Source organism: Natrinema sp. LJW11 (assembly GCF_056135975.1).
Genome location: NZ_JBWBDM010000006.1, coordinates 166097 through 277826, shown reverse-complemented (window position 1 = coordinate 277826; position 111730 = coordinate 166097). Strand labels below are relative to the sequence as shown.

The 111730-nt window shown below is 63.7% G+C and carries 108 protein-coding genes (2 of these 108 cut by a window edge); 52 read left to right on the top strand and 56 right to left on the bottom strand.

Annotated elements, in window-relative coordinates; translation table 11 throughout:
* From AC0QDI_RS17410 to pdxT, 5 genes are all read right to left on the bottom strand, one after another.
* Positions 1–454, bottom strand: the 5' portion of a protein-coding gene (locus AC0QDI_RS17410; protein ID WP_474670418.1) for a bifunctional nuclease family protein. The gene continues 14 nt to the left of window position 1, outside the view; only the first 454 of its 468 coding nucleotides appear in the window; it begins with the start codon at positions 452–454; its stop codon lies beyond the left edge, outside the window.
* A 261-nt stretch (positions 455–715) separates the two neighbouring features.
* On the bottom strand, positions 716–1045 hold the full coding sequence (locus AC0QDI_RS17405) for a HalOD1 output domain-containing protein (RefSeq protein WP_474670416.1): 330 nt from the start codon (positions 1043–1045) through the stop codon (positions 716–718).
* A 47-nt stretch (positions 1046–1092) separates the two neighbouring features.
* Positions 1093–2241 (bottom strand): helix-turn-helix domain-containing protein, encoded by a 1149-nt coding sequence (locus tag AC0QDI_RS17400; protein ID WP_474670414.1) that lies wholly within the window; start codon positions 2239–2241, stop codon positions 1093–1095.
* A gap of 148 nt (positions 2242–2389) precedes the next feature.
* Positions 2390–3370 (bottom strand): acetamidase/formamidase family protein, encoded by a 981-nt coding sequence (locus AC0QDI_RS17395; RefSeq protein ID WP_474670412.1) that lies wholly within the window; start codon positions 3368–3370, stop codon positions 2390–2392.
* Between the two features lie 240 nt (positions 3371–3610).
* Positions 3611–4219, bottom strand: coding sequence for a pyridoxal 5'-phosphate synthase glutaminase subunit PdxT (gene pdxT, locus AC0QDI_RS17390; protein ID WP_474670410.1), 609 nt, complete (start codon positions 4217–4219; stop codon positions 3611–3613).
* Between the two features lie 126 nt (positions 4220–4345).
* Between pdxT and AC0QDI_RS17385 the strand changes: the two genes are divergently transcribed.
* On the top strand, positions 4346–4561 hold the full coding sequence (locus AC0QDI_RS17385; protein WP_474670586.1) for a DUF4177 domain-containing protein: 216 nt from the start codon (positions 4346–4348) through the stop codon (positions 4559–4561).
* A gap of 6 nt (positions 4562–4567) precedes the next feature.
* Positions 4568–5638 (top strand): DUF7972 family membrane protein, encoded by a 1071-nt coding sequence (locus AC0QDI_RS17380; protein ID WP_474670408.1) that lies wholly within the window; start codon positions 4568–4570, stop codon positions 5636–5638.
* A gap of 171 nt (positions 5639–5809) precedes the next feature.
* Here the strand turns inward: AC0QDI_RS17380 and AC0QDI_RS17375 are convergent, their stop codons facing one another.
* Complete coding sequence (locus AC0QDI_RS17375) at positions 5810–5971, bottom strand: preprotein translocase subunit Sec61beta (protein WP_097379553.1); 162 nt, start codon at positions 5969–5971, stop codon at positions 5810–5812.
* 118 nt (positions 5972–6089) lie between these two features.
* Here AC0QDI_RS17375 and AC0QDI_RS17370 point away from each other — a divergent pair, with 118 nt between their 5' ends.
* Positions 6090–6359 (top strand): thioredoxin family protein, encoded by a 270-nt coding sequence (locus AC0QDI_RS17370; RefSeq protein ID WP_098725315.1) that lies wholly within the window; start codon positions 6090–6092, stop codon positions 6357–6359.
* A gap of 143 nt (positions 6360–6502) precedes the next feature.
* Here AC0QDI_RS17370 and npdG read toward each other — a convergent pair whose 3' ends face one another.
* Positions 6503–7171: an NADPH-dependent F420 reductase gene (gene npdG, locus AC0QDI_RS17365; protein ID WP_474670406.1), complete on the bottom strand. Its 669-nt coding sequence runs from the start codon at positions 7169–7171 to the stop codon at positions 6503–6505.
* Positions 7172–7421: 250 nt separating this feature from the next.
* The gene (locus AC0QDI_RS17360; RefSeq protein WP_474670404.1) at positions 7422–7679 is read right to left on the bottom strand and encodes a hypothetical protein; all 258 of its coding nucleotides are present in this window, start codon (positions 7677–7679) and stop codon (positions 7422–7424) included.
* Between the two features lie 108 nt (positions 7680–7787).
* Here AC0QDI_RS17360 and AC0QDI_RS17355 point away from each other — a divergent pair, with 108 nt between their 5' ends.
* The 5 genes from AC0QDI_RS17355 to AC0QDI_RS17335 all read left to right on the top strand — a co-directional run bounded on the left by AC0QDI_RS17355 (position 7788) and on the right by AC0QDI_RS17335 (position 13749).
* Complete coding sequence (locus tag AC0QDI_RS17355; protein WP_474670403.1) at positions 7788–8615, top strand: glycerophosphodiester phosphodiesterase; 828 nt, start codon at positions 7788–7790, stop codon at positions 8613–8615.
* A 235-nt stretch (positions 8616–8850) separates the two neighbouring features.
* Complete coding sequence (locus AC0QDI_RS17350; protein ID WP_474670401.1) at positions 8851–11322, top strand: cbb3-type cytochrome c oxidase subunit I; 2472 nt, start codon at positions 8851–8853, stop codon at positions 11320–11322.
* A gap of 97 nt (positions 11323–11419) precedes the next feature.
* Positions 11420–12187, top strand: coding sequence for a Nif3-like dinuclear metal center hexameric protein (locus tag AC0QDI_RS17345; RefSeq protein ID WP_474670399.1), 768 nt, complete (start codon positions 11420–11422; stop codon positions 12185–12187).
* Between the two features lie 110 nt (positions 12188–12297).
* Positions 12298–12582, top strand: coding sequence for a hypothetical protein (locus AC0QDI_RS17340; protein WP_474670397.1), 285 nt, complete (start codon positions 12298–12300; stop codon positions 12580–12582).
* A gap of 87 nt (positions 12583–12669) precedes the next feature.
* A complete protein-coding gene (locus tag AC0QDI_RS17335; RefSeq protein ID WP_474670395.1) occupies positions 12670–13749 on the top strand; it encodes a deoxyhypusine synthase in 1080 nt (359 codons plus the stop codon).
* Positions 13750–13767: 18 nt separating this feature from the next.
* Here AC0QDI_RS17335 and AC0QDI_RS17330 read toward each other — a convergent pair whose 3' ends face one another.
* Positions 13768–14175 (bottom strand): pyridoxamine 5'-phosphate oxidase family protein, encoded by a 408-nt coding sequence (locus AC0QDI_RS17330; RefSeq protein ID WP_474670393.1) that lies wholly within the window; start codon positions 14173–14175, stop codon positions 13768–13770.
* 133 nt (positions 14176–14308) lie between these two features.
* Here AC0QDI_RS17330 and AC0QDI_RS17325 point away from each other — a divergent pair, with 133 nt between their 5' ends.
* Positions 14309–16609 (top strand): sensor histidine kinase, encoded by a 2301-nt coding sequence (locus tag AC0QDI_RS17325; protein ID WP_474670391.1) that lies wholly within the window; start codon positions 14309–14311, stop codon positions 16607–16609.
* Between the two features lie 228 nt (positions 16610–16837).
* Here AC0QDI_RS17325 and AC0QDI_RS17320 read toward each other — a convergent pair whose 3' ends face one another.
* Complete coding sequence (locus AC0QDI_RS17320; protein WP_474670390.1) at positions 16838–17521, bottom strand: glycosyltransferase family 2 protein; 684 nt, start codon at positions 17519–17521, stop codon at positions 16838–16840.
* 286 nt (positions 17522–17807) lie between these two features.
* Here AC0QDI_RS17320 and AC0QDI_RS17315 point away from each other — a divergent pair, with 286 nt between their 5' ends.
* Both AC0QDI_RS17315 and AC0QDI_RS17310 read left to right on the top strand, forming a co-directional pair.
* Complete coding sequence (locus AC0QDI_RS17315) at positions 17808–18032, top strand: hypothetical protein (protein ID WP_474670388.1); 225 nt, start codon at positions 17808–17810, stop codon at positions 18030–18032.
* 210 nt (positions 18033–18242) lie between these two features.
* A complete protein-coding gene (locus tag AC0QDI_RS17310; protein WP_474670386.1) occupies positions 18243–21518 on the top strand; it encodes a KAP family P-loop NTPase fold protein in 3276 nt (1091 codons plus the stop codon).
* Positions 21519–21703: 185 nt separating this feature from the next.
* Here AC0QDI_RS17310 and AC0QDI_RS17305 read toward each other — a convergent pair whose 3' ends face one another.
* From AC0QDI_RS17305 to AC0QDI_RS17290, 4 genes are all read right to left on the bottom strand, one after another.
* A complete protein-coding gene (locus AC0QDI_RS17305) occupies positions 21704–22426 on the bottom strand; it encodes an aspartate/glutamate racemase family protein (RefSeq protein ID WP_474670384.1) in 723 nt (240 codons plus the stop codon).
* A gap of 117 nt (positions 22427–22543) precedes the next feature.
* Positions 22544–23794, bottom strand: coding sequence for a zinc metalloprotease (locus tag AC0QDI_RS17300; protein ID WP_474670382.1), 1251 nt, complete (start codon positions 23792–23794; stop codon positions 22544–22546).
* Positions 23795–24138: 344 nt separating this feature from the next.
* The gene (locus AC0QDI_RS17295) at positions 24139–25134 is read right to left on the bottom strand and encodes a linear amide C-N hydrolase (protein ID WP_474670380.1); all 996 of its coding nucleotides are present in this window, start codon (positions 25132–25134) and stop codon (positions 24139–24141) included.
* A 202-nt stretch (positions 25135–25336) separates the two neighbouring features.
* Positions 25337–26131, bottom strand: a complete 795-nt coding sequence (locus tag AC0QDI_RS17290) for a helix-turn-helix transcriptional regulator (RefSeq protein ID WP_474670378.1) — start codon at positions 26129–26131, stop codon at positions 25337–25339.
* Positions 26132–26382: 251 nt separating this feature from the next.
* Here AC0QDI_RS17290 and AC0QDI_RS17285 point away from each other — a divergent pair, with 251 nt between their 5' ends.
* The 4 genes from AC0QDI_RS17285 to AC0QDI_RS17270 all read left to right on the top strand — a co-directional run bounded on the left by AC0QDI_RS17285 (position 26383) and on the right by AC0QDI_RS17270 (position 29817).
* Positions 26383–26817, top strand: a complete 435-nt coding sequence (locus AC0QDI_RS17285; protein WP_474670376.1) for a DUF4870 domain-containing protein — start codon at positions 26383–26385, stop codon at positions 26815–26817.
* A 9-nt stretch (positions 26818–26826) separates the two neighbouring features.
* Positions 26827–27375 carry a hypothetical protein gene (locus AC0QDI_RS17280; protein ID WP_474670374.1) on the top strand — a complete coding sequence of 183 codons (549 nt, stop codon included), beginning with the start codon at positions 26827–26829 and terminating at the stop codon, positions 27373–27375.
* Positions 27376–27397: 22 nt separating this feature from the next.
* On the top strand, positions 27398–28144 hold the full coding sequence (locus tag AC0QDI_RS17275; protein WP_474670372.1) for a hypothetical protein: 747 nt from the start codon (positions 27398–27400) through the stop codon (positions 28142–28144).
* Between the two features lie 236 nt (positions 28145–28380).
* Positions 28381–29817 (top strand): DUF389 domain-containing protein, encoded by a 1437-nt coding sequence (locus AC0QDI_RS17270; protein ID WP_474670370.1) that lies wholly within the window; start codon positions 28381–28383, stop codon positions 29815–29817.
* Here the strand turns inward: AC0QDI_RS17270 and AC0QDI_RS17265 are convergent.
* A complete protein-coding gene (locus AC0QDI_RS17265; RefSeq protein WP_474670368.1) occupies positions 29743–30138 on the bottom strand; it encodes a hypothetical protein in 396 nt (131 codons plus the stop codon). The two genes, AC0QDI_RS17270 and AC0QDI_RS17265, sit on opposite strands and share 75 nt — an antisense overlap.
* 70 nt (positions 30139–30208) lie before the next feature.
* Entirely contained in the window at positions 30209–30844 is a 636-nt protein-coding gene (locus tag AC0QDI_RS17260; protein WP_474670584.1) for a class I SAM-dependent methyltransferase, read from the bottom strand.
* 278 nt (positions 30845–31122) lie between these two features.
* Here AC0QDI_RS17260 and AC0QDI_RS17255 point away from each other — a divergent pair, with 278 nt between their 5' ends.
* Together AC0QDI_RS17255 and AC0QDI_RS17250 are read left to right on the top strand one after the other, a co-directional pair.
* Positions 31123–31962, top strand: coding sequence for an ion transporter (locus tag AC0QDI_RS17255; RefSeq protein ID WP_474670366.1), 840 nt, complete (start codon positions 31123–31125; stop codon positions 31960–31962).
* Positions 31963–32395: 433 nt separating this feature from the next.
* On the top strand, positions 32396–33778 hold the full coding sequence (locus tag AC0QDI_RS17250) for an FAD-dependent oxidoreductase (RefSeq protein WP_474670364.1): 1383 nt from the start codon (positions 32396–32398) through the stop codon (positions 33776–33778).
* 125 nt (positions 33779–33903) lie between these two features.
* Here AC0QDI_RS17250 and AC0QDI_RS17245 read toward each other — a convergent pair whose 3' ends face one another.
* The gene (locus AC0QDI_RS17245; RefSeq protein ID WP_474670362.1) at positions 33904–34368 is read right to left on the bottom strand and encodes a pyridoxamine 5'-phosphate oxidase family protein; all 465 of its coding nucleotides are present in this window, start codon (positions 34366–34368) and stop codon (positions 33904–33906) included.
* A 183-nt stretch (positions 34369–34551) separates the two neighbouring features.
* Here AC0QDI_RS17245 and AC0QDI_RS17240 point away from each other — a divergent pair, with 183 nt between their 5' ends.
* On the top strand, positions 34552–34902 hold the full coding sequence (locus AC0QDI_RS17240; RefSeq protein WP_474670360.1) for a TrmB family transcriptional regulator: 351 nt from the start codon (positions 34552–34554) through the stop codon (positions 34900–34902).
* 333 nt (positions 34903–35235) lie between these two features.
* On the opposite strand, the gene AC0QDI_RS17235 is transcribed toward AC0QDI_RS17240, so the two are convergent.
* Positions 35236–36231, bottom strand: a complete 996-nt coding sequence (locus AC0QDI_RS17235; RefSeq protein WP_474670358.1) for an LEA/WHy family protein — start codon at positions 36229–36231, stop codon at positions 35236–35238.
* Between the two features lie 399 nt (positions 36232–36630).
* Between AC0QDI_RS17235 and AC0QDI_RS17230 the strand changes: the two genes are divergently transcribed.
* Entirely contained in the window at positions 36631–37566 is a 936-nt protein-coding gene (locus AC0QDI_RS17230) for a hypothetical protein (RefSeq protein ID WP_474670356.1), read from the top strand.
* A gap of 120 nt (positions 37567–37686) precedes the next feature.
* On the opposite strand, the gene AC0QDI_RS17225 is transcribed toward AC0QDI_RS17230, so the two are convergent.
* Positions 37687–38391, bottom strand: coding sequence for an alpha/beta hydrolase (locus AC0QDI_RS17225; protein WP_474670354.1), 705 nt, complete (start codon positions 38389–38391; stop codon positions 37687–37689).
* 192 nt (positions 38392–38583) lie between these two features.
* On the opposite strand from AC0QDI_RS17225, the gene AC0QDI_RS17220 reads away from it, so the two are divergent.
* The 5 genes from AC0QDI_RS17220 to AC0QDI_RS17200 all read left to right on the top strand — a co-directional run bounded on the left by AC0QDI_RS17220 (position 38584) and on the right by AC0QDI_RS17200 (position 43693).
* A complete protein-coding gene (locus AC0QDI_RS17220) occupies positions 38584–40179 on the top strand; it encodes a GMC family oxidoreductase (protein WP_474670352.1) in 1596 nt (531 codons plus the stop codon).
* A 96-nt stretch (positions 40180–40275) separates the two neighbouring features.
* Positions 40276–40941, top strand: coding sequence for an AIM24 family protein (locus tag AC0QDI_RS17215; protein WP_474670350.1), 666 nt, complete (start codon positions 40276–40278; stop codon positions 40939–40941).
* An 80-nt stretch (positions 40942–41021) separates the two neighbouring features.
* Positions 41022–42407, top strand: a complete 1386-nt coding sequence (locus AC0QDI_RS17210) for a sodium:calcium antiporter (RefSeq protein WP_474670348.1) — start codon at positions 41022–41024, stop codon at positions 42405–42407.
* Positions 42408–42457: 50 nt separating this feature from the next.
* Positions 42458–43198 (top strand): hypothetical protein, encoded by a 741-nt coding sequence (locus AC0QDI_RS17205; RefSeq protein WP_474670346.1) that lies wholly within the window; start codon positions 42458–42460, stop codon positions 43196–43198.
* A 51-nt stretch (positions 43199–43249) separates the two neighbouring features.
* Positions 43250–43693 carry a DUF2391 family protein gene (locus AC0QDI_RS17200; protein ID WP_474670345.1) on the top strand — a complete coding sequence of 148 codons (444 nt, stop codon included), beginning with the start codon at positions 43250–43252 and terminating at the stop codon, positions 43691–43693.
* 22 nt (positions 43694–43715) lie between these two features.
* Here the strand turns inward: AC0QDI_RS17200 and AC0QDI_RS17195 are convergent, their stop codons facing one another.
* The 3 genes from AC0QDI_RS17195 to AC0QDI_RS17185 form a co-directional block, all read right to left on the bottom strand.
* Positions 43716–44582, bottom strand: a complete 867-nt coding sequence (locus AC0QDI_RS17195) for a GNAT family N-acetyltransferase (protein WP_474670344.1) — start codon at positions 44580–44582, stop codon at positions 43716–43718.
* Between the two features lie 82 nt (positions 44583–44664).
* The gene (locus AC0QDI_RS17190) at positions 44665–45090 is read right to left on the bottom strand and encodes a universal stress protein (RefSeq protein WP_474670342.1); all 426 of its coding nucleotides are present in this window, start codon (positions 45088–45090) and stop codon (positions 44665–44667) included.
* A 194-nt stretch (positions 45091–45284) separates the two neighbouring features.
* Positions 45285–45533, bottom strand: a complete 249-nt coding sequence (locus AC0QDI_RS17185; RefSeq protein ID WP_474670340.1) for a hypothetical protein — start codon at positions 45531–45533, stop codon at positions 45285–45287.
* A gap of 132 nt (positions 45534–45665) precedes the next feature.
* Here AC0QDI_RS17185 and AC0QDI_RS17180 point away from each other — a divergent pair, with 132 nt between their 5' ends.
* Positions 45666–46274 (top strand): Rieske (2Fe-2S) protein, encoded by a 609-nt coding sequence (locus tag AC0QDI_RS17180; protein WP_474670338.1) that lies wholly within the window; start codon positions 45666–45668, stop codon positions 46272–46274.
* Between the two features lie 117 nt (positions 46275–46391).
* Positions 46392–46835, top strand: a complete 444-nt coding sequence (locus AC0QDI_RS17175) for a response regulator (protein WP_474670336.1) — start codon at positions 46392–46394, stop codon at positions 46833–46835.
* 38 nt (positions 46836–46873) lie between these two features.
* On the opposite strand, the gene AC0QDI_RS17170 is transcribed toward AC0QDI_RS17175, so the two are convergent.
* From AC0QDI_RS17170 to AC0QDI_RS17160, 3 genes are all read right to left on the bottom strand, one after another.
* Positions 46874–47755 (bottom strand): TIGR01548 family HAD-type hydrolase, encoded by an 882-nt coding sequence (locus tag AC0QDI_RS17170; RefSeq protein WP_474670334.1) that lies wholly within the window; start codon positions 47753–47755, stop codon positions 46874–46876.
* Between the two features lie 40 nt (positions 47756–47795).
* On the bottom strand, positions 47796–48425 hold the full coding sequence (locus tag AC0QDI_RS17165; protein ID WP_474670332.1) for a DUF3267 domain-containing protein: 630 nt from the start codon (positions 48423–48425) through the stop codon (positions 47796–47798).
* A gap of 165 nt (positions 48426–48590) precedes the next feature.
* Entirely contained in the window at positions 48591–49004 is a 414-nt protein-coding gene (locus AC0QDI_RS17160; protein WP_474670330.1) for a UPF0146 family protein, read from the bottom strand.
* Positions 49005–49043: 39 nt separating this feature from the next.
* Here AC0QDI_RS17160 and AC0QDI_RS17155 point away from each other — a divergent pair, with 39 nt between their 5' ends.
* On the top strand, positions 49044–49565 hold the full coding sequence (locus tag AC0QDI_RS17155) for an archaemetzincin family Zn-dependent metalloprotease (protein ID WP_098725348.1): 522 nt from the start codon (positions 49044–49046) through the stop codon (positions 49563–49565).
* 54 nt (positions 49566–49619) lie between these two features.
* Here the strand turns inward: AC0QDI_RS17155 and AC0QDI_RS17150 are convergent, their stop codons facing one another.
* The 5 genes from AC0QDI_RS17150 to AC0QDI_RS17130 all read right to left on the bottom strand — a co-directional run bounded on the left by AC0QDI_RS17150 (position 49620) and on the right by AC0QDI_RS17130 (position 56165).
* Positions 49620–51434, bottom strand: coding sequence for a ribosome biogenesis/translation initiation ATPase RLI (locus tag AC0QDI_RS17150; protein WP_474670328.1), 1815 nt, complete (start codon positions 51432–51434; stop codon positions 49620–49622).
* 2 nt (positions 51435–51436) lie between these two features.
* Positions 51437–51754, bottom strand: coding sequence for an EMC6-like membrane protein (locus AC0QDI_RS17145; protein WP_474670326.1), 318 nt, complete (start codon positions 51752–51754; stop codon positions 51437–51439).
* 143 nt (positions 51755–51897) lie between these two features.
* Positions 51898–52938, bottom strand: a complete 1041-nt coding sequence (locus tag AC0QDI_RS17140) for a hypothetical protein (RefSeq protein ID WP_474670324.1) — start codon at positions 52936–52938, stop codon at positions 51898–51900.
* Complete coding sequence (locus AC0QDI_RS17135) at positions 52935–53507, bottom strand: DUF7344 domain-containing protein (protein WP_474670322.1); 573 nt, start codon at positions 53505–53507, stop codon at positions 52935–52937. Before AC0QDI_RS17135 ends, AC0QDI_RS17140 begins: the two co-directional genes overlap by 4 nt.
* Before the next feature lie 225 nt (positions 53508–53732).
* Entirely contained in the window at positions 53733–56165 is a 2433-nt protein-coding gene (locus tag AC0QDI_RS17130; RefSeq protein WP_474670320.1) for a DUF7289 family protein, read from the bottom strand.
* 432 nt (positions 56166–56597) lie between these two features.
* Here AC0QDI_RS17130 and AC0QDI_RS17125 point away from each other — a divergent pair, with 432 nt between their 5' ends.
* From AC0QDI_RS17125 to AC0QDI_RS17095, 7 genes are all read left to right on the top strand, one after another.
* Positions 56598–57251, top strand: coding sequence for a hypothetical protein (locus AC0QDI_RS17125; RefSeq protein ID WP_474670318.1), 654 nt, complete (start codon positions 56598–56600; stop codon positions 57249–57251).
* A gap of 222 nt (positions 57252–57473) precedes the next feature.
* On the top strand, positions 57474–58439 hold the full coding sequence (locus tag AC0QDI_RS17120; protein ID WP_474670316.1) for a CARDB domain-containing protein: 966 nt from the start codon (positions 57474–57476) through the stop codon (positions 58437–58439).
* Between the two features lie 430 nt (positions 58440–58869).
* Positions 58870–60051 carry a signal peptidase I gene (locus AC0QDI_RS17115; protein WP_474670314.1) on the top strand — a complete coding sequence of 394 codons (1182 nt, stop codon included), beginning with the start codon at positions 58870–58872 and terminating at the stop codon, positions 60049–60051.
* A gap of 161 nt (positions 60052–60212) precedes the next feature.
* Positions 60213–61397 (top strand): DUF5305 domain-containing protein, encoded by a 1185-nt coding sequence (locus AC0QDI_RS17110; RefSeq protein WP_474670312.1) that lies wholly within the window; start codon positions 60213–60215, stop codon positions 61395–61397.
* Positions 61398–61508: 111 nt separating this feature from the next.
* Positions 61509–63119: a long-chain-fatty-acid--CoA ligase gene (locus tag AC0QDI_RS17105; RefSeq protein ID WP_474670310.1), complete on the top strand. Its 1611-nt coding sequence runs from the start codon at positions 61509–61511 to the stop codon at positions 63117–63119.
* Positions 63120–63414: 295 nt separating this feature from the next.
* Positions 63415–63708, top strand: coding sequence for a MarR family transcriptional regulator (locus AC0QDI_RS17100; protein WP_226039562.1), 294 nt, complete (start codon positions 63415–63417; stop codon positions 63706–63708).
* A 45-nt stretch (positions 63709–63753) separates the two neighbouring features.
* The gene (locus tag AC0QDI_RS17095) at positions 63754–64167 is read left to right on the top strand and encodes a hypothetical protein (protein WP_474670308.1); all 414 of its coding nucleotides are present in this window, start codon (positions 63754–63756) and stop codon (positions 64165–64167) included.
* A 51-nt stretch (positions 64168–64218) separates the two neighbouring features.
* Here the strand turns inward: AC0QDI_RS17095 and AC0QDI_RS17090 are convergent, their stop codons facing one another.
* Entirely contained in the window at positions 64219–65136 is a 918-nt protein-coding gene (locus AC0QDI_RS17090; RefSeq protein WP_474670306.1) for an NAD+ synthase, read from the bottom strand.
* Between the two features lie 576 nt (positions 65137–65712).
* Complete coding sequence (locus tag AC0QDI_RS17085) at positions 65713–67605, bottom strand: ATPase, T2SS/T4P/T4SS family (RefSeq protein WP_474670304.1); 1893 nt, start codon at positions 67603–67605, stop codon at positions 65713–65715.
* Positions 67606–67820: 215 nt separating this feature from the next.
* Between AC0QDI_RS17085 and AC0QDI_RS17080 the strand changes: the two genes are divergently transcribed.
* Positions 67821–68924: a M20 family metallopeptidase gene (locus tag AC0QDI_RS17080; protein WP_474670302.1), complete on the top strand. Its 1104-nt coding sequence runs from the start codon at positions 67821–67823 to the stop codon at positions 68922–68924.
* 37 nt (positions 68925–68961) lie between these two features.
* On the opposite strand, the gene AC0QDI_RS17075 is transcribed toward AC0QDI_RS17080, so the two are convergent.
* Positions 68962–69330, bottom strand: coding sequence for a hypothetical protein (locus tag AC0QDI_RS17075; RefSeq protein ID WP_474670300.1), 369 nt, complete (start codon positions 69328–69330; stop codon positions 68962–68964).
* Positions 69331–69569: 239 nt separating this feature from the next.
* On the opposite strand from AC0QDI_RS17075, the gene AC0QDI_RS17070 reads away from it, so the two are divergent.
* Both AC0QDI_RS17070 and AC0QDI_RS17065 read left to right on the top strand, forming a co-directional pair.
* A complete protein-coding gene (locus AC0QDI_RS17070; RefSeq protein WP_474670298.1) occupies positions 69570–71138 on the top strand; it encodes a carboxypeptidase M32 in 1569 nt (522 codons plus the stop codon).
* Positions 71139–71552: 414 nt separating this feature from the next.
* Positions 71553–72074 (top strand): hypothetical protein, encoded by a 522-nt coding sequence (locus AC0QDI_RS17065; RefSeq protein ID WP_474670296.1) that lies wholly within the window; start codon positions 71553–71555, stop codon positions 72072–72074.
* A 137-nt stretch (positions 72075–72211) separates the two neighbouring features.
* Here the strand turns inward: AC0QDI_RS17065 and AC0QDI_RS17060 are convergent, their stop codons facing one another.
* Positions 72212–73321, bottom strand: coding sequence for a family 43 glycosylhydrolase (locus AC0QDI_RS17060; protein WP_474670294.1), 1110 nt, complete (start codon positions 73319–73321; stop codon positions 72212–72214).
* Between the two features lie 217 nt (positions 73322–73538).
* Between AC0QDI_RS17060 and truA the strand changes: the two genes are divergently transcribed.
* From truA to AC0QDI_RS17030, 6 genes are all read left to right on the top strand, one after another.
* Positions 73539–74384 carry a tRNA pseudouridine(38-40) synthase TruA gene (gene truA, locus AC0QDI_RS17055; protein ID WP_474670292.1) on the top strand — a complete coding sequence of 282 codons (846 nt, stop codon included), beginning with the start codon at positions 73539–73541 and terminating at the stop codon, positions 74382–74384.
* Between the two features lie 92 nt (positions 74385–74476).
* Positions 74477–74713 (top strand): hypothetical protein, encoded by a 237-nt coding sequence (locus AC0QDI_RS17050; protein WP_474670290.1) that lies wholly within the window; start codon positions 74477–74479, stop codon positions 74711–74713.
* A 54-nt stretch (positions 74714–74767) separates the two neighbouring features.
* Positions 74768–76561, top strand: a complete 1794-nt coding sequence (pepF, locus tag AC0QDI_RS17045) for an oligoendopeptidase F (protein WP_474670288.1) — start codon at positions 74768–74770, stop codon at positions 76559–76561.
* Between the two features lie 121 nt (positions 76562–76682).
* Complete coding sequence (gene pan2 / locus AC0QDI_RS17040; protein WP_474670286.1) at positions 76683–77915, top strand: proteasome-activating nucleotidase Pan2; 1233 nt, start codon at positions 76683–76685, stop codon at positions 77913–77915.
* 270 nt (positions 77916–78185) lie between these two features.
* On the top strand, positions 78186–78671 hold the full coding sequence (locus AC0QDI_RS17035; RefSeq protein WP_474670284.1) for a pyruvoyl-dependent arginine decarboxylase: 486 nt from the start codon (positions 78186–78188) through the stop codon (positions 78669–78671).
* A 54-nt stretch (positions 78672–78725) separates the two neighbouring features.
* The gene (locus tag AC0QDI_RS17030) at positions 78726–79121 is read left to right on the top strand and encodes a DUF5811 family protein (RefSeq protein ID WP_098725374.1); all 396 of its coding nucleotides are present in this window, start codon (positions 78726–78728) and stop codon (positions 79119–79121) included.
* A gap of 268 nt (positions 79122–79389) precedes the next feature.
* Here AC0QDI_RS17030 and AC0QDI_RS17025 read toward each other — a convergent pair whose 3' ends face one another.
* Both AC0QDI_RS17025 and AC0QDI_RS17020 read right to left on the bottom strand, forming a co-directional pair.
* The gene (locus tag AC0QDI_RS17025; protein ID WP_474670281.1) at positions 79390–80130 is read right to left on the bottom strand and encodes a V-type ATP synthase subunit D; all 741 of its coding nucleotides are present in this window, start codon (positions 80128–80130) and stop codon (positions 79390–79392) included.
* Positions 80131–80226: 96 nt separating this feature from the next.
* Positions 80227–80430 (bottom strand): zinc ribbon domain-containing protein, encoded by a 204-nt coding sequence (locus tag AC0QDI_RS17020; protein ID WP_474670279.1) that lies wholly within the window; start codon positions 80428–80430, stop codon positions 80227–80229.
* 64 nt (positions 80431–80494) lie between these two features.
* On the opposite strand from AC0QDI_RS17020, the gene AC0QDI_RS17015 reads away from it, so the two are divergent.
* On the top strand, positions 80495–80776 hold the full coding sequence (locus AC0QDI_RS17015; protein WP_474670277.1) for a DUF8143 family protein: 282 nt from the start codon (positions 80495–80497) through the stop codon (positions 80774–80776).
* A gap of 36 nt (positions 80777–80812) precedes the next feature.
* On the opposite strand, the gene AC0QDI_RS17010 is transcribed toward AC0QDI_RS17015, so the two are convergent.
* The 5 genes from AC0QDI_RS17010 to AC0QDI_RS16990 all read right to left on the bottom strand — a co-directional run bounded on the left by AC0QDI_RS17010 (position 80813) and on the right by AC0QDI_RS16990 (position 86668).
* Entirely contained in the window at positions 80813–81826 is a 1014-nt protein-coding gene (locus tag AC0QDI_RS17010) for an ABC transporter ATP-binding protein (protein ID WP_474670275.1), read from the bottom strand.
* An 82-nt stretch (positions 81827–81908) separates the two neighbouring features.
* Positions 81909–82856 carry an ABC transporter permease gene (locus tag AC0QDI_RS17005; protein ID WP_474670273.1) on the bottom strand — a complete coding sequence of 316 codons (948 nt, stop codon included), beginning with the start codon at positions 82854–82856 and terminating at the stop codon, positions 81909–81911.
* 1 nt (position 82857) lies between these two features.
* On the bottom strand, positions 82858–83781 hold the full coding sequence (locus tag AC0QDI_RS17000; RefSeq protein WP_474670271.1) for an ABC transporter permease: 924 nt from the start codon (positions 83779–83781) through the stop codon (positions 82858–82860).
* A 6-nt stretch (positions 83782–83787) separates the two neighbouring features.
* Positions 83788–84933, bottom strand: coding sequence for an extracellular solute-binding protein (locus AC0QDI_RS16995; RefSeq protein WP_474670269.1), 1146 nt, complete (start codon positions 84931–84933; stop codon positions 83788–83790).
* 121 nt (positions 84934–85054) lie between these two features.
* Entirely contained in the window at positions 85055–86668 is a 1614-nt protein-coding gene (locus AC0QDI_RS16990) for a long-chain-fatty-acid--CoA ligase (protein ID WP_474670267.1), read from the bottom strand.
* Between the two features lie 90 nt (positions 86669–86758).
* Here AC0QDI_RS16990 and AC0QDI_RS16985 point away from each other — a divergent pair, with 90 nt between their 5' ends.
* Positions 86759–87643, top strand: coding sequence for a PH domain-containing protein (locus AC0QDI_RS16985; RefSeq protein WP_474670265.1), 885 nt, complete (start codon positions 86759–86761; stop codon positions 87641–87643).
* Between the two features lie 62 nt (positions 87644–87705).
* On the opposite strand, the gene AC0QDI_RS16980 is transcribed toward AC0QDI_RS16985, so the two are convergent.
* The 8 genes from AC0QDI_RS16980 to ahaH all read right to left on the bottom strand — a co-directional run bounded on the left by AC0QDI_RS16980 (position 87706) and on the right by ahaH (position 96143).
* On the bottom strand, positions 87706–89118 hold the full coding sequence (locus AC0QDI_RS16980) for an ATP synthase subunit B (RefSeq protein WP_474670263.1): 1413 nt from the start codon (positions 89116–89118) through the stop codon (positions 87706–87708).
* A 3-nt stretch (positions 89119–89121) separates the two neighbouring features.
* Complete coding sequence (locus AC0QDI_RS16975; RefSeq protein WP_474670261.1) at positions 89122–90885, bottom strand: ATP synthase subunit A; 1764 nt, start codon at positions 90883–90885, stop codon at positions 89122–89124.
* Positions 90886–90888: 3 nt separating this feature from the next.
* The gene (locus AC0QDI_RS16970) at positions 90889–91221 is read right to left on the bottom strand and encodes a V-type ATP synthase subunit F (protein ID WP_226039534.1); all 333 of its coding nucleotides are present in this window, start codon (positions 91219–91221) and stop codon (positions 90889–90891) included.
* The gene (locus AC0QDI_RS16965; RefSeq protein WP_474670259.1) at positions 91218–92270 is read right to left on the bottom strand and encodes a V-type ATP synthase subunit C; all 1053 of its coding nucleotides are present in this window, start codon (positions 92268–92270) and stop codon (positions 91218–91220) included. The genes AC0QDI_RS16970 and AC0QDI_RS16965 overlap by 4 nt, the downstream gene beginning before the upstream one ends.
* The gene (locus AC0QDI_RS16960; RefSeq protein ID WP_474670257.1) at positions 92267–92848 is read right to left on the bottom strand and encodes a V-type ATP synthase subunit E; all 582 of its coding nucleotides are present in this window, start codon (positions 92846–92848) and stop codon (positions 92267–92269) included. The genes AC0QDI_RS16965 and AC0QDI_RS16960 overlap by 4 nt, the downstream gene beginning before the upstream one ends.
* Positions 92849–92870: 22 nt before the next feature.
* Positions 92871–93134: a hypothetical protein gene (locus AC0QDI_RS16955; RefSeq protein WP_474670582.1), complete on the bottom strand. Its 264-nt coding sequence runs from the start codon at positions 93132–93134 to the stop codon at positions 92871–92873.
* A 410-nt stretch (positions 93135–93544) separates the two neighbouring features.
* Positions 93545–95824, bottom strand: a complete 2280-nt coding sequence (locus tag AC0QDI_RS16950) for a V-type ATP synthase subunit I (protein WP_474670255.1) — start codon at positions 95822–95824, stop codon at positions 93545–93547.
* On the bottom strand, positions 95811–96143 hold the full coding sequence (gene ahaH, locus AC0QDI_RS16945) for an ATP synthase archaeal subunit H (RefSeq protein ID WP_098725390.1): 333 nt from the start codon (positions 96141–96143) through the stop codon (positions 95811–95813). Before ahaH ends, AC0QDI_RS16950 begins: the two co-directional genes overlap by 14 nt.
* A gap of 156 nt (positions 96144–96299) precedes the next feature.
* Here ahaH and AC0QDI_RS16940 point away from each other — a divergent pair, with 156 nt between their 5' ends.
* Complete coding sequence (locus tag AC0QDI_RS16940) at positions 96300–96923, top strand: methyltransferase domain-containing protein (RefSeq protein ID WP_474670253.1); 624 nt, start codon at positions 96300–96302, stop codon at positions 96921–96923.
* 26 nt (positions 96924–96949) lie between these two features.
* Here AC0QDI_RS16940 and AC0QDI_RS16935 read toward each other — a convergent pair whose 3' ends face one another.
* Positions 96950–97456, bottom strand: coding sequence for a type IV pilin domain-containing protein (locus AC0QDI_RS16935; protein WP_474670580.1), 507 nt, complete (start codon positions 97454–97456; stop codon positions 96950–96952).
* A 79-nt stretch (positions 97457–97535) separates the two neighbouring features.
* Positions 97536–98768, bottom strand: coding sequence for a DUF7096 domain-containing protein (locus tag AC0QDI_RS16930; protein ID WP_474670251.1), 1233 nt, complete (start codon positions 98766–98768; stop codon positions 97536–97538).
* 202 nt (positions 98769–98970) lie between these two features.
* Here AC0QDI_RS16930 and AC0QDI_RS16925 point away from each other — a divergent pair, with 202 nt between their 5' ends.
* A complete protein-coding gene (locus tag AC0QDI_RS16925) occupies positions 98971–100320 on the top strand; it encodes a helix-turn-helix transcriptional regulator (protein WP_474670249.1) in 1350 nt (449 codons plus the stop codon).
* 33 nt (positions 100321–100353) lie between these two features.
* On the opposite strand, the gene AC0QDI_RS16920 is transcribed toward AC0QDI_RS16925, so the two are convergent.
* Together AC0QDI_RS16920 and AC0QDI_RS16915 are read right to left on the bottom strand one after the other, a co-directional pair.
* Entirely contained in the window at positions 100354–101112 is a 759-nt protein-coding gene (locus AC0QDI_RS16920) for a hypothetical protein (protein WP_474670247.1), read from the bottom strand.
* Positions 101113–101717: 605 nt separating this feature from the next.
* Entirely contained in the window at positions 101718–102713 is a 996-nt protein-coding gene (locus tag AC0QDI_RS16915) for a radical SAM protein (protein WP_474670245.1), read from the bottom strand.
* A 149-nt stretch (positions 102714–102862) separates the two neighbouring features.
* Between AC0QDI_RS16915 and AC0QDI_RS16910 the strand changes: the two genes are divergently transcribed.
* Together AC0QDI_RS16910 and AC0QDI_RS16905 are read left to right on the top strand one after the other, a co-directional pair.
* Positions 102863–104938: a PAS domain S-box protein gene (locus AC0QDI_RS16910; protein ID WP_474670243.1), complete on the top strand. Its 2076-nt coding sequence runs from the start codon at positions 102863–102865 to the stop codon at positions 104936–104938.
* Positions 104939–105124: 186 nt separating this feature from the next.
* Positions 105125–106240, top strand: coding sequence for a DUF373 family protein (locus AC0QDI_RS16905; protein ID WP_474670241.1), 1116 nt, complete (start codon positions 105125–105127; stop codon positions 106238–106240).
* Positions 106241–106285: 45 nt separating this feature from the next.
* Here AC0QDI_RS16905 and AC0QDI_RS16900 read toward each other — a convergent pair whose 3' ends face one another.
* The 3 genes from AC0QDI_RS16900 to AC0QDI_RS16890 all read right to left on the bottom strand — a co-directional run bounded on the left by AC0QDI_RS16900 (position 106286) and on the right by AC0QDI_RS16890 (position 109080).
* Positions 106286–107128, bottom strand: a complete 843-nt coding sequence (locus AC0QDI_RS16900; protein WP_474670239.1) for a polyprenyl synthetase family protein — start codon at positions 107126–107128, stop codon at positions 106286–106288.
* Between the two features lie 207 nt (positions 107129–107335).
* Positions 107336–108292 (bottom strand): electron transfer flavoprotein subunit alpha/FixB family protein, encoded by a 957-nt coding sequence (locus AC0QDI_RS16895; protein ID WP_474670237.1) that lies wholly within the window; start codon positions 108290–108292, stop codon positions 107336–107338.
* Positions 108289–109080: an electron transfer flavoprotein subunit beta/FixA family protein gene (locus AC0QDI_RS16890; protein ID WP_474670235.1), complete on the bottom strand. Its 792-nt coding sequence runs from the start codon at positions 109078–109080 to the stop codon at positions 108289–108291. Before AC0QDI_RS16890 ends, AC0QDI_RS16895 begins: the two co-directional genes overlap by 4 nt.
* 206 nt (positions 109081–109286) lie before the next feature.
* Here AC0QDI_RS16890 and AC0QDI_RS16885 point away from each other — a divergent pair, with 206 nt between their 5' ends.
* From AC0QDI_RS16885 to AC0QDI_RS16875, 3 genes are all read left to right on the top strand, one after another.
* On the top strand, positions 109287–109787 hold the full coding sequence (locus AC0QDI_RS16885) for a TRAM domain-containing protein (protein ID WP_474670233.1): 501 nt from the start codon (positions 109287–109289) through the stop codon (positions 109785–109787).
* Positions 109788–109909: 122 nt separating this feature from the next.
* Complete coding sequence (locus tag AC0QDI_RS16880; RefSeq protein WP_474670231.1) at positions 109910–111577, top strand: DUF4129 domain-containing protein; 1668 nt, start codon at positions 109910–109912, stop codon at positions 111575–111577.
* On the top strand, positions 111570–111730 hold the start of the coding sequence (locus tag AC0QDI_RS16875; RefSeq protein ID WP_474670229.1) for a DUF7269 family protein. It continues 568 nt past the right edge of the window; the window shows 161 of its 729 coding nt (coding positions 1–161); it begins with the start codon at positions 111570–111572; the stop codon falls past the right edge of the window. The genes AC0QDI_RS16880 and AC0QDI_RS16875 overlap by 8 nt, the downstream gene beginning before the upstream one ends.

Genomic DNA, 111730 nt, shown 5'->3' with positions numbered 1-111730 from the left:
ACACGTCGCGGATGTCTTCGAGTTCGTCGAACTTCTCGCTGTCGTCCCGGCCGTCCTCGAAGACCGACTCGGTGACCTCGATCGGCGCGTTCGTCCGGGCCGCAAGCGCGAGCGAATCGCTCGGCCGGGCGTCGACGACCGTCTCGCCGCGGGCCGTCTCGAGGTGGAGGTCGGCGATGTAGGTCCCCCCCTGTCCGTCTCCGCGTTCCTCGATTTCGTTGACGACGACGCGGTCGATCCGACTGCCCAGTTCCTCCATGACGTCGAGCAACAGATCGTGCGTCAGCGGTCGTCCGATATCCTCGGCCTCGAGCCCGCGGGCGATGCTCGTCGCCTCGCTGAAGCCGATGAAGATCGGCACGACGTCGTCCTCGCCGTCGACGGCCAGGACGACCACCGGGACCGGTCCCTGGGGGGTCCCCGCGACGCGAACCGCGTCGATGGATGCCTGCATACCCGTACCGTGGGGAAGGAGGGAGAAAACAGGTCCGGTCGCGAATGCATGCACGGAGCCGCTACGGAGCCGCCGGCGAGGTCGTCGACGGCCGGCGCGCGGATGAAAACCACCGAACACGGCCGCGTGAGTGGGAGTGTCGGCTGCGAGCGGCGGTCAGACCCGTCGCTCGAACTCGAGACGGCGTGAGTGGACGGGGAACCGGACGGTACCACGGTGTCGCAATTCGGCGTTCGACCGAACGACGGAGTGCGGCCGCGTTCAGTTCTCCGACGGTTCGACGACGACGTGTCCGCCGCTCGAGACGGCCACCCGACAGCCCTCGTACGAAAAGGAAACGTCGATGGGGCGGTCTCGAGCGGACGTCACGATGTCGATGAGCGCCTCGGGATCGACGGTCTCGTAGAGCGGTGACATCGAGGCGAGCTCACGATTCGTCGCGGACGCCACGGTTTCGACGATCGCGACGAGCGCGTCGGACCCGCCATCGAATCGACTGTGGAACGTTTCCGTAATGGGATCGTATCCCGAACTGTCAGCATCGACCGGTCGGGATGAAGCGGCACCGGTGTGGGCCGTCTTATCGTTCATTGCGACGTAGTATCACAGCCGTCATCCTAAGGGGTGGCACTGACTAGTCAGCGTCCCTCAGCACCGGACTTCTCGAAGAGGTGCTGGAAGACGGTTCGCTCCGCTTTACGGAGGTGCTGATTGAAGGTCTGGCGGGTGACGCCGAATCGGTTCGCCAACTCGTCACCGGTGCTCGCCCGCGGTGTATCGAAGTACCCGCTGAAGTACGCGGCATCGAGCGTGGTCAACTGCCGGTCGGTGAGCGCATCGGCGACGATGTCGTACAGCAGCGACGGCGAGTAGACGAGTTCTTCGGACACCAGTTCGACCGAGTCGTGGAACCGCCGAATCTCGTCCGCAGCCGTTCGGTGGTCCACGTCGCCGGGGAGTTCGCCGCGGAACCTGACCTCGTCGGGAGCGATGACGATCTCGCGGGGACGGCCGCCGAGCAACGAGAACACGTGGGCGACCGTCTCCGATTCCGAGTGGGCTTCGACTCGACTGTGGCCGCCGACCGAACTGAGCAACCGCACGTCGAGGTAGTGGGGGACCTCTTCGACGGCGGTGACGAAGTCGCTCGCGGCGAGGTCCGCCGTTCCCATGTACTGGACGGTCGTGCCGTCAGGTAGCGAGAGGACGGAGTCGATTTCGATTCGCGTTTCACCGTCCTCGACGCGAAGCGAGGGAGGGACCGCCGACTCGCCCGTGCGGAACTCGAGCAGTCTGACGCGGTCGCTGGTGAGCCGATTCTCGCGTCGCTTCAACGACGTCACGTCCTCGAACGCGACGACCGCGTACTCGACGCCGCCGTCGCCGTCGAACAGCGGTGCGACGTTGCTCGAGATCCACCGCTCGGCTCCGTCCGGGAGTCGGATCCAGTGTTCGAACCCGAACTCTGGTACTCCCGTCTCGAAGACGCGCGTGACGGCGTGGTCGTCCGCGGAGACGGGCGTCCCGTCGTCGTCGTAGATGTCCCACTCGGACGGGCCGTACGGTCGGCCGACGAGTTCCTCGCGCTCGAGCCCGAGCGTCTCCGACGCGCGGTCGTTCGCAAAGGCGATCGTCCCTGTCGAATCGATCACGATGGTGCTGACCGGACAGGCGTCGAAGAGCCGTCGCGCGAGGCCCTCGGGAAGCGTCTCAGGCGACTCGTTCTCGTTTCTTCCCCGATCGGACGATTCGTCTTCACGAACGCCGCTCGCTGGTACGTCCGTCACTGCGTCCCCCTCCGTTCGCTGCCCGCAACGTTCGCCTTGCGGTGATCGCTCGACGTTTCGCTGGTTCGACACCGGCGCATAGCTCGGTTACGGGTCCAGTGAATAAATGCGTACCACCGGTCTCCCAGCGAAAATCGTCTCCACTACGTCACGTCGAGCGCCGTCGGTCCGGCGGGAAGAGACGCTCCGGAAGGTACGCGGAGACGACCCAATTCGGGGCGTTGACGACCTCGTTGATCTTCAGATCGACGGCCGCAGAGCACAGGATATAGGCCTCGCTCCGCTCGAGTCCGCGCTCGTCGTGCAGGTGGTCGATCATGTTTCGGACGGCCGCTCTGGTCGCCGTCAGCAGGTCGTCCGCGATTCCCGTCGTCCCGTACATCGGCTCGTCCCGACCGGTCGGGGTGAACGGCCCCGTCGTCTCGAACTGGGGCTGGTCGATCGACAGGTCCGACCGGAGATCGAACCGACAGGTGACGGTCGTCGGCGTCTCGATGCCGGTCCCGCAGACTTCGCCGTCGCCCTGCGCGGCGTGCCCATCGCCGATACTGAACAGGGCACCGTCGACCGCGACGGGGAGATACAGCGTCGATCCCGCCGTAAGCTGTTTGATGTCCATGTTTCCACCGACCGACCGCGGCGGGAACGTCTCGTGGCTGCCATCCTCGTCGGGGGCGACGCCGATGACGCCTGGGAAGGGATCCAGCGGGACCTCGATCCCGTCGACGAAGTGTGCGACGCCGTCTTCGAGGTCCCAGACGTGGAGGGCCGGTTCGGGGAACTCCTCCGACAGGAGCCCGAGCTCCGCCTCGCTCGGGAGGATCAGCGAGTGGCCCCAGCCCCCGTGCTCGAGGTCGAGCAGTTCGACTTCGAGGACGTCGCCCGGTCGGGCGCCCTCGATCGCGACGGGCCCGGTCAGCGCGTGGACGCGGCTGACGTCGAGGTCGGCGACGTCGGCGACCGTCGAATCGGGGCCGAGCTGTCCGTCGGTCGAGTCTCGACACGTAAAGCGGACGACGTCGCCCGGCTCGACCGTCTGCACCGGCTCGAGTTCGTTATCCCACGCGCTGTGAACGGTGCCGTCATCGGGGCGTATCTGGTGATCGACCGCGTCGTATTCGCTCGCCATTTCCGTATCACCCAACGCGGCGCCACGAAATAAAGTCGGGCTCCGGTCCGACGGCGGGATGGCTCTCCTCGCTGCTCGGTCGCCGACCGTCCGTCGATCGGTGGGCTCTCGAGCGCCGAACGACGCGTCTCGGGTTCCGAGCGGCAGGCCTACCGCTCTCATACGGTCTACCGTAAGTCATTGCCGGTGGGACCGCAGGGGAGTCTCGGTCCCACCGGTAAATCGGTACAGCAAACCGTATCACTCGAGACGCGACACCGCCGCGTCGTCGTTCTCGAAGAAGGCCAGTCCGTGAATCCGGCTGTCCGGCGTCAGTTCCGGGTGAAACGAGGTCCCGACGACCGGTCCGTCCCGGACGGCGACCGGGCGGTCGTCCCACGACGCGAGGACCTCGGCGTCGCCGACCGAATCGATGGCTGGTGCGCGAATGAACACCGCGGGATACGGCTCGTCGAGGCCCGCGACCGCGAGCGGCGCTTCGAAGCTGTCTTTCTGCCGGCCGAAGGCGTTGCGTTCGACGCTCACGTCGAGGACGCCGAGTTCCTCGAGCCGGTCGTCGCCGGCGTCGCTCGAGGCGACGATCAGGCCGGCGCAGGTCGCGAGCAGCGGGTTACCGGCGGCGACGTGCGCTCGGATTTCGGGAGCGATCCCCTCGCTGTGGAGCAGTCGGGAGATGGTCGTCGACTCGCCGCCGGGCATCGCCAGCAGGTCGCAGTCGGGGACGATTCCCGACTCGCGGATCTCGCGGACGGTGACTTCGCGGTCGCGGGCCGCGGCGGCGCGCTCGATGGCGGCCGCGTGTTCCTCGACGTCGCCCTGGACCGCGACGACGCCCGCAGTCAGTGACATGGCCACGGCTACGGAGGGGCTCGTCAAAAACGTCGCGCCGTCGGAACTGGCCGCGCCGTCGGGCCCGGTGGTCGCGAGATGCCTGCCGCATCCTTACCGCCCTCGGACACGTGTGACAAACCGGAGATGAGCCGATCCGACGCGCGTCGATGGGAGTACAGGACGCTCAGACCGTCTCGAGGCGAAACGAAAAAGGAGGCCGAGGACCCGCAAGCGGCGCTGAACGAGCACGGCGCTGACGGCTGGGAACTCGTCGAGACGATCGACTACACGGGCGGCGGGACCAAGTATCTGGTATTCAAACGCCCCGCCGAGACGAGCACCGGCGCCGATGACGGGTGAATCCCTGTGAGCGGCACCGACGACGCTGATAGCGGGTTAGCCGGCGACTCCGACACCGAAACGGCCGGCGACTCCGACATCAGCACGGCCAATACGATGCGCGAACGCGCCGGCGAAAGTCGGCTCAAAATCTGGCTCCTGCTCGCCGCCTCTCGGCTCCAGGTGACCGCCGTCCTGGCGCTCGGGGTGTTCGTCGCGTTCGTCGTGTTCGTCACTCTCACGCCGTCTCCCCTGCACGCGCAGCTCCAGACCGGCGACACCATCGAGACGATGTTCTCGACGATGATCGGGGCGATCATCACCGGAACCACGCTCGTCGTCACCATCGGCCAGCTGGTGCTCTCCCAGGAGAACGGTCCGCTCGGCGAGCAGCGCGACCGGATGGAGAACTCGATGGACTTCCGCGATTACACCGAGGAACTGATCGGGTCGCCCAGCCCGGCGGATCCGTCGGAGTTCCTCCGCCAACTCGTCTTCGTCGCCGAACTGCGAGCGAAGGCGCTTCGCGACGGCGTCGCCGACAACGACGACGACCGGCTCCGCGCGGAGGTCGACGAGTTCACCGACAGCCTCGTGGGTAACGCCGAACTGGTCATCGACCAGCTCGAGGACGCGACGTTCGGAAACTTCAGCGTCCTGTTCGCCGCGTTGAACTTCAACTACGGCTGGAAGATCTTTCAGGTCGAGCGGATCGCGAACGATTTCGAAGACAGCCTGAGCAGCGAAGAGCTGTCCAACCTGGACGATCTAAAGACGTCGCTCAGCCTGTTCGGGCCGGCGCGAGAGCACGTCAAGACGCTGTACTTCGAGTGGGAGCTCGTCACGCTCTCGCAGATGATAATTTACGCGGCGATTCCGGCGCTGGTCCTCGCCGGTATTATGCTCACGGTCGTCGACGCGGGCACGTTCCCCGGGAGAACGCTCGGCGTGGCGAACATCACGTGGGCGATCGGCGCGGCGTTTACGGCGACGCTCGTGCCGTTTCTGCTGTTCGCGGCCTACGTCATCCGAATCGTGACGGTCGCCAAGCGAACGCTCGCCATCGAACCGCTGATCCTCCGCGACTCCCAGCGGTAACGACGAACCGCTGGGCGACTTCCCGGCTTGGACGCGATTCGAGCCGACCGGTTCCTCGAGACGAGACGCATCCGATCGCGATATCCGATCTCGCGACGGCTTCTCACTGGGATCGACGGTTCGACGCCGCTCTCGCTACTCCGGCGATGCTGAAAGAAGGGAGCCGATGCGTTACGAGACGAACGTCAGCAACTGGACCAGCACGCCCAGCATGACGCCGAACGCGATGACCGTCTTGGGGTCGATACGGATGGCGTTCGAGTCCTCGGAGTCGAAGTACCGGACGAGGCCGGCACTGGACATCAGCCCGCCAGTGTTCTGTCCTTTGTCCATACCCGTCCCTATGGGCCCCTGAAACTAAACCTTTCGACCGGAGTCCGTCGCCGATCACGGCAATCTGTTGGCAGTGGGAAACCCTTATGCGCAGCGCGTGGCAACTAGCGCTGACCGCATGACTGTCACACTCAAGGACTTCTACGCAGACTGGTGTGGCCCCTGCAAGACCCAGGACCCGATCCTCGAGGACCTCGAGGACGACTGGGAGGGCCGATTCGAAGTCGAGAAAGTAAACGTCGACGAGCAACAGGATATCGCGAACGAGTACCAGGTTCGGTCGCTGCCGACGCTGATCATCGAGAACGACGACGGCATCGTCGAGCGCTTCGTCGGCGTCACCCAGCGCAACGACATCGAGGACGCCCTCGAGTCGGCCGGCGCGTAGACGACGAACACCGTCGGTTCTTCCCGTTTTCGCTATCGACGAGCGGTCGCGCCGGCGGTTTCGTCCGGCGCACTCGCTCGAGGTGCAGGTACTTCTCGAGCGGGTGGAATCGGGATGCCGTTAGTCGTCTCAACCGACGCCGTCTAGAGCCACTTCACGCCGACGTCGTGCATCTCCTCGTTGTACTTCGCGATGTTGATGACCAGCGGCGTGACGCTCTCGACTTCGGCCGCGTTGGCCAGCGGTCCGGCCTCGAGCGCGCGCAGGCCGTCGATCTCGTTCGCGAGCGATAGGACGGTCTCCGCGGCGTCGGAGTCGTCGGCGACGACGAGCGTGTCGAGCTCGAGGTCGTTGTCGAGGTTCGACAGCGCGTCGGCCGCGAGGTTGTGGAACGCGCCGACGACCGGCACCTCGTCGGGAGCCCGCTGTGCCACGAGTTCGGTGACGCTGCCCGCCGACGGCGGGTGGTAGTGCAGGCCGTCCTCGTCGCCCTGCATGCCGACCGCGGGCGTCACGAGGACCGTCTCCGCGTCGAGACTGTCGGCGACCGCTTCGACGGTGTCGCCGACGTAGTACGGCGGGACGCTGAGGACGACGACGTCGGCTCGATCGGCCGCCATCTCGTTGCCGAAGCCTTTGACGTCGGCGTCGGCACCGCGCGCCTCGAGTTCGTCTTCGTATTCCGCGACCGCGTCGCGGGCCTTCTCGGGATCCCTCGAGCCGATGAGGATCTCGTGGTCCGTGTCCCGGGCAAACCGCAGCGCGAGCCCTTCGCCGATGTCGCCGGTGCCGCCGAGCAGTGCAATTCGCATACGCACCTCTCGGGAGGGCACCCGAATAAAAGGGCCGGAGATCGGCCGATATCGCCGGGTTCTCGGACGGAAACTTCCACCCGGATCCGTGTCAACGCGATCGACGGACTCGAGCAAATCCGCGAGTGAGGAGTCGAAACGTCCCGTCGAACGCTCTCGATTCGTCGGTCCTCTGCACGCGACGGGGAAGGTCGTCTCGAGAGAGACCGCGAGCTGCGGGCGCGCCGGAACCGACTGACACGAGTCCGTCTCAGGGCGCGTCGTCCTCGGTCGGGTTCATCGCCGCGCCCAGCCCGCCGTCGTAGGCGTCGCGCTCGGTCACCTCGCGGATCCGCTGCTCGAGTCGCTCCTCGAGTTCCTGCCGCCGCTGCTCGTCCACGTCGGCGTCGGTTCCCAGATCCCGCAGGTCCTGTCGGGCCGTTCGCAGGACGGAGACGGCCTCCTCGGTCTCGAGGTCGTCCGCGCGGTCGAGTGCGCGCTCGACGTCCGCGAGCGTGGTCTCGGTCATAGCGGCGGTTCGCGGGGAACACGGATCAAAGACCGGCCGGGAAGCGCCACGTCGGCGACTCGCGGCCGACGGCGAAGCTTTCGTTACCCGGCTCCCCGTCGATCCGGTATGGCACGCCCCGCCGTCATCGCTCACCGCGGCTACGCCGGCGTCGCACCCGAGAACACGATCGAGGCGCTGACTCGAGCGGCCGACCGCGACGAGACCGCGATGCTCGAGATCGACGTCCAGCCGGCTGCCTGCGGGACCCCGGTCGTCGTCCACGACGAGCGCCTCGAGGGGACCCGCGACGGCCGGCCGCTGACCGACGCCGCAGGGCTCGTGTGGGAGACGCCGCTCGCGGCGCTTCGAGAGACGCGCGTCCTCGGCACCGACGCGGCGGTGCCGACACTCGCGGACGTGCTCGAGGCCGTTCCCGAGACGGTGGGCCTCAACGTCGAACTGAAAAATCCCGGCCGGTCGGACCTTCGCGTCGGCGAGTCGCTTTCGGGGAGCGAACGCGCCGAGCGCCGCGAGGTGTGGCGACCGTTCGTCGAGCGCGTCGTCGCCGATTGCGTCGTCTTCGACGGCGAACTGCTCTTCTCGTCCTTTTGCGAGGGGGCGATCGCGGCGCTGCGCGAGGTCGCCGACTACGCCGCCGCACCGCTGGTGTGGGACGACCTCGAGGCCGGCCTCGAGATCGCGCGCCGGTACGACTGCGAGGCGATCCACCCGCCGCGGAACGCGATCGTCGGGACGGACCTTGCCGGGACGGCTTACGCCGGTATTTCGACGGGGGAACCCGAGATCGACGTGCTCGAGGCGGCCCGCGCGGCGGGTCGAGCGGTCAACGCCTGGACGGCGACGAACTGGCTCCAGTTCGACCAGCTCGCGGCGGCCGGCGTCGACGGGGTCATCGTCGATTATCCCGGGCTCGGGAACTCGAGCGGACGATAACGACGTCGGCGGCGCGGTGCCGCGCGATTCGGACCCATCGACGCCTTCGGGCGGCAAGTACTGCCTGCAACTGCGTCGGACACCTTGATACGGTAAATCGTGCAGAGAAATCGTTGACTATGTATCTCGTCTCGCGTTCGAGGTGTCGGTTCGGCCGTGGACTCGTGAGCGAACCCGGCGTCGCCGCGGTCCGACGCGGTGTCGACTCGAGGCGCTGGTCGGAAGGTGGTGCTCCGTGAGCGAACTTCCGCCCCAGACGAGTATCAAGCGGTGGCTGGTGACGACGAACCACAAGGACGTCGGCATTCTGTACATCGCGACGGCGCTGTTCTTCCTCGTCGCCGGCGGCGTCCTCGCATTGCTGTTTCGCGCTCACCTCTGGGAGGCCGGTGGCACCGGACTCCTCACGAACACCGAGTACAATCAATCGGTCTCGATCCACGGATTGCTGATGGTGTTCTGGTTCATCTCACCGCTCGGATTCGGCTTCGGGAACTATATCGTTCCGCTCCAGATCGGGGCGAAAGACATGGCATTTCCGCGCCTGAACGCGCTGAGTTACTGGTTCTACCTGTTTTCGGGCCTTCTCGTCATACTCTCGTTCTTCCAGGGGACGACGTGGGCCAACGGCTGGTACATGTACGCGCCGCTGAACGTGCCGATCTACAACCCCGGCTACACGCTGACGATGGGCGGCAATACGACGATCCTCGCGTTGACCCTGTTCGTCCTCTCGACCACCCTGAGTACGGTGAATTTCTTGACGACGATCCACCGCTGTCGCGCCGAGGGTCTCGGCCTGTGGAACATGCCGCTGGTCACGTGGGGGATCCTCCTGACCGTCTGGATGATGCTCTTCGCCTTCGCGGCGTTGCTGGCAGCGCTGATCCTCATGTTGACCGACCGCCTCCTGCTCACGCAGTACTTCTCTTCGACGGCGCAGGGCTCGAGCCTGTTGTGGGCCCACATTTTCTGGTTCTTCGGCCACCCGGAGGTGTACATCGTCTTCTTCCCCGCGCTGGGGATCATGTTCGAGACGTTCCAGACGTTCACCGGCCGACGAATCGTCGGCCGGAAGTGGGTCATCATCGCCATGGTGCTCGTCGCGGTGCAGTCCTTCCTGGTCTGGATGCACCACATGTTTCTGACGACGATCAACCTCCCGATCAAGACGCTCTTTATGGCGACGACGATCGGGATCTCGCTGCCGTTCGACCTGATGGTCTTCGCGTTGATCTATACGATGGTCAAGGGTCGCGTCCGATTCACGACGCCGTTTCTGTTTACCCTCGGCGCGCTCATCCTGTTTATCCTCGGCGGGATCACCGGCGTCTTCCTCGGTGCGGTCGTCCTCGACTACGAGTTCCGGGGCACCTACTGGGTCGTCGCGCACTTCCACTACGTGATGGTCGCGGGCGTCACGGCGCTGATCGGCGGCCTCTACTACTGGTGGCCCAAGATAACCGGGAAGATGTACGACGAACGACTCGGGAAGCTCAGCTTCGCGGTCTACTTCGTCGGCTTCAACCTGCTGTACTTCCCGATGTTCCTCGCCTGGGAGACGCCGCGGCGCGTCTTCAACTACGCTGAGAGCGCACAGATCTACCACCAGCTGGCGACCGTCGGGGCGTTCGTCCTCGGTACGGGAGTGTTGCTCGTGTTCATCACGCTCGGGAAGAGCTTCGTTTCGGGGCCCGACGCGCCCGACAACCCGTGGACGTACACGCGGACCGCCGAGTGGGCGACCACCTCCCCTCCGCCGCTCGAGAACTGGCCGGACCGACCCAGCTACGCGAACGGTCGCCTCGAGTTCGTCGACGACGCGACGGCGGCCGACGGCGGTGCGGTCGCCCACGAGCGAACCGGACAGGCCGAGTCGCTCGAGGCCGACCACGAGGATCACGCGAGCATCTGGCCGTTCGGAATCGGGCTCGGCATGTTCGTCACGTTCCTCGGGCTGTCGGGACTGACGCCCTTCGTCGCCGACTTCGCGACCGCGCGCGGCGCGGAACTCGCCGGGAACACCGCCGGATCGGAGAACGTTCTCTATCCCGCGCTCTCGCTCGTCGGCGTCGGCATCCTGGGGATCACGCTCTTCGAGTACGGTCGCGAGGAGTTCGACGCGCCCGAGATGGCCATCGCCGAGCGCTGGCCGTTCGAGGGGGTCGGCACGACGAAGACCGGCGTCTGGTTCTTCCTGGCCTCGGACGTCGTCGTCTTCGGTGCCGTCATCGGGGCGTACGTGTTCATGCGGCTCCACACCGGTTGGGGCGAGATAGAGACCGTGCCGCCGTCGGCGACCGTCGGCCTGATCAACACCTACGTCCTGCTCACCTCGAGTTTCACGGTCGTTCTCGCGCTGGTGATGGCCGAACGCGGGAACAAGCGCGGGCTGCTGGCGTCGATGGGGGTTACGCTACTGCTCGGACTCACGTTTCTCGCCGTCAAGGGCTACGAGTGGGGCCAGGAGTTCGCCCACGGCATCTACTGGTTCACCGAACTCCAGTACTCGATGTACTTCGTGACGACCGGCTTACACGCGCTGCACGTCATCCTCGGGCTGCTCATCGCGGGCTTCATGATCTACCGGATCGTGACCGTCGACGCCTATCTCGAGGACGATCGCCCGGTCGAGTACTTCGGGCTCTACTGGCACTTCGTCGACATCGTCTGGGTGATCCTCTTCCCGCTGTTCTACCTGATGTAGCGCGCCCGTCGTTCCGATTTTCCGCACGCGACGGCCGCCCGAACCGTCCCGCTGGGAATCAGCCGGATACAAGGAGCCCGCCGCCGAACGGCGGATCATGAACCTCTCGAGCGTCGTCGATCGACTCGACGAGGAGCTTCGAACCGCAGACTACGCCGACCTCGACGCCAGCGCGAACGGGCTGCAGATCGGCCCCGACGAGGCCGAGATCGAACGGGCCGCGTTCGCCGTCGACGGGGTTCGCGAGACGTTCGATCGGGCGATCAAGGCCGACGCGGACCTGCTCGTCGTCCACCACGGCCTCTCGTGGGGCGGCTTCGACCGCGTGACCGGCCGCACATACGACCGAATCGCGCCCCTGATCGAGAACGACCTCGCGCTGTACGTCTCCCACCTCCCGCTGGACGGCCATCCGGACCTGGGCAACGCCGCCGGCGTCGCGGACCTGCTCGAACTCGAGAACCGGGCCCCCTTCGGGGAACTCGGCCCGGAGCATATCGGCCAGCGCGGAACGGCCGTCGATCCGTCCGCGCCCGACGAACTCCGCGAGCGCCTCGAGACCAATCTGGATACCGGCGGCCAGCCCGTCCAGCACCTCGCGTTCGGACCGGACGAGATCGAAGACGTCGCGGTCGTTACCGGCAGCGGGGTCGACTGGCTCGACGAGGCCGTCGACGCGGGCGCGGACGCGCTGGTGACCGGCGAGGGGAAAGGGAAGGCCTACCACGAAGCGCAGGAGGCGGGAATCCACGTCTTCCTCGCGGGCCACTACGCGACGGAGACGTTCGGCGTCCGATCGCTACGGGATCTCGCGGCGGAATGGAATCTCGAGACGACCTTCCTCGACGTGCCGACGGGACTGTAGCACCGGCTCCCGCATCCGACTCGAGGGAGACGGCGCCGGCTGCGAGGATGGGTAAAATCCCTCTTTCAGGTACCCCGTCCGTTATAGCAGACGCGTCGAAACGACGCGTCGTGGCTTCATCATCGACACTGCCGACGACTCTTTCGGTATCGACCTACGTCGAGGAGGGCGCTCGTATCGCCGCAATCTTGCTCGTCTGGGGCGTTATCGCCGCGTTTTTCGCCTACGGTATCGCCGAGATCGGCGGGAGGGGGAGCCTCTTCGAAACGCTCGGTCCCCAACTCGGCGCGCTCTTCGCACTGACCGGCCTGCTCAACGCGATCCTCTATCTCCTCTATCGCACCGTCGATTACTGGCAGAGGAGCGTGACGGGGGCGCTCGAGCCCGAGGGGTAACTCACCGGTTCGAACCCGATCGTCGGCGGGACACCGAGACGGAGCTGGACCGCGACGTTCAAACCGCTCGCCCGCCCACTCGAGGACATGAGCGACGACCACGAGGGCGATAACGGGAGCGCCGCCCCCGACGGCGGCGACGAGGCGAACGACCACCACGACCCCGGCCGGGAGACGTTCTCGCACGACCCGATCGGTCACGCCGAGGTCCGCGCCGGAATGACGGTCGGCGAACTCGCGGACGAGTACGGCAACGCGGGCGTCGGCGCGGCGGACCTCCACCAGGCCGTCGACGTCACCGAAGCGATGTTCGACGACGACGTGACCGTCTTCTTCGGCCTCGCGGGCGCGATGGTCCCCACGGGGATGCGAGCGATCGTCGCCGAGCTGATCCGCGACGGCTACATCGACGTGCTCGTCACGACCGGCGCGAATCTCACCCACGACGCCATCGAGGCCATCGGCGGGAAACACCACCACGGCGCGGTCCACGAGGAGGGCAAGACCGAGCGCGAACACGACGAGACCCTGCGCGACGAGGGCGTCGACCGCATCTACAACGTCTACCTCCCACAGGAGTTCTTCGCCGACTTCGAGTCCCATCTGCGCGAGGAGGTCTTTCCGGTCCTCGAGGCCGAATGCGAAGACGGGGACCTCGCCTCGATCCAGCGGCTCACGGCGGAACTCGGCCGGGCGAACGCCGAGGTGAACGAACGCGACGACGTCGACGAAGACGCGGGTATCGCCGCCGCGGCGTACGAGAACGACGTGCCGATCTACTGCCCCGCCGTCCAGGACTCCGTGCTCGGCCTGCAGGCGTGGATGTACTCCCAGACGTCGGCCTTCTCGCTGGACGCGCTGGCGGACATGACGCCGCTGACCGACATCGCCTACCACGCCGAGGAAGCCGGCGCGTTCGTCGTCGGCGGCGGCGTCCCCAAGAACTTCACCCTCCAGACGATGCTCGTCTCGCCCGACGCCTACGACTACGCCGTCCAACTCACGATGGACCCCAAACAGACCGGCGGCCTCTCCGGCGCGACCCTGGACGAAGCCCGCTCGTGGGGTAAACTCGAGAAAGACGCCGAGAACGTCTCGGTCTACGCCGACGCGACGATCACGCTCCCGCTGGTGGTCGCGGCGGCCCGAGAGCGACTCGAGGGATAGTCACGCAGTCGCTGGCGCTCACTCGCGGTCGTCGTCGTAGGTCCGGTAGGTCGCGGAGCCGACGTCGATCCGGACCAGCCGGTTGTCGGCGTAGGCGTCGTGATCGGCGCCGTACTTTTCGTTGATCCGGCGGCGGGCCGCGTCGGTTTCGGCCTCGTCCTCGACGACCGTCGCCGTCCCCAGCAGCGAGACCATCCACTGCGCGCGGCCGGCCTCGTCCCGCTGGATCGAGAGCGCGACCCGCGGGTTCTCCCTGACGTTCGCCAGCTTCCGGCCCGTCGTGACGAGCTCGACGATTTCCTCGCCGGCGAGATAGTGATACCAGACCGGCGCGACGTGGGGGCGGCCGTCGACGCAGGTCCCGAAGTGGGCCATCAGCGGCTCGCTCTCGAGCAAGCGCTCGGCCGCCGGCGGAACGGTGGACACGCCCGAACTACCCACCGAGAGCGAGATAAGGGGGCCGCATGGCGGTGCCGGGAGCGTTCCGATCGTGCCCGCGGCTGCCACACCGCTTATTAGCTCTTCGCCCATTGGCGAAACGTATTCAGGAGTCCCTGCCATGACCCGACCGACCGCCGCCGCGGCCGAGGCGGAGCCAGCGACCGACGAGATCGCCGTCCGTTACGTCGACCCGGAGCCGACGGCCACCGAGATCCCGACCGCGCTCGAGCGGGCGAGCGACCGGCTCGCCGTCGAGTCCGTCGCGAGCGAGGCCGCGGCGCTGGCCCGCCTCGAGCCGACCGCCGTCGACTGTCTCGTGTGCCGGTCGACGGGAGACGACGCCGGCGCCGACTCCCTCCTCGCCCGGGTTCGCGAGGTCCGGCCGGCGCTGCCGGTCTTTCTCGTCGGCGACGACTTCGACGAAGCCGACGCGAGTGCCGCGCTCGAGGCCGGTGCGACCGGCTACGTCTCAGTGTCGACCGCGGAACACGGCACGCGACTCGCGGTGCGGATCGAACGCGCGGTCGACGCGGCGACCGAACGCCGCGACCTCGAGGCGGCGACCGCCCGGTTTCGCGCCCTCACCGAAACCGCCTCCTTCGCCGTGATCACGGCGGGCGATGACGGGACGATCCAGTACGCGAACGACGCGGTCGAGTCGCTGTTCGGGTACGCGGTCGACGATCTCGTCGGCGACCGCATTTCGACGCTCGTCCCGGCGAAGTATCGGAACAGCCACCGCGACACGATCGCCCACTACCTGCGGACCGGCGAGCAGACGCTCGACTGGAACTGGGCCGAACTCGACGCGCTTCACGCCGACGGCCACGAAGTCCCCGTCGGCGTCTCGTTCGGCGAGACCTCGGTCGACGGCCGGCACCTCTTCACCGCGGTTATCCGGGACCTCTCGGATCGGCGACGCCTCGAGCGCGAGCGCGAGGCCACGCTCGAGCGGATCGGCGACGCCTTCGTCTCGATCGACGTCGACCGGACGTTTACCTACGTCAACGATCAGGCGGTCGAACTGTTGGACCGCCCTCGCGAGGAACTGCTCGAGGAACCGCTCGGCGCCGCCTTCGAGGCCGCCGCCGGAACCGAGTTCGAGCGCCAGCTCGACCGCGCCTTCGCCGAGCAGACGACGGTCAGTTCCACCCAGTACTTCGGCGGGCTCGAGCGCTGGTTCGAGGTCCGGGCCTACCCCTCCGCGGACGGCCTCTCGATCTTCTTCACCGACGTGACCGACCGGGTGCGGGCCGAGGAAGAACTCGAGGACAGCGTCGCGGCGCTGCAGGCGCTGTACGACATCTCGACCCGGGCGGATACGTCGGTCGACGAGAAGGTGCCGGAGCTGCTGGAGCTGGGCTGTGAATCGCTGGAGTTGCCCTACGGTTTTCTCACTCGGATCGACCTCGACGAGCGGACCCAGACGGTCGTCGAGTCCCGCGGCGATCACCCGCTCCTCCAGCGGGGCGAGTCCTGCCCGCTCGCGGAGGCCTACTGCCGGAAGACGATCAAGACCCACGAGCTGGTCACCGTCGGGAACGCGCCCGACGAGGGGTGGGCCGACGACCCCGCCTACGACCTGTTCGAACTCGGTAGCTACGTCGGTGCGAAGGTGACCGTCGACGGCACCATCTGGGGCACCCTCTGTTTCGCCTCGAGCGAGCCCCGCGAGGGCGACGGCTTCTCCGAGGCCGAGCGGACGCTGGTCAAACTGATGGCCAAGTGGGTCAGCTACGAGACCGAACGCAAGCAGTCCCGCGAGACGCTCGAACGACAGAACGACCGGCTGCAGGAGTTCACCAGCGTCGTCAGCCACGACCTGCGGAACCCCCTGAACGTCGCACAGGGCGCGCTCGAACTCGCCGAAGCGGGCGATCGATCCCAGCTCGAGGCCTGTCAGGAGGCCCTCGATCGGATGGCGCAACTGATCGAAGACCTGCTCTCGTTGGCCGAACAGGGGGCGACGACGGCCGAACTGGAGCCGGTGTCAGTGCAGGACTGCGCGACGAGGGCCTGGTCGATGGTCGACACCGGGGACGCCGTCCTCGCGGTCGAGGGGGAGTCCTGGGTCCGGGCCGACCCCGACCGGCTCCAGCAACTGCTCGAGAACCTGTTTCGGAACGCGCTCGATCACGGGGTCCCCGAGGGCGAATCGACTGCCGACCTGACCGTTTCCGTCGGCGACTGTGCGGACGGGTTCCACGTCGCCGACACCGGGCGGGGGATTCCCGAATCCGAGCGAGACGACGTCTTCGATATCGGCTTTACCACGGCCGAGGACGGGACCGGATTCGGCCTCGGTATCGTGAGCCGGGTGGCCGAGGCCCACGACTGGGACCTCGCGGTGACGGCCAGCGACTCCGGCGGGGCTCGCTTCGAAGTGTCCGGCGTCGCTCGACCGCGCGACTCGAGGTGAGCCGTTTGCGGTTCGCTTCTCGAGGTCCTCGCTGTGGTCGGACCTCGCATTCGCTCCCGTTCGCGTTTTCGAGACTTCGCGTCGTTCGGTCTCGCTTCGCTCACCGCCGCCCAGCGCGCGCCACCGCACGCCGGATGGTCGGTCTAGTGCGAGAGAAGTTCTCCGTGGTGAAGCTCTCAGTTCGACTCGTTACTCGGCGATAGTCCGTCACCGACGACCGACGCTCGCTCAGTACTCCGCTCGGAGCCGCTCGAGGTCGAGTCGGGCGTAGTGCCACAGCGTCCCCGTCAACCCGTCCTCGGTGATCCGCCGGCCCGAACTGTCGACGAGCACCCTCGGACAGAACGCCGTCGGATACCGTCGGGCGAGCAATCGACTGAACGCCGTATCCTCGTTCGACACGGCTGGAAAGCCGCCGACCTCATCGAAGGCCCGCCGGTGGACGAAACAGTTGAACCCCGGGAGGATCGGCCGCTCGAGCCGCGAGAAGACGTGGTTGATCGTCGCCTCCACGAGCTTCGCTCGGCGGGGGCCGGTGATCCGACAGTAGGAACTGGCGGCCGCGAGCTTGTTGGCCTCGACGAAGCCGAGCAGTTCGGTGAGATAGTTCGCCCGCACTCGCGTGTCCGCATCGACGAAGGCCAGCCACTCGCCGGCCGCGCGCTCGGCCCCGAGGTTCCGCGCCGCGGCGATGCTCTCGCCGCCCTCGGGAACGATCGTCGCGTCGTACTCGCGGGCGATCTCGCGGGTCGCGTCGCTCGAGTCGCCGTCGACGACGAGCACCTCGTACGCGTAGGCCGTGTCCAGCGCGGTCAGGCTCGCGAGGGCTCCCCGGAGGTAGTCCGCCTCGTTTCGCGCCGGCACCACGAAACTGACGTCCACGTCGTCGCCGTCGCGCTCGTCGCCAGTCATCGGTACTCGAGTGATTACGGGGACGGGTTCTCAAGCTATCGGACTTCTGCGGGCCGAGACGCGCGTCGCGTCACGGTTTGTGCGAGTAGAGCGCAGCAACCGATCGTGCGAAACTGCCCCATGCTATTTGCTTTCAGACAGCTGGCCACAGCAGAGATATGTATCATGAACTTTTATAACCGTGGACTCAGTAGGGGTGAGTACAGATGTCGGTCGTACACGTAGCAGTCTAAGTTCGTTGCCGGCGACGAGTACCGATTCTGACGATATCCCACACCCGACCGACATGAGCACACAACACCTGCAGTCCACGACCGACGCCGAACCAACGCCCGATCGAACGACGACCCGCACCCGAACGACTCCCTCGAGCGCCGTTACCGAGGATCCGCGGACGGCCACCGACCGCGCTCCCCGGACGTTCTCGCATCGGAGTACGGGACGACTCGAGAACCTGATCGACGAGTGGAACGCGGCCTTCGCGAACGAGGACGCGGGACGCGGCTCGTAGGGCCGACGTTCAATCTGGTTTTCGCTGCCGAATCCAAACCGTCTTTGGAGCGACGGCGGTAGGATCGCGTGGCCGATGACGATGCACCCGCTCCGAGCCGGACTCGGCATCCGGTGGTGACGAGCCCTATGAGTGCCGAGGCCACACTATTAGGACTAGAGATCGGTAGTGACGGGTTATTTATAATTGGAGGACAGGATTTTCGTTATAATGTCTCCTGAGAATGAAGATCTATTTTTATCAGATCGAGCTATTACATCAGAGGAGGACGACAAATTCGGGCATGCCGAGTACGCCGACAGTTTGGAGAGGATCCTACGGAACGCCGAACCACCGTGGCATATAGGGATATTTGGAGAATGGGGCGCAGGAAAGACATCCATCATCAGGATGTTGTTCAACCGGCTTAGAGGGAAGAAAGAGTTTCGGGACACGGTTTTCGTCGAATTTGATGCTTGGTCTCATGCGGAAGGATCGATCAGGACAGAACTTTTACTCGAGCTTGATAAACAGATTGGCGGTCAGATCGGCAAGCCAGAAGGTGTGCTTACAGAGGAGGAAATCACTGGTCGACTCTATGATGTCGAAGAGGAAGAGCAGATATCAAAAAAAGCTAATCCAAAGAAAATATTAGTAAACTTCTGGGAGGAAAGCCCGTTACTTGCAATTGGTTTTGTCGGTATCGCAACTGTAGCGGCCTTATTGGAATATGGTGGCCACTCAGCGTTAGCGTCGGTGGCTGTAACAGGATTACTTCTCCCGGTTTTAGGATATATACTCCAACAGCTAGACACTGTAGCTCAGACGATACAGAGAAAATTCCTTCATCCTCGAAAGGAGTGGTCAGGGTCATACCAACGAATCTTTGAGGACATTATCAAGTGCTCCGACGCCGAGACTATCGTAATATCTATAGATAACCTAGACAGGTGTGAGAGCGGCACAGTATACGATGTCCTTGTATCCCTCAAGACTTTCATGGAAGACGACAACTGTATCTACTTGATTCCTTGTGATGACAAAGCCTTAGAGAGCCATATTAGATCTATCGACAAAGGCGACTACTTCGAAGCCGGGAAAAACGAGCGTGAATTCCTGAGAAAGTTCTTCCAGACACATATCCGGATCCCGCCGTTCCTACCAGAGGACATTGAGGAGTATGCAGAAGATGAAAGTGGAAGACTTTCAGAACCATTCGAAGATGAAGCGATCGACGTAATCACGAATGCGTATATTGATAATCCGCGAAGGATCAAACATGCGCTCAATCGACTATCCACGCTTAGAGTACTGGCAGAGGAAATTGAGGAGACCGGGGCATTGACAGAGGGAAGGATCACAGATCACATCCCTTTTTTGGCCAAAACCTCCATTCTTGAGGAAGAGTATCCGGAATTCTACGAGACACTTTCCGAAAACCCACGGCTATTAAACGATATTAACGACTACTTCAGCGACCAACTCAGCGAATCCAAAGATATTGAGAGAGTTGAATCACTTTTGAATCCAGCCAATGAACCTGGCCAGAATGGTGATCAAGAATCTAGGTTGGAGGCGTTCCTACGTTCTACACGCCGTATCCATGTTGAAAACCCGAATCCATTTCTGAATCTATCGGAGCCATCTTATGCGACAAGTCTTACTGACGTTGACACCTTCCTCCGAAATCTTAGAACAGGACAGGAAGAGGAAGTACGGAAGGAGCTAGAACAGGTCGAAGACTATGGTCCATACATCGATGCAATTCAGAATAGCATTGAGAATTATACTGTGAAGAGGAGAGAGCAACCGCTTTTCGGCAGCATCGACACAGCAATCGCTGTCTATAATGAATTTGATCAACAATCTCAAACATGGCTAACCCAGATTCTTGGCGAATATCTAACAACTGATCTAGGAAGAGGATTTCTAGGTGATCTTGACTCAGATTCTTTGTTCCCAATCATTATTCAAATGGGTGAAACAGACTCCGAGGCTCTGTTGACAGAGTACTCTTCCTTGATTATCGACAGTACAGGTTTCCAAGAGAACATTTTCAAAGGGTTCGTTGATTTTGCTGAGGACTTACCAAGGCATATTGTACTGACTGTTTCTGAGAAAATTGAATCACTTGACGAAGAGCCGACCAAGACTGCACTCAGGATTATAGATGAGTCAGAGGGGGCGAAGAACCGACTGATTCGTTCAGCAACGTTAGAACATGCTATTTCGATGATTGAACTATCGGATAACAAAAATGAGTTCACAAATACAGAGTATTACACGCTCTTCGACGATGTAGCGGCTAAGAAGGCGAGAGGAGCCTATGCAACTCACCTTTTGAACCTGAGACAGAATTATTCAGGAAACCAAGAGGCAGAAGTTGATGAAGTAGTTTCCCAACTCTTGACAGGAGTCGAAGGTGTGCTCCTCGAGGCCAGCGGAGAAGATGTATTTGAGAAGGTCCGCGAGATAGTAAAGAACCGAGGGAACCAACAGCCATCAAATCTTGTCGAGGTTTGTTTCCACTTCTACGGATCTTTCCCTACCAGGACACAGCAGGAGTTCCATAGCTGGATTGGAGAACTGTTCCGAAACTGGAACCCGACCAATACGGAGGAACTCTTCAATCTTAGCACCGATTACGATGTATCCATTGTTGATACAGAAGAGGAAGCCGAAGCAATTTTACATCAGATACCAAATTCCATTGATGACGAGTCGTTCGTCAATGGAAAGATTGTACCTGCTATCCCCGAGAATTTTAATCAACAGCTGGAAGATAAGGTGAAGTCCTTAATCAAGAATAACAACAATAGCTACAGCCAGCTCGGTATTGATGTCTTTACTAAATATCCGGATCGGTTTAAATCGGCTTGGGGAGAGATCATTGAAATCCTGGGTAATCAGGCCAATAGAGAAAATAACATAAACCAGCAGAGACGTTACTTAGAGCCAATTTCAGGAATATTTGCGGAGTTAGATAGTCCTGAGCAGGAGAGCTATATTAGTCAGCTGGATGATCTACTTGAGAATAATAGGAACGAGTATCAACTGTATCGGGATCTCTGGAACGACATAGAGGAAAACGTTGATTCGGACAGAAAAGAAACCGTTGCAGGAGATGTTAGAGAGGAACTCGCTCAGGCATTCAGTCGTAACCAAAATCCGAACCATCTCGATCCTCTAATCGAAGTTCTGAGTTCTCTCACCGAGTATATAGGAGACGAGAACGGCCAACGATTCATTGAACGATTCAGCAAGCAGCTCACACAGAACAATCTGAATGATGGCCAAAAAGGTAAAGTCCTGAAGCAAATTTCGGAGTTTAATGAGTTCTTCGGAAAGGAGGATCAGGTCCTAGATAGGGTCGAGAACGTTTTGAAAAAGAGCAACCATAATTCACTCATTCAAAACGCAGAAAAGTTGCTCAACAAGATGGAAAGTGTAGAAGTGGTCGACCAAGTTAGATTAGATCAGATTCGAGAAGATCATATTTCCCGGTGAAGGTACATTTAGCACTCCTTCCCTGAAGTGGCAAATATACAATCTTTATTTAGGACAGTATAGGACATTTATAGAATCGACTAGGGCTCATACAAGATTAGCTGTTCATCCAGATAAACCATGAGTGCCGAGGCCATCGATTTACATGTACCACATCCTTTGATTGGCTGGCGTAACCGGGAGCCTCAATCGTCGAGGACGGGGTGAAGACTCCGCTCGACGGCACGCTCGACGTGAAGTGCAGTCGTATCGAACAGCGGGGTCTCGGGGCAGTCCCGTTGCTCGACCAGGAGCTCGATTTCGGTACACCCGAGGACGATTCCCTGGGCTCCCTTCTCGACCAGACCGTCAATCACGTCGAGATATCGCCCTCGAGATTCCTCTCGCACCTGTCCAGTCGTCAGTTCCTCGAAGATGATCCGGTCGACGGCTTCGCGGTCGTCGATATCGGGCACGACCGTTTCGACCCCGCGCGAGCCGAACCGCTCGTGGTAGAACGCCCCTTCCATCACGGCTTTCGTCCCAAGCACCCCGACCGTCTCGACCCCGTCGGCGCGGATCGCATCAACCGCGGCGTCGACGATGTGGAGAAACGGGATCGACAGTTCGTCGACGAGTCGCGGTGCGACGCGATGCATCGTGTTCGTCGCCATGACGACGAAGTCGGCACCCCCGGCTTCTAGAGCGAGCGCCGCGTCGACCAGTAGCTCACCCGCCTCTTCCCACCGTTGATCCCGAATACAGCGTTCGATCCGGGCGAAGTTAACGCTGCGAATGAGGATGTCACCCGCGTTGTGCCCGCCGAGCGCATCGTTTACGTTGCGATCAATGAGCCGGTAGTACGTCCGAGTCGATTCACTGCTCATTCCGCCGAGAATGCCGATCGTCTGGGGTTCTGTGAAGGACATTCGACTGCCACTCGCCGTCAGTTCTACGCCCCTCCATTTAGCGATATCTGATGCACGTCGGACCGAACCAGAACTGTCGTTCCCGGAAATCGGCGCTTTCGAATTCGAGTGGGGAAGCTACGGTCGGTCGGGGAACAGCGCGAGGTGGCTGATGATGATTCGACTCTCCAGTCCACCTGCCAACGCGCCCGAAAGGACCCCGATGGTGCTGATGAACGCACCGGTCCGGACGAGATCGATGAATCCCACGGCCGGCTCCTCGAGGCTCGGCCAGTTGGACATCAGGTTCGGCGGGAAGACGACCAGTTCGATGACGAGGATGATCGCCCACACGAGTCCGAATAAGCCGACCATCGCCAGCAGGAGGACGAAAAAGACCGTGACGTTGACCAGGGCCGTGTGTTCGGTGACGATCCGATGTCGCTTCCGCGGGAAGGAGAGGTTCTGGGCGAACAGGAGATAGAGCGCTGCAGTGACGATACTGACGGCCGCGAACAACGCCGCCGTCACGTTGCTCATGTGGAAGCCGACGTCCCAGGATTCGGCGCTGAAGACGATGACGAGCGTCGGCGCCAGCGCGGCCGTCGACAGCTTCGGTAACGAGAGCGGCAACAACGGTGCTCGGCTGTTACCGAGCGCCTGCAGGATCCGTCCGGGGTTTCGGACGGCACTGGCCGCGTGGAAGGCCAGCCGCTCTCCCGGGCCGCGCGGGCGGGCCTCGGCCGCGGAGAGCTCCCCGGCGATCCGATGGAGATCCCGCTCGACGTCCGCGTCGATCGGCGGAACGGCCCGCCGTTCCGGATCGAACCGGAACGGCTCCATGACGCCTCCGTCGGCGTCGCGATGGCGAGCGCCCAGCATATGCCCGACGAGGTGGACCACGAGGGTCGCCGTATTCCAGCGGACGGCGGCGTCCTCGAGCGAGCGTCGCGGTTCGTTGCGGGGCGCACTGCGGAGGGCGTTCGTCGAGACGATCGCGACGCGAGAGAGCGGCGACGCCAGTCCGGGGACGAACCGATCCGTGCTCGAGACGAGCGGCACGTCCGTAACGACGAAGATGAAGTCGTACGGCCCCTCGACCATCTGGTGTGTGGCGCGGTCGAGGAACTCTGAGGGCCGTCGTCTGTCGTTGTCCGCGAGCGTGACCGCACCCTCGAGGTAGAACCGCCAGGTAACGTCCGTGACCGACGCGAGTTCGTCGACCGTATCTTCGGCAGCTCGCGTCGCAAACGACTGCAGCCTGTCCGGATCGGTTCCCGGTGCGTGCGCGACCAGCACCCCCACGTCGATCTGTAGTCCGGTCGCCCCCTCGCACTCGGCTGCCACTAGCGTCGGATCGTCGCGATCGCCCGATCGAGAACGACACATCGTCCGACGGTTCATCGTGGACGTTCTTAACGGCTGGTGGCGACAGCTCCGCGTGAGTACCGTGCGACAGACGGACCCAACCCTGCCGAATTCGAAGTGTACTGATAGCGCAGTGCCAGCACGTTCGATTCTGTCCGAATACCACCTGCTGAAGTGAGTGCGGACGGATTCGACTCTGCGTTACGAGTACATCGTCTTCGTTCGAGTATCGAGGCTATTGATTTACTCGTTGCACTTGTACCGCCGCCGTTTCTCGATTGGTTCTGCCACATGAGAACGGCCGATTGCTGACGTCACTAACTGCCGATGTATCTATAATGAGAATGCGTCGGAAGTAGCTGGGATCAGCCCGATGGAGACGGGACACCGAGAAATTCGAACGGCTCAGTCTCGACGAGTTCGTCGGCGACATCGCCGGCGAAGACGTTCGCCTGGTTCTCACCGAGCGACAGCGATCGAACGCCGGCATCGGCATCGAAGTCCATCCCGTCGAGGTCCAGCCAGAAAACGTTCGGTGAGAGCGCCGACTCGAAGTAATAGCGTCGGTCCCGGTGATCCGCGACCGTGCGCCAACGCGTCGAGGAGATATGCGGTTCGTCCGGCGTACTAATTCCGTACGGCACGGAGACGTTGCGGATCGCCCCGAAGACGCTCGCCGTTGCGGTTCGACGGTTCTGGGTCTGCGGGATCGCGTCCACGTAGAAACTCGCGCGGACGAATCGGTCGGCCGGGCGACTTGTCCCTGGTAACATGACTGTTCCGCCGATTTCCGACCAGTACTCGTCGAGTGCGAGCTGTTGGTCGAACGTCGGGGAATTCGTCATCACCTGATACTCCCGATCGTGGTGGATCGTCAACTCGCCGTCGACGTACTCGAGGACGGCGCTGTCACCTGTGGCATCCGAGATGGACAGGTGAAGGGTGGCGAGCCGGCCTTCGTCCGGGATCTCGTCGGAGACGACGACGAATTCCTCGTTCCGGTGGGTTTCGACAGCCTCGGCGACCGTCGCGAAGTTGTCGAGGACGTACTGCGCCCACAGCGAGATCGACAGTCCAGGCGTGTCGCCGTTCCACTCGGGATAGTCGGATTCGGTGAGCCACAGGACGTTCGCGACCAGACCCGCCTCGTTCATCCCGTCGGTCGTCGCGATATCGTACGCCGAGGCGATGACGCTGCCGTACTCAGCGGTCCACTCTATCGAGGCTGGACCGACTTCGCCCGTTCGCTCCATTCCGCGTGGGAATACCCAGATGTTGGTTCCGATCTCGGTGTGCCAGTCCATCGACCGACCGGTGAGCACGATGTGCTCGGGTCCGAGATACACCAATCGCGTGCACATCTACGGTCTCTCCCCAGTCTGTCGGCCGTTGTGTGTCAGGTGTCTGTACATGATTCTGTCATAGATCGAGCAGGAACATAAGTTGCCTTCGGCCCGAACTGATACGTCTTCGTTGCCTAGATGCGAGTCGTTCCCGGCCGAGTGCCGAGGCCGCTATTTCCGACGGGAGGCGGTGTTGCTGGGGAATCCAAATCCAACGTCCTCAGTGTCCGCTAGTGAACTCGAGCGAGTCGAACTCCTCCGCGAGGGGAGTCGCTTCGGTGCGATAGTTCGCATAGAGATCCTCGGCCCACTCGCGTGCGGCCTGTGAATCGGTATCGACGTACGTGCGCAGCAACCCCGTCTCGTCGTCGTAGATGCCGACGCCGATTCGGTCGTCACAGAGCGTCAGTCCGAACGGGATGTCATCGTGAGTCCAGAATGTCAGATTTCCGCTTTCGATGGCTACGCGTGCCCGTTCCGGGTTCGACGTAAGGATTTCCTCGACTACCGCCGACGGATAGACGGCCTCCGTTTTCATCCCGGCGTTGATGCGGTCGGACAACTCGTCTACGTGCAGCGGGTTGATGGTCGCCGGGTCGAGCCCCCGCAACGTCTCGGTCGTTTTCACCAGCGACATGAAGCGGTTCACCGGGCGATAGGGATCACCGGGCGCAGCGGTCGTCACGGTCGCGTCCGTGAACGCCGCGATGTCGATATCGATGTCGTGAGCGGCCACAACTTGGAGGATGGGGGCGAGTTCCGACGCGGCCTCGATCGTCGACTGAAAGTCGGCGACCTCCGCGGCGGTCACTTCACCGAACGGCGTGAGGACGAACTCGCCGTCGGTGCGTTCGATCAAGCCACTGTCCCTGAGCGATCGGGTGAATCGGTGGACGGTCGACCGAGAGACGTTCAGGCGTTGTTCTAACTCTCGTCGATCTATCCCTCCTTCCTCGCGGAGCGCGTCGAGTACCGGCTTTTGCCTGACGATCTCGATGAGTCCCTCGGCATCCATTCACAGGGTGATAGTGACTCATGAGGCTCTTAAGTCCACTGGTCAGTCACCGATCCTGCGACGATGAGACGGCACCTCGAGTCGATTGCGCCTCTCTCGAGCGGAACCGGACTAGCCGCCGAGCGCCGTCTCACGATTTGAGACGATGTCACCGACTGAACTGATGTCACTCGGTTCGTATAACTGACTGTCGCACCTGCTAACTGGTACTGGAGCGGGCACGACGACGGAGCCCCTCACTGAGACCACCAATGGCAAGCAATACACGAGACGTCGAGATCGAGGCCGAACGAGCGGTAGAAGCGGCGGAAACCGAATCGGGGCTCGAGCCGAACGTCGCGGGAGCGCTCTCGTATCTGTTCGGATTCGTCACGGGACTGCTCTTCTTCGTGATCGAAGGCGACAACCGGTTCGTGCGGTTTCACGCCGCCCAGAGCATGGTCGTTTCCGGCCTGTTCGTCCTGGCCTATATCGGGGTGAGCGTCGTCGGGACTCTCATCACGATTCTGTTCGCCGGTATGAACACGTTCGTCATCGGGAGCATCATCTCGTTGTTTCTCGGATTGATCTGGTTGGGACTCGCGGTCGGCGGGTTCGCGATCTGGGCCTACCTCGTGGTCACGTCCTACCGGGGCGAGACGACTCGTCTGCCCGTCGTCGCGGGGATCGCCGACGGGCTGGTCTGAGGTGACGGCGTGCCCACGAATCGGGAGGAACCGGGGAATCCGGCCGGACAAGCGAGCGATGGCCGAGCGATTGGGGCCGGCGACGATACGTTAGACGGAGCGGGACCGACACCGTCGCTCGAGACGTACACCGACGACGAGTACGGCTACCGGCTCGCGTATCCGACGACCTGGTCCGCGAAGACGGAGCCCGCGGGCGGGGCGTCCTTTGACGACCGGACGGGCTCCGCTGGCGCGACCGTCTCCGTCGACGAGGGCGTCGCCCTCACGCTAGCGGAGTACGTCGCGGACTTCCTCGAGGCCCTCGAGGCCGACGAGCACGTTCGGGCGATCGAGCGCCTCGAGCGGCGCGATAGCTTCCTCGAGACCGGGGAGACGGAGCAGGTGATCGATTGCGCCTATTGGAGCGTCCCCGACGGTGAGCGCTGGCGGCTCACGTACCGCTTCGTCCGTGAGGGCGAGACCGGGTACGTCCTCGGTGTGGACTGGAACGACGACGACGGACTCGACGAACTCGCTGCACGAATCGTCGAGTCGTTCGCCGTCGAAACGAACTGAGAGCGGAAGAACGACACGACACATGGACGAATCACGCGGACAATCCGGACTGGATCGATTCCTGAACACGAGATTGACTACCCACACTCTGCTGACGGTGGCGGTCGTCCTCTCGGTCGCCCTCGCGGGCTGTACCGGGATGGGCGGAGTCGGTGACGTCGGAAACGGCGAAAACGATGGGACCGGTAGCGGCGATGGCGACGGCGACGACTTCAACTCGATGGTCGACGCGGACGACGATTGGTTCAACCTGAGTCGACCGGGTCACTACGCCTTCGACCTCGCGGGGATGGACGAGGAGACCGGCGAACGGGTCACCGGGCAGCTGGTGTACGACATCGAGGATGCCGGCGAGGAGGTATCCGTGAGCGTCGACTACGAGTTCGGCGACGAGCAGTATCAATCGACGACAACGAGTCCCCCTGACGAGGTGATGGGCCAGCTGTTCCTCACACCCGCACACGCGCCGATCTTGGCCCTCCAGAGCGCCGCCGTGCTCTACTACTTCGAGATGGGCTTTACCAACCCCTCGGTCGGCAACCGCAAACAGACCACCACCGACGAGGGGACCCAGATCACCGAGGTCACGGAGCAACGCTCCTACGCGGGGATCGAGTGCGTCTTCGTCGAGACGACGGTCGACGGCGAGCGCTCCCAGCAAAGCTGTCTCCGCGGCTCGGACGGCGGGAGCGCCCCCTACGTGGCCACCTACACCGAGGAGGGCGAACTCGAACTCGAGGTCGAACTCGTCGAGTACGAGTCGAACTGAGTCGATCGATCGTCTCGAAGCGTGAGCGACGGTACCGGTGTGGAACTGTTCTCCCCCCAGCGCCAGTCCAGCGTTCTGGTAACCGACTGAAACGCCTGACGGTTGTTGAACGAGATCTGTTCGAACGCCGGAAACGTATCAGACGTATATCGTGACGCCCGCTGAGGTACCCTATATGCTCATCGTTACGATCTTAGTCGGCAGTTAGTAAATGCCATCTACTCCGACCGGTCGGTATGCGACTCATTCAGGTCTTCGTTCCCAGCGACGACCACGAGCTTGTACGGGAGACGCTCGCGGAGATGGAGGTGGAGTTCGTCTTCAGCGACGCGGACGAGCATCGGGACGGGAGTCTGGCGAACATCCCGGTTCCGGCGGGGGCCGTGGACGCGGTCCTCGAGCGACTGTACGACGCCGGTCTCGCGGACGACACGTACACCGTCGTCACGGAGGTCGATCGGGCGACCGTGCCGAACGCCGAGGAGCTGACGGACCGCTACGTCGAGGGACCGAAAGGAAAGCGCGGCGCCTCGCACTCCGAGATTCGCGAGCGCGCGGAGGACCTGACGCCGGATACGGCGACGTACCTCGCGTTCGCCATCGCGAGCGCGATCGTCGCGGTGGCCGGCCTCCTGCTGGACTCCGCCATCGTCATCGTCGGCGCGATGGTGATCGCGCCGTTCGCGGGGTCGACGCTCTCCGCGAGCGCCGGCGCCGTCATCAGCGATCGCGAGATGGTCGTCGACAGCGCCACGTCGCAGGTGACGGGACTCGTCGTCGCGTACCTCGGCGCGATCGCGATGAGCGTGTTCCTCCAACAGACCGGGTTCGTGCCGTCGACGCTGGCCGTCGGTCGTGTCGGCCAGGTGAGCGGGTTCGCCACGCCGAACCTCCTGACGCTCATCATCGCCATCGCGGCCGGGTTCGCCGGGGCGCTCGCGCTCGCGACCGACCTTCCCGTCTCGCTGGCCGGCGTCGCCGTCGCCGCGGCCATCGTTCCCGCCGCCGCGGCAGCCGGCATCGGCACAGCCTGGGGCGAGCCGCTCATCGTCGCGGGTGGCATCGTCCTGCTCCTGATGAACATCGTGTTCATCAACCTCACCGCGTACCTCACGCTCATCGCCCTCGGTTACCGCTCGTCGGTCATCAGCAACGTCCGCGAGAACGCCGCCGTCTCGCTGCGCACGGGTGCGTACGCCGTCATCGTTCTGCTATTTCTGGTCGTCGTGGCGGTGACCGCCTTCGGGACCTACCAGCACCTCGTCTTCGAACAGCAGGTGAACAGCGAGGTCCAGGAGGTCCTCGAGGAACCCGAGTACGCTTCGCTGGAACTCGCCGGCGTCGAGACCGAGTACAACGACGGGAGCGCGTTCAGCGACGAGGTTTCGGTGACGGTAACCGTGGGACGCACGAGCGGGCTCGAAGACGAGGAACTGGCGGCGGATCTACAGACCGCGATCGATGCGCAGACGAGCCGATCCGTCCACGTCGACGTTCGGTTCGTCGACTACCAGCGCTCGGCGCCGGTCGGAGAATCCGACAGTGGGCGGAGCGCGTGGTGGCCGGTCGACGAGTGGCTACCGGGCTGGGCAGGGTCTTCAGTTCCGCAGTCGGTGCCACAGGCTGTGGCACTTTCGACGAATCTTGTTGAGGAACGAGCCGACCCGGCGTGATCCGGTGAGGAGGCGAAGCGCGCGGATCGACCGCCCGATGCGGAGCAGCCGGAACGGTCGGAACCACGGGACGGCGGTGAGGATGAGGAACCAGTTCGAGCGAACGAACGCCCGCGGACCCTGGTCCGACCACCGATAGAGGAGCGCGACGTCGAGGAGGAAGACGACGAGGAGCCACCGGAGGATGGCCCGAACCGTCGTCGCGAGCGACTCGGAGACGACGAGGAGCTCAAAACCGACCGCAACGTCGACGACGAACAGGCCGATCCACACGAGTGCCACGACCTCGACGAACGGTGGCCACCAACGTTCGGCGTCCATCTACTGGCTCGTAGCACGTCTCCACTCAAAACGTTGCGTCCGTCGACCGCTCGAGCCGCCGAGAAAACAGCTACTCCTGCGAAGTTCGAAACGCCCGGACGGTATCCCGCTTGCCTCGCTCCATCTCGACCTCGAGCAATCCGAGTTCGGTGAACACGCGGTTCCAGTCGCGGTGGTAGAGGGGGAAGTCGTCGTTGACGTAGCTCACGTCGGGGTCGGTCGACTCCGGGTGCTCGGTCTGATCCTCGGCCTCGCTCTCGTTTTCGACCGTGATGAGGAGGTCGTCGGTGATCCGAGCGATGTCCTCGAGGACCCACTCCGCGTCCGGGTGGAGGTGCTGGAGCGTCTCGACCGAGTAGACGACGTCGAACTGGTCGTCGTCGAAGCCGCCGACGACGCCTTCGATGGTGTCGTGGTAGAACGCGCCGGCGTCGGCGAGGTCGGGATAGGTCTCCTCCATCACGTCGAACGCGTCGTCGTTGACGTCGATCCCTGCCAGATTCTCGAAGCCGTGGTCGTAGAGGTGTGCGAGGTGCCGGCCCGAGCTACAGCCCAACTCGAGGACGGACGCCTCTCGGTCGACGAAGCGCTCGAGACGCTCGAGAATCGACTCGCTGCGCTCGTCCGGGCCGTAGTAGGCGTAATATTCCGGGGAGTACTCTCCAGTCCGCTCTGCCCACTGACGGCGGACCTCGTTAGAATTCACGTGTACCATAGCCGGTGAACACCTAAAGTCTACTCGGACTCCGCCCGGTCCTCGTCGGGCGCTGTTCTCCGGTTCGTATCCGCGTCTCGTTCTCGATGCGAAATCAGTCGGCATCGCCGACGCTGGCTTCGTGTGTGAGCGCACCGATTGCCTCTCCCTCTAATGGGGACCGATCGTTTTTCCCTCCGATGGGACGATCGCGAGCCGGGAACCGAAAGGGTTCCCTCACTCCGATAACCGAGAGCCTACGTATCTCGCACTCGGAGTACGACTGTCGAATGACGATCGAATCGCCGCCTGGCGGCCGTGACGTTCGGGAAACCGTCCGCTTCTATCTCCTGGATCACCGGACTGCGCTGGGAAAAGCGATCGACATCACGCTGTTGGTACTCAACCTCGTCTTCGTCGCCGTCTTCGTCGCGGAAACCTATCCGCTCTCCGCCGACCTTCAGTTTCGACTCTGGCAACTCGAGATAGCGATCGCCGTCGTGTTTCTGATGGAGTACGTTCTTCGACTCTACGGTGCGGCGAATCGCCTCGAAGAGGCCACCAATCCTTACACCGTGGTCGACCTGATCGCGATTCTCCCGACGTTGCTCGTGATGTTGCTGCCGGGCGTCGCGATGGTCGCCACCGTCGGCTTCCTGCGCGTGGTTCGGGTCGTTCGCGTCCTCCGGTTCTACCGCTTCACGCAGGATGCGGAGTTCTTCTTCGGGACGATTTCGGATAACGCCTTACGCGCGCTGAAGCTGCTGTTGACGGTGCTGGTGCTTCTTTTCGTCTCTGCAGGCCTGTTCTACAGCGCGGAACACGTCGCCAACCCCGATGTCAGTACGTTCGGCGACGCGTTCTACTACGTCGTGGTGGCACTGTCGACCGTCGGATTCGGTGATATCGTCCCGATCACGACCGCAGGGCGGTGGGTCACGGTAGCTGCGATCCTCGCCGGTATCATCGTTATCCCGTGGCAGGCGAGTAGAATCGTCCGCGAGTGGAACCATCGAGGGAAGATCAACGTCACGTGCCCGAACTGTGGACTCTCGTATCACGACCGCGATGCGTCACACTGCAAGGCGTGTGGCCACGTCATCTATCAGGAACACGACTCGCGCGAGTAGACCGAAACCGGAAACGGATCGTCCCCACTCGGAGCCCACGGGACCGAGACAACGACTTGAGGGTTTATTTCCGTTCCATACGCGCGTTTTCTCCCCGCCACCGTGCAACGAGTGAGTGGTCACTCCCGCGCTCGAGAGCACGGATGTGGACCGGTACGTCGACTGTCGATACAACTGCGGCTGAATGACACCGTATCGGTGGGGTCGAGCGGCGAGAACGGGAGCAGATTGCTGGATCACGAGTCGGTCCCCTCAGCCGTATCTCCGGACACAGGTCGCGTGTCTCGAGATATGGGCACTTTCTTCCTGGTATCCAACATCCGAGCATACAGCCGTCGATGCGGGATACGACGACCGTCGAAAACCCGATCGAAAAAATATGAGTTATCAGTCTGGAGTCGAGCATTGGCAATACCGACCACACCGATCAATAATGTCTGGCAAATACGACCTCGTAATCGTCGGCGGTGGTATCAGTGGCGCATCACTTCTATACACGACCGCGAAGTTCACTGATATCGACTCGATCGCGCTGATCGAGAAGGAATCGGAGATCGCAGCGATCAACTCCCACCACACGAACAACTCCCAGACCCTCCACTTCGGGGACATCGAGACCAACTACACGCTCGAGAAGGCCGAAGAGGTCAAAGAGGGGGCGGAGCTCCTCGCGGGCTATCTGGAGAACAACGATCCCGACCGGGAGATGCACGCCAAGCGCAGCAAGATGGTGCTCGGCGTCGGTGACGAGGAGGTCGCGGAACTCGAGCAACGGTACGAGGACGACGGCTTCGGCGACCTCTTCCCGAAACTCCGACCGATCGATCGCGAGGAGATCGGCGAGATCGAGCCGAAGGTCGTCGAGGGGCGCGATCCCTCGAAGGACATGCTCGCGCTGCAGACGCCGGACGGCTACGTCGTCGACTACGGTGAAACGACGAAGTCGTTCGTCGCTGAGGCCGAGGAGGAGGCGAACGTCGACGTCTTCACCGGAACGGAAGTCACGGACATCACGCCGACGCTGGACGGCTACACGATCGAAACGGACGCCGGACGCTTCGACTGCGACGCGACAGTCGTCGCGGCCGGTTCGCACAGCCTCCAGATCGCGAAGGAACTCGGCTACGGTCAGGACAAGGTCTTGCTCCCCATCGCCGGGAGCTTCTTCCTCGCGGACGACCTCCTGAACGGGAAGGTTTACACGCTCCAGATGAAGAAACTGCCCTTCGCCGCAGTCCACGGCGACGCGGACGTCCACGACTCGTCGATTACGCGATTCGGGCCGACCGCAAAACTCGTCCCGACGCTCGAGCGCGGCCGCATCACGACCGTCAAGGACTTCCTCGACGTGTTCGGACTGAACGCGGCGGCGTTCCTGAGCTACGCCAACATCCTCTCGGATCGGATCCTCCTGCCGTACGTGCTCCGGAACCTCGTCTACGACGTTCCGAACATCGGGCCGAAACAGTTCCTGCCCCACGTCCAGAAGGTCGTTCCGAGCGTCGAGCTCGAGGACATCGAACGCGCGAAGGGCTACGGCGGCGTCCGCCCGCAGATCGTCGACACGAAGAACAGGTCACTCGATATGGGCGAGGCCAAGATCGTCGGCGACGACGTCATCTTCAACATCACGCCGTCGCCGGGTGCCTCGACGTGTCTCAAGAACGCCATGCGGGACACGCACACGGTACTCGATTTCCTCGGCGACGACTACGAGTTCGACGAGGAGGCGTTCCGCGAGGAGACGATCGACAACTTCCCGCGCGGCGGCGACTCCGACGGGCCGAAGGCGATCAAACCCAGCGCCGACGACTGAGACGGTCTGCTGTCAGTCATTCCCGACACGGCCGCAACCGGCCTGCGGTCGCGCCGGTCCATCGGTACAGCAAACCGTCTGACCGACTGGACACACCGAGACGGAAACGAACGTACTACCGGCCGTTATTCGGATTTTTCGCCCGTGCCTTCCCTCATCCGTTCGCTATAGTCCCAACTGTAGACCGCTCGCGGCTCGAGTCGGATGCGAACCTCGTCGCGGTCGTCGTCGAGCAACCGCCGCGCGAGCGGGGACCCCGTCCCGCCGAGGTATCGCTCGATGAGGTCTCGCAGGACCGCCTTGTCGCTATCCGACGAGAGTTCGACGGTTCCGTTCCCCCTGATCCCGCGGTAGGGGACGTCGTTGGTCGAGATGTCGAAGGCGACTTCGGGATCGTGTCGGAGGAAGCGTACCACGTCCGCGTTCGCTCCCGTCGCACACTCGAGCGCGCCGTCGCGATAGCGAAACCACAACGTGACGACCCACGGCGAGTCGTCCGGCCGTCGGGTGGCGATCCGGATCGGGATCGTCGCCTCTTGTAGGAAGGTCGTGACCTCGTCTTCGCTCCAGGCGCCGCGGAAGTCGGTCATACTCGAGATTAATGTGGCCGAGTCCGAAAAAGCTCAACCTATTGGTGGACATACTGTCTCGATTCTTCATCGATTTCGTGATATTCTGTCTAAAGAGCGATGGAAGGACCTGCTACGCGCGGATGGAATACAAGAATACAGGCATACATTTATTACTACTGTCGACGAACTGTCGATTACGGAATGCCCATCAGTATCGACGATTTCGAGTCACACGATTCCACAGGCCGGCGGACGAACGCGGAGCGAGTGTTGGGTTTTCTCGCACAGAATCGAGACAAAGCGTACAGAGCGATTGAAATAGCCGACGCGACGGCGGTCAACGAGAATTCGATTCATCCGGTATTGAACCGGCTCGAGGAGCGGGAACTGGTTCGCCACAGGGAACCGTACTGGGCGATCGGTGATCTCGAGGCAGTCGGCGATGCGGCGATATTCCAATCGACGGCGGCGTTCCTCGACGATGAACTCGGGCCGGAGAGCCGGGACGAGTGGCTGACTGCAGCACGGAACAGCGGGGAGCGCGACGAGTGACCGAGACCTCACCGTCGTTCGACGACCTCCTGCGCGGTCACGTCGTCCTCGCTCCCGATCCGTTCAAACCGGATGACGACGCGACGTGGCCGTAGATCATCGTCAACAACGAACGTCACCCCTTCGATGACCAGCAATACGTCGTGATGGGACTGACGACGCGGACGTGGTACGACGAACGCGTTCCGCTCGAGGCAACTGACTACCGTCACCGAGCGGCACCACGAGAGAGTTCGATTGTTCCGCACGCAGTTGCATCGCTCACACCGTCGCTGATGACCGATTACGTCTGCCGGATCCGGGATGATCCGATCGATCAGGCAGTAACGGTACTCACGGAATACCTCCGATAACTCCCGTCCTCTCCCCCGCAGACTCGTTCCCCGCCGACTCGTTGGCACTCGAGTCCGCCGCGCCGAGCAGGTCCGTCTCGAACGTCCGTTCGGACGAGATGAACTCGAGCGGAACCGTCCGTTCGACGCCGCCGTACTCGAGGGTCGCGTCGAAGTCGACCGTCAGCGTCGATGTCTCGTCGTTCCGGAGGTGGGTGACCCACCACTCGTCGAGTTTCGAGTTATTGATGGCCGCGTCGGCCTCGAGCGTCTGCGTCCCGTCGGGCTCCAGCACGGTCCGTTCGGCGGCGGTGCCCGCTCCGACGACGATTCCGTTCAACTGGACCGTGTACGTGATCTCCGCGATCGGTACCGGGATCGGCGTCGGGTTGGTCACCGTCGCCGACGCGTCGATCGGCGTTCGGTTCGCGGTAGCGTTCCCCCACGCCGCGTTCGTGTCGTCGACGACCATCACCGTCCGGCCGTACGCCTGAAACTCCCGACTCTCGTTCGTTTCGAGCGGCTCGAGCAGGTCCGTGTGGACCGTCCGGGTTTGCGTCCACTCGTCCGCCGGAACTCGGATTCCGGCGACGTCGACGACGACGTCGGGTTGGACTCGCACCGTCGTTGTCTCGTTGCGATTGATATGGGACGCCCACCACGCCGGAATCTCGTCGTTATCGAGCCGCGTCGAGACGCTGACGGTACTCTCGTCGCCGGCGAGGTGGGCGCGATTTTCTCGCTCCGTCGCGAACTCGATGTCGTTCATCGAAACCGTATAGGAGACGTCCGCCGCGGCGTCGCCGACGCGGAGCAACAGCGGATTGTCGACGCCGATCCGCGTCTCGACTTCGGTTCGGTCGTTCGTGACGGTCCCCCACTCGTTGTCGACCGATTCGATCTGCGGACGGTCCACCGCGAGGACGCCGTAGGCCGCGGTTGCGACGAGCAGGACGACTGCGAGGAACAGTACGATTCCCGTTCTGCGACGAACCATCTACCGCACTCTCCATCCGCTCGTAGTTCCGACGTTACGTTACACGTTCAGGCCGTTGATATCCGGGGGCGATTCGCTTCCCGATCACGGAAGGGACTACCGGGGTCGCTTCAGTGCCGCGGGGCCATCCTCGAGCGCCGCGAGGATCGTCTCGATGCGTCGGCCTCGACAGAGAGTCGAACAGTCGACTGGATCCCCCGCTGAGGACTCTCGATAGATTCACTTCTCTGAATCGCTGTTTCAATCGTCTAGTAATACACTAATGTATACTAACACGAACATAATATATTTATAAACTATCGTAGAATGATATCGATGTCTATGGAGAAGCAAGATAGACCGAATGACGCCGAGAGAACGGATGTCACACGGCGACAGACGCTGAAGCGAGCGGGAGTAATGACTGCGGGGGCCATCGCGAGTCTGGGCGTTGCGGCGGACAGCACACGCGCAATAGATGTTGGCGCTATCGGTCCCGAGGATATCGACCTCGGTGGGTCGGATAAGTACACCGGGGGCTGGGGACCAAACACGCCGATCATCGATGCCAAATATTCGCTCGCCCCCTCGACGGTTTACGACTACGCATTCAAGCAGATCCAGCCGGGTCTCGAATACCTGGGATACTCGTCGGATCCCGATACGACTACGACTCACTGGTTCGCGGTCAGTCTCGTCTCCCACATGTGGAAGGGGAACGACAGATACCACAAGGGGAGCGCGCTTCGCGAGCAGTTGGGATGCCAACTCATAACGAGGTCTCCGTCTCGCGTCGACGTCGCGATTAAACCGGCCTACCAGTACGCCGGGTTTATCGACAGCAGTACGGTCCCTCGATGGGAAGAGGTCGTCAACGGTAGCGGTTCGATCTCGGAGTACGAGGAGGAAGCACAGCAACAGATTCCGTCGGATGGCGGGTACGACGACGTGCTAGCATCGGTATCGGCGACCGCGCTAGAAGGGATCTTGGGGACGGTCGGATCCCCTATCAGTCTCGCACAGACGGTTTTCAGCGAACTATCGAGCGGGGATTGTGACTCCGGACAAATCGGGGGCCCGTCCACGACCGAACTCGGTGAAAAGTGGGAGTGGTGTTACAACGAGAGTGATTATCCGGTTCCACTCCAGTATTTGAACTCCATCGTCGGATTCCAACTCCCGTACTCGTCGAACAGCAGTGCAGAGGCCAGCCTCGAGGTCGGATCCTTCATCCGGGACCGCGTCAACAACAACTTCCCCGACTCTACCTACGAACGAGCGACGGCGTACGAATGGGACCTTGATATCCCCGCCGATGAAGACGAGGCCGAGATATCGGACTATCGGTACAAGTGATATCGTTCGCGACAGCGAGACCGTCTCATTTCGCATAGGTCCGGGGATCCGTTGCCGATCACGGTCTATTTTTCGCGCGTCGAAACGAGGGTATCGACCGGCCATCGGTCTGCTCCGCCGTCACCCCAGCGCCGCGGGCCCCTCCTCGAGCGCGTCCAGAATCGTCCCGACGTGCTCCTCACGAGAGGGGGAATCGAACAACTGGTGGCCGCCTTCGTAGACGACGCGATTCGATTCGGGGACGCGCTCGCGGATGGCGTCGACGCCGACGACGGCGTCCTCGGGCGTGTAGAAGACGACGCCCGATTCGAGGAACTGGAACGGACCCAGCCGTCGTTGGGCGCGGTTGGCCTCGCGGAGGAACGTCGGTGCGATCCGGCTCGGCGTGTCCGCCAGTTGCCGGTCGGTGGTGAGTTCGCCCAGCATCTCGCGGTCCGCACCCCCGGTCGGCAGGATCGACCACGCGAGCGGGAGCTTCGCCGCAAGCGAGACGACGGGATTCCGCATGTCCGCGTGGAATCCCCACCACGGACTCAGGTAGACTCGGTGCTCGGCCCCTTCGAGGTACTCGGCGACGAGGCCACCGGTACTGTGGGTGAGCAGTCGGTACGACTCGAGGCCGTCGACGAACTCCGCGACGGGTTTCACCCACTCCGTTCCGAAGTCGGTGACGACGGTCGGTAACTGAAAGACGGTGACGCGGTAGTCGGCCTCGACGAGTCGGTCGACGAGCCACCGCACGTTCTCGTGTTCGATCCGGTTCCCCCACCCCAGCACGAAGACGAGGGTGCACTTCCCGGACCCGTTGAACGTTTCGCGTCGCATACACGTGCGGACGAACAACGTCTCCATAGGCGTACCGGTGCGTTCGGCGGCGATCGGTCGCACCGGTTCTCCGCTGCCTGAACCCGCGTCTTCCATCGCGGTACGCTCGCTCCTGTGGACCCCGACGGAGTGGTCCGGCTCGTTTCCGCGAGGCGAACTACTATATCCACCACTCATATGTGTTGGTATATCATGACAGGGGAAGGACGATCCGCCGATTACGTAATCGTCGGCGCGGGGCCGGCCGGGTGTGTGCTCGCGAACAGGCTGTCGGCCGACGCCGACACCGAGGTACTGCTGCTCGAGGCCGGGAAACCGGACGAAAACCGCGAGATCGGCATTCCGGCGGCGTTCTCGGACCTGTTCCAATCGGGGGTCGACTGGAGCTATCACACCGCGCCCCAGTCGGAACTCCACGACAGGGAACTCTACTGGCCCCGCGGGAAGACCCTCGGCGGCTCGAGTTCGATCAACGCGATGATTTACGTTCGGGGCCAGCCCGCGGACTACGATCACTGGGCGGACTCGGGGAACGACGGCTGGGGGTACGAGGGCGTCCTCCCCTATTTTATGCGGGCCGAAGACAACGAGCGCGGCCCCTCGGACTATCACTCGATCAGCGGACCGCGCCACGTCGCCGACCTCCGGTCGCCGAACGAACTCAGCGAAGCGTTCATCGATGCCGGACGGACGGTCGGCCTGCCCCGCAACGAGGACTTCAACGCCGGCGAGCAGGAAGGGGTCGGCTTCTACCAGGTCACCCAGAAGGACGGCCGTCGCCACAGCGCCGCAGACGGGTACCTGAAACCGGCACTGGATCGGCCGAACCTGACCGCGGTGACGGGAGCGCGGGTGACGCGGGTCCGCTTCGACGGGACCACGGCAGTCGGCGTGGAGTACGCTCGAGACGACGCCGACGGGAGTCCCGCGACGGTCGATGCGACCGAGGAAGTCATCCTCTCGGCCGGTGCCGTCAACTCGCCCCACCTGCTCATGCTCTCCGGCGTCGGTCCGGCGGACCACCTCGCGGAACACGGTATTTCCGTCGTCGCAGACCTCCCCGGCGTCGGCCGAAACCTTCAGGATCACCTGCAAGTCGGTGTCAACTACAAGTGCGAGAAGCCGATCAGTCTCGCCGACGCGGACACGATCCGGAACCTCCTCACGTACCTGGTGCTGAAGACGGGACTACTGACCTCGAACATCGCCGAGGCCGGCGGCTTCGCGACCGTCACCGAGGACGCCGAGCGGCCCGAGATCCAGTATCACTTCGCGCCGTCGTACTTCGTTGACCACGGGTTCGACAACCCCGACGGACACGGCTTCTCCCTGGGCGCGCTCCGGCTCCGTCCCGACAGCCGCGGCCGGATCACCCTCGAGTCCGCCGATCCTTTCGCCGAACCGGCCATCGACCCGCGGTATCTGACCGAGGGCGACGATCTCGAGGTGCTGCTCGAGGGGATCAAACTGGTCCGGGAAATCCTGCAGGCGGAGCCGTTCGACGAGTATCGCGGCGAGGAGGTGCTCCCGGGTTCCGACGTGCAAAGCGACGAGGGACTGATCGAGCACATCCGCGAGACGGCCGAGACGCTGTACCATCCCGTCGGCACCTGCAAGATGGGCGACGACGAGCAGGCGGTCGTCGACGACCGGCTCCGGGTCCGCGGGCTCGAGGGGCTGCGCGTCGTCGACGCCTCAGTGATGCCGACGATCACGAGCGGCAACACGGACGCGCCGACGACGATGATCGCCGAGAAGGCGGCCGATTTCGTTCGGAACGAAACCTGATCGTCGGAGACGTTTCAACGAGTGAAACGGTATCGACAGGTAACTATTTGGACGATCCCGCCCAACGATCGGGAGAGCCGTCTGGCTCGAGATACCATGAACGTCGATGAATTCGTCAGCGCGAACGAACCGAAAGACGGCGGCGAGACCTTCCAGCTCGAGAACGGGAAGCTACTGGACGTCGACCTCGACGGTTCAGTAACTGCCAAGGCCGGATCGATGATCGCCTACGACGGGGATATTTCCTTCAAGGGGAAATCCTCCGCCGAAGGCGGAATCACCGGATTCCTCAAGGAAAAAGCCACGAGCGAGGGAACGCCGGTGATGGAGGCGACCGGTACGGGTCACCTCTATCTGGCGGATCGGGAGAAGAAGATTCAGATCCTCGAACTCGACGCGGGCCAGTCTATCTCGGTCAACGGGAACGACGTGCTCGCGTTCGAGTCGAGCGTGAACTACGAGATCCGGACCATCAAGAGCATCGCCGGCTTCTCGGCCGGCGGCATGACCAACGTCTTCCTCGAGGGTCCCGGCAGCGTCGCGATCACGACCCACGGCGAGCCGCTGGTCCTGACACCCCCCGTCAGAACCGATCCCAGCGCGACCGTCGCCTGGAGCGGGACCACTCCCGGCAGTCACGTCGACAGCGCCCTCTCGAACATGATCGGTCAGTCTTCCGACGAGACCTACCAGCTCGAGTTTACGGGCTCGGAGGGGTTCGTCGTCGTCCAGCCCTACGAGGAACGGACGCCCCAGCAATAGCGCCGCAGTAGCAGGCAGTATCGACATCGTATCGCAGTACGTATGCCCCTTCGACCGGTACCCGTTTCGAGACGAGTTTCATGAGACGACGAGCACTCGGCGCGATTTCGGCCGCGGTCGCACTGACACTCCCCTGGGTCGCCGTCGTGGTAGCCACCGATCTCCTCCCCTGGCTCATGACGGCCATCGGGCTCGAGTATCGAGCACCGGCTGCGCTCCGAACGCTCTCGACGCTCAGCACGGTGATCGTGACCGGACTCGCCGTGCTCGGTTCGGCGTTCCTCCTCGCGTGGGCCGCCGAAACCGCCGAAAAGGACGTCCCGCAGGCGTTCGCGATCGCGGTCCTCGCCGTGTTGGCGGTCGCGCCCGAGTACGCCGTCGACGCGCTCTACGCGTGGAACGCGGGGGTGTTCGCGGGGACCGAGCGTGGGATCGAGGCCGGCAACCTGGCGGTCGCCAACATGACCGGCGCGAACCGGATCCTCATCGGCATCGGCTGGGCCGGCGTCGCCCTCTTTACGATCTTCCGCCGGGGGTCGTCGGCTGACCCCGCCGTCGAGAACCGCCCTGGCTTCCTCACCGACGTCGTGACCCTCGATCGAGAGATCGGCCTCGAGATCGTGTTTCTCCTCATCGCGACGCTCTGGGCGTTCCTCGTCCCGCTCAACGGCGGGATCGACATCTTCGACATGCTGTTTCTGGTCGGCCTCTACGTCTGCTACATCGCGGTCATCATCCGCGGCGAGGTCGAACCGGACATGGATCACGTCGGCGTGCCGGCGTACCTCCAGCGCTTCTCGAGACCGGGCCGAATCGCGATCGTCCTCGTGCTCTTCGCCTACTCCGGCGTGATGATCTTCACCGCCGTCGAGCCCTTCGCACACGGGCTCGAGTCACTCGGTGAGAGCGTCGGCATCCCCTCCTTTTTCATGATTCAGTGGATCGCGCCGCTGGCATCCGAAGCGCCGGAGCTCATCGTCGTCGTCTACCTGGTGAACAAGGCGCGCTCGACGGCGGGCTTTAACGCGCTCATCTCCTCGAAGCTCAACCAGTGGACGCTGCTCATCGGGACGCTCGTCGTCGTCCACTCCCTCGCGCTCGGCCAGTACGGCGTCCTCGCCTTCGACTTCAAACAATCCGCGGAGATCTGGCTGACCGCCGCCCAGTCCTTCTTCGCCGTCTCGTTGCTGCTCCGGTTCGAAATATCGGTCAGGGAAGCGCTCACCCTGCTCGTCCTGTTCCTCTCGCAGGTCTTCCTCGAGTTCGCCCTCATCCGCGAGTTCGTCGCGTTGCCGGTCTCGAGCACCGACCTCCTGCTCGTCTACAGCGGGATCTACCTCGTGCTCGGGACGGCGCTGTTCGTCAGCCGGCGGCGGGCGTTCGTTCGTCTCGTCCGGCGAACGGCGGGGACGGTCGGCGACGCGATGCCGATCGGCGGAGATCGACCACGAAGCGTCGACGACTGAGTCGGCCGGCCACAGACCGATAGTCTCGGAGATGGTATCGTTTCCTATCGATGCTCTCGAGCGACGCGCCGTTTTCAGACGCGGTGCTCACACCGGCGTTCGCGCTTTCGCTCGCGCTGGTCCATCTCTTCGCCGGCCGACTGGGCTTTGGCGGCCGGATTCCGCGGAGCCGATGGCTGTCGATCGCCGGCGGCGTCTCGGTCGCGTACGTGTTCGTCCACCTCTTGCCCGAAGTCGGGGAGGCAGCGGCGACGCTCGCGGAACACGGGGACCCGACCGCCTTCGCCGAACACCACGGCTACCTGATCGCGCTCCTCGGCTTCGTCACCTTCTACGGCCTCGAGAACCTCGCCCAGTGGTCGAACACCGATTCGGGACGAAGCACAGAACCGGCCGGAACCGACGTCTTCTGGATCCACGTCGGATCGTTCGCCGCCTATAACGCGATCGTCGGGTACCTCCTGTGGGATCGCGAACTCGGTAGCGTCCTCCTGTTTACCGTCGCGATGGCGCTGCACTTCCTCGTCACGGACGATAGCCTCCGAGATCACCACGGGAAGGCGTACCATCGCCGCGGACGGTGGCTGTTGTCCGCATCGGTGATCGCCGGCTTCGCCGGCGGCTACGTCCTCGAGGACACCGAACTCCTCATCGCGGTGTTCGTGCCGTTTCTGGCCGGCGGGATTATCCTCAACGTGATCAAGGAGGAACTACCGTCCGACCGCGAGAGTCGGTTCTGGGCGTTCGCCGGCGGTGCGGCGGGCTACGCCGCGTTGCTGTTGTTCGTGTAAACCCGCCTCCTCAAGCGGGACGGTTTTATCGCTCCACCGTAATTTCCCGCTATGAAGCTTCGCCGGCCGCGCCGTCCGCAGGACTTCCGTCTCGCGGACTCGGCCCAGCAGGTCGTCGGCGGGTTCCTGCTCGCCGGTCCGTTCGTGGTCACCGAAGAGGTCTGGACGCTCGCGGAGAACATGCACGATCTGCAGGCGCTGGCGATCGTCGCTATCGTCTTCACTATCGGCTACGCGGCGCTGTACAAGGCGGACACGACCAGAGACGCGGACGACGAACAGGAAGTCGCCGGGATCCCGATCCGTTTCATCTCGCTGATGCTGGTCACCTTCGGTTCGGTCACTATCCTCGCGCTCCTGTTCGGTGCTCCCGAGACGTTCCTCGAGCCCGAGACGAACGGCGAGTACGCCGAGGTCACGTTCAAAGCCGTGGCCGTGGGCTCGGTCTTCAGCGTCATCGGCGCGGCGACGGCCGACAGCATCTTCGCGAAGTAACGGCGCTCGGCTGCCCTCGACGTCAGAGATGCGAGTCGTCGTACGACTCCTTGGATCGCTCCGCGTGTGAGTTCCCGCAGTCGCTACACTCGAGCCGTTCCATGTTGTCCATCGAGACGTCGAGCGAACCGCAGTTCGCACAGTAGTAGCCGTACTGTTCCTCGTGCGCCTCGTCCTCGTAAGTGACGTAAAACGACGCTGCGGTGCCGGACTCCTCCTCGTCGCGAGCGATGAACACCGTCTTCCCGTCGTCGCTCGTCGCCGTCAGGTGCCCGTCTCTCGTCTCCGTTTCGGGAAACTCGTCCGCCTCCGCGTCCTCCGTCCCCGATTCGCCTTTCGCGTCCGCTTCGTCACTCGACTCCTCCGCCCGCGACTCCGTCGGGAGTTCCACGTCGATATCCGAATCCGTGTACACGTACTTTACCAGGGACTCGCCGGCGACCTCGATACGCCGGTCGCCGTCGTGCTCGAGGCCGAACCGTTCGACGAACTGGTGGCCCTCGGTGTTGGCCTCGAGAACCGTCACGCAGACGTGGTCGGCACCGCGGTCGCGAAGGGCGTCGGTCGCGGTTTCGTACAGCTCCGTTCCGATGCCCTTGCCTCGGTGCTCGGGGTCGACGAACAGCCAGTTCACTTCGCCCCACTCGTCCTCGAGGCGGCCCTCGACGAAGCCCGCGGTGACCGTGCCGTCGACCTCCTCGCCGGTTTCGACGACGTGAAGCAGGGTCTCCTCGTCGTCGATCTTTGCGGCGACGGTGTCGTCGGCGAACTGTTCGTCGGTGATCCCGGCGATCTGCTGCGGACTGAGCCTGAACGAGGTCGTCATCGAACTGTCCACGAGCTCGCGAATCCGCTCGGCCTCGTCGGGTTTCGGTTCCCGAATTTCCATACTGAATGAACGGTCCCGTTCCGGATAAGATGGCTGCCGGCGGAAACAAGCGACGCTCCGAGTCTGCCCGGCTGTGAGTGAGCTACTCCTCACCACCGCCGCCGGTGACGACCACCGGACGGTCCGAACTGAGAATGACTCCCTGGGTAGTGCTGCCGAAGATCGCTTTCCCGACCGGCGAGCGCTTTCGACCGCCGAGGACGATCGAATCGACGTCGTAGGCCTCGGCTTCCTCGAGAATGTCGTCTTCCGTGTCGCCGCTATCCTCGAGGATCGTCACCTCGATGCCGGCGGCCTCGAGGGCTTCCTGTGCGCGGCGGACGGAGCCGATCCGCGAGGCCGACTTGAACGTCTCGAACTCCTGTGGGAGGTCGTCGCTGTCCTCGGTGAAGACGAACAGGAGGTAGGCCTCGACCGTCTCCGCGGCGTTCGGCAGTGACGTTACGTATTCGGCCTGCGCCAGCGCTCGCTCCTCGTTCGTGTCGACCGGGATTAACGCGCGGTACATGGCTCGACGTTCGGATGGGGTGACAATAAAACCCGCTCTGACTCCCGCCGTTTCGGAGTCGTTCGGCCGGCTTCACTCGGGTCGTCCGGTGGCGCACCGGAGGCAGCCCCCGGCGTTTTCGGCACAGACGAGACTCGGGGACCGACGACTCGAGGGGACGTTCAGCCGTGCGTCAGCACGGACGCCGGGTCCGATCAGTCGTCTTCGGATTCCGTCTGCTCGGCTTCGCTTTCCGTCGGTTCCTCGTCCCCGTCGGTTCCGTCGGTCGACTCTTCGCTCGCGTCGTCTTCACCTTCGACCTCGATCTCCGCTTCGACTTCGATCGTCAGCCCGTTCGCTTCGAGTTCGCCTTCGAACTCTCGTTCGTCGCCGACCTCGATCTCGAGTTCGTTCGAGTCCACTTCGACTTCGACCTCGACGTCGACGGTGACTTCCTCGTCCATACGTCTCGTTCACCCGTCGTCCTGAAAGGAGTATCGCGTGTTCTCGACGGCCGAATTCGACCGCTCGATTCCGATCTCGGAGAGGGCGACCCGGTCCGGAACGTACTTTTAGGCTGGCCGAAAATAGGGGGTATGACCGATTCCGTTCGAGTAACGCTCGAGGGACGCGACGAATCCGCCTCCGTTCGCGTCTACGGCGACGAGGGCGACGTGTCGACCGACGACGCGACGTTTCGATTCAGCGTCGACGGGGGAAACGAGGGAGGCCCGAGCGGCGACAAAACCGCTGAAGCCGATGAAGCCGACGAAACCGGTGAAGCCGACGAAACCGACGATACCGCCGCCGAACGGCCGTCGACGGCGAGCGACGACCCCCGCCGCGTCGCTCCGCTCGCGGCGGTCCCGACGAACGGAACGCTTCGGTGCGTGGCTCGGGCCGGGGATCGGGGCGCGGAACTGATCCTTCGACGAACGGGCGACGAGGTGTCCGCGTGGCGGAACTCGTGTCCGCACCGGCCGACGGTTCGACTCGATCCCGGCCCCGGCGCGATCGTCCGCGACGACCACCTCGTGTGTCACGAACACGGCGCGCGCTTCGAGTGCGGTGACGGCGTCTGCACGGCCGGACCGTGCCGCGGTGCCTCGCTCGATTCGGTCGCCGTGACCGTTCGCGACGAGAGCGTCTACCTGATCGACGATCGATTCGATTCGTGCCACCGACTGGACGAGCCGGTCGCGTGAACGGCCCGACCGATTCGTTCGATCGCGACACCGTCGCCCGTCGATAACAGTGTACAAACGAGTACATTCAGCTCCGATAACCGTATACTTCTTTTCCGGCTCGCTCCAAACAGGTGTATGTCTCCACCGATCGAGGATGCGATCACCATTTTGCTGGTCGAACCCAACCCCGGCGACGCGCGGCTGTTCTCGGAATCGTTCGAGGACGCGAACATCGCGAGCGACATTCACACGGTCACCGACGGCGAGGCGGCGCTCGATTTCGTCCACCAGCGCGACGACCACGCCGCCAGCCCGCGGCCGGACATGATCCTGCTGGACGTACAGCTCCCCGACGTCGACGGCTCCGATATCCTCTCCGAACTCAAGTCCGAACGAGCGCTACGGTCGATCCCCGTGATCGTACTGACGAGTTCGGCGTCGGAAGAGGATATCGCCCGTTCGTACGACCTCCACGCGAACGCGTACGTCCAGAAACCGGTCGAACCGGACGAATTTATCGATCTCGGCCGCTCGTTCGAGAACTTTTGGCTGACCTTCGTCCGCTTCCCCGGCGAATAGTCCCCCCTAGACGGCCACTACCGGCCCGCTCGGGGACGCTACAGCTCGAGCAGATCCGGTACCGCGTTGATCGACTCGACGACCGCAGCCGCGCCTTCGCGCTCGTACTTCCGCCGCCCCTCCTCGCCGGTCAGCCCGCCGGTCAGCACGCCGATACCGCGGTAGTTCCGGGTCGAATCGGCGTCGCCGGCGTTGACCGCCGTCCGGATATCGTCTAACGTGTCGCCGACGAAGACGACCGACTCGGCGTCGAATCGCTCCGCGAGCGTCGTCAACGCTCGCGGGTGCGGTTTTCCTTCCTCCCAGTCGTCCATCGTAAAGCGGCGTTCGACCGGAATCGCGTCCTCGAGCCCCACCCGCTCGAGCGCGATCTCGGCTTCGGCTTCCGGCCGACCGGTCAGGACGCCGACGTCGTATCCCTCGAGCAGCCGATCTCTCGCGTCGGTTTCGAGCAACACCGGTTCGTCGTGGATGAACCCGCGCGTTTCGCGCTCGAGGTCGGGGTCGCCGCCCTCGAGGCCGCGATAAAGCTCGTCGCCGAGGTACAGTTGCTGAAAGACGTCGCGGAGCCGCTCGCGGTCCCAGCGGTTCGTCACGCGCTGGGTCGCCCGCGCGCCGATCGCCTGGCGGACGACGGTCTCGGCGGCCTCGAGGCCGCCGCCCGCGGCGGCGATCCCGTCGGTGTACTCCTCGAGTGACTCTCGATAGCCCTCCTCGGTCGCGAGGATGTAGAGCGCGGCGGCGTTCGTCAGCTCCCAGTCGTTGTTGAACCCGCCCGCGTCCTTGAACAGCTGAATGTCGTCCTTGCGGATCGTCCGGTCGTAGACCGCGTCGACGGCTTCGACGATCGCCCGCCGGTAGGAGTCGGCCACGTCGACGAGCACTCCGTCGATATCGAGGACGACGGCATCTGCGTTCATAGCCGTGCGAACGGGCCGACGGGAATAAAAGAGACCGATTTCAAAGCCCGCCGAGCCCCACGACCCACGCCGCCAGCACGAACAGGCCGATCGCGTAGAGCACGTGCGCCCAGAGCCACGAGAGCAGGTTCGCGACGTAGATCACGACGACGATCGGAACACCGAGTAACACCCTCGGCGACCCCCGCCACTCGGCGCGCGACCGAGTCCAGAGGACGTTCGCGTCCCCCCTGCTCGGAAACGCGTGCATCCCGATCGAGAGCCCCAGCCAACCGAGGGCGATTGCGGCGGCGAGCGCCCCGTTCGAGACGGTCCGGAGCTCACCGACCGTCGCGACGAGCGTTGCGAGGCCCAGGAACGCGGCGAACGCGACCACCGTGTTGACGAGAAACGGCGCGACGCTGACGACGAACGACGCCCGATACCGCTCGGGCGTGACGTGTTTGACGTACCCCGGTGGATCGTCGAACCGGAAGTACGCGACCTCGAGGACGGGGACCCCGACGAGATCGCAGGCCTGTTTGTGAGCGAACTCGTGGACGACGACGCCCGGCAACGTAAAGAGTCGGAACAGGAATCGAACGAGGGTGACGATACCGACGAGTACCACCGCCAGCACCGCGACGGCGACCGCGATTGCGACGGCGTAGGTGACGTACTCGGCGTTCACGATCGTTGAAGTGAACTGCATCCAGATAATTCATTCGTGCCGATCCCGCGGTTGTGCCGGTTTCACAAGTGTCCCACTCACGGTTGTGCCGATATCATGCGTGTTCGGCCCACGGTATACGTACCCGACCCACGGTATACGTGTCCGGCCCGCAGTCGTGTCTGCTCATCTCGGTCGCTCGAGCGGCGCTCGAGCGACGTACAGCGTCCCCTTTGCGATCGTCTTCCGTTCGACCGGCACCGCGGGTTGGTCACCGCCCAGCGTCGTAAACAGGAAATCGGCGTCGGCGCTGCGGGCCGCCTCGAGCGCCGGTCGGTGGAGTTCCGGCGGCAGGTTCCGCGCGTACACCACGTCCGCGTCCGCGTAAATCGCGGGGTCGGGATCGACGATATCGTCGCGGACGAACCGTACCCCCGCCGGCACGTCTCGATCGTCGATGTCGGTCGCGGTGACCGATACCCCCCGTTCGGCGAGCGCTCGAGCGGGGCCGCTCCGGCGACCGATCCCGACCTCGACGGCGCGCTCGTAGCGCGCGAGGTGATCGTTCATCGTCTCGAGATTCCGGCGAGAGTGGGCCACGGCGGGACGTTTATGCCACCCGCGGCCATAGCCCTTGCTATGCTCGTCGATATCGTGCCGGTCGGCAACGTCCCCGCCGAGGTCAAGCGGGCGGCCTCCACCGCGTTGCGATCGGTCTACGACTGCGACGTGTCGGTCAACGACTCGCAGTCGGTCCCCAACGGCGCCTACGACTCCGATCGGAACCAGTACTCCGCCGAGACGTTCATTCAACTCGCCGAGCGGGTCGGCCGCGGCACGAAAAACATCGCGATCACTCCCCACGACCTCTTCTACCGACGACGTAACTACGTCTTCGGACTGGCCTACCTCGACGGCAGCGGGAGCGTCGTCTCCACCTACCGGCTGCAGACCTCGAGCGACGGCGGCTTCTCGAACCAGAGCGCCGCCGACATCTTCGAGGACCGCGTCCGCAAGGAGATCGTCCACGAGATCGGCCACACCTACGGCCTCGAGCACTGCGACAACAACCGCTGTGTCATGAACTTCTCGCCGACGGTCCGCGAGGTCGATATCAAGGAAGAAAATCTCTGCGGGAGCTGTCAGCGACTGATTAGCTAATTCCAGGCAGCTAGTATCGACGCGGTACCGACTCCCGAATTCCGAGCCGACGGCCTACGGCGCGTAGTAGTACTCGCCCTCGCTTTTCTGCTGGCTATCCAGCTGCGACCCGGGCTTGTTGATCCGCGGCCGGGAGGTGCGTTCGTCCCGGCGGAAGGTCACCTCGAGGTTCGCGAGGAACTCGTTCATGCCGTCGCGCATCGGTTGCGGCTGGCCGGCGCGACCCTGAACCGCGGGCTCGCCGTCGAAGACCATCAGGCGATCTGCGAGCAGATCCATCATGTAGATGTCGTGGTCGATGACCATCACGGTAGCGTCTTGCTGTTCGGCGTAGCGCCGAATCGCCTTGGAGGCCTGCACTCGCTGTTCGACGTCGAGGTGGGCCGACGGTTCGTCGAGCAAGTAGAGGTCCGCCGAGTCGGAGAGGCAGGCCGCGATGGCCACCCGCTGGCGTTCGCCGCCGGAGAGATCCGACAGGTTCTGCTCCATGATCCGCTCTAACTGGAGCGGCTGGGCGATCTCGGTGTTCCAGTACGAGGAACCGAACTGGTCCGTGATCGACGAGAGGAACGCGTCGACCCGCATGTGCTGGTCGATCGTGACGTACTGGGGTTTGTAGGAGATCTCGAGATCGAGGTCGGTGTCGCCGCCATCGGGCGTGAGATTCCCGGTGAGCAGCTTCGCGAACGTCGACTTTCCGATCCCGTTCGGACCGACGACTCCCAGCACTTCGTTCTCGCGAATCGCGCCGCCCTCGACCTCCAGCGTGAACTCGCCCTCCCCGTAGCTCTTGGTGAGGTCGGGGTACTCGACGAGCGTCTCGCCGTAGGTTTCGGTTCGGGGCGCGTGCTCCTCGAACTCGATGGGATCCGGTCGGATCCGCATGTTCTCGTTGTCGAGATAGCCCGAGAGGTACTCGTTGATCCCGTTGCGGACCGATTTCGGCGAGGTGATGACGCCGTACGCACCCGGCTCACCGTAGGCGACGTGGAGCGTGTCCGCGAGCAGGTCGAGGATCGCGAGGTCGTGCTCGACGACGAGTACCGATTTGTCTTCCGCCTCGGCGAGTTCGCGGATCAGCCGCGCCGCCGTCACGCGCTGGCCGATGTCCAGATACGGCGTCACCTCGTCGAGGAAGTAGAAGTCCGTATCGCGGGCGAGCGTGGCCGCGATGGCGACCCGCTGGAGCTCCCCGCCCGAGAGGTCGTCGATAGACTGTTCCATGACCGGCCCGATCTCGAGCCGTTCGACCAGTTCGTCGAGCGCACCGCGCTCGTCGGTTCGCTCGAGCAACTGTCGGGTGTTCCCGTCGAAACTGTTCGGAATCTGATCGACGTACTGGGGCTTTCGCGCGATCGTGATGTCGCCGTCGCGCACGTCCGCGATGTAGTCTTGCAGTTCGGTCCCGCGGTAGGCCTCGAGCACCTCGTCCCAGCCCGGTTCCGCCTCGTGGCGGCCGAGGTTGGGCTCGAGTTCGCCGGCCAGAATGCGGACGGCGGTGGTCTTCCCGATCCCGTTCGGACCGAGGATCCCGGTGACCTGCCCCTCCTGCGGTGCGGGAAGGCCGTAGAGCGAAAAGGCGTTCTCGCCGTAACGGTGGACGGGCTCGTCCTGGAGTTCCTGCGGGAGGTTGATGATCTCGATCGCGTCGAAGGGACACTTCTCGACGCAGATGCCACAGGTTTCGCCCAGACAGATCTCCTCGGAGATGTGGATCTGTTCGGGCTGGCCCTCGGCGGCCTCCTCGCCGCGGAGGGTGATGCACTCTTTCCCGGTTCGGTTCGGCGGACAGTAGTTCTTGCACTCGTAGCTGCACCGATCGGGCTGACACCGGTCTAAGTCTACGACGGCGATGCTGTCGTCCGCCATGGTTACCCAGAGAACTCCGCGGTCAGCAGAATGCCCCACGTCACGAACCACAGCGAGAAGGTCATGAACGCGATGAACAGGTAGTGTTTCGCCCCGAACTCGTCCTCGCCGTAGATCCCCGACAGGTTGATGAAGACGTACTGAACGAGGATCGCCCCCAGGACGAACGCGAGCGATTCCGTGTTCTGGGCCGCGGCGCTGGTAACACCGACCCAGTTCGCGGAGGCCAGCGCCGCGCCGACACCCAGCAGCGCTGACAGGGCGGTTACGCTGACCGAGCGAATGTGTTCGCGTCGGTCGCTGATCGATTCGGTCGACATGGATTGAATTCTGTCTTCGGTAGTCAAAAGGAGTTCGCATTAGGTGTTGTATCGTCATCCGTTGGTCGGAGAGATTTGTGCTGACCGTCAGAAGATCGTTGTGTCCGCAACTATCCATCTAGTAAACCGGGCTCGAGGCCTCATTATTCTGGAAGCGTGAATGTGGCCTCGATTGGAACCTCATTTTGATAATCTGGATGGTCTATACCTTCCACGTACAGTATGAGGGTAACCGTTTCACCATCCATATCGTACTGGTTGAATAATCCTCCGGTATTTCCATCCCGGAACTGCTGCAATTCGACTGTTACTGTGCCACCGGAGCCGACTACTGCCTGGGAATCGAGGTCGTATCTCGGTGCATTTGGACCGATCAAGATATTTCCGTCTCTGTCTATATTTCCCCCGCTCGTGCCGCCGGTAATTTGAACCTCGTCGCCACCAATGTTGTTAAGATGGGTCGCTCCGCCGGCTTCACTCAACGATATTCCAGTTATCGTCATTTCAGACCCGCTGTTAGTAATATCAAACTGAACACTACTGTTAGCCTGCCGTATCGTACCGGTGGGCGGTTGACTTTTCGGCGACTTACTAACGAGTTCGAGGTCGATAGCTGGATCCGTGATTGGGACCGGATCGGTACTTGCATCGCCATCGCCAGCGCTTCCATCGTCGTCACAACTGAACGTGACACCGTCTACCGTGTAGGTTGCTTCACTAACTGAAATGGCGGACCCTGACGCGTCGACCACAAGCGTTACCTGCGTATTAGTTGCTGAGTCGCCACCAGATCCGCATTCAAGCGCTACTGATTGTGGCGGGTCGTCTGGACCAAGGTTCGTCAATTCGTCCTTGTTTGCAACTTTCAAAAGCGAAGCGTCTGCACCAGTTATCGATTCGACTTCGACTGATACGCCGTCAAACGGTGAATCGGCGTTATTTTCGACCGAGAGAACCTCTGCACTCTCGCCCCAGCAAATATTGGATCCGATACAGGTCCTCGAAATATCCTCTTTCGAGTCCGATTCGTTGATCCCGAGATACGCCGTCGCCGGCGCTTCGGCTGCATTCACCTGTACCCCTCTGTCGGCAGCCAGCGACGATATTCCGAGCACCGGTGCAAGCATCGCTACCGTCCCGAGCAACACGAACACGATACCGAGTTTCGTGACCGTGTTCGTCATGGTGGCCGATCCATTTCACCGAGTCGCATCCGCCGATTCTGTACCACGTGGACGACCGCCGAGACGGCAAACAGTCCGAATATCGCCGTCGCCCAGCCGAGTTCCGGAACCGTCTCGGTCGGAACGACCTCGATCCACAGCCCCGCCATCACGACCGAACCGACCGCAGTTAACCCGAGGTAGTAGACGGCCCACGGGACCGAGTCGCCGGGGACGATATCGAGATAGACGTCCAGTTCGGCCGCCTCGTCGGTGAGTTCGATCGTTCGATCGTCGAACTCGATCATATCGGCTCGCTCGAGCGTGGGTAAATGCGTCTGCTGAAGCGACGTGTAGACGCGCTTTCGCTCGGCCGACGTAATCGCTTCGACCTCTTTGTCGAGTTCCCAAGCGGCGACGTGTTCGGCGAGGTCGCCGAGCGTGACGGCCTCGCCCTCGCGCTTGCAGTAGTGGATGGCGTATCGGCGACGCTGGTTGCTCAACAGGTCGAAAATCTCACCTTCTTGTGACTGCTTGTCTTTCCCTGCAGTCCCTGCTGAAGCCGGTTGGCTCTCGCCTGTTGTCGCCATCCCCCTATTCATCACGAATAACAGTTCTATTGATATTTAACGTTTGTTGCCGAGAGGCACCTGACTGAAAGCGATAAAAATACCAATACTATTTGGGTGAAAACTACTACTGCATCACAATCCGGGACTTCGTCTCTACCGATTGCTTGAAAGGGGATATCCGATAAAATCCCCGTCAAAATTGATGTTCTCCGGTGAAAGTAGATCCCTGATTGCGATAGCGTGTTAGCCGACAACGATGCTGTCGGTATCGACGCTGATTCCGGTGTTGTTCGTCTTGGTCCCGGTCTCATCCGAGTCGGAGTTACCGGTTCCAACGTCGGTCGAATCTCCACCGCCCGGTTGGATTGTGATGCCGGGCTTGCCGGGATTGACACCCGCCCGTTCGACCTCGACGTAGACGATTAGATCGTTGAAGTCTGGATCGTTGGTCTGATTGGGGTTATCTTCGTACGCCTTGATCGCTTGGTTCCAGAGCGCGTCGATATCGCTCTCGTCACATCCCTGCCCGCAATCGGCCGTATTATCGAAGAGGAACACGAATTCGCCCGAATCCAGATCGAGTTTGTCTCCGCTTGCTTTGATCAATCCTCGTTCTTGCAGGATTTCCGTCGCACTCATCTGTTGGTCCGCTCCTGCAGGGAGCGCTGGGATCGTGTTGTTCTCGGCACTCCGGACCCGGACGTTCTGTAGGTTCTGGCCCTGCGACGCGTCGATCGGACCGAACTCGGTCTCTGCTGGCACATCGTTACACCACACGAGATCCGGATTTGGGGGACCCGAGTAGTGCGGTAAGGTCGCCGGGTTCGTCTGCTCGTCCGCACAGGTTGAAACCCACCTCAACCCGCTCCCCCAATCGAATTCCCATGATCCATCTGAGTATCGCGTGTTCCGTAGCGTCAGATCCGTCTCTTCGTCCACCGTGAACTCGTAGCCGTAACTCGCGTCGCTTTTGTCCTGCCACGTCGGCCCGATGTTGACATTGTTACCGCCGTTCGGGTTCGTAAACGAGTGTACCGTTCCGCCGTTAGCGACGACGTCCAGGGTCATCGGAGAGAGCTGGTGGCCCGAACCGCCACTCGTGCCGGACACCTGCGACCCGATCACTTCGACGGTCACATTCGCGTCTTCGATACCACCGAGACCGACCCGTCCAGGGTCAAGTCCAGCGGTGACGTTGAACAGTACAGTCTCCGTCTCTATGTCCCCACCGTTGTCCGTTTCAATTGTCGCTTCGTATTCTCCGTCGATAAGCTTGCTCGCATTGAGCGTAAACTCGACGGGATCCGATTCCCCGAACGACCGAGGAACATCCCTCTCTCCGATCATGCCGTACGGGTCCGACATATTATCTGGCAAATCGCCTTGATAATCGAGTTCGAGGGTCACGTTCTGTGATCCGGATTCGATACCAGTGTTCTGTAAGTCGGTGGTGATCGTCGCGGTATCACCGGTGACCGCCGCGTTCGCGTTCGTCACGTTGAAGAACGATCCAGATTTGCCGACGTAGAACGATCCTGGCGGATCATCCGTCCTGTCTCCCGATTCGGTCTCTATCACATATCGATAACTCTCGCCTGGCTCAAGCGCATTCTTATATTTCCCGTGGGGAAACGCGATATCGTTCTTATTGATCGTCTCGGTGTCGTTGCCGGCGATGGTGAGATCGTCTTTTGTGCTACTAAGCAACTGCGTGTTGAAGTTCTCGTCCCAAATTGACACGGTAATGTTTTCGGTGTGTACCGTGGACCCCGTGTTCTCGATTGTTGCCTCGACAGTGAATATGTCCTTGTATTCAACTCGTTGATCGTATTTTAGATCCGTATTGCCAGGGCCTGAGAGTCCGCGGTCTTCCGCAACGACGAACGTCGGTCTGTCGACCGGTTCTCTTACCTTCTCGATTCGCGCTTCGACAGTGTCGCCGGTCTGTGTTACGCTCACTCCTTCGTACTCGTCTTCACCGAGGGAGTCCTCGAGAAACCGGTGCCAGCCATCGTGGTACTCGCTCTCAATTCGAATAGCGACGTTCGCTCTGTCGTTGCACCGAGTGGAGGCATTGTTGATCCGCCGGGTGAGATCCGTCGCGTTACTGTGGTCTGCTCGAGCCACCGCCTCGGAACCGCCGAAATCACCGTTGTCGAGTTGGAGGATCTGCAGTTGGAGCGTGTCGTTGTCGTATCCGATATCGGGCTCGGAGACGATGCTCGTTTCACCGTTAGCACGTTCCCAGACGCCCCCGCCCTGATGGGCGATCGTGCCGCCGGCCTGCTCGTACTCGAGCGTGCCGAGATTATCATCAACGGAACAGCTCGCGTCGCTCCACGGATCGCTACTCGAGCCGTTGGCGTACCAGGCGACTTCGATTTGTCCGCCGCTGCCGTTCACGTCAGACGGCCCCACGCCGTCGGGGAGTACCTGCTCCGTCTTCGTTTCCGCGACCGTCGAGAGCCGATGGTCGGTTTCCAGCATGAACTGCTGTGCCTGCTCCCTGTCGGCTTCCGACTGGATCGCGTCGAACATCGCCGACCCGGCGACGAAGACCAGCATTGCGCCCATCATCACGAGCGCGAACAACAGTATGATCCCGATGAGCGGACTCGCGGCACGCGTGTCCCGCTCGCGGGTTTCTCCCCGATTGAACCTTTCCTTGTCGGCCATTTCCAGCTTAATAGCGGACAGTTCATAAAAGAACACATGATATTTTAGTTATCAAGAATGATTATTGGGCAGTCAAGTACCTCTTGTGCGGTGCTTACGTTGCTACTGGTGCAGTCAGTGAATAGCCGGCGCGTATCGCTCTTACCTGCAGATCGCAACCGGAATGGGATCGCGAAGCCATTTCGCCACTGATTGGTCAACCCGTCCTCGTCGCTGGCGTTCGCAGATCGCTCGATGACATTTCAGGGAAGGCTTGCGCCCATTCACGGCCCCGAGAACAAGTTCAAGAACGGCTTGAACGGCCGTATGGCCGGTCTTTCGGACGTTCTGGATACTCAATACAAAGTGGGTGACGTTCGTGGGAGCGAGTAAGAACTGCGTTCTGGCATCCCTCGAAGGTCGGTGCCGGGGCGTGGAACGGAGATCATACCAATGAGAATGAATCGACGCAATGTGTTAGTCGGACTGGGAACGATTGTCGCGGGCGGCGGAGCCGCGCTCGGAACGGGTGCGTTTAGTACTGTCGAGGCAGAGCGCACAGCAAATATTTCTACGGTCGGCGATGCATCCGGTTATCTTGCGATTGAAGCCCATCCAAGCAGTAGTGATGACAGTGCTACACCGAACAACCCAGATTCCACATCTGATGGAACCCCATATTTGAGCCTCAGCTCTGACGATGAGCTATCGTTCAATTTTGACGGCTCGGGAACGCCTTCGACATCTGCTTCAGGCTTGAACCGTAATGCTCTCTCGAAATTTGGCGATCTCCTTCAGATCACGAACAATGGACCAAACCCTGTCAATTTGGCTGTTGAACTTCGGAATAGTTCTAGCAGTACTGCCGAAGAGGATAGCGTCTTCGCCGCGTATATCTCTCAATCAAGTCCTCCGACTGGTGGATCTGAGGGCGATAATATAGATGGAAGTGTCACCTTGAGTTCTGGCGACACGCTCGATATCGGATTTGAGATCGACTTACGGGACCTGTCTGGCCTAGACTCAACCAAGTTCACTGATAGTGATCCACAGAGTAACTACGGAGAAAACGTTGACACAGTCTCTTTCGTGGCTAACTCTCCTTAATATCATACAATCGCCAGTATTATATAAATAAACACTCACAGGGGTATTGAAGTGACGGGAAATAGTTCTTTTCTATATGTGTTTTTGATACTACTATCGCTAGCAGTGGTGATACCGTCAGGTGCTGTGAGTATCGGTGAAACTTCTAATAAAACAGATTTGATAATAGAGCCTGCTGATGGGTTAAATGGAAAATATTCTTTTACCAATGAAGATGGTATAATGATTGATTTTCAAATGCTTAACGACCGCGCGATCACCCGCGCAAACGGTGTCTTCACGATCTCCAGTACCAACGATGACGTCGAACGGGTATGGATCGAGAACGACGTTCCCGGACTCACCTTCTACAGGGGTAACGATCCGACGAACGAGATCAGCCGATCGAACCCCCTCGAGCCGTCGGCGGGCTCGACGACCAGTATCGGCGTCGCGATCGACACCCACGAGGCGGTCAGCGGGACGGAGACGTTCACGGTCGTCGCGCAGTACGAGGACGATGATGAAACCGAATCGGATATCGACGGCTCGAACCTGACCGTCTCGTCGACGACCGTCGAGGCGGGCGAGACGGTCACGGTCAACGCGACCTACCGAAACAACGGCGACGGGTGGGGCACCGAAACGGCCCGGCTGACGGTCGATGGGACCGTCGTCGACCGACGATCGATCGCTCTCTCATCGGGCGAGGAAGAGACCGTCAGCTTCGAACGGCGCATGGAGTGGCCCGGCACGTACGAGGTGGGTATCGAGGGCGTGGGTACCGAGTCGGTGACCGTCGAGGGTCCGCAGGTCGAGGTCTCGAGTGCCACCATCGACGACGCGACGATCACCGCCGGCGAGACCGCCACCGTCCGGGCGACGGTTCGGAACCCGTCCGACAGGTCACTCGAGCGCACGCTCGAGCTCGCGGTTGACGGCATCGTCGTCGACACCCGAACCGTTTCGGTCCCGGCTAACGGTGAGCGCACGGTGGCCTTCGAGCGGCGGTTCGCGGCGGCGGGGACCTACGACGTGGCGGTCAGCGGCGTGTCAGCGGGCACGGTGACCGTCGAGGAGCCGGGACCGGTTTCGATCCAGAACCGCGAACTCTCGGCGGCGACGACGGCGGCGCTCGCGCCGCCGGCGACTGCGGGGCTGTTGGCCCTGGCGGTGGTTGCGAACCGACGGTGGGCCGTTCTTCGCTAATCGCGTCTCTCTCTCTCTGATGGTGCTGTAGAAGTGTAGTTACTCTGACTGAGAGGAATAGAGCTAGTAGCGACGTGCGCCCTGCTCACGCTGGCAACTGGGGATTTCCACATCCACCCCAGCCGATTCGCGTACTCACTGCGTTCGTTCGCTCATCCACTGGAAGACGCTTCGCGCCTTCCAAGCCTTCGTTCGCAAGACTCACGAAGACCTCGCGCACCGTCGTCGACGCGCTTTCGAGTCCGCTCGAGCGCGTCGCCAGCGCGCGCCACCGCGGTGATGCCAGTCAGTGGAGTCGCCACTCGAGGTCGCTCGAGTACGCGATGAACTCCGTCACTCCCCCGTCGGAGCTCTCGCGGGCTTTATACTGGAGCAGAAACATAGTGTAGCCGAACAGTCAGCCAGCCATGATAGTACTCGTCACTCGTCGATGACTGCCGCGTCACTCCTCAAGCGGGGACTCGGGTTCGGCCTCGCGCTGGTCGTCATTCTGCTGATCGTCGGTCAGTTGCTGGGTCAGCCGATTCTGCTCGGCTACGTCGCGACCGGCAGCATGGAGCCGACGATGGACGCCGGCGACGGGTTCGTCTCCGTTCCCAGCGCCGTCACCGGCGACGTCGAGGAGGGCGACGTCGTCGTCTTTCAGGCCAGAGAGCTCCACGGCGGCGGGCTGACGACCCATCGCGTGGTCGGCGAAACCGAGGAAGGATACGTCACGAAAGGCGACGCGAATCCGTTTACGGATCAGGACGGCGGCGAGCCTCACGTCACGGACGGCCAGATCGTCGCCAAAGCCTGGCAGGTAAACGGGGAGGTCGTAACGCTCCCCCACCTCGGGACTGCCGTTCTGGGGATTCAGGGGCTCGCAACCGGGACCTACGAAACCGTCGCGTCGATAATCGGCCTGACGACGACCGCGTCCGGCAACGGGCTCGGCGCGATGCTCGTCGCGATCGGCGTCGCCATGCTCGGCTTCGGGACGGTGTTCGAACGACTCGGCCCGACGCGGCGCGAGACGACCAGACGGCGCTCGCGCGAGAACGTGATCGCATTCTGGACGACGCTCGGCCTCATCCTGCTCCTGTTCGTCACCCTGGCAACTGCTGCGATGGTCGTCCCGTCCGGAACGTCCGAGTACGGGCTCGTGAGCACCGAATCACCGACCGACGACCCCCAGATCGTCGCGCCGGGCGCAACGACCGAACTCACCCGCTCGGTCGATAACGCCGGCTACCTGCCGGTAGTGGTCGTCCACGACGCCGAAAGCGGCGGGATCGCGGTCGATCCGGAGTGGCAGACGGTCGGAATCCGCGGGAGTGGAGAGACGACGGTGACGCTGTCCGCGCCGGAGGAAACTGGAGAATATACGCGCCATCTCGGCGAATACCGGTATCTCGCCGTTCTCCCGCCGTCGGTGCTGGTGTGGCTCCACGGGATTCACCCCTTCGCCGCGATCGCCGCGGTAAACGGGGTCATCGTCGGGATCACCGTCGCGATCGTCCTCGTGCTCTTCGGTAGCGGCGATCTCCGGGTCCGGTCAGCTGGAGGTCACGTCCCGCTCTCGACCCGTCTCGAGCGACGACTGCGGAAGTGGCTCCGCGATCGAGAGTAGTTAGCCGAGGCCACTACCCTTATAATGGTCGCTTTCTTTCACTTCCGTATGTATTGTTCCGGTGACCGACCAGTTCGGAAACGAACAGCTCGGCCAGCGGACGGGCGCGGTCGGCCAGCCGGCGGGCTCGAACGGCGAGGCCGAATCGAGAGGGACGGCAGATGATCGACAGCCCGCGGCTCGAACTGGTGCTCGCCAGACACGGACGTGCGATCGCGATCGCGCTCGTCATCGTCGGCGTCATCGCGATCGCCGCGACCGGCTGGGCGGTCGCGAATCCGGTGACGACGACCGCGGCCCAGTTCAACGAAGAACGCGTCACGACCGACGCGGGGACGAGCGCCGTCGTCACCGAGAACGGGACGCTCTGGACCGAGGGCGAGCGCCTCGAGGATAGCTCGGTCTACTTTTTGAATTCGACGCCGGAGTTGACGATCCGGCCCGAGACGAGGCTTCGGGACGAGACCGACGGAGCTGCCATCGAGGACGGAGCCGTGACCCACGAACTGCGGCTTCGGTACGAGGCGACCCGCGACGGTTCCACGTTCTGGAACGAAAGCCACGAGGTGATCGCCGAGTCGGCGTCGATCGAGGACGGCGTCGCGACATCGAACGCGACAATCGACGTGGAATCGCACCGGGAACGACAGCGGCGACTCGAGCGCGAGGTCGCCGGCGTCGGCTCGGTCGAGTTGTCGATGGTGCTTCGCGTCGAGTACGATACGGGCCGACAGCGAGGGACTGTGACCGCGTCGACGCCGGTAGAGATAACGGAGGACGCCTACTGGCTCGAGAATTCGCTGTCAGATTCGGCGACTCACAGCTATCGGAGCGGGACGGCGCGGACGACCGAGTCCCGCAGTGCGACGCTCGTCGGCGGTCTCTCGGTGCTCGGAACCCTGTCGCTGGCCGGTGCAGCGCTCGTCGCCCGCCGGTCTCCCACCGATCTCGAGGCGGCCCGGCGCGCGGTCCACGAACGGCGCTATGCCGAGTGGATCTCGCGGGGCTCGATCCCGATGTGGATCGGCGACTATCACGTCTCGCTCGACACGCTCGAGGACGTGGTCGACGTCGCGATCGATACGAACGAGCGCGTCGTCCACGACACGCAGCGGGGGCTGTTCGCGGTCGTCAACGATGGCGTGGTCTACTACTACAGCGACCGCGGTCTCTGGGAGGAGACCGCCTGGCCGGAGATGGACCTCGAGGAACAGCCGGCCGTCATCGACGGCGACGGCGAGCTATCGCCCGAGGAGCTCTCGGAACTCGACGGGAGCGACGAGTTCGCGGCGGCCGACGATCCGAACGGGTTCGAAGACGACCGGGACGTCTGGGAGCGACTCTGAACGGGACGGCGCTTCCCGGGGCGACGATCGGTCGGGCTGTCCTCTCTGGCGTTCTTCACGTTCGATAATAAACGAAATACGTATAGGATCGATCCGCGAAAATTCCGGCGCATGGAAACGCCACTCGTCGTCACTGATTTCCTCGAGCAGGCGCGGGAGCACTACGGAGACGAGGACGCGATCGTGGGGGTCGACGGTGACCGGTTCACCTACGCGGAGTTCGGCAAGCGCGCCGACCGGTTCTCGTCGGCGTTACAGGAGCGCGGGATCGAGAAGGGCGATCGCGTCGCCGTCCTCGATCCGAACACGCACTACCACCTCGAGGCGGCCTTCGGCGCGATGCAACTCGGTGCGGTTCACACGCCGCTCAACTACCGCCTCGAGCCGGCCGATTACGAGTACATTCTGTCGGACGCCGGCGTCGACGCGATCTACGCCGACTACGCGTTCGCGGAGAAGATCGAAGCGATCCGCGACGAGGTGCCGACGGAGACCTTCGTCACGAACGATGCGGACGCGGTGGAGGGGAACTGGGAGGAGTTCGACGGCGTGCTCGAGGACGCCGGGACCGAATTCGATCGGCCCGAAATGGCGGAAGACGAGATCATCACGATCAACTACACCTCGGGGACGACTGGCGATCCGAAGGGGGTCTGCCGCACGCATCGGACCGAGACGCTCCACGCGTATCTGATGTCGATCTACCACGAGATCACCGACGACGACACCTACCTGTGGACGTTGCCGATGTTCCACGTCAACGGCTGGGGTCATATCTACGCGGTGACCGGCATGGGCGCGACCCACGTCTGTACGCGCGGAGTCAATCCCGACGAGGTCGTCTCGTCGATTCGCGAGGAAGACGTGTCCTTCCTCTGTGCGGCGCCGGCGGTGCTCAACCAGCTGATCGACTACTACGAAGCCGAGGGGGAACCCGAGATGGTCGGCGAGAAGCGGGTTCGGGTAACGACCGCCGGGAGCGCGCCGCCGGAAGCCACCATTCGGGCCGTCGAGGACCGCTTCGGCTGGTACCTGAAACACCTCTACGGGGCGACCGAGACGGGGCCGCTGATCACCATCTCCGACGCCAAGCGCCTCATGAACGACGAGAACCGCTTCGAGATCAAGAAGCGCCAGGGGATGGGCGTTCTCGGCACCGACGTTCGGGTCGTCGACGAAGAGGGGAACGACGTCCCGCGCGACGACGCGACGCTCGGCGAGATCGTCGTCCGGGGCAACCAGATCATGGACCGCTACTGGAACAAGCCCGACGAGACCGACGAAGCGTTCAACGACCGCGTCGAAGGCTACTACCACACCGGCGACCTCGCGACGATCGACGAGAACGGCTTGATCGCGATCCGGGATCGCAAGAAGGACATCATCATTTCGGGCGGGGAGAACATCTCGAGCATCGAACTCGAGGACGCGCTGTTCGATCACGACGCGGTCGCGGACGCGGCCGTGATTCCGGCACCGAGCGACGAGTGGGGAGAGACGCCGAAAGCGTTCGTCGTGCCGTCGAACGGGGAGCCGACCGATCCCCCAGTGTCGGCCGACGAACTGACCGAGTTCACCCGCGACCGACTGGCGAGTTACAAGGTCGTCCGACGGATCGAATACGTGAAAGAGCTCCCGAAAACGGCGACCGGAAAGACCCAGAAGTACGAACTGCGCGAACAAGAGTGGGAGGACGAAGACCGGATGATCGGCGAGGGATGATCGGCGAACGCTGAGCGGCGAAAGCGAAGCGGCGAGGTGGGCTGCTCGAGGACGATCGCCGACGAATCGCTCGCTGACCGAATCGTCGTCTCGTTCCGCGATCAACGGGGCGAATATATCCGATCTGCTGACTCACGTCGCGGCTGACGGCTTCCGTCCGGTCAGGAACGACAGCCATATATCGCTGTTCGGCGACTCAGAATACATTTTACAAAAAGGAATATGTCGTAATCTATTTCAATATCCGTCGGGTAAGGCTCAACTTTTATACTGCTGGGGCCTTTCGATTCGTAATATGGCAGAGACCGACGGGGAGGAAATCGAAGACTTGCCACCGAGTGCGAAACTCGTCTTCAAGGTTCTCGAGTACGACGGGCCGCTGACGCAGAAACAGATCGTCGAGGAATCGATGCTTTCGGCCCGGACGGTGCGGTACGCGCTCGAGCGACTCGAAGAGATCGGGATCGTCGACGAGGACATCTACTTTGCGGACGCTCGGCAGAGTCTCTACCGGCTCGAGGAGCCGGTCGCGGCCGACGGAAACGGCGTCGAGGACTCCCCGAAGAAGGACGCTTGCTGCGCGGAATAACGGCCGGAGCGGTAGTATTATTTTCCAGTAGTGACCGTCCCCGGTATGGATAAAGAACGGCTCCCGCGATGGGGCTGGCTGCTGGTCGGTCTGTTTCTCGCTGCGATGGTCGCAAATCTGTTGAATCTATTCGTGCTGGGGCCGACCGTGCTTCCGGAGACGTACCGATCGATTACGGTCATCGCGATCATGTCGCCGGTGTTGATCTACGTCGGCGTCTGGTACGACGAAGAGCAGCAACCGTACTGGGAGTGTTCGCGGGCCAAGATCGCCGGCGACGTGCTGTTCGTCGTGACGGGAGCAGCGATGGGGTCGGCGATCGTGCTCGTGGCGATGAGCGATCTGAATCTCGCCGGCTTTCTATCGGACCTCCTCTCGATGGCCGTCGGCTTCCTTTTCGCGTGGGGACTGTTCTGGTGGCGCAATCCGGAGCTGTACGCCGCCAGGCCCGATCGGTGACGGCCGGTCATCGTCATCGGTCGTGGAACGACGCGACCGCGGCCGCCACAGTCACTCGAGCGCGTCCGAACCGTCGAGGCGTCCTCCCGTGCCGCGGCCGGCGATCCCCGGCGTCGGCGGCGTCGCGCGCTTGTGTTCGGTGTCGGCGTGCAGCGAGGCGATCTCCTCTGCCGTGTCACGATCGAGTTGCAGTTCGGCGACGGCCTCGTCGAACGAGCGGCCCTCCTCGACGAGTCGGTACAACAGCGGGTCGATGACGTCGTAGCGCGCGCCGAGTTCGTCGGCGTCCGTCTGAGTGGCCCAGAAGCCCGCCGTCGGTTCCTTGCTGACGATCCGGCGGGGGAGTCCGACGTGTTTCGCGAGCGCCCGAACCTCCGTCTTGTAGCAGTCGCCGATCGGGTAAGCGTCGGCCGCGCCGTCTCCGTACTTGGTGAAGTAGCCGAGCAACCACTCGGAGCGGTTCGCCGTGCCGAGGACGATCCGCGACTGGCGGTTGGCCGCGTAGTAGGCGGTGAGCATCCGCAGCCGCGCGGTCGCGTTTCCGATCTCGTGGTTTCGCTCGTTCGGCCGGTCGTCGGCTTCGGTCTCCGGCTCGAGTTCGCTCGCGACCGTCTCGTCGAAGACCTCGAGGAGCGGGCGCAACTGGATCTCCTCGAAGTCGATCCCCATCCCATCGGCGATCGTGTGCGCGTCGCTGACGTGGGCCTGCTCGGTCATGTGGCAGGGGAGTCCCAGCCCGAGGACCTTCTCGCTGCCGACGGCCTCGACCGCCAGCGCCGTCGTCAGCGTCGAGTCGATGCCGCCGCTCATCGCGACGACGACGCCGTCCGCACCGGCGTCGGCGACGGTCGCCCGGATATCGGCGACGATCCGCTCGCGAATCGCCTCGAGCGACCGGCGGTCCGTGAAAAATGGTCCGTTCGTGTGTCCGATGCTCCGATAGACGAGTGTCTTACTATCTGCTCCCATCTGTGTGAATCACCATATTGTTCTCTGATTACCACAACGATCGTCTCGTATATGAAGCTAATGCCTAGATTATAGTCGGTTATGGTGTGTTCCTCACTCGCACGGACCGGTTTCGTCGCCGATCGATGACCGTTTGTCCATTCCGGCTCGTCGAAGGCGAGGACTTCCGACCGTTTGGAGTCTCGCGATGCTGGTCGGATGATCGACATTCGTGCCAAATCGACTGAAAACGCTCGCGCGCGGTTTGATCCCGCCCACTCCATTTGCATACCGCTTCGCAAACTGCTGTGCCAAACTACCGAAACGCCCCGTCCATCCGAACCGTCGTTCACGAGGATGCTCGCTCACTTCGTTCAATCACGGGCTAGCGCCCGTTCGCGTTTTCGCGGTTCTCACTCGCTCTGTTTGCTCACGGCTCGTATCGCTCGCCGTCTGCTCACGGGCACTCCGTGCCCGTTCGCCCGGTTCGCGGGATCTTCGATCTCGCGCTATTCGCGTTTCCGCAGTTCTCGCTCACGCTGTTCGCTCCGAACCGCGCATCGCTCCGAACCGCGCACCGCACGCGGTTCGAGTTCCTTACGACGGAACGATCGTTACCGGGTCTTTCCGGTCGATCGCTCGCTCGAGTTCCTCCGCAATGGCGCTCCCGCGTGACACCTGAATCTCGCCGCCGCGGCTCACCGTCGCGGTAAACAGGTAGTCGCCGGCGGCCTGAACCTCGACCGTCTCGCCGTGGTTGCCGTCGACGGGGATGACGATGTGCCGCGAGGTGATTTCGGGCTGGACCATCTGACCGGCCTGGGAACCGCCGCTACTGCCGCCACCACTCCCGCCGCCGTTCGCGCTGGCGCCGCCGGCACCGCCGCCCGCACCGTAGTTGGGGTTCTCGTCGTGGGTTCGGACGTCGATGTCGATCCCCAGCCGATTTTCCACGTCGGTGATGCGGCCGCCGCCCTTGCCGATGACGCTCGAGATGTCGTCCTCTTCGACGTAGACGACGGCCTTGTCCTGGCCCTTGAGTTCGACGTCGACGTAGCCGTGGGCGATCGAGCGGATCTCCCGTTCGATCTCTTGCTTGGCGATGCGGTCGACGCCGGACTCGTTCGCCGGGCCGCCGTCCTCGTCTTTCAGCGGCACGGTGACGACCTGGCGGTTGAAGGTGTAGATCTCGTACTCGGGCTCGCCGGTCTGGAAGTTCGTGATCTGAATCACGGGGCGAGCGAGGTCCTCCTCGGTGAGTCCGGCGGGTACCTTGACCTCCGTTCTCACGTCGTAGACGGTGTGGACCTCGCCGGCTTCGATGTAGACGACGGTGTCGACGACCTGCGGAATCATTCCGAGTTCGACGCGGCCCACGAGTCGCTGGAGCGCGTCGATCGCTCGCGTCGCGTGGACGACGCCGATCATGCCGACGCCGGCCAGTCGCATGTCCGCGAAGACCTCGAAGTCGTTGGTCTTGCGAACCTCGTCGTAGATGGTGTAATCGGGCCGGACCATCAGCAGGGCGTCGGCGGTCTTGGCCATCTCGCCGCCCAGTTCCGTATACTGGGTGATGTCCGGGCCGACCTGCAGGTCCCGCGGTTTCTCCATCGTCTTGACCGAGTAGTCGTGATCGGAAATGTAGCGGGCGACCGCCTGCGCGAACGTCGACTTCCCGGCACCGGGTGCACCCGAAATGAGGACGCCGCGCTGGCGCTCGAGCAGCCGGTCTTTCAGTTCGTCGGCGTGCTCGTAGTCGTCGATGTCGGTCTGGGCGATCGGCCGGACGGCGGTGATCTCGATGCCGTCCGAGAAGGGGGGTCGGCCGATCGCGATCCGGTAGTCCCGGAACTGGACGATGTTCATCCCCGGCTCCGAGAGCTCGAGGAAGCCGTCGGAGGACTCCTTGGCGGCGTCGACGACCTCGCGGGCGTACTCGTCCATCGTCGCCTCGTCGAGGGGTTCGTCGGCGATCTCCTCGTAGGTCATCGCACCGAGTTCGCCGCGTTTGGCCTTCGGCACGGCGTCCGTCTTGAGGTGGACGCTCATCGTCCGGTCGTCGAAGAACTCCTCGACGGCCAGCGTCCCGACCTCGCGAACCTCGGGTGAGACGTGCTCGACGTCGAGGCCCTTCGCCTCGGCGACCTCGGCCTGGACGACGTCGCTCGTGACGAAGGTCGCGTCGAGTTCCTCCGCGAGATCGCGGATCAGGGCGTCGATCTCGCCCTCGGAGGCGTGGCCCCGCTCGATGGCGTTGGGCCGTTCGCCGACGTACTCGAGGTCGACGACGCCGTCGTCGGCCAGGTCGGCCAGCCGCTGGAGCTCCTCGAGGCCGTCCCAGCCGCTATCGATCCCGTCGTTCGCCTGCGCCTCGAGTTCCGCGACGACCGCTTCGGGGACGCAAATCGTCGCTCCCTCGAACTGCCCGTCTTCGATGGTCGCCGAGACGCGGCCGTCGATGACCACGCTCGTATCCGGCACGACGTTCATACGTAAACTGGTCGACGTACGCGTATAAGGGTGTCCACAGCGAATCCGCGTCCAACGGTTCCACGTCACACGCGAAATTCCGCGGCGCGCCCGTGCAGCAGGCCTGCTCGTTGAAACCCATCGCGACGATCCGACGCGCTTCCGGATGCGACTGGCGAAACCGTCCGGTCGCGGCTTCCGGTGCACTGAACACTGCAGCCACCGACGTGTGGATCATGACTCTCGTCGATCTGACCCGCGAGTTGGTGTCGATCCCGAGCCACGAGGACGAGACCGCCGCCGGCGATTTCCTCGAGGCGTGGCTGCGCCGGGAGACCGACGCCGACGTGCGGCGGGACGCCGCCGGTAACGTGATCGCTCGGAAGGGAACGAGCGAGGAGACGCTCGCGCTCGTGGGTCACCACGACGTCGTCGAACCGGCCGAGTCGCAGGTGCGTACCGCGGAATCAGGGAACGGTAACGGCGACGAGTACGTCGTCGAAGAACGGGACGGCCGCCTCTACGGCCGCGGCACGGCGGACATGAAGGGGGCGCTCGCGGCCGCCCTGTTCGCGTTTCGCGACGCCGATCCCGCCGGCGAGTTGGTCGTTGCGAGTTTCGTCGGCGAGGAGGTCGGCGGCGTCGGCGCACGGCACGCGATCGAGCGGGCCTTCTCACCCGACTACGCCGTCGTCGGCGAGGGATCGACGAACTACTCGGGGCCCGACGTCACTGACGTGGCCACCGCACACAAGGGACGGCGCGGCAGTACGATTACGGCTCGCGGAACGGCGGCGCACGCCAGCGAGGCCGACGCCGGCGAGAACGCCATCTACCGCGCCACCGCAGCCGTCGACCGCGTCCGCGATCTCGAACTCCCGTCGGTCGACGCGGCGGGCGACACGCTCGAGGGCCGCCTCACCGTCACGGAAATAGAGGGCGGCTCGGCGATGAACGTCGTGCCCGCCCGGTGTGCGTTCACAGTCGACGAGCGGACGGTCCCGGGCGAACGTGCGGCGCTCGAGCGAGTCGCAGATCTGGAGGGAATCGAATGGAGGGTCGAGCAGGACTTACCGCCGATGCGCTGCGAGGACGAGGCCTTCGCGGAGACCGTTCTCGCGGCTGCTGCCGCCGCTCAGGACGCCGACCCGGAACTCGTGACGAAACCCCACGCGACCGACGCGGGCTGGCTCTCGCAGGCCGGCACGGAGTGTGTCATCTACGGGCCGTCCGAGCCCGGCGAAGCCCACACCGACGACGAGAGCGTCTCGATCGCCGTTCTCGAGCGCTGTCTCGAGACCTATCGGCGAATCGCGGAGCGGTGGCCGCCATCGCAGTGATGTCTTCGACCGCCGTCGGGGGAAGCCGTTCGATCGATCAGATGCCGGGGACTCCGACCGCGCCGAAGCTCGTGATTCCGACCGCGGCGAGAACGAAGAGGGTGACCAGGACGGTGACCCACGCCACGAGGCCGATCATTGCGGCGGCGGTCCAGTCGCCGGGATACCGCCAGTTAATGACCGCGACGTACGCCAGCAGGGCCAGCAGCGGTCCGACGAGGGGGATCCAGCCGACGACGAAGCCGACGATCGCCCAGACGATCGCTCCGATCAACGCGGTGACGATGGCGTGATCGTAGCTCGTTCGGCCGACGATGATTCGCGCACCCGCGTAGATACCGAGCGCGCCGATCAGCAGGCTTACGATGAACACGACGAGTGACGCGATTGGTGACGCAACGACCATAGTGAGACGACTTACGTCAGCTCGGTGGAACAGTCCGCTGCTTGCAAGTTCCATCTGTTTCTCATGGGCTGGCGAGTGCGGCGGGACAGGAGCTTCCAACGCCTTTGCAACGGCGTACTGATCGTCTCGAGAGTCGACAGGTATCCGAGTGCCCCCGCTCGACCGCCGTTCGCGTTCGATCGCCCTCGAGATGACCGGAACCCGGACGTTGATACCGATTCCGAGCGAACGATACGGCTATGGCGACCGATCAGGCTCGGAGCGACGCGAGCGAGGCCGACACGTACGAACGGTTCGAAGATCGGGTGCGGCGCATCTCGAACGTGGGTAACGCCGCCGGCATCCTGCGGTGGGATCAGGAGGTCGTGATGCCCGACGAGGGGACGCCCGCCCGCGCACAGCAGCTCTCGACGCTGTCCTCGATCAGTCACGAACTCCTGACCGCCGACGAGACCGGTGAGTTGCTTTCGGAACTCGAAGGCGGCGACCTTGAGGACGAGCAATCCGCAGTCGTCCGCGAGGTTCGTCGCACGTACGACCGCGAGACCAGCGTCCCGGGGGAACTGGTCGAGGAGATCTCGGCGACGGCGTCGAACGCCCATCCCACGTGGAAGCAGGCCCGGGAGGAGGACGACTTCGAGCAGTTCGCGCCGACGCTCGAGAAACTGGTCGAACTCAAGCGAGAGTACGCCGAGCACATCGATCCGGACGCGGATCCCTACGCCGTGCTCTTCGCGGACTACGAGCCGTACATCGACCTCGAGACGGCCGAGCGAGTCCTCGAGCGCCTGCGCGAGAACCTCGTTCCGCTGATCGACGCGGTCCAGGAGAGCGAGACGCGACTCGCGACCGACGCTTTTTCCGGCCAGTTCGACGACGACGATCAGGAGGCGCTGGCCCGCGACGTGCTCGATTCGCTCGGCTACGACTGGGATCGCGGCCGGCTCGATACGGCACCGCATCCGTTCTCCTCGGGCACGCAGTTCGACGCCCGCGTCACGACCCGCTTCGAGGAGGACGATCTCTTGGGCTCGATCACGTCGACGATCCACGAGTTCGGCCACGCGAACTACACGCAGGGGCTCCCCGACGAGGGGTACGCCACGCCGCTGGGCGAGGCCCGAGATCTCTCGGTCCACGAGTCCCAGTCCCGACTCTGGGAGAACCACGTCGGCCGCTCGCGCCCCTTCTGGGAGCACTTCCTGCCGATCGCCCGCGATCGCTTCCCGGAACTCGAGGACGTTTCCCCCGAGGAGGCCTACGAGGCCGCGAATCAGGTCCACGACGACAATCTCATCCGGGTCGAGGCGGACGAACTCACCTACCACCTCCACATCGTCATCCGCTTCGAGATCGAACGCGACCTGATCCGGGGCGATCTCGAGGTCTCGGAGGTCCCCGACGTCTGGAACGACAAGTACGAGGAGTACCTCGGCGTCCGTCCCGAAACCGATGCGGAGGGCTGCCTGCAGGACATTCACTGGTCTCACGGCGACTTCGGCTACTTCTCGACGTACTCGCTGGGCTCGGTGCTCGCGGCGCAGTTGTACGCAGCGGCGGAAGACGATATCGCGGCGCGAGCCGACGGCGACCGCGAGGACGATCGCGGCACCTTCGACAACCAGATCCGCGAGGGCGAGTTCGACGAACTCAACGGCTGGCTCCGGGAGAACGTCCACCAGCACGGCAAGCGCTACGTCACGCCGGATCTGATCGAGCGGGCCACCGGCGAGGAGCTGACCGCGGACCCCTTCCTCGAGTACGTCGAGTCGAAGTACGGCGAGTTGTACGACCTCGAAGGGTACTGAGCGCGCCGTCGCGGACCGCCGTCGTCGATCGGTCCGGGCCCCGTTTGTCGGGTCGATACGCACCTGTCGTGGTCACTGCACGTACCACACCTGCTCACATGACAGCGATGTGGTCAGCATGTCGACCCTTTCAGTGACTACTCTCGTATCGGACGGCACCCGACACACTCGAGTGGGGCGGAGCGATCGTCACGAATGCGAGTCGCGGATCGGTCGGCGATCTCACAGGGAGTCTCGGAGACGTTCAGAGAATCGGAATGCGGGACCGAGAGATACGACCGAGTCGAGAATCACGAACCGCCCGATTGGCTAGGACGCTCCCTATCAGTCTCTCCGGCGTCGGCCTCGCTTTGCGTAAAACGTGGTTGGGTGTGCCGGGTGTGGACTCACCCGTCCTACCGCCCTGCCACGAGTATGCGAGTATCCATTCCGCGCGTTCCGGGCGTCTACTTCGACACCGACGGCGAATCGACGGCGAAGACCATCGCGCTGAGCGCAGCAGGCCGACGAGCGCCGAAACCGCAGGGCTACGCCCTGCAGGCCCTTCCCTACATCTGGTCGTTCGACGTCGACCTCCGCGAGGTGCCGACCGATCATCCGATCCAGTACCTTCACCCCGAGGGCGCACGGAGTCTGGGCGAACTCTCCCGTCAGAACGGCGTCCGCGAGATCGGGACCGAAATCGAGTCCGTCCTGCGCTTCGTCTGGTCGGTCAATCAGGAAGTGGAGTCGGCGACGGGGCAGTTACTGGGGATGTCCTCGGACGACGACGGCGTCACCATCGAGGTCCAGGACGGGGCCATCAGCGCCGACGGCTCGGCGCTCGAGACCGACGCCTTCGACCTCGACGACTCCGATATCGTCGAATCGGGAACCGACGAGTTCGACGTCCACGACCCCGATCACGACCGGTTCGATCCCGACGACGAACTGTAGGCCGCCCGCGGTGTCTCCGCGACTCGACCCGTCTGCGACGATGGACCCGTTCAGCAGGGGGAGCCGACGGATCGCGGCTGAGAGCGCAGACCGGCGAGCGCCGGACGCCGGCACCGCGCGTGGCCGGCAGTGAGTCGCTATCGCAGGGTACACCAGATCGAACAGTCATCGCCACCGTCAGTGGTATCGCAGTCGTAGCTCCCGCTGCCGGGCATCGGGCTCTGCGTACTCGGCGTTCCGTCGCACGCGACGACCGGCCAGTCGTTTTCCCACTGGATTCGATCGAGCATCATCGTGCGGTCTTCCCGGTTCGCCGTGGCCTCGACGTGGTAGAGCATCCACCAGTCGCCGTTCTCGTCCCGGATCGCGGTGTTGTGGCCGGGACCGATGAACTCGTCCGTCCCGGAGAGGACCGACACGCCGCTGTGGTGCTCGTTCAGGTCGCGCAGGTCGGTCCCGTTCTGATTGTGGTAGGGACCGAAGAACGACTCGGAGCGGCCGACCTCGACCTCGTAGGTGCTGTCGGCGCCCTCACAGCAGTGGCCGGTCGAGTAGAACAGGTAGTAGTAGCCGTTCTCGCGGACGATCATTCCGCCCTCGCGTTTGTCACCGGCGAGGTGGAACGTCGTTCCCGGAACGTAATCCGTGCCGTTGCCGGTGAGTTCGACGCCGTGGATCCCGTACCAGCTCCCCCACACGAGGTACGGGGTGCCGTCGACGACGCGGAACTCCGAATCGATGCAGTTGGTCATGCCGAGATCCTCGGCCCTGAACACCGGTCCCTGATCCTCGAACGGACCGGCCGGCGAGTCCGCGGTCGCGAGGCCGATTCCCGGATTGTTCTGACTCCCCCACGTCGAGTAGGAGTAGTAGAGGTAGTACTGGCCGTCGTAGTAGTTGATATCGGGCGCCCAGACGCCCGCGTCGGGATCGTCGCGCCAGTCGGGGTAGCTGTCGAGCGCCGAACCGACGTACGTCCAGTTCACCAGATCGTCCGAGGTCGCTATCGGGACGACGTCGTTCGGCGTCTCGGTCCCGTAGACGTAGTAGGTCCCGTCGTCGGCCTGAATCGCGGTCACGTCACCGAATCCGATCGGACCGACCGGGTTGTGATACTGGGTCGAACTGGCGTCGGCACCCGCGGATCCGCTCGTCGCAACTGTCCCCGTAGTCGCGAGCGCGCCGGCGCCGATCGCTTTCAGGACGCTTCGCCGCTCCGTCTCCGTCTGGTCGTGAGTATCGAGCACGCTGGCACGACACACGCAACCCGCGACCAAGAGTTTCGTTTCGTTCATCTGAGCCCAAATAAATGGCGTCGGGTTCGGGCGCTCGTCCGGATCACTCCGTCTCTCCCAGTCACCACGTTCCACACAACGGTCACCGACCGCCGCCTCGAGCGACGGGCCGTCGTCCCCACAGCGAACCCTATAACACGCTGGCCGCGCTGGATCGACTCGAGACCGAATGCCACTCCGCGCGTTCAGAATCGCTTACGACGGCACGGGCTATCACGGCTTTCAGCGCCAGCCCGACGTCCGAACCGTCGAGGACGCGATCTTCGACGCGCTCCGCGCGCTCGAGGTCCTCGCCCCCGACGCCGCCAAACCCGCGGGCTACGCCGCTGCCGGCCGAACCGACGCGGGCGTCTCCGCGCTCGCCCAGACGATCGCGCTCGAGGCCCCGGACTGGCTCGCGCCGCGGGCGCTGAACGCCGAACTTCCGGCGGACGTGCGAGCGTGGGCGGCAGCCGACGCGCCGGCGGGGTTCCACGCGACACACCACGCGAATCGCCGAGTGTACACCTATCACCTGTATGCACCGCGGACGCCGCCGTCGAACGCCGGTGCGCCCGATCGCTCACTCGACGACGAGCGGTTCCGAGCGGCGTGCGAAGCCCTCTCGGGTGCCCACGATTTCCACAACCTGACGCCGGACGACCACGACACCGAGCGCTCGCCGTCGCTCGAGGCGGCCCGAGACGGCGCGTACCTCGTCGTCACGGTCAGCGCGAGCGGCTTCGCGCGCGAACTCGTCCGTCGACTCGTGTCGCTGGCTCGCGACGTCGGTGCCGGCGACGCCCCGCTCGAGAAAATCGACCGCGTCCTCGAGCCCGACCCGTTGCCCGGCCACGAGGGAATCGCACCCGCGCCGCCGGAGCCGCTCGTGCTGACCGCAGTCGACTACCCCGACCTCGAGTTCGAGACCGACGACGCGGCGGCCGAGAGCGCTCGAGCGGTGTTCGAGCGTCGCCGAATCGACCGGCGGACCGGGGCTCGAGTGGCGGGGCAGGTCGCAGATGGGATGCAGTGACGGTGCGGTAGTCGAGCGGTGAGCGGCCGGATCACCGGCCGTCGCTCGACGGTGTACGAGCGTTTTTCACGGCCGCGGACACACGTCGGCGCATGGAACTCTCGCCCGAGGAGTACGGTGCCTACTGGCGCGCGTCGATTCGCGTCGCCGCCGGCGTCCTCGTCCTCTTCTTCGGCCTCCGTTTCACGTCACCGTTGCGGACCCATCCCGAAGCGGGGGCGTCCGTTCTGGGCGTCGTCTTGCTCGTCTTGCTCGCCCTCGTCGGAACGTACCTCGCGATGCTCGGCGTCGCTCGAGTCGTCCAGACCGCGGTCGACGCGGAAACGTAGGCGTCCGCGAGAGCGTCCGATACCCTTTACCTCCTCCGTTTCAAAATTCGGGGTATGAGTTCCGTCCCCGAGCGCTCCGAGGTCGACGAGGAATATACCTGGGACCTCGAGAGCATCTACGCGACCGACGACGACTGGGAGTCCGCCTACGAGGCGGTCGCCGAACGCGTCGACGACCTCGAGACCTACGAGGGGCGGGTCACCGACGACGCTGACACCCTCTTCGAGGTACTCGAGTTGCGCGACGAGATCATGCGCGAGGTATCGACGGTCGCGGCTTACGCCCGCATGCGCCGCGACGAGGACACGACGAATCAGGAGTACCAGGCGTTGACGGCCCGATCGCAGTCGCTGGCCGCCGACGCCCAGTCCGCGGCCTCCTTCATCGATCCCGAAATTCAGGAGCTGACCCGCGAGGAGTTCGAGTCGATGGTCGAGGCCGAGCGCGGCCTCGAGACCTACGACCACTACGTCGACGACGTCCTCCGGATGAAACCCCACACCCGCTCGGCCGAAGTCGAGGCGCTGTTGGCCGATCTCGGCGAAGTGATGGGCGCGACTGGCGAGGTGTACACCATGCTCTCGAACGCCGATATGGGGTTCCCGACAGTGGAGGATCCCGAGGGGGAAGCGATCGAGATCACCCAGAGCAACTTCACTAATCTGCTCAAGCGACCCGACCGCGACTTTCGCCGGCGGGTCTACGAGGGCTACTTCGACGAGTGGGCGTCGGTCCGGAACGCGGTCGCCGCGTCCTACAAGAACAGCGTCAAAGCCGACGTCAAGACCGCTCGAGCGCGCAACTACGACACGGCGCGCGAAGCCGCCCTCGACGGCCCGAACGTCCCCGTCGAGGTCTACGACACGCTCGTCGATACCGTCCACGACAACCTCGACAAGCTCCACCACCACGCCGAACTCAAACAGCGAGCGCTGGGCGTCGACGACCTGCAGATGTGGGACCTCTACATGCCCCTGACGGGCGACGAGGGCCCGGACCTCGAGTACGATCGGGCGACCGAGTACGTCGTCGACGCGCTCGCGCCGCTGGGCGAGGAGTACCAGACCCGCGTCGCCGAGGGGCTCGACTCCCAGTGGGTCGACGTCTACGAGAACGAAGGGAAGCAATCCGGTGCGTATTCGGGAGGTACCTACGACACGCAGCCCTTCATCCTCCTGAACTATCAGCGCGACATCTCCTCGATGTACACGCTGGCCCACGAACTCGGCCACTCGATGCACTCCGAACTCACGAAGGAGGAACAGCCCTTCATCTACTCGAACTACGAGATCTTCGTCGCCGAGGTCGCCAGCACGGTCAACGAGGCCCTGCTGACCAACCACCTCCTCGAGACCGTCGACGATCCCGAGTTCCGGAAACACGTCCTCAACGAGTTCCTCGAGCGGGTCCGATCGACGCTCTACCGCCAGACGCTGTTCGCGGAGTTCGAACACGAAACCCACCGCCTCGAGGAGGCGGGCGAGCCGTTGACCGCCGATCGACTGGACGAGGTCTATCGCGGACTGAAGGAGGACTACTACGAACCCGCCGTGGTCGACGACCGCATCGCCACCGAGTGGATGCGCATCCCGCACTTCTACCGGGCCTTCTACGTCTACCAGTACTCGACCGGCATCTCCGCCGCGCTCGCGATCGTCGACGACGTCCTCGAGAACGGCCAGTCCGCCGCCGAGGACTACCTCGAGTTCCTCCGCCGCGGTTCCCGGGAGTACCCGCTTGAACTCCTGCGGATCGCCGGCGTCGACATGAGTTCCTCGGACCCGATCGAGCGCGCGCTCGAGACCTACGGCCGGCGCCTCGAGGAGTTCGAGTCGCTGCTCGAGTGATCGGCGCTGCGCTTCCCCCGATAGCTTGCCATAGCCGGGCCAACTGTACTGCTATCCGACAGAAATTCCTCCGGGACCCAAAGGCACATTTACTGTCGCTATCTTAACGGCGTATATCAGGATGTCTCGAAGCCCGTCTATTCCCGACCGACCTCACCGCGATATCGACGCCGATCTCCCCGACGACGAGCGGCTCGAGGCGCTTCGCGGGCACTACGAAGAGCTCGTCGACGTCAACGACAAGCTGTCGGCCCAGCTCGACGACGCCGAGGACCGCCGCGAACGCCTCCGGGAGAAAGTCGACCGCGTCGAACGCGAGAACGAGACGCTGAAGAGCTCGTCGCTGTACATCGCCACCGTCGAGGACGTCCTCGACGACGAGCAGGTCATCGTCAAACAGCACGGCAACAACCAGGAGGTGCTCACGGACGTCTCCGCTCGGATCGTCGATAGCGTCGCGCCGGGCGACCGCGTCGCCGTCAACGACTCCTTCGCGATTCAGACGGTGTTGAACACCGAGACCGACGCGCGCGCCCAGTCGATGGAGATCACCGAGAAGCCCGAGGTCACCTACGCGGACATCGGCGGCATCGACGAGCAGGTCCGCGAAGTCCGCGAAGCCGTCGAACAGCCCCTCGCCGAACCCGAGCTGTTCGACGAGGTCGGGATCGATCCGCCCAGCGGCGTGCTCCTCTACGGGCCGCCGGGGACGGGCAAGACGATGCTCGCCAAGGCCGTCGCCAACGAGACCGACGCCACCTTCATCAAGATGGCCGGCTCGGAGCTCGTCCGCAAGTTCATCGGCGAGGGCTCCCGGCTCGTTCGCGACCTCTTCGAGATGGCCCGCGAGCGCGAACCCGCCATCATCTTCATCGACGAGATCGACGCCATCGCGACTCGCCGAACGGAGTCCAAGACCTCCGGCGACGCCGAGGTCCAACGGACGATGATGCAGCTCCTCTCGGAGATGGACGGCTTCGAGGCCCGCGGCGAGATCCGCATCATCGCGGCCACCAACCGCTTCGACATGCTCGACCGCGCCATTCTCCGCCCCGGCCGGTTCGACCGCCTCATCGAGGTCCCCGAACCAAGCGAGGAGGGCCGCGAGCAGATCCTCGCGATCCACACCCGCGGCATGAACGTCGCCGACGACATCGACTTCGCCGACCTGGCAGCCGACACCGACGGCTACTCCGGCGCGGATATCGAGAGCCTTGCCACCGAGGCCGGCATGTTCGCCATCCGCAACGACCGCGACGAGGTCAGCCATCAGGACTTCGCCGACGCCTTGGAGAAGATCGAGAAAGACGACTCGAGCGACGTGATTTCGTCGGCTGGTTACTTCTACCAGTAAGCACGAAGTTTTGCTCTGCGGGCGCGGCGAAGCCCCGCCCTCGGCAAAAATTCGATTAAAAGCACTCCTCCGTTCGTTCCTTTCAGTCACTCACATCGGTCGTCGTCCCGCTCGTTCGCTTCGCTCACTCGCGGTGCGTATTAGTAAACAGCCTGCCCTCCCCCGGTTCGCGGAACCCTCAGTTCTTCGGGCTCCGCTCGCGGCCACTGCACGATCGTGTCTCCGAGTTTAGATCGCAATGCCTTACGCCGCTCGTCCCCGAACGCGAGTATGAGCACGATTCGAGTCGTCTGGGGGGCCGCGTCGGCTCCCACGGCGATGGCGTCCTACGACGCGGCCCTCGCCGAGGCCGGCGTCGAGAACTACAATCTCGTCTCCGTCTCCTCCGTCATTCCCGCCGAGACGCACGTCGAGGCCGTCGGTACCGCCCCCGATCTCGGCCCCGCGGGGGACCGTTTGACCGTCGTCGAGGCTCGAGCCACCACCGCCGGCCCAGGGCGCGTGAGCGCCGCGCTCGCGTGGTCGCAATCGGTCGACGGCGGTCCGGGCTTGTTCTACGAAACCGCGGGCGAGACGGACCGGTCAGACGTCGAACGCCGGGTTCGCGAGGGACTGGCTGCGGGACAGGAGCTTCGCGACTGGCAGTTCGCGGACCCGCAGGTCGCCGTCGAGAGTCGGCAGGCCGATTCGGGTCGGCACACGACGGCGGTCGTCCTCGCAGTGTACGGCGACAGCGAGCCGATCCTCTCGGATTGACCCAAAGCGAACCCTTTTGGCCCGGCGGCGCATTGCTACGGGTACACACTTCTCATGAACGGAAATACGCCGTACGCAGGGCTACCGGGCGAGACTGGTGCTGGGCAGCGTGCAGCGGCGGACGTTCCTGATCTCTCGAGCGCACAGAAACGACTGCTCCACCGCGACGTCTCGCGGATCGCGGCCCGAACGCGCGAGTTCCTTCCGAACGAATACGTCGTCGACGCCGACGTCTCGACCGGGATGACCGGCCCGCAGGTCACCGTCGCCGTCCGACCGCCGGTCGGTCACGCGGTCAGCGCGGGCTTCACGCCCGACCTCGAGGAGGCGGCCCCCGAGGAGGTCATCACCGCGGACGAACGCGACGAAGTCGCCCGCGGACTGGCCGCGAGCGCGGCGCTACAGGTGAAACAGGCGATCAGCAACAACGTGCGGCCGACCGGCAAGTAGCCGGGCCCGCCGTCGCGTTTCCGCGCCCGATCGCCTCGATCGATCGGCGGCGACCACGACCCGCTTTTCGACGCGTCGATTCGAGCACTATAGTAGCCACTGAACGTCAATGCACACCTGATCGGACGATGGCGTTGCGATCAGTGTGTGATTCGTTTCAGTGGCTACTATAGCCCGGCTGCTCGAGCCGGCGTCGGCACTCGAGGTCGATCTCACGGGAACAACGCAGTTCGATCAGCGAAGCGAGATAGCGAGCGCGCCTGACTCCTTACTGCGTGCTCGTCGGGGACTGCGCGGCGGTGTCCGGCTGAATCTCCTCGAGTTCGTCCCGTTTCTCCTCGGCTTCTTCGGCCTCCGCCTCGGCCTCTCGCTCCGCTTTCTCTTCGGCTTCCTTCTTCTCCTTGATCTTCTTCAGGCGGAACGTCTCCTCGCGTTCTTGCTCCTCGAGTTTCTGCTCGATGTACTCCTGATTGTCGTATAGTTCCGGCAGGAGCTTGAACTCGAGGGCGTTGACGCGGCGCTTGGTGGTCTCGATCTCTCGGAGCATCTTCTTCATCGCCGTTTCGACCTCGGCGGCGAGGATGATGCTCTGCAGCAGGTCCTCGTAGGCTTCGGCGGCCTCGTCGATGCGGGCGGAGGTGCCCATGATCCCGTAGCCGCGCTGATCGAGGCTCTTGGTGACTTTGGAAGACTCGATCTGGGGCACGACGACGCCCATGATGTTTTTGGATTCGGTGGTGATCTCGGGGTGTTCCTGCAGCGCCGCGGCGGCACCGCGGACCGCGACGTCGCCTTCCATCGCCCGGGCCATGTTGATCTTCTTCTGAGCGGCCTGGTAGTCGTCGGCGAGGTCGCCGCGAACGTCCTGGGCCTTGTCCAGAATGTCCATGAACTCCATGATCAGCCCGTCGCGTTTCTTCTCGAGCGTGCCGTGGCCCCGCTCGGAGAGCTCGATGCGATCCTCGATCGCCATCAAGTTCTTGCGAGTGGGCTTGACGTCGTTGGCCATCTTGTGGGGGGCTAGCGCCCCCAGTCGGATAACTGTTTACAGTTTTCCGCGCACCGCTCGCCGCCGAACGGCGGGAACTCGACCGCGAGGGTCGGGCTACCCGAGAAACAGATCGACCATGTCGCCCGACGACTGGCCCTTGTAGAGTTCCGAATAGCCGCAACTCGTACAGCTCACGACGTGAAACCGACGGTTCTGGACGTCGAGGAGCTTCGAGAGGCCGCTCCCGGTCGTCGAAACCTTGTCGATCTCCGTCTCTGTGTGGCCACACTTCGGACAGCCGCGATCGTCGTCTCGCATACGTGCCCCATTCGTGTCATCTCACAAATCTTTTGTGCCCGGCCCCTCGAGTATCGACCGAGCCATGGCCGCCGTCGTCGTGATCTTGCTCCTCGTCTCCCTCGTAATCCCGCTCGTCCTGTGGCTGGCGATCAGTCGAGAAACGTCGGATCCGACCGTCGTGGACCGGCGGGAAGCGGAACGGATCGCGAAAGAACGCGGCGGTCGAGAGCCGTCGCGTTCGGCCCGCGACCGGAGTCGCTCGGTCGACGGCCGTCGCACGGTTGCAGACGGTCGTGTTCGGGACGACGAGCAGGATCGATCCGATCGATCCCCTGGATTCGATCGGAGCGAGCGCGACGGGTGACCGTTATTTCTTTTCGACGGGGTCTCGCGACACCGCCTACTCGAGGATGTGGACCCGCTGCTCGTCGATGGAGAGCGGGATCGATTCGCCGACCCGATAGCCGTCGATCCCGTCGGCGTGTAGCGTCACGGTCGTATCGTCGGGCAGCGTCGCCGTGAGCTGGGTTCGGTCCCCGAGATACGTCACGTCGGTCACGTCGGCCTCGATCGGTCCCTCGCCGAGTTCGAAGGCGGCGGGCCGGGCCGCGACCCGCACCGAGCCGTTCGTCTCGGCCGCCACGGGCAGTTCGGCAAAGCCCAGATCGACGTGGCCGTTCTCGGCAACGCCCTCGAGGAGGGTCGAACTCCCGACGAAGTTCGCGACGAAAGGGTTGGCGGGCCGGCGATAGATCTCCGCGGGCGGTCCCACCTGCTCGAGCGTGCCGTCCGCCAGCACCGCGATCCGATCGCACATCGCCATCGCCTCTTCCTGATCGTGGGTGACGTAGAGCGCGGTCACCTCGAGGTCGGCCAGCAGGTCGCCGATCTCGTCGCGCAGTCGGGTCTTGAGTTCGGCGTCTAACCCCGTCATCGGCTCGTCAAGCAGGAGGACGTGCGGTTCGATCGCGAGCGCCCGCGCGAGGCCGACCCGCTGTTGCTGGCCGCCCGACAGCGTCGTCGGCCGCCGGTCGGCCAACTCGGCGATGTCGAGCATGGCGAGCAGTTCGTCGGCGCGCTCACGGCGCTCGGCTTTCGGGACGCCCTGCATCTTCGGTCCGAACGCGACGTTCTCGCGGACGGTCATGGTGTCGAACAGAGCGTAAGACTGGAAGACCAGCCCGACGGTTCGCTCTTCGGGTGGGACGTGTGTCACGTCGACCCCGTCGAACAGTACTCTGCCCTGCGTCGGCGTCTCGAAGCCGGCGATGGTCCGCAGCGTCGTCGTCTTCCCGCAGCCCGAGGGGCCGACGATCCCGAGGATCTCGCCGTCCCGGATCGTCAGGTCGATCCCGTCGACGGCCACCTCGTCGCCGTAGGCCTTCGTGAGCGACTCGAGGGTAACGTCGCTCACGGCCGGCCACCTCCGGCTGCCGCCGCGAGCCGAGGTCGGTGAGCGATTCGATTCGGTTTTCGGTCGACAGTATATTTCGGTGTCATCGTTGTGCGGTCGAAAACCCTCTGTTGCCAAGCAGTTGGAGGACGAGTATCGCGGCGACGACGATCACGAAGTAGACCGAGACGGCCGCCGCAGACTGGAGGTGCGTGGCGTTCGAGATGTTTCGGTAGAGGAAGATCGCGAACGGATCCGGGCTTCCGCTCGCGACCATGTACGTGAAGTTAAACTCCGCGGCCGCGAGCGTCCAGGTGATAATACAGCCGGCGACGATCCCCCGTTTGGCGTGGGGGACGATGATCGTCAGAAACGCCCGCGGCCACGAGGCACCCAGCGATCGGGCGCTCTCCTCGAGGCGGACCAGATCCATCGATTGAAACGAGCTTTGGACCGTCAGGACCATGTACGGCGACTTGAGGAGACAGTAGCCGACGATCAGCCCCAGCGCCGAGCGGCCGTGTTCCGGATAGGTCTGCACGAACGCGATTCCGAGGATCAGCCCCGGCACGAGCGGCAGGATCGCGAACGTGTTGACCCAGTTCCGCGCGAAGAAGTCGTACCGCGCGAGCGCGTACGCGACCGGGACGCCGATGATCACGTTCAGGACCATGCCGCCGGTCGCGACCGCGAGGCTGAATGCGAGTCCGGGGATCGCGTTCGCTCGCACGCCGTGCTCGCCGAAGCCGAGTACCTGTCGCCAGTGCTCGAGCGTCACGAACCCCCGCGGGACGACGCCGGCCGCCGACTGTGCGAACGACGAACCGAACGTGACTAGGACCGGAACGGTCAGGAACGCGACGACGATAGTGACGACGCCCATTAGAACCGGACGGCCGACTGCCGTCGACAGCGCCGTTCTCGATCGCAACCACCCCTCGTTGCCGGCTGTCCCGGTTGTGCCTCCGTCCGGGCGCGGATCAGCGCGTGCCGCCCCGGACGTCGACGCCGGGCGATCGCCGTTCTCGTCCGATTCCGTGGGCCCGGTCATCTCAGATCTCCACCGCATCGTTTTCGACGAACCGCAGCCCAACGAACGTGAACGCGACGATAAAGACCACGTAGACGAGCCCGATCGCGGCCGCAACGTCCGGGTTGTACGAGCCGACGCTCATCTCGTTGTGTATCTGGAGGGTGATCACCCGGTGGCTCTGCAGAATCAACACGGTCCCGAAGATCGCGAGCCCGGAGCGGAACGTGAGAATCACGGCCGCGACGATCCCCGGGCGGATCTCGGGGAACGTGACGTGATAGAACGTCTGCCACCGGCTCGCGCCGAGCGCGCGTGCCGCCTCTTCGGCCTGCGTGTTGATCTCCGCGTAGGTCCCGCGCAACACCATGGTCGCCCGCGGGAGCAACGAGTAGACGAACCCGAGAAAGAGGCCGATGATCGCGGTCGCGCTCGCGAGCTCGAGCGGTGCCCCGCCCGTCGCGACGGCGACCGCGTTCGTTACCAGCCCCTGTCGGCCCAGCAGAACGATGACCAGGTACGCAACGATGATCCCTGGCAGTGCGATGGGAAACGACACCGCCGCGACGACGAGCCGCTCGGCGGGCAGGTCGTATTTCTCGAGGACGTGTGCGACCGCGACGCCGAGCGCGACGCTGACGGCCGTCGCCAGTCCGACGAACCACAGCGTGTTCCAGGCGACACGCCGGTACTCCGAGGTCGTCGCGAGCGTCTCCCAGGCCTCGAGCGACCACCCCTCCATCCAGATCGTGTCCTCCGCGAGGCTGATCCGGACGAGCATCGCCAGCGGGACGAAGCCTGCCACGACCGCGAGCGCGAAAAACGGGAGGCAGAGGACTGCGATCCGCCGGCGTTCGCGCTCGCGTTCGGTCGTCGGACGGGCGGTCGTCGACGCGAGCGTCGCGACTCGACGGACCGACGACGTCGCCGATTTCCGGACTGACATCCGCGATCACTGGGCTCCCTGCAGCGGGGTTCGATCGACGAGTTCCTCCTGAATATCGGTCTGGTTCTCGACGAGCGTCTCCTGATCGACGGTGAATCCGGCCGCCTCGTAGGACGACTGGTCCGGGAACTCGTCGGGCTGGTCGAGGTCGTTCGCTCGGATCGGGCGGACGTAGGCGTCGAAGAACAGCTTCTGACAGTCCTCGGTCAACACGTAGTCCATGAACAGCTTCGCCGCCTCGGGATTGGGCGCGTTCCGCAGGAGGGCGTAGCCGTAGGGGACGTTCATCGCGCCCGGCTCGCCGTCCGGACCGGGGAGGATCGCGACCTCGATCTGGTCCTCGTCGAACTCGTCGTTGTTGTACTTGAGGTTCAGTCCGGTGTAGTCGTACTCGACGACGGTCGAGATCTCGCCGGCGGTCATCGGCCCCTCGACGTTGCGCCGGAAGTCCGCGCCGTGGTCGGCGATCGCCTCGTGGTACTCGATGACCGGGTCGAGGTTACCCAGATCGCCGCCGTAGGCCCGGTTGACCGACAGCGCGGAGGCCTGCCCGTTGGCGGTGTGGGGCGGCGTGAAGGCAAGATCCTGCGCGATGTCGGGGTGTTTCAGGTCCTCCCACGTTTCGGGGGCGTCCAGTCCCCGCTCCTCGTAGATGTCGGCCCGGTAGGTCACCGCGGTCGTCATCTGTCGAGTCGCGGTCACGTGGCCGTCGTCGGTCTTCAGATCGCCGGGAACGACATCCCAGTTGGCCGGCTTGTAATCGGTCGTCAGGTCGTCGTTCATCGCCTCGAGGCCGAACGAATAGCCGCCGTTGTACGCCGAGTGGGTCGGGTTCCGGGCGTTGGCTCGCATGTCCTCGAGGGCCTCGCCGGAGGAGCCCTGCGCGTCGTACAGCGGGAGGTCGTACTCCTCTTCGAAGGCCTCCATGACGGCCCCCCAGTTCGACCAGCCGGTCTGGACGCAGTAGATTTGTAGTTCGTTGGGGAACGACGAGGAGTCGATCTCGGTCTCGTACTCGCCGTGGCCGACGGTGTAGGTCTCGCCGCTCCCCCCGCCGGTGAGATCGCTCAGGCAGCCCGCGACCGCGACGGTCCCGGCGGCAACCCCACTCGAAAGCACTTTTCGTCGCGTCGTCCCTGTCGGGTCGGACATACTCGAGAATCCGCCAAAACCTACTAATTCGTTGCTATGTTCGGGATACTGACCTATATAGGGCGCCGTAGCGACACGGAGTGGTCGGGTCCGATCCCTATCTGGTCGCCGGCCTCGCTCGTCACCCCTGTCCAACCATCCGCTCTTCGTCCTCCCACTCTTCCTGTCGAAGTTCGTACTTCTGGACCTTTCCCGTCGCCGTCGTCGGTAGTTCTTCGACGAACTCAATCCTGTGGACCACTTTGTAGCCCGCGAGATTCTCGCGAGTAAAGGCCTCGAGATCCCCCTCCGTTACGCCCGGATCGTCCGGGTCGCCGCTCGAGGGCACGACGAACGCCTTCGGCGTCTCGCCCCACTCGTCGCTCGGTGCCGGAATCACGGCCACGTCCGACACCTCGGGGTGGTCGAACAGCGCGTCCTCGAGTTCGATGCTCGAGATGTTCTCCCCGCCCGAAATGATGATGTCCTTCTTGCGGTCCTGAATCGCGATCAGCCCGTTCTCGTCGATCGTCGCGAGGTCGCCCGTGTGATAGTAGCCCTCGACGCGATCGGTAAAGGCCTCCTCGGTCGCTTCGGGCTTCTCCCAGTACTTCTCCATGATCTGGTTGCCCCGGACGACGACCTCGCCGAGCGTCTCGTCGTCGCGCGGGACGTCGGTTCCGTCCTCGTCGACCACCCGAATTTCGGTTCCCAGGTAGGCCAGCCCCTGCCGCTTCTTGATTCGGAACCGGTCGTCGCTGTCGTCGTCGAAGCGCCGGCGGGCGTCGGAGGTGGTGATCAGCGGCCCCGTCTCGGTCGCGCCGTAGACGTGTTTCAGGTACCAGCCGAACTCGTCCTCGACGGTTCGGATGGTCGCCTCCGGCGGCGCGCTGCCGGCGGTCGCCAGTCTGACTTCCCTCTCCCCCGTCGTTTCGGGTTCGTTCTCTCCGTAGTAGTCGACCAGCATGTTCAGCACCGTCGGCGCGCCGCACATGTAGGAGACGTCTTCCGATCGGACGGTCTCGAAGATCTCCCCGGCGTCGATCCCGCGCGTGCAGACGTGGGTCGCGCCGATCCCCGTCACCGCGAAGATGTGGCCCCAGCCGTTCGCGTGGAACATCGGCAGCGTCCACAGGTAGGTGTCGTCGTCGGTGATCTCCTGATGGGCCACCAGCAGGTAGGCGTGAATCGTCTCGCAGCGATGGGTCCGGCAGACCCCCTTCGGATCGCCCGTCGTCCCCGAGGTGTAGTTGATCGTGATGATCTCGTCTTCCGCCATCTCGGGCCGGTCGTACTCGGTGCCCGCGTCCTCGAGCACGCCGTCGAACCGTTCCCACTCTCCTTCCACTTCGGTCGGATCGTTCGTAATAAAGGTCTCCGTCGGCACCTCGTCGCGGATTTGCTCGACCCTGTCGGCGAAATCGTAGTCGGCGTAGATCGCGTCGACGCCCGCGTCCGACAGGATGTACTCGAAGTCGTCGGGCGTGAGCCGGTAGTTCAGCGGGGTATGGACTGCCCCGAGCTGCATGATTCCGTATGCCGCCTCGAGGTGGTAGTGCGTGTTCGGATCGAGCACGGCGACGCGGTCGCCCTTCTCGATCCCGCGCTCTTGGAGCGCCGCCGCAAATCGATCGGCGCGTTCGCCGAGTTCGTCGTACGTGAACCGTTCGCCCGTGGTGGCGACCACCGCCTCGTCGTCGCCGTAGTGCGTCCGCGCCCGGTCTAAGAACTCCGGGACGAGCAGTGGTTTGTGCATACATACCACGATTCACCGGCGGAGCATACGGTTGTTTCGGTTTGTCGCATACAGTGACATTTTATCACCTCTCGTTCCGTACTCTGGCTCGTGTTTCCGACGGTCGCCCGCGACGTCTCGCTCCCCGACGATTTCGACTCCCCCGACACCGGCTTCCGGATCGGGATCGGCGTCTACCTCGCCGCGGTCCTGACCGGCGCGGCCCTCGTCGCCGGCGTCGCCTTGAACGCCTCGAGCGGCGTCCTCGTCGCCACCGTCCCGACGACCCTCTCGATCGGACTCGTGGTCGGCAGTGCCCTCGGGGCGAGGGCCGACGGACTGCCCGAGCGAACGGGTCGCAGCCGCCGGCTGACGGCCGCGTGGTTCGTCCCCGCGGTCGCGTTCGCGGGGTCAGCGCTCGCGGCGGTCTTTCTGCCATCCATACCGATCGCGCTCGCACTCGCGAGCGGTCTGGCAACGGCCGCCGCGCTGTTCGGCGCGGCCGTCGTCGCCACGATGGCTCGGACGCGGTACGTGGCGGCGATCACCCCCGACGACCCGGTCGCGGCCTGGCGGTGGCACTCGCCCAACCGGGCGCTGTGTCTGTACGCGTTCGCTACCTGCTACTTCGCGCTCGGTTTCGTCACTCGGGAAATCAGCTTTTTCACCGTGCAGTGGTTCCTGCTCGGTCTCCTCTTTCTCGTTCAGGGACTCGAGGCGAGCGGACGGCTCGATCGGCTGGACGTGGATCTGGGCGGGGCGCGGACCGCCCGCGAACTCCGCATCCACGAGGCGGGGCTGGTCGCCGCGGGGCCGACCGGAACGCGGCTGGTTCCCTGGACCGACATCGGGAGCGTATCGCTGACCGACGAGAACCTCGTCCTCGAGCGACCGTGGATCGATCTCCGGTGTGATCGCTCGGCGATCGACGACCCCGAGGGAGTACGCGCGGCGATCGAACAGCGCCGAAACCGTGCCGGTCTCGACTGCGCGTGAACGACAGATAACTCTCGCAAAAGGGCGACCCACGGCCAAAAAACAGTGCGGTCTCGACTACTTCAGTCGGCGGTTACTTCGGCTGCCTCAGACTCGTCTTCGCGGTAGTGCTCCGCGATGAGGTCCTCGTCGATCCGGTTGAGCGCCTCTTTGGGCAGGTCCGACAGCAGGTCCCAGCCGACCTCGAGCGTCTCGTCGATCGAGCGGTTGGTGTCGTACCCCTGCTGGACGAACTCCGACTCGAAGCGGTCGGCGAAGTCGAGGAACTTGTTGTCCCGCTCGGACAGCGCCTCGCGACCGACGATGTTCACGAGGTCGCGCAGGTCCTCACCCTCCGCGTAGGCGGCGTACATCTGGTCGGAGACGTCGCCGTGGTCCTCTCGAGTGAGTCCCTCGCCGATCCCGTCGTCCATCAGCCGCGACAGGCTGGGCAGGACGTTGACCGGCGGCTCGATCCCCTGACTGTTGAGGTCCCGATCCATCATGATCTGGCCCTCGGTGATGTAGCCGGTCAGGTCCGGGATCGGGTGCGTGTCGTCGTCGCCGGGCATCGTCAGGATCGGAATCTGCGTGACCGACCCCTCCTTGCCTTCGATTCGACCCGCGCGCTCGTAGAGCTGCGCCAGGTCGGTGTACATGTATCCGGGGTAGCCACGCCGGCCCGGGACCTCCTCGCGTGCGGCACCGATCTCTCGCAGCGCCTCACAGTAGTTGGTCATGTCCGTCAGGATGACGAGCACGTGGTAATCCTTCTCGAAGGCCAGGTACTCGGCCGTGGTGAGCGCGAGTCGCGGCGTGACCTGCCGCTCGACTGCGGGATCGTCCGCGAGGTTCATGAAGACGACCGAGCGCTCGAGCGCGCCGGTGCGCTCGAAGTCGTCCATGAACTCGTTCGCCTCTTCGGCGGTGATCCCCATCGCACCGAAGACGACGGCGAACTCGGAGCCCTCGCCCTCTTCGTCTTCTTCCGGCACCGTCGCCTGACGGGCGATCTGCAGCGCCAGTTCGTTGTGGGGCAGTCCCGACGCCGAGAAGATCGGCAGCTTCTGGCCTCGGACCAGCGTGTTCATGCCGTCGATGGCGGAGACGCCGGTCTGGATGAACTCCTCGGGGTACTCCCGGGAGTAGGGGTTGATCGCTTCGCCGACGATGTCGTGCCGTTCCTCGGGGACGATCTCCGGACCGCCGTCGATCGGGTTGCCGGAGCCGTCGAGCACCCGCCCGAGCAGATCCTCGGTGACGGGCATCTTCATCGTCTCGCCCAGGAAGCGAACGGAGGCGTTGCGGTCGATACCGCCCGTTCCTTCGAACACCTGGATCGAGACGATTCCCTGACTCGATTCCAGCACCTGGCCGCGCAGCGTTCGCCCGTCCTCGGTCTCGATCTCGACGATCTCGTCGTAGCCGACCGGTTCGTCGACCTCGGCGAACACCAGCGGACCGCTGATTTCCGTGATAGTCTGGTACTCTTTCATTGTTTAATACAGTGCGCGCAGTTGGTCTGCGAGGTCGCTCTCGATGTCGTCGATGAACTCGTTCCACTCCTCGGCCGTGCCCATCCGGTTGAGCTGCGGCGCGGCGTCGACGTCCTGAATCTCCTCGACCGGGACGCCCGCTTCGAGCGCCTCGAAGGCCTCGTCGTTGAACGTCTTGATGGCCTCGAGCATCCGGTAGGTCTTCTCGGGTTCGCAGTAGGTGTCGACGTCGTGGAGCGCGTTCTGCTGAAGCCAGGCTTCACGAATGTAGCGTGCGACCTCCATCGTGAGCTGCTGGTCCTCCGGCAGCGCGTCCTTGCCGACGAGCTGGACGATCTCCTGGAGTTCGTCCTCCTCGTCTAACACGTCGACCGCCCACTGGCGGGTGTCCGACCAGTCGCCGGCGACGTTGCTCTCCCACCACGGGTCGAGCTGGTCCTTGTACAGCGAGTAGGACTCGTTCCAGTTGATCGAGGGGAAGTGCCGACGCTCCGCGAGGTCGGCGTCCAGCGCCCAGAACGTCTTGACGATACGCAGCGTGTTCTGGGTGACCGGCTCGGAGAAGTCGCCGCCCGGCGGCGACACTGCACCGACCACCGAAATCGACCCTTCGCCGCCGTTCATCAGCTGGAACTTGCCGGCGCGCTCGTAGAACTCCGAGAGCGCAGCCGCCAGGTATGCGGGATACCCCTCCTCGCCGGGCATCTCCTCGAGTCGGCTCGAGATCTCCCGCATGGCCTCGGCCCACCGCGAGGTGGAGTCGGCCATCAGCGCGACGTCGTAGCCCATGTCGCGGTAGTACTCCGCGATCGTGATTCCCGTGTAGATACAGGACTCGCGGGCTGCGACGGGCATATTCGACGTGTTGGCGATGAGACAGGTCCGGGCCATCAGCGGGTTCCCGGTCTGCGGGTCGGGCAGTTCCGGGAAGTCCTCGATGACCTCGGTCATCTCGTTGCCGCGCTCGCCACAGCCGATGTAGACGACGATGTCCGCGTCGGACCACTTGGCGAGTTGCTGCTGCGTGACGGTCTTCCCGGAACCGAACGGACCGGGAATCGCCGCCGTCCCGCCCTTCGCGAGCGGGAAGAGGCCGTCCTGGACGCGCTGGCCCGTCACCAGCGGCTCGGTCGGCGTCTCCTTGTCACCGGCCGGCCGAGCTTCGCGGACCGGCCACTCCTGGTGCATCTGGATCTCCTCGCCGCTCGAGAGCTCGACGACGGTCTCCTCGACGTTGAATTCGCCGTGCTCGATGCCGGTGACTTCGCCGCCCTCGTAGTCCGGCGGGACCATGACCTTGTGGTCGATGGTGACGGTCTCCTCGACGACCCCGACGATGTCGCCGGGCTCGACCGAGTCTCCTTCCTCGACCTCGGGGGTGAACTCCCACTGCTTCTCGAGGTCGATTCCGGGAGCGTCGACCCCGCGGTCGAGAAATGCCGTCCCCATCTTCTCCTCGAGGACGTCCAGCGGGCGCTGGACGCCGTCGTAGATGGAGTCCAGCATGCCGGGTCCGAGGTCGACGCTCAGCGGCTCGCCCGTGTTCTGGACGGGTTCGCCCGGGCCGACGCCGGAGGTTTCCTCGTACACCTGAATTGTGGTCAGGTTCCCTTCGATTTCGATGACCTCGCCCATCAGTCCTTCGTCGCCGACGTAGACGACGTCGTTCATCCGGGCGTCGAGGTCCGTGGCGGTCACGACGGGACCGCTCACGCTTTCGATTACACCGTCTTCGTCGACGGATTCGATGTCTTCTGCCTGGCTCATAGTTTAGCTGTCTTCGTCCTCGTCCATCAGGTCGATCCCGATCGCGCGTTTGATCTGGTCGCGCAGTCCGCCGCCACCCGTGCCACTGCCGATGGTGACGACGACCGGCTCGACGCTCGTTTCGACCTCCTGTCGAACGTTTCGAGACAGGTGGTCGAGATCCTCGTCGTGCATGACGACGATACCGACGCCCTCGTCCTCGAGGGCGGTCGTCGCCGCGTCGTCTAACCGTTCGTCCTTCTCGTCGTCCGGGACGTTCTCGAATCGGCGGACGCCTGCGAGGCGGAAGCCGGTCGTGAACTCCGGACTGCCGACGACTGCGATTTCCTGGCTCATAGGATCACCAGCTCTTCTTCGATTTCGTCCTCCGAAAGGCCGACCTCGCGACCCCGTGCGATCGCGCGAATGTTTTCGACCTCGCGCTCCTTCGCGAGGATGTACGACAGCACGGCCGACACGGAGGTCGGATAGATGCTCGAGAGCGTGTCCGCGTACTCGAGCAACGCAGCGTCTAGTGCGTGCTCGAACTGGATAAGGCTGTCAGCTTCTCGCAGCCGCGAGAGCGCGTCGGAGAGCCGGTCGCCGTAGCGGCCGTTTTCGGCGATGTGGTCGACGAGCGCGTCGTAGTCGCCGACGAGTCGGCTCAGTTCCGACTCGCTGAACAGGACGCCGCCTTCGATGTAGTAGCTCGCCGGATCGAGGTCGGCCCCGCTGCGCGCGAGGCGTAGCGCGTTCCGAGCGTTTCGGAAGTCGATTTCTGCCTCGAGAAACTCGACGTAGTTCGCTTCCGGCCCCTCGTAGGGCCGGCCGAGGTCCGCGAGAAGGTTCTCGTAGAACGCTCGGTCCAGCGCGTTTTCGAGCGGAATGAGCGCACCGGTCTCCTCGAACGCTTCGCTGGCGTCCGCCAGCGGCTCGCCGAATATCGATCCGTCGAGGAGCTCGATCGCGTCCTCGATGTCGTCGACCTCGAGCAGCCGTTCGATCGTCCGTTCGTCGAGCTCGCCGGCGCGGATGAGATCCGTCCGGATCTCCTCGGGATCGCTGTCGGTGTAGATCCCGCGAATAATCACCTTGATGTTCCAGACGTCGAACTTCCGGAGGTACCGGGCGATGAGGTCGTAGAGTCGTCCGTTCGACCACTCGAGGAGATCGTCGAAGTGCTTTGCGAGGTTGCGGTTCAGCGCGTACTCGATCAAGTCGACGCCCGAAAACCGCGTTCCGAGCTCGTTGATTTCGCGTTCGTACTCCGTCTCCTCCATGAACCGCGCGATCTCGCTCGGCCCCATCCGGATCAGCTTGCGGTAGTCTTCGTCCGCGAACAGCGTGGCTCGGCGCGACCGAACGCGAGCGTTCACGTATTCCGGATTCGAGGCGCCTGCGCTCATTGTTCGAAGAGTCGGTTGCTGATCTCCTGGAGGTTGTCTTCCCACACGTCCTCGAGTACCGAATCGAACGTGTTGTTGATTCGGACGCGGGACTGGTCGCTTTCGACGACGACGCCGCCGAGACACTCGTACTCGCCGGCGTACTCGTAGCCGTCGTAGTCGTCGATGATCGACTCGATCAGTTCGGCGTCCTCGCTGCGGCCGTAGACGTTGACGTCGTCGCCCTCGTCGAACTCGGCGCTCGCAGCCTCGAGCAGGTCGCGGGTGAGTTCCTCGCGGGTATCCCCCTCGAGTGCGGCGAGTTCCGATTCGACCGCGTCACGGACCTCGCCGAGGACGTCACGGCGTGCCTCCAGGCGCTTCTGTTTCGCCTCCAGCTTCGCGCTGGAGAGTCGCTGTTCGCGCAACTGCTCGATCTCGCGTTCGACGTCGGCTTCGGCGTCGGCGACGATTTCGTCCGCGTCCGCTTGGGCGGTCGTTTCGATCTCTTCGGCGCGCGTTTCGCCCTCTGACCGGATATCCTCCGCACGCGCGTGAGCCTCTTCTCGAATGTCCTCAACGACTGTATCCAGACTCATAGTAAGAAAGTTCGATAGACGCTTAGACGAAGAGCGCGACCAGCGCGAAGATCACGAGCGTCTCGGGCAGGACCGTCAGGAGAATCCCGATACCTGGCGAGATGGAGTCTTCGGCGAGCGCGCCGACGACTGCGGCGCCGATACCGCGCTCCGCATAGCCCGCGCCGATCGCTGCGAGACCGATACCGAGTGCAGCTGCGGCACCCTGCTCGATCGATGGGCCGCCGCTCGCGGCACCCTCTTGAAGGACGACGTTCTCTGCGAGACTGTTCATGGCGATCGCGATGTCAGGTAGAGGTTCGATCATGATTACGTGTTCTCTTGTGGTTGTGAAACCGGACAGGTTCTACTACTCCCCACCGTCTTCATAAAACTTCCCAAACCATATTGCCGAATCCCGTCGTGTAGCGGCTGAGCTCCCTTCACGGAGGATATTACATTTTCCGATTTCCGATCGACTATGTCGCTGGTTCACTCGTCTCTCGACCGAGTCCGATCGTGAGTCGCGTCCGTTGCCGAGCCGTCGACGGTCGATTTCGCCGCGTCGGCGTCCCCCAGCCACTCCCCGTCTCTCGATCCGGGGACGGTTTCGGATCCAATCGGGGCCGGAACTGCCGCGAGCTAGCACTCGAGCGGACTCGCTTCGTCGACCGATAACAGCAGAGAAAACGGAGAGGCGAGAGGTGAGCGGTCGTCTCAGTCGTCGTCGGACGTCCGTTCGTGGCCGAAGGGACTGAACTCTCGGCCGCCGCCCTCGTAGAACTTGTTGAAGAATTCGACGTACTCGAGACGGATCCCCTGCAGGCCGGCGCTCGTAACGCCGAGCAGGAGAACGACGATGTGGCCGAGGACGAGGATGAACACGCCGATGATGGCCGTGCCGATCCCGCCGTGGAGCAGCCCGCCGAACATGATCTCCGTCACTTCGTGGCCGTGTGACGTTGCGCCGACCTCCGGCATATGACCGGTGGCAAAGTGCCACTCAGCGTGGTCACCTTCGCCGGTGACGTAGACGCCGAAGAACAGCATGTTAACGACGAACGCCATGCCCGCCTTCGCGAGGATGACTGCCGCGATCCGCAGGTACGAGAGCACGTCACCGAGGACGCTGAAACTCTCGAGCCCGCCGATGATGATCCCCAGTGGGCCGTAGTGTCGGACCTCGCCGTAGATCATCGTCACCAACCCGATCACCGCGACCGGGACGCCGACGTAGAGACCGACCTCGGCTGGGAGGCCCGTGAAGCCGAGTTCGTACGCCGCCTCGGATCCGTTCCCGAGCGAGGTGTAGAGGAACGACGGCTTCGGGCCGTCGAACTCAGGCGCCGATCCGACGCCGTGACGGCTGAAGATCCAGGTCCAGAAGCCGAGCATGAGCAGCGCCCACGAACCGTGTTCGAAGTAGGATTCGGCGACACCGTGGCTCATGTCGTTGATGAAGCCGAGGATGTAGCCGACGGTGAGGTGGAGCAGGCCGAGCAGGACGCTCAGCATGAGCCACGTCTGGCTGTACTTCGAGAACACCGGCTGGAGTCCCTTGTGCATCGGCGGCTCGCCGCCGAAGAGGACGGCTCCCAGAACGTGCATACCGAAGATCTCGCCGTACAGGATACCGAACAGCATCGTGAAGCCGCCGGCCCACATCCCGATCGCGCCGAGGCTCCGAATCACGTCGCTGTCGAAGCGACTGTACAGCAAGAATCCGATCGTCGTGTACAGGATCCCGTAGCCGAGGTCGCCGATCATGAACCCGAAGAACGCCGGGAACGTCAACAGCAGGAATATCGTCGGATCGAGTTCGCTGTACTTCGGCCGATCGATCATCCTGAGCAGGAACTCGAACGGCTTCGCCGCACCGGTGTTGTCCTGCACGACGGGCGGTTCGTCCACCATCGTCACGACGCCGGCGCTACCGGTCGCCGTCGTGCCACCGTCGGCGGCCACCTCTCGGGTTGCGGTCTCTCGTTCCTCCTCTTCTGTCGTCTCGTCCGAGCCGCCGGGTCCGCCGTGGTCGACTTCTTCCGCGTGCGTCGGATACCCTTCGTCGTTGTAGTCGGCCCGCACGAGCTCTTCGATCTCGAGACTGTCGCCGACCGCGTCGTTCAGCGTGGCGACGAGTCGATCGTACTCGTCCGTCGGGATCCAGCCCTCCGCGACGAACGCGTGTTCGGTCGTCGCGAACTGCAGCGGCGCTTCCGATTGCTGGACCTCGACGGTCAGTTCCTCCTCGACGCGCAGGAGGAAGGCGGCTTCCTCGGCTTTGATCTCGTCGAACTCCGCGTCGATCTCGTCGACCTGTGACTCGAGTTCGCGCTTTCGCGTCTCGAGTTCGTCGACGTAGTCGTCCGGACTCCGCTCGGTGTCGGGCACCTCGTAGCGGGTGAAGTCGACGCCGACCAGCGCGTCGTCGATCGGGTCTTCGTCGGCGTCCTCGGTGGGTGCGGCCACGACGGCCACGATATCGCCACCGGTGAACGTCTCGAACGCCCGAATGTCCTCGGACGCGCCGAGGGCCGCCTCGACCTCGTCGAGAGGGCCCTCACCGACGAGGACGTCGACCGTCTCGTACCCCGACAGCAGGTCGAGATCGATACCGAGCTCCGCGAACGGAGCGACGCGGTCGATCTTCTCGTTGATCTGTCGGAGCTCTTCTGTGATCTCCCCGCGGCGATCGTCGAGTTCGTTGACTCGCGTCCGAACCTCCTCGAGTCGCTGTTCCCAGCCCGCCTCGAGCGTTCCCGGTTCGGCCTCGTCGGCCGACAGCTCCAGGGTGCTCTCGAGGGCGCGGACGGTCACCAGCTTCTCGGAGGACCCCTCGGCACCCGCCATGGGGTCGCCGTTGTCGAACCCCTCCCAGGAGCCGTCGTAGTCCGAGAGGTGGACGAGATTCAACTCGTGAATCGTCTCGATGACCGCGGGCATGACGCCCCTGGATCCGGTCACTGAGACCTTGCTCATCCGCTCAGGTCTGAGCATGGACGTCCTCCTGGAACAGTTCGACGACGTGGTCGGTCACTTCGTCGACCCGATCCCGGGCGCGCTCGGCCAGCGCCTCGCGCTCGCGTTCGCCTTCTTCGAGGACCCGCTCGCACTCCGCGTCGATCTCCTCGCGAGCGTCCTCCAGGCGGCGCTCCGTCAGCTCCTGGGCCTCCTGTTCCGCTTCCGTGCGAATCTCCTCGGCTCGTTCCCGGGCCTCGGCTATTCGCTCGTCGCGGTCGTTTTCTGCCTGTGCGACGATCTCGTCGGCCTCCGCTTCCGCCGACTTAATTCGTTCGAGAACCTGTGGCCTCGGCATACTCTAAGCAGTCGGTTGTTTGCCAGAGCGCGTATATGGTAGTTGCGAATCTGCCTCGGCGCGAACCGGTCCTGACGGGGGGTAATATCTGCTTACACCGCGTTCGGAGCGCCGGGAACAGCAGACATATGGCGATCGGACCGAAACTCGTCACAAATGGGACTTCTCGAGAACAAAGCCCGCGCCCGACTGTTCTACAAGTACCTCTCGCGGGTCTACGATCGGGTGAACCCCTTCATCTGGAACGCTGAGATGCGCAGCGAGGCCCTGTCGCTGCTCGATTTCGAGGACGACATGACCGTCCTCGACGTCGGCTGTGGCACCGGCTTCGCGACCGAGGGCCTGCTCGAGCACGTCGACGAGGTTTATGCGCTCGATCAGAGCGAACACCAGCTCGCCCAGGCGTACGAGAAGTTCGGCACCCGCGCGCCGCCCGTTCACTTCCACCGCGGCGACGCCGAGCGGCTGCCGTTCGGGACCGATACGTTCGACGTCGTCTGGTCCTCCGGCTCGATCGAGTACTGGCCGAATCCGATCCTCGCCCTGCGGGAGTTCCGTCGCGTCCTCAAACCCGGCGGACAGGTGCTCGTCGTCGGACCGAACTATCCCGACAACGTCGTCAGTCAGCTACTGGCCGACTCGATCATGCTATTCTACGACGAGTACGAGGCCGATCGCATGTTCAAAACCGCCGGCTTCGAGGACGTGAAACACGCGTTTATGGGGCCGTCGTACGATCCCGACGTCGCCATCACGACGATCGGCCGCGCTCCGGAGTGATCGAGGGTCGCTGCCGTTCCTCCTCGTCAGGCTGCCGTCGTCTCGAGGGTAGCCACCCGTCGGCCGTCGACGGTGAGCGTGACGGTGACCGAATCGCCGGTCGCGAGCGTCGGTCCGTTGTTGGCGATCGACACGCCGGCCCGCTCCCCCGCCGTCCACGTCGAATCGCTTTTCGCGTTGAACGGGCCGTCGGGCGCGCCGTCGAATCCCTTCGCGCCAACGAACGGAATCGGCGGTTGTGCGTCCAGTTCCGCGCCGTCGACTGCGATCGTCACCGATAGCGCCTCGACGTCGATCGCATCGCCGGCTACGTGCTCGATCGTGATCGACGAGTCGTTTCCGTCGGCCGCCAGTTCGAAGCTCGCGGTCGGCCCGGCCGACTCGAGCGACCACGCGCCGACGCCGGCCGCGACGACGGCCGCGAGACAGACGGTGAGGACGACTAACGCGAGGACGCCGACGACCGGACTGATACCCCGGTTCGATTCGGGGTCGCTCGCGGACGCGGATCCCGTGGTCGGCGGGCCAGTTATCACACGTCTCGTGGCCGCCCGATCCGATATAAAGAGTCGTTCGACCCCTCGAGGGGAGCCGCCGGCGACTGCTATCGATCTATCCGCTGATACTCGTGCTGATACGCTTCCCGGTCGTCGTCTCCACAGTCAACTCGTATCCGCCTCCGGGCGGTACGAACCACATCGTCCCGTCGGCGCCCGTTTCACCCACTTCTGCCCCATCGACACTGATCGTCGCCGATCGCAACTCACCGGTCTTCGAATCCGAGACGATGAGTTCGCTCGGCCCGTTACCCACCGTTTTGTTGACCGTCAGATCCAGTCCCTCCTTTGTTACGGGTTGTTGCGACGCTACCGGTAACGAATCCTGATCGAGGTGCTGAACCTCCCGGTGAATGTCACTGGTTCCGCCGTCGAGGTACGTCTGGAGGTGGCCGTGATCGTGGCTGATATCGAGCTTGTACAGCTGTACCGTCGTGTGCATGTTGAACGACGGTGACGACCTCGTCTCGTTCGCCCACGGATACATTTCGAGTGTATACTGGTACGCGTCGGTGAGACCGCTAAACTGGGACGGTTCTGAGACGTTTCGGTTGTCGAATCGGACGGCCTCGCGAACGTAGTTATCGTCGAGCATCGAGATAACGTAGCCGTTCTCGGAGGTTTCGACGGTGACGATGGTCTCGCTGTCGGTCAGTTCCTGTCCGCGCGTCGCCGCCATCAACCGCGACCGGGCCTCGGTCCGATGCATCTCGAGTCTCCCCTGTTCGTCCTCGATCGGCAGCGAACTGTTCGAGACTCTACTCGCCCGCTCATCGAGTTCGTCGAGTGACTCGGAGAGGACTGCCGCTTCCTCGTAGTTTCGAAGCAGCGTCTCCAGTAACAGCGAACTCGACAAGCTCCCGTTCGCGTGCGCTCTCACGGCTTGGCGTTCGCGTGATTCGAGCGCGTCGGATCGCTCTTTGATCCGGTCGAACGCGTTCCGGAGCATCACGCGTTTTTCCTCGGTAGTCGCATCGTCGAACCCTCGATCGACGCTGGCGTACTGCGCGTGATCGGCTCGGATCTCGTCGTCCATACTTGCGAGCATCGTCCCGACACCGTAGCTGGGTCTGGCGTGCTCGCTTCTGGCCGCGTTCTCGAGCGAGAGGCGGTTCGTCGTGTTCTCTAGCACCTGTAGATCGGAGTCGGATCCATCTGCGGTCGAAAGCTGCTGAAAGGAAGAATCGGCGGTCGCCGACGGGTCGTTTCCGGGGGCCGCGACGATGGGGGCGACGAGCAGCGAGAAACCGAGAAGTATTGCGAGGAGTGGCGGAATCGCGCGGTTCATCGGACGACTCTATGCTCTCCTGATATAAAAACCGGTCGCACTCCCAGTAACTGCGAGTGTCCCGATCGAACGACGGGTATATGGACTTCTTACCGCTCGCTGCAAACCCGCTCTCCGCTCCGGAAACCCTTCACGGCCGTTAGTAACGTTTTATTTTCCGATGGAAAGTGTTTTTTCCCCCGGGAAACCACCGTTGGTACGCATGCGGGTATCCACCGCCGTCACACTCGCCCTCACAGCCCTCCTCACGATGTCCCTTTTCGGGGCGGTGGCCGTCGCGCCGGCTGCAGCCGAGACGCCGTCCGAATACGATCGGGCGGCGACAGTCGACGATCGGTCTCACTCGCTGTCAGGTGTCGCACAGCCCTCCCAATTCGTCGCTCCCCCTCGATCCGCCGCGGCCGAGTCAGCGTCCCCGTCCGTGGCTACCGCGCAATCGAATCCGCCGCTTGAGCGGGCCGACCCGAGACAGATCATTCGGCTCTCCGTTCAGCACGATGGTGATGTCCGGTGGACGATCGAGAGTCGCTTTCGCATAACGAGCGCGGAAGAGGAAGCGTTATTCGACGACTATGCCGCGAATTTCGAATCAGGTCAGCAAGACGTCGCGTTCGACCACGACCGATTCGATGAGGCTCGACAGACCGCCGAGCGGACGACTGGCCGCGACATGTCGATCGAAGACGCCGGCTGGGACGAGCCGCGGATCGTCGATTCGCCGGGCGGAGCCGACGGCGAGGACGTCCGGATCGGCGTCATCTCGTACTCGGTTACGTGGACGAACTTCGCCACCGTCGAGGACGACCGGATCTATTTCGGTGACGCATTCCAGACCGGCAGCGGTACGTGGATGTCGTTAAACGGGGGCCAACGGCTCGTCATCGAGACGCAGTCGAATTACGCGCTCGAAACCCCGACGCAGCTCACGTGGGACGGTCCCTACGAGTTCACGAGCGACGAACTCGAGATCGTGTTCGTTCAGACGGGCGGAGGTGGGAACGCGAGTCCCCTGGATCTGTCGTGGTGGTGGCTTCTCGTTATCGGTGGAATCGTCGTCACCGCTGGGATCGGTGGGTATCTCCTGTTCCGGCGTGACGGGCTGAGCGACCTGCCGATTCCGACCGAGCGGTTCCCGGCACTCGAGTCGATCGGTATCGGTGACCGGAGCGCTAGCGAGCGGACCTCGTCGAGCGACGGGTCCGACGGTACCGGACCCGCGGTCGGTGCGGCCAGTTCCACGGCCGAAGCGCCCGACAGGGCCGGCATCGACGATGGGGGCGCGGGTGCTGGCACTCACCTCCAGTTCGAAGAGCCGGTCACCGAGGACATCGATCCGGAACTGTTGAGCGACGAGGAACGCGTTCTCCGCCTGCTCGAGCGAAACGGCGGCCGGATGAAGCAGGCAACCATCGTCTCGGAGACGGGCTGGTCGAACGCCAAGGTGTCGCAGTTGCTCTCGAAAATGGACGACGACGACGATATCGAGAAGCTCCGTATCGGCCGGGAGAACCTCATCACGCTGCCCGGTGTCGATCCGACCGAGACTAACTGAGCGTCTCGAAGCGCTGTGGTATCGGTTCAGCGGTTACGTTTCGCTGGTCTCGGAATCCGCGGACTCGTTGGACTCGTTGTCAGTAGTGGAATCATCGGACCCGTCGTCGGTAGCCGACTCATTGGTCTCGTCCTCGGTAGCTGAGTCGTCGGTCTCCGTCTCCGGATTGTACTCGATGTTCTTACCCACGGAAGCGTAGATGTCGTCCCAGTCCTTGTCCTCGTCCATCAAGTAGACCTCGACGGTCAGCGGGCCGGCCCCGAACTCTTCGATCCCAGCGGGGCGAACGTCGATGTGGAACGTGCCGTTTTCTTCCATGCGAACCTCCCCGGTGCGTTCGATGATCTTCTGTTCGTCTTCGTTGATCTTGACGAAGAAGTACGGCTCGCCCTCTACGTCACCGTGTTCCGGCGGATCGACGTTCTCCATGCTCGTGTTGGCGACGACCTCGAGGTTGAAGTTCGAGTAGCCGTCACCGCTCGCTGCGGGCTCTTTATCGACGAACGTCATCGATTCGATCCGATCCGCGCGTTTGTCTTCCAGCGGTCGGTTCGGTTCCTGCGGCGGGCTCCACTCCGCGTTCGCGGTGTCGTCGCCGTCGTTCGAGTCTCCCCCGGACTCGTCCGAATCGGCGGTGTCGTCGGAGCCGTTCGATCCCGTTTCGTTCTCGTTCAGCGAGTCTGTCTCATCGTCACTCGACGGCTCATCCGCTTGTGATCCCCCGAGGCCGCTACACCCGGAGAGCGCGACGAGCAGTGCGACCGCGATAACAGCGACGGTTCGGAATTGCATCGTACCCCGTCATAGCCGCACGGTTGCCATTATTACAACCCCGATAAGCGACAGCGACTAATTCGACGGTAGATGAGCCAGATCTGGTCTGAGACGGCCATTTTAGCGCATTGCATGCACCGGGACGATCCTTAAGCTGTGCACAAACGTCGGAAGCCCGTTCGCTCGTGACCGCTCTCGACGAAAATACGCGCCGAGTAGAATCCCGCTGCACCCCCGCTCACGAACGGCTCGGTTCGCGTGACGCATCGCTCCGTCGTCGACCGACCTGTCGCGCGATCGGTTCGCAAGAGGACCTCGGTCCCGCGGGACTCTCCCTCGCGCGAAAACTCGCCTCGATTGTGATACCTACGCGAGCGGCGTCCGCTCGACGACCTGCCACACGGACCTTTTTCTCGTCGGGTTCGCGTACTCACCCTCCTCGAAAACTCTCCACCAAAAAGCCGCTCACTCCCGCTGGTCGTTCACGGGTCACTTCGTTCCCCGTCTGCTCGCGGGCCGACGGCCCGCTCGCATGGTCCGAGGGACACAGAGCGTCCCTCGCTATTCACATTCGCGGTTCTCACTCGCTTCGGGCGTTCCGAACCGCGCACCGTTCGCGGTCCCTACGCGAGCGGCGTCCGCTCGACGACCTGCCCGTCGTACGTCGGATACTGCTCCACGATTTCGCCCTTCTCGAGGTCTCCCTCCTCGATCATCTCCTCTAAGAGCCACCAGGCGACCTCGACATGGTTCGTTTTAACGGTGTAGAACTCCTCGGGGACGCCGAGCGCATCGAGGCGCTCGGGGTCGGTGTAGGCCTTGCCGTAGACGAGCGTCCCGTCGTCGGTGACGTCGTCGAACTCGCGACGGACGTTACGGGCCATGCGTTTGAGGCGGCGGCGGTGCTGGGCCGCGTCCTTGAAGACGGAGGTACAGAAGTAGACCTTCTCGTGGTCGCCCATGGCCTCGAGGATCTCCTCGCGGGAGCCGTCGACGGCGCTCATGTGATCCTCTTTGAGTTCGAACCCTTGCTCTTGCATCCGTCGGTAGTTGCCGTCGCTCATCTCGAACTCGTTGATGTTGCAGAACTCGGCGGCTCCCTCGTCGATCAGCTCGAGGAACTCCTCCTCGGCGCGGATGCCGGGAATTTCGAAGGCGGGCGTCAGCCCCTCCTCGCGGGCGATATAGAGGATCTCCTCCCACTCGGTGCCGTGGAGGTCGCCCCACTGTTCGTAGGGCGGGTGGAAACGAATCTCGTCGAGACCGGCCTCCGAGAGGCGGCGCATGTTCTCGCGGCCGCCGGTGATGCCGGTGTAGAGGTGCGTGTGGTGGTCCTCGCCGAACTCGTCTTTGAGTAGCTCGAGGTAGTGACAGGTCCGGTCGAGGGCTTCCTGGGGCTCGCCGCCGGTGATCGACGTGCCCAGCGCGTCCATCCGGTTGGCTTCGGTGAGGACGTCCTCGTCGCTCTCGACGAGTCGCTCGTTGGCGTAGACGTCGGTGACGTTCTTCCGGTTCTCGCCGAGCGGGCAGTAAAAGCAGTCGCGCTGGTCGCAGTAACCGTAGACGAACAGCACCATCTTGCCACCTTTCGCGCACTGCTCACAGCCCTTCGAGATCATTCGAGGGTACGTACCCGCCCGAGCCTCAAAAGCAGTGCGAATCCCCAGCGTCGCTGTGCCCCGTTAGTTTATCTCGTGGGTGCGGTGGGTAGCGCGGATGTGATCGGCCATACACTATTATACGCATCGCCTCTAATGAAGGGTATCTGATGACTGGCGGAATCCACGTTCTCTGTGTCGACGACGACTCAGACAGCCGCGAGCTAACCGCCACCGTCCTCGAGCGTCGCACCGACGATATCCACGTGAGGGTCGCGCGAAGTGGTCGGGACGGGCTTGCCGTCTTCGACGACGGCAACGCTGAGTCCGGTCGCGATGTCGACTGCGTCGTTAGCGACTACGAGATGCCCGACATGGACGGTCTCGAGTTGCTCGCGGCGGTCCGAGAGCGCGATCCGACGATGCCGTTCATTCTGTTTACCGGAAAGGGATCCGAATCGATCGCGAGCGAAGCGATTTCGGCGGGCGTCACCGACTACCTCCAGAAGGGGACCAGCGATCAGTACACCGTGCTGGCGAACCGAATCGAAAACGCCGTCGAGAAACGCCGTGCCGACCGGGCGCGACGCGAGAGCGAACGCGAACTTGAGCAGTACCGCGTGCTCGTCGAGACGGCCTCCGATGCGATGTACGTCCTCGACGATGTGGGGCGCGTGACTATCGCAAACGACGCGTTTTGCGATCTCCTCGACGCCGACCGCGACGCGGTCGTGGGCGGCCACATTTCGACGTTCATCAGCAGAGCTTCGTTCGAGCGCGGTGTCAAGACCGTTCACCAACTGCGTTCCGAGGGCGGAGAGTCGGACTACTTCGAATGCGCCCTCGAGACCCCCACCGACGAGCGGCGCGTCTACGAGGCCAACGTGTCCGTCATCACCGAGGATACCGGCGAGTTTGCCGGCTCGACGGCGGTCATCCGCGACGTCACGTCGAGGAAGCGACGCGAACGCGAACTCGCGCAGTACGAACGAGTTATCGAACTCGCACCGACCGCCCTCTTCATCCTCGACGCGGACGGGTCGATCGGCTGGTGTAACGACGAGTTCGCCGACGCGTTCGCCGAGGACAAGGCGGCGCTACTCGGAATGCCGTTCCCCGAACTCGTCGACCGCGGCTACTACGACGAGCAGGTGATGACCGAGTACGCCGAGGAGGTACGGCAACTCCTCTCCTCGACGACCGATAGCGACCGAGCGAAGTATCAGGTCCGGTTTCACTCGGCCGACGGTGCGGAGCTCATCCACGATGTCCACACCACGCTCCTCCCGCTCGAGGACGGGGAGTTCACCGGAACGATCCACGCGATCCGCGACACCACCCGGCGGCGTCACTACCGGCGCGAACTCGAGCGCCAGAACGACCGACTGGAGGAGTTTACCAGCCTCGTGAGCCACGACCTGCGGAATCCGCTGAACGTCGCCCAGGGGCACCTCGAACTGATCGACGAGCGGACCGACAGCCAACACGTCGACAAAATCCAGTGGTCGCTGTCGCGGATGGAGGAACTCGTCGACGGACTGCTCGAACTGGCCCGCCAGGGGAAGATGATCGGCGAACAGGAGTGGTTCCCGCTCGCATCGGCGGCTCGGGAGGCGTGGTCGACCGTCGATACCGGCGACGCCCGCCTCGAGATCGACACGGATATCGAGATCTACGGTGACGAAGCGAGGATTCGAACGCTGCTCGAGAACCTGTTTCGAAATGCCGTCGAGCATAGCTCGACGAATCCTGCTTCGCACGCTCAGCAGGACGCCGTGGAACACAGTTCCACGAACCCTGACTCGCAAGCTCGTCGGGATGCCGTCGAGCATCGCTCGACAGACGACCAACGCGGCTCTCGCGCTAACGACACCGAGGAACACGAGACGGACGGCGACCACGACGAGGCCGAACCCGTCGTCACCGTCGGCTCGCTCGAGGCGGCCGATCACTCTACCGGCAACGAGACGCGTCCGAACGGATTTTACGTCGAGGATACGGGGCCGGGGCTGCCGGCCGATCGCGAGTCGCTGTTCGGGTTCGGGTATACGACCGAGGCGGACGGAACCGGACTCGGGCTGGCGATCGTCGACGGGATCGCGACGGCTCACGACTGGTCGATCACGGCTCGAGACGGGTCGTCCGGCGGCGCGCGGTTCGATATCGATGGCGTCAGAACCGCTACTGCCGACGCTGACGCCGGACCTGCGATCGATGCTGAAACCGAGACTGACGGCACTCCCTGAGTCGACCGGACACGGTTCGTCTCGGCCGTCGGTCGCCCCGATCGCCGTTCGCCCGACCGCTATTCACCAACCTGTTAGTCGGCTACGGTTCTCCCGTTGATTGATCGACGGACGGGTTCGCGTCGACCGACCGATCCGTTCTCCGTCCCAGAAGACGGAAATACCGCGGCGTGCAACCACAAGCCGATGCTGCTGGTCCTCTGTGTCGACCTCGACGACGACCTCGGCCGCAAGACCGGCTTCTCGACGCCGGTTATCGGTCGCGAGCCCGTCGAGGAAGCGGCTGTCGCCCTCGCGACCGCCGACCCGGAGGATTCGGACGTCAACGTCATTTTCCAGGGGTTGCACGTCTACGATGACCTCACCGAGCGCGACGAGAGCGTCGAGGTCGCCGTCGTCACCGGTAACGACCAGGGCGACGTCAGCGCCAACCGGGAGGTCGGCGACGAGGTCGATACCGTTCTCGCGAGCCTCTCGACCGGGGAGGACGTCACCGCGCTCGTCGTCACTGACGGCGCCCAAGACGAATCCGTCATTCCGATCATCCGCTCGCGGGTCCCCATCGACGGCGTCCGGCGGGTCGTCGTTCGACAGGCCCAGAACTTAGAGTCGATGTACTACACGATCAAGCAAGTGCTGAACGACCCCGAAACGCGCGGAACGGTGCTCATTCCGCTGGGAATCCTGCTGTTGATCTATCCGCTCGCGCTGATCGGGACGTTCCTGAACCTGCCGGGGTTCGTGCTGGGGTCGACCTCGGCGCTGCTCGGACTCTATCTCATCTCGCGCGGGCTCGGCCTCGGCGACCGGCTGGACGCGACCGTCGAACGCGCCCGACGCTCGCTGTACGCCGGACGAACGACCCTCCTCGCGTACGTCGTCGCCGCCGCGTTGTTCGTCCTCGGTGGCGTCAGCGGGATGGACTCGCTCGAGTCGGTCCGTCGATCGACGTCCGGTGACCTCGGAGTCCCCGTGATGCTCGCCGCGCTCGTCTACGGCTCGATCCACTGGTTCGCCGCCGCGGGGCTGACCACCAGTCTCGGCCAGATCACCGACGAGTACATCGCGGGTTCGCTCGAGTGGCGATACCTCAACGCGCCGTTTTACGTGCTCTCGATCGCGGTCGTTCTCCACGCGGTGAGCGCGTTCTTCCTCGACGACGTCGAAATCGCCTACCTCGCGGCGGCGCTGACGGCGGGAACGCTGCTGGGAATCGTGAGCACGCTCACGTTCGCCGTCGCGGAATCGCGGTTTTCCGACTCGGATCGAGAGGAGGGGACGCGAGGGGCCGAGCGAGTCTAACTGCGCGTCGACTCTCGTCGCGGGCCGTCTGTGACGATGCCGTCCTCAGCGTTCGCGATCGACGACGAACTCCGCCAGCTCGAACAGGTACTCCCGCGCGTCGGGATCGGCGACCTCGACCCGATCCAACGCGTCGATCGCCCGATCGGCTTCGCGACGCGCGCGATCGTTCGCTTCCTGGGGCGTGAGGTTGGTCACCTGGACGACCGACGGTCGCTCGAGGGCGGCGTCGTGGCCGGTCGGTTTGCCAAGCGCCTCCGGATCGGCGACGGCGTCTAACACGTCGTCCCTGATCTGGAAGGCGACGCCGACCCGTTCGGCGTACTCGCCGAGCGCGTCGACGGTAACGGGATCGGAGTCGGCGGCGATCGCGCCGAGTTCCGCCGCGGCTCGAAACAGCGCGCCGGTCTTGCGCCGAGCGAGGGTCATGTACTCGTCTTCGTTTGCGGGTTCGGCCGACAGTTCGGTCGCTTCGCCGACGCCGAGTTCGACCATGGCGTCGGCGACGACCCGAGTCGCGTCCGGATCGGCGGAAAAGAGCGCGAACGCCTCGCCCAGTAGCCCGTCGCTCGTGATGATCGCCGGGCCGTGGCCGAACTCGGCCCAGGCGCTGGTCGTTCCGCGTCGCAGTTCGGAGCGGTCGATGATGTCGTCGACGACCAGCGACGCCGTGTGCACGAGTTCGATCCCGACGCCGAACTCCACGGCGTCCTCGGCACGTCCGCCGACGGTTTCGCAGGCCAGCAGCGTCACCATCGGTCGGACGCGCTTTCCCCCGGAGAGCGCGACGTGGCGAACTTCCTCGGAGAGCGTCTCGGGCTCGACCCCCTCGACCACCTCGACGAGACGCGTCTCGATCAGCGCCCGTCGGCGCTCCAGCAGTTCCATCACCCGGGCTTAGGATGCGGTGGAAAAGTAGCTAACGGATCGCCCACGGATCACCTTTTTCCGCCCGGGTCGCTCACGCTGTTCGCGACCACTCACGCAAAAAACCTGGACCAAAAACACCGGAAGAACTCCGTTCTTCCGAGCCCTCGTTCACTCCGTTCACGAGGAAGATCGCTCGCTCACGTCGTTCGCTCGCGGTACAATCGCTTACCCTTCGAACTCCTCGATGAGTTCGGGGACGATGTCGAAGAGGTCGTCGACGATCGCGTAGTCGGCGATATCCATGATCGGCGCGTTGGGGTCGGTGTTGATCGCGACGATCGTATCGGAGCCCTTCATGCCGGCGACGTGCTGGACTGCACCGGAGATACCGATGGCGACGTAGACGTCGGGCGTGACGACCTTCCCCGACTGGCCGACCTGACGGTTCTTGGGCAGCCAGCCGTTGTCGACGATCGGACGCGAGGAAGAGAGCGTCGCGCCGAGTGCGTCCGCCAGATCGCGGATCAGGTCGAGGTTCTCCTCTTCTTCGATGCCGCGGCCGATCGAGACGAGGAGTTCGGCCTCACTGATGTCGACGTCGCCGCCGCCGACCTCTTCGAAGCCGCTGACCGTCGAACCGATGGCGTCCTCGTCGATGTCGGCGTCGAAAGCGTCGATCGCAGCGTCGCCGGTGCCTTCGGCCTGGGGCCACTCGGCGCTGCGGATCGTGACGACCGCGTCGCCCTCGAGTTCGTTGGTCGTCTCGACCTTGCCGCCGTACATCTCGCGGGTGGCGACGAGCGTCTCGCCGTTCGTCTCGAGGTCGATCGTGTCGGTGACGACGGGGAGATCGAGCTGGTTCGCGACGGCGGGCGCGTAGTCGAGCCCGTTGACGCTGTTGGGCGTCAGGACGTACTGCGGGGCGAGTTCGTCGTAGAGCTGCGTGATCGCCTGCGTGTAGACGTCGTGGTTGAACTCCTCGCCGTGGGAGACGGTGTGAATGGCGTCGACGCCGTCGCGATTGAGCTTGTCGGCGAAGTCGTCGACGGTGCCGCTGATGACCGCGAGGTGGAGGTCGCCGCCGGTTTCGTCGGCGAGTTGGCGACCGGCGGTGATGATCTCGTAGCTGACGTCGCGCAGTTCGCCGCGGCGGTGGTCGGTGACCGCGAGGACGTCCGTCATTGTGCCACCCCCTTGTCGCGGAGGAGTTCACCCAGCTCCGAGGCGGTCTCCTCGGCGCTGCCCTCCCAGAACGTCGCGTCGCTCTCGCTTTCGGGCTCGTACATGGCCGTCATGGTGAGTTCCGATTCGATGGTCGCCTCGTCGACGCCGATGTCGGCGAGGGCCTTGACGTCGAGCTCCTTTCGCTGTGCCTGCCGAATACCGCGGAGGCTGGCGTAGCGGGGCTCGTTGATCCCCGTCTGGATCGTCAACACGGCCGGCAGCTCGAGTTCGGTGAGCTCCTCGACACCGCCCTCGAGCTCGCGTCGGACCGAGGCGACCCCGTCGTCGAGGTCGTGCTCGAGGTGGTTGACGACGGCGCCCCACTGGAAGCCGATGTTCTCGGCGACGGAGACGCCGGTCGCGGCGAAGCTGTCGTCGCCGGCCTGAACGCCGGTGAGCACGAGGTCGGGATCTTCCTCCTCGATGACGGCGCTGAGGATCTCCGTTTTGGCGTTGACGTCGAGCAGGTCGACGCCCTCGAGCGAGTCGTCCCAGACGCGGACGGCGCGGTCGGCGCCCTTCGCGAGGGCCTGTCGGATGGTCTGTTCGCACTCTTCCGGGCCGATCGTGACCGTCACGACTTCGTCGGCGATACCGTCTTCCTGAAGCTGGACGGCCTCTTCGATCGCGTAGTCGTCCCACTCATTGAGATCGGCACCGAGGTACTGGTCAGCGATTTCGGTTCCCTCGATTTCGAACTCGTCTTCGACGGTCGCTACCTCTTTGACCGTAACGAGAATTTTCATCATCCATCACTGCTACGTCCATACCGTAAACCTTTTCGAAACCGCCCGTCACCCAAAATCCGTTCAGTTACCAAATTTCGAACTTCTTTCATAATCCGTTATCTCTGCAGTCAACTCTTGGACCGTCAGTTTCCACCGTTTCCCCCTCTCTCGTTCGCGGTCCGGAAGACGGAAACGGTTTAACGCCACCGCTGGTAGTGCCGTTCATGGCAGACTGTCCACTCGCCGATGACTGCCCGGAATTCTCCGAACGGATATCGGGAATGGGATGTCAACACTACGGTGACCGGGGTGGCAAGGAGTGGTGCAACCACTACAATCAGCCGATCGACGATCTCAAGACCCAGCCGGTCAAATCGGGCGAGGAAGTCGTCATCGACGTCGTCGACATGCACGAAAGCGGCGCCGGCGTCGGCCGAACCGAGGACGGGTTCATCGTCATGGTCGACGGCATCTTGCCGGAAGCCCGCGCTCGAGTCGAGATTACCCGCGTACACAGCAATCACGCACGAGCGGAGGAGCTGGAGATACTGCCGATGGATCCCGACGACGACGAGGCTGAAGCGGCGGGTGCGGACGCAGACGCAGAGGAGGACGCGGAGATGGAAGACGATGCTGCCACCGACGACGAAACCGGTGCGGCCGACGATGGTGGCGGCCCGCAGCGCGAGCGACTCGGCAGCCGCGATAACTTCTGGGGCTCGTAACTCACCGCCTCGAGTGGACAGTCGACGCGGTGGATTCTCACGGAGTCCGGACCCGTTCGGGCGATACTCGGTCGGATGGCAACAAGATGTAAGTATCGATTCTGTTTACTGTACGGTAATCGATGGGGAGTGGATCTCGCAGTGGCCGTCAGTTACTCTCGGTCATCGCGCTCGTCTGTGCGATCGGTGGACTGGTTCTCGCAGCGGGGGCGTTGCCCACCCTCGCGTCGGACTCGCCGGCGAGCGGGGTTTTCGAGGGTGCGACAGACGGACAGGTGTCCAGTGAAACGACCGCGTCATCGGCGCCCGCCACCGGCAGCGCCGCGTCCGGTTCGAGCGGCACGTCGGGACTGGATTCGGATCTCCTGGCCGGTCTCGCGGACAGTCCGTTTTTCGGCGGTCTACTCAGCAATCTGCTGGGCGGCTCCGCGGGGACTCAGCCTCGTCCCGACGTCGGCGACGCCTCGATGTCGGATCTCGAGGGGAGCGGTGACGGTGAAACGCAACCGGACGGAACGTCCGGCGAGACGGGTTCGACGGACGGATCGGGTGAGACCGGTTCAACCGATGGCTCTGGCGAGACGGGATCGACTGACGGTTCGGGTGAAACCGGTTCGGCTGACGGGTCCGATGGAGCGACTGATAGTTCGGGCGAGACAGGATCGACTGAGGGCTCTGATGGAACCGGCTCGACCGATGGCTCCGACGGGACCGATTCGGCTGAGGGGTCAGGCGAGACGGGATCGACGGACGGGACCGACGGAACAGGATCGACCGACGGCTCGGATGGAACCGATTCGACCGACGGCTCGAGCGGGGCGGATTCGACCGACGGAGGCGGTGAAACGGGCTCGGGTAGCGGGGGGACGGACGACGGTCAATCGACCAGCGAGGGAGAAGCCGGCGGGGCAGACGGACAGACGGCCGCCGCGCGAGGCGAGGACGGGTCCGACACTGGTGCCGAGGGGGGCGAAGCGGACGGCGGGAGCGGCTCGGACGACTCGGACGGCGACGAAGCCGGCGGCGACGACTCGTCGCTGACGGACTCCGTTCCCGGCGTCTCCGATCGCGCGGTGACGGCCGGCCTCGTGGCGATCGCCGCGCTGATCGTCGGCTACGTGTTCTACACGCGCGACGATCCGATCGGCACGCTGCTCTCGATCCCGGGGCGACTCGTTTCGCTCGCGCTGGCGGGAGTCGTCGCCTGTTCACAGGCCCTCGAGCGGGCGCTGGCCGCAGTGGCCGGTCTGCGCTCGATCGCGGACCTGCCGAGGCTCGTTCTCGCGGCGATTACGGACGCGATCCGCTCGGCGCGGACGCACGTCCGGGAGGTCGGCTCGTCGGTGTCGACGTCGCTGTTCGGCGGTGCTGAAGAGGCGACCGATACCGACGCGGCCGTCGACGCACAGACCGGCGCTCGCGAACGCATCCGGCGAGCGTTCGAGAGCGTGATCGACGCGTCGCCGATGTATCGAACTCGCGTCGCGACCGCGACCCCCGGAGACGTCGCCCGGAGCGCGACCGACGCCGGGGCGCCCGGTGAACCGGTCGAGACGATCACCGACTCGTTCCGCGACGTGGAGTACGGCGACCGCGATCCGAACGCCTACCTCGAGCGGACCGAGACCGCACACGATCGGCTCCGCGAGGCGATCGAACCGAGCGACGAAGCGGATGCCGACGGGACCGACTCGTCGGGAACGACGGGAACTGGAACGGAAACCGGGTCGGGAACTGGAACGAAAACGGGAAGAAAAAGAGCGGACGCGGGGGGTGACGCCGATGAGTAGATCGCCATCGACCACCGGGCTCGCGATCGTTACCGTCTTCGCGGCGGCGCTGCTCGCCATCGGCGCGGCGATGGCCGTCCGTCCGGCGCTGGTACTCGAGCGGGTGCCCGAACTCGAGGCCGTGCTCTCGGCGCTCGATCCCGCGCTCGTCGT

Coding starts and splice junctions, on each gene's coding strand:
- AC0QDI_RS17405 (WP_474670416.1), bottom strand. CDS start 1,045: ATGAACGATAAGACGGCCCACACCGGTGCCGCTTCATCCCGACCGGTC.
- AC0QDI_RS17395 (WP_474670412.1), bottom strand. CDS start 3,370: ATGGCGAGCGAATACGACGCGGTCGATCACCAGATACGCCCCGATGAC.
- pdxT (WP_474670410.1), bottom strand. CDS start 4,219: ATGTCACTGACTGCGGGCGTCGTCGCGGTCCAGGGCGACGTCGAGGAA.
- AC0QDI_RS17385 (WP_474670586.1), top strand. CDS start 4,346: ATGAGCCGATCCGACGCGCGTCGATGGGAGTACAGGACGCTCAGACCG.
- AC0QDI_RS17375 (WP_097379553.1), bottom strand. CDS start 5,971: ATGGACAAAGGACAGAACACTGGCGGGCTGATGTCCAGTGCCGGCCTC.
- AC0QDI_RS17370 (WP_098725315.1), top strand. CDS start 6,090: ATGACTGTCACACTCAAGGACTTCTACGCAGACTGGTGTGGCCCCTGC.
- npdG (WP_474670406.1), bottom strand. CDS start 7,171: ATGCGAATTGCACTGCTCGGCGGCACCGGCGACATCGGCGAAGGGCTC.
- AC0QDI_RS17360 (WP_474670404.1), bottom strand. CDS start 7,679: ATGACCGAGACCACGCTCGCGGACGTCGAGCGCGCACTCGACCGCGCG.
- AC0QDI_RS17355 (WP_474670403.1), top strand. CDS start 7,788: ATGGCACGCCCCGCCGTCATCGCTCACCGCGGCTACGCCGGCGTCGCA.
- AC0QDI_RS17345 (WP_474670399.1), top strand. CDS start 11,420: ATGAACCTCTCGAGCGTCGTCGATCGACTCGACGAGGAGCTTCGAACC.
- AC0QDI_RS17335 (WP_474670395.1), top strand. CDS start 12,670: ATGAGCGACGACCACGAGGGCGATAACGGGAGCGCCGCCCCCGACGGC.
- AC0QDI_RS17325 (WP_474670391.1), top strand. CDS start 14,309: ATGACCCGACCGACCGCCGCCGCGGCCGAGGCGGAGCCAGCGACCGAC.
- AC0QDI_RS17320 (WP_474670390.1), bottom strand. CDS start 17,521: ATGACTGGCGACGAGCGCGACGGCGACGACGTGGACGTCAGTTTCGTG.
- AC0QDI_RS17315 (WP_474670388.1), top strand. CDS start 17,808: ATGAGCACACAACACCTGCAGTCCACGACCGACGCCGAACCAACGCCC.
- AC0QDI_RS17310 (WP_474670386.1), top strand. CDS start 18,243: ATGTCTCCTGAGAATGAAGATCTATTTTTATCAGATCGAGCTATTACA.
- AC0QDI_RS17305 (WP_474670384.1), bottom strand. CDS start 22,426: ATGTCCTTCACAGAACCCCAGACGATCGGCATTCTCGGCGGAATGAGC.
- AC0QDI_RS17300 (WP_474670382.1), bottom strand. CDS start 23,794: ATGTGTCGTTCTCGATCGGGCGATCGCGACGATCCGACGCTAGTGGCA.
- AC0QDI_RS17295 (WP_474670380.1), bottom strand. CDS start 25,134: ATGTGCACGCGATTGGTGTATCTCGGACCCGAGCACATCGTGCTCACC.
- AC0QDI_RS17290 (WP_474670378.1), bottom strand. CDS start 26,131: ATGGATGCCGAGGGACTCATCGAGATCGTCAGGCAAAAGCCGGTACTC.
- AC0QDI_RS17285 (WP_474670376.1), top strand. CDS start 26,383: ATGGCAAGCAATACACGAGACGTCGAGATCGAGGCCGAACGAGCGGTA.
- AC0QDI_RS17275 (WP_474670372.1), top strand. CDS start 27,398: ATGGACGAATCACGCGGACAATCCGGACTGGATCGATTCCTGAACACG.
- AC0QDI_RS17270 (WP_474670370.1), top strand. CDS start 28,381: ATGCGACTCATTCAGGTCTTCGTTCCCAGCGACGACCACGAGCTTGTA.
- AC0QDI_RS17265 (WP_474670368.1), bottom strand. CDS start 30,138: ATGGACGCCGAACGTTGGTGGCCACCGTTCGTCGAGGTCGTGGCACTC.
- AC0QDI_RS17255 (WP_474670366.1), top strand. CDS start 31,123: ATGACGATCGAATCGCCGCCTGGCGGCCGTGACGTTCGGGAAACCGTC.
- AC0QDI_RS17250 (WP_474670364.1), top strand. CDS start 32,396: ATGTCTGGCAAATACGACCTCGTAATCGTCGGCGGTGGTATCAGTGGC.
- AC0QDI_RS17245 (WP_474670362.1), bottom strand. CDS start 34,368: ATGACCGACTTCCGCGGCGCCTGGAGCGAAGACGAGGTCACGACCTTC.
- AC0QDI_RS17240 (WP_474670360.1), top strand. CDS start 34,552: ATGCCCATCAGTATCGACGATTTCGAGTCACACGATTCCACAGGCCGG.
- AC0QDI_RS17235 (WP_474670358.1), bottom strand. CDS start 36,231: ATGGTTCGTCGCAGAACGGGAATCGTACTGTTCCTCGCAGTCGTCCTG.
- AC0QDI_RS17230 (WP_474670356.1), top strand. CDS start 36,631: ATGACTGCGGGGGCCATCGCGAGTCTGGGCGTTGCGGCGGACAGCACA.
- AC0QDI_RS17225 (WP_474670354.1), bottom strand. CDS start 38,391: ATGCGACGCGAAACGTTCAACGGGTCCGGGAAGTGCACCCTCGTCTTC.
- AC0QDI_RS17220 (WP_474670352.1), top strand. CDS start 38,584: ATGACAGGGGAAGGACGATCCGCCGATTACGTAATCGTCGGCGCGGGG.
- AC0QDI_RS17215 (WP_474670350.1), top strand. CDS start 40,276: ATGAACGTCGATGAATTCGTCAGCGCGAACGAACCGAAAGACGGCGGC.
- AC0QDI_RS17210 (WP_474670348.1), top strand. CDS start 41,022: ATGAGACGACGAGCACTCGGCGCGATTTCGGCCGCGGTCGCACTGACA.
- AC0QDI_RS17205 (WP_474670346.1), top strand. CDS start 42,458: ATGCTCTCGAGCGACGCGCCGTTTTCAGACGCGGTGCTCACACCGGCG.
- AC0QDI_RS17200 (WP_474670345.1), top strand. CDS start 43,250: ATGAAGCTTCGCCGGCCGCGCCGTCCGCAGGACTTCCGTCTCGCGGAC.
- AC0QDI_RS17195 (WP_474670344.1), bottom strand. CDS start 44,582: ATGGAAATTCGGGAACCGAAACCCGACGAGGCCGAGCGGATTCGCGAG.
- AC0QDI_RS17190 (WP_474670342.1), bottom strand. CDS start 45,090: ATGTACCGCGCGTTAATCCCGGTCGACACGAACGAGGAGCGAGCGCTG.
- AC0QDI_RS17185 (WP_474670340.1), bottom strand. CDS start 45,533: ATGGACGAGGAAGTCACCGTCGACGTCGAGGTCGAAGTCGAAGTGGAC.
- AC0QDI_RS17180 (WP_474670338.1), top strand. CDS start 45,666: ATGACCGATTCCGTTCGAGTAACGCTCGAGGGACGCGACGAATCCGCC.
- AC0QDI_RS17175 (WP_474670336.1), top strand. CDS start 46,392: ATGTCTCCACCGATCGAGGATGCGATCACCATTTTGCTGGTCGAACCC.
- AC0QDI_RS17170 (WP_474670334.1), bottom strand. CDS start 47,755: ATGAACGCAGATGCCGTCGTCCTCGATATCGACGGAGTGCTCGTCGAC.
- AC0QDI_RS17155 (WP_098725348.1), top strand. CDS start 49,044: ATGCTCGTCGATATCGTGCCGGTCGGCAACGTCCCCGCCGAGGTCAAG.
- AC0QDI_RS17150 (WP_474670328.1), bottom strand. CDS start 51,434: ATGGCGGACGACAGCATCGCCGTCGTAGACTTAGACCGGTGTCAGCCC.
- AC0QDI_RS17145 (WP_474670326.1), bottom strand. CDS start 51,754: ATGTCGACCGAATCGATCAGCGACCGACGCGAACACATTCGCTCGGTC.
- AC0QDI_RS17140 (WP_474670324.1), bottom strand. CDS start 52,938: ATGACGAACACGGTCACGAAACTCGGTATCGTGTTCGTGTTGCTCGGG.
- AC0QDI_RS17135 (WP_474670322.1), bottom strand. CDS start 53,507: ATGGCGACAACAGGCGAGAGCCAACCGGCTTCAGCAGGGACTGCAGGG.
- AC0QDI_RS17130 (WP_474670320.1), bottom strand. CDS start 56,165: ATGGCCGACAAGGAAAGGTTCAATCGGGGAGAAACCCGCGAGCGGGAC.
- AC0QDI_RS17125 (WP_474670318.1), top strand. CDS start 56,598: ATGAGAATGAATCGACGCAATGTGTTAGTCGGACTGGGAACGATTGTC.
- AC0QDI_RS17120 (WP_474670316.1), top strand. CDS start 57,474: ATGATTGATTTTCAAATGCTTAACGACCGCGCGATCACCCGCGCAAAC.
- AC0QDI_RS17115 (WP_474670314.1), top strand. CDS start 58,870: ATGACTGCCGCGTCACTCCTCAAGCGGGGACTCGGGTTCGGCCTCGCG.
- AC0QDI_RS17110 (WP_474670312.1), top strand. CDS start 60,213: ATGATCGACAGCCCGCGGCTCGAACTGGTGCTCGCCAGACACGGACGT.
- AC0QDI_RS17105 (WP_474670310.1), top strand. CDS start 61,509: ATGGAAACGCCACTCGTCGTCACTGATTTCCTCGAGCAGGCGCGGGAG.
- AC0QDI_RS17100 (WP_226039562.1), top strand. CDS start 63,415: ATGGCAGAGACCGACGGGGAGGAAATCGAAGACTTGCCACCGAGTGCG.
- AC0QDI_RS17095 (WP_474670308.1), top strand. CDS start 63,754: ATGGATAAAGAACGGCTCCCGCGATGGGGCTGGCTGCTGGTCGGTCTG.
- AC0QDI_RS17090 (WP_474670306.1), bottom strand. CDS start 65,136: ATGGGAGCAGATAGTAAGACACTCGTCTATCGGAGCATCGGACACACG.
- AC0QDI_RS17085 (WP_474670304.1), bottom strand. CDS start 67,605: ATGAACGTCGTGCCGGATACGAGCGTGGTCATCGACGGCCGCGTCTCG.
- AC0QDI_RS17080 (WP_474670302.1), top strand. CDS start 67,821: ATGACTCTCGTCGATCTGACCCGCGAGTTGGTGTCGATCCCGAGCCAC.
- AC0QDI_RS17075 (WP_474670300.1), bottom strand. CDS start 69,330: ATGGTCGTTGCGTCACCAATCGCGTCACTCGTCGTGTTCATCGTAAGC.
- AC0QDI_RS17070 (WP_474670298.1), top strand. CDS start 69,570: ATGGCGACCGATCAGGCTCGGAGCGACGCGAGCGAGGCCGACACGTAC.
- AC0QDI_RS17065 (WP_474670296.1), top strand. CDS start 71,553: ATGCGAGTATCCATTCCGCGCGTTCCGGGCGTCTACTTCGACACCGAC.
- truA (WP_474670292.1), top strand. CDS start 73,539: ATGCCACTCCGCGCGTTCAGAATCGCTTACGACGGCACGGGCTATCAC.
- AC0QDI_RS17050 (WP_474670290.1), top strand. CDS start 74,477: ATGGAACTCTCGCCCGAGGAGTACGGTGCCTACTGGCGCGCGTCGATT.
- pepF (WP_474670288.1), top strand. CDS start 74,768: ATGAGTTCCGTCCCCGAGCGCTCCGAGGTCGACGAGGAATATACCTGG.
- pan2 (WP_474670286.1), top strand. CDS start 76,683: ATGTCTCGAAGCCCGTCTATTCCCGACCGACCTCACCGCGATATCGAC.
- AC0QDI_RS17035 (WP_474670284.1), top strand. CDS start 78,186: ATGAGCACGATTCGAGTCGTCTGGGGGGCCGCGTCGGCTCCCACGGCG.
- AC0QDI_RS17030 (WP_098725374.1), top strand. CDS start 78,726: ATGAACGGAAATACGCCGTACGCAGGGCTACCGGGCGAGACTGGTGCT.
- AC0QDI_RS17025 (WP_474670281.1), bottom strand. CDS start 80,130: ATGGCCAACGACGTCAAGCCCACTCGCAAGAACTTGATGGCGATCGAG.
- AC0QDI_RS17020 (WP_474670279.1), bottom strand. CDS start 80,430: ATGCGAGACGACGATCGCGGCTGTCCGAAGTGTGGCCACACAGAGACG.
- AC0QDI_RS17015 (WP_474670277.1), top strand. CDS start 80,495: ATGGCCGCCGTCGTCGTGATCTTGCTCCTCGTCTCCCTCGTAATCCCG.
- AC0QDI_RS17005 (WP_474670273.1), bottom strand. CDS start 82,856: ATGACCGGGCCCACGGAATCGGACGAGAACGGCGATCGCCCGGCGTCG.
- AC0QDI_RS17000 (WP_474670271.1), bottom strand. CDS start 83,781: ATGTCAGTCCGGAAATCGGCGACGTCGTCGGTCCGTCGAGTCGCGACG.
- AC0QDI_RS16995 (WP_474670269.1), bottom strand. CDS start 84,933: ATGTCCGACCCGACAGGGACGACGCGACGAAAAGTGCTTTCGAGTGGG.
- AC0QDI_RS16990 (WP_474670267.1), bottom strand. CDS start 86,668: ATGCACAAACCACTGCTCGTCCCGGAGTTCTTAGACCGGGCGCGGACG.
- AC0QDI_RS16980 (WP_474670263.1), bottom strand. CDS start 89,118: ATGAAAGAGTACCAGACTATCACGGAAATCAGCGGTCCGCTGGTGTTC.
- AC0QDI_RS16975 (WP_474670261.1), bottom strand. CDS start 90,885: ATGAGCCAGGCAGAAGACATCGAATCCGTCGACGAAGACGGTGTAATC.
- AC0QDI_RS16970 (WP_226039534.1), bottom strand. CDS start 91,221: ATGAGCCAGGAAATCGCAGTCGTCGGCAGTCCGGAGTTCACGACCGGC.
- AC0QDI_RS16965 (WP_474670259.1), bottom strand. CDS start 92,270: ATGAGCGCAGGCGCCTCGAATCCGGAATACGTGAACGCTCGCGTTCGG.
- AC0QDI_RS16960 (WP_474670257.1), bottom strand. CDS start 92,848: ATGAGTCTGGATACAGTCGTTGAGGACATTCGAGAAGAGGCTCACGCG.
- AC0QDI_RS16950 (WP_474670255.1), bottom strand. CDS start 95,824: ATGCTCAGACCTGAGCGGATGAGCAAGGTCTCAGTGACCGGATCCAGG.
- ahaH (WP_098725390.1), bottom strand. CDS start 96,143: ATGCCGAGGCCACAGGTTCTCGAACGAATTAAGTCGGCGGAAGCGGAG.
- AC0QDI_RS16940 (WP_474670253.1), top strand. CDS start 96,300: ATGGGACTTCTCGAGAACAAAGCCCGCGCCCGACTGTTCTACAAGTAC.
- AC0QDI_RS16930 (WP_474670251.1), bottom strand. CDS start 98,768: ATGAACCGCGCGATTCCGCCACTCCTCGCAATACTTCTCGGTTTCTCG.
- AC0QDI_RS16925 (WP_474670249.1), top strand. CDS start 98,971: ATGCGGGTATCCACCGCCGTCACACTCGCCCTCACAGCCCTCCTCACG.
- AC0QDI_RS16920 (WP_474670247.1), bottom strand. CDS start 101,112: ATGCAATTCCGAACCGTCGCTGTTATCGCGGTCGCACTGCTCGTCGCG.
- AC0QDI_RS16915 (WP_474670245.1), bottom strand. CDS start 102,713: ATGATCTCGAAGGGCTGTGAGCAGTGCGCGAAAGGTGGCAAGATGGTG.
- AC0QDI_RS16910 (WP_474670243.1), top strand. CDS start 102,863: ATGACTGGCGGAATCCACGTTCTCTGTGTCGACGACGACTCAGACAGC.
- AC0QDI_RS16905 (WP_474670241.1), top strand. CDS start 105,125: ATGCTGCTGGTCCTCTGTGTCGACCTCGACGACGACCTCGGCCGCAAG.
- AC0QDI_RS16900 (WP_474670239.1), bottom strand. CDS start 107,128: ATGGAACTGCTGGAGCGCCGACGGGCGCTGATCGAGACGCGTCTCGTC.
- AC0QDI_RS16895 (WP_474670237.1), bottom strand. CDS start 108,292: ATGACGGACGTCCTCGCGGTCACCGACCACCGCCGCGGCGAACTGCGC.
- AC0QDI_RS16890 (WP_474670235.1), bottom strand. CDS start 109,080: ATGAAAATTCTCGTTACGGTCAAAGAGGTAGCGACCGTCGAAGACGAG.
- AC0QDI_RS16885 (WP_474670233.1), top strand. CDS start 109,287: ATGGCAGACTGTCCACTCGCCGATGACTGCCCGGAATTCTCCGAACGG.
- AC0QDI_RS16880 (WP_474670231.1), top strand. CDS start 109,910: ATGGGGAGTGGATCTCGCAGTGGCCGTCAGTTACTCTCGGTCATCGCG.